Source organism: Budvicia diplopodorum, from assembly GCF_009800925.1.
GTDB lineage: Bacteria > Pseudomonadota > Gammaproteobacteria > Enterobacterales > Enterobacteriaceae > Budvicia > Budvicia diplopodorum.
Genome location: NZ_WOYF01000002.1, coordinates 1 through 115343, shown reverse-complemented (window position 1 = coordinate 115343; position 115343 = coordinate 1). Strand labels below are relative to the sequence as shown.

Below are 115343 nucleotides of genomic sequence, written 5' to 3'. Positions count from 1 at the left end.
GAAAAACCGTACTTACGACGAAGATTATTCCGGCGATAAAAGCGGTGTCAGTCTGTATAAAGCCGCCGCAAAATTCAAATATGGGCCGGTGTGGGCCAGAGCCGGTTATATCCAACCAACTGGGCAAACGTTACTTGCACCACACTGGAGCCTGTTACCCGGCACCTATCAGGGAGCAGAAAGCGGCGCGAACTTTGATTACGGCACTGCCGGTGCACTGAGCTTTTCCTATATGTGGGCCAATGAGTACAAGGCGCCATGGCACACTGAAACGGACCATTTCTATCAAAACGATCGGGAAACAAAAGTTGATTATCTGCACTCACTGGGCGCGAAGTATGACTTCAAAAATAACTTAGTTTTAGAAGCGGCCTTCGGTCAGGCTCAGGGATACGTTGACCAGTATTTTGCCAAAGGTTCTTACAAGTTCGACGTATTGGGCAACCCGCTAAGCACCAGCTATCAGTTCTACGGTACTAAGGACAAGGTTGACGGCGGCGGTATTAATGACATTTATGACGGGCTGGCTTGGCTACAGGCACTGACTTTTGGCTATAAAACCGGTCAGCTTGACTGGCGTTTAGAGGGAACCTACGTCAAGGCTGAAGGTAATCAGGGCTTCTTCTTACAGCGTATGACGCCGACTTATGCATCGTCTAACGGTCGGTTAGATGTTTGGTGGGATAACCGTTCAGACTTCAACGCCAACGGCGAAAAAGCATTATACGCCGGGGTGATGTATGACTTAAGCAACTGGAATTTACCCGGATGGGCCGTTGGTACCTCAGGGGTATATGCCTGGGATGCTAAACCGAGCACCAACTCTGCTTACGATCAGAGCCAACGGGTGAAAGAGAGTGCGTATAGCCTAGATGGGCAGTATACCGTGCAGGAAGGGCGGGCAAAGGGCACGTTGCTTAAACTGCACTTTACCCAATACAACAACCATTCTGACAACGCCAGCTGGAGTAACGGCTACGGCAACATGTTCCAGGATGAAAAAGACGTGAAATTCATCGTTATTGCACCGTTCACTATCTTCTAACCGTGCGGCAAGATTTGGCAAAAATTCGCGCAAATAATCATTGATATTAATGGAGCAAGTTAAGAATGAAAAATTTTAAACTCAGTACCATTGCCGCGTTGGCCGCCACCTGCGGTTTTCTTGGTGGAGCCCATGCCTCGCAGGAAACGGTCGATCAAATAAGCCATCTCAACGTTCACTACCAGATTGTTGATAACCTCGCCGCCGACCATGGCGTAGATTGCAGCGCGCTAGGCGCTGACTGGGCGTCTTGTAATAAGGCCACCATTACTCTGGCTAATCCTGCCGCTGAAATTAAAGGTAAAGATTGGGCAATTTACTTTCACAGCGTCCGTCAAATTCTGCGGGTTGATAACGACCAGTTCAAAATTACTCACGTAACCGGCGACTTACATCGGCTAGAGCCGACTGACAAATTTACCTCATTCCCGGCGAATAAAGCGGTGGAAGTGCCCATTATCGTTGAGTATTGGCAAATCTTTAAAACTGACGTAATGCCACGCTGGTATGCCGCTTCACAAGGAGCTAAAGCAAAGGTTATTGCCAGTACCGATACGGAAGACCTCGCTAAATTCAGCGGCCCTTTGGCGGGTAATAACTTTGGTGATACTTGGAAGCGGACTAAAGACGATCATAATATTCTGATGACAACGGAAAACCGTTTCGCTAAGAATGCTGACGTTAAGCTACTCCCTGCCGCTGAACTGCGCGGGCAAATCGTTCCAACGCCAATGGAAGTCACGGTTCACGCTCAGGATGCCGACCTGAGTAAAGGCATCTCTTTACAGACAAAGGAGCTAGACGGTGCGGCCATCGATGCCGTGTTAACGCATTTTAAAGCATTGGGAATTGCATCCAATGCTTCCGGTTACCCGATTAAAGCGACGGTGTCTGCCGGGGAATTCAAAGACGCAATGGCAGTTCCCGGCGCTTATCAGCTGAAGATTGGTGAGAAAGGCGCGGAGATCGTGGCTTACGATCGAAGCGGTGTGTTTTATGGCCTACAGTCTATTCTTTCTCTGCTTCCCGCCAACGGCGGTAAGCATATTGCCACGCTGGATGCCAAAGATGCTCCGCGCTTTGAGTATCGGGCAATATTTCTAGACGTTGGGCGAAATTTCCATACTAAAGTGGCGGTTTTACGCCTGTTAGACCAAATGTCAGCCTATAAGCTGAATAAATTCCACTTCCACCTTAGCGATGATGAAGGCTGGCGCATTGAAATTCCGGGCTTGCCTGAACTGACCGACATTGGTAGTAAGCGTTGCCACGATTTAGATGAGAAGGCCTGCCTGCTGCCACAGCTGGGTTCTGGCCCGGATACCAACAATAACGGTAGTGGCCATTTCAGCCGCGCCGATTATATTGACATTGTGAAGTACGCCAATGCCCGCCAGATTGAAGTGATCCCTGAGATTGATATGCCAGCCCATGCCAGAGCTGCCGTCGTTTCAATGGAAGCCCGCTACGACCGCCTGCATAAAGCCGGTAAAGAGAAAGAGGCCAATGAGTTCCGTCTGCTTGACCCGACCGATACGTCAAATACCACCTCGGTTCAGTTTTACGATCGTCAAAGCTACCTGAACCCTTGTCTGGAATCTTCTAAGAACTTTGTTGATAAAGTGATTGGTGAAATTGCGCAAATGCATAAAGAAGCCGGTCAGCCGCTAACAACGTGGCATTTTGGCGGTGATGAAGCAAAAAATATTCGCTTAGGCGCTGGCTATCAGGATCTGAAAGCCGAGAAGAAAGAGGCATTTAAAGGTTCTATCGATCAGAGTCATGAAGATAAACCTTGGGCTAAGTCTGAAGTGTGTCAGGCGATGATTAAACAGGGGAAAGTGTCTGATTTTGAACATTTGCCAAGCCATTTTGCCTTAGAGGTCAGCAAGCTGGTGAATGCCCACGGTATTGAAAAAATGCAGGCATGGCAGGACGGTCTGAAAGATGCTAAAGATTCGAAGGCCTTTGCAACCAAGAGCGTTGCGGTCAACTTCTGGGACACGCTGTACTGGGGCGGGTTTGATTCAGCCAACGATTGGGCAAATAAAGGTTATAAAGTGGTTATTTCAAACCCGGACTATGTCTATTTAGATTTCCCGTATGAAGTGAACCCGCAGGAGCGCGGTTACTATTGGGGAACCCGTTTCAACGATGAGCGTAAGGTCTTTAGCTTCGCACCGAATAACCTACCGCAAAACGCAGAAACGTCCGTCGATCGCGATGGTAATGCTTTCACCGCGAAGAGCGACAAAGAGTGGCCGGGGGCGTATGGTTTATCCGGCCAGTCCTGGAGTGAAACGATACGCACCGACGATCAAATGGAATATATGATTTATCCTCGTATGCTGCCGCTGGCGGAGCGTTCGTGGCACCGAGCGGCTTGGGAGCTGGATTACCAGAAAGGGAAAGAGTTCAAAGGCGGCGAAACCTCGTTTGTTGATAAACAGGCTCTGAATAAAGACTGGACTCTATTTGCCAATATCGTCGGTCAGCGCGAACTGGCTAAGCTGGATCGCGCGGGCGTAGCCTATCGCTTACCGGTCCCGGGAGCGAAAGTCGTGAATGGCAAACTGGAAGCTAACGTTGCGCTTCCCGGCCTGACCATCCAGTATTCAACCAATGGCGGTAAGGCTTGGGCTAAATATGACGATAACGCCCGGCCAAGCGTGAAGGGTGATATTTCCGTTCGGACCCAAAGCCACGATGGTAAGCGCTTCAGCCGCGCTGAACCGGTGGGCAAAGCCGAATAATAGCTGACTAATGCGGTTCCTCACCTGAGCCACGGGTGAGGTAAGTGATAATAACTTCTTGATTAAACGCGAAGGTCTCTGATTAAACATCAGGGGCCTTTTTTTACTAGGGAAGCGAACTGTCTATCGCGTTAGTACTTACCATGTCTGGACAATTTGTCTTGCTCTATTGTTATTTAGTTCATCATATAATTTGTTCATGATTCATGAACTGTTTTAAGGTGTGAACATAAAATGAATGAGGCGCTGTTTTTGTCGGAAGTGGTTAAAAACCTTCCAAGAGATTTTCAACTGCGGTATGAATTAAATAACAACAGGGATTTTCGCGATGGGTGTGCAAAATTTTCTACCCCTAACGGTGAGGTTTTCACTTTTTCTCTGGAGATAAAGCACATCCACCGCAAAGAAACGTTGATGGCCGTGCGCAGGCAGATGGATAATCAGCCTATCTTGCTCATATGTAATCCATTAACGCCGGCTTTGGTTGAGTATTGCGTGAGTAATCAGCTCAATTTTATTGATACGTCGGGGAATGCCAGAATTCACACCAAGGGATTTCATGTCTTTATCGACGGTAGGGGGAGTAAGGCGAAACGCATTGTCGACAATAGGATTTCGGAAGGTACGCTAAAACTGCTGTTTGTATTGTTGTCTGCGCCTGAAACATTAAATAATAACTATCGCGCACTGGCGGAGCTATCGGGTATTTCTTTAGGAATGGTGAGTAAGGCTTTTGGATTTCTCGAAAATAAACGTCTCTATCGCAACACCGCGAATGGTCGGCGTTTAATGAATGTAGAGGAATTACAAATTCTCTGGTTACGTGATTATGCAACGGCTATTCGTTCAAAACTGGCGTTTATTCCATTAACGGCGCCCGATAAATGGCAAGATATTTTATTAGAAACGGGAGAATTATGGGGCGGCGAGGCCGCTGCAACCCAGTTAAGCGATGGATATTTGATTCCTGAAAATTGGACGCTGTTTACTCCACACTTTCTACAACACCGTGTTAAGGCATTAGGATTAACTCCTCTACGTGGAGGGAAACTACGGCTAGTCTCTGCGTTTTGGGGACCGAGTTTCCAACTTAATCGTACTGCTGAAGTGATGCTATGTATGGCTGAATTATTAGTCAGCAAGGACGATCGTAATTTAGCAGTAGCAAGGATAATTAATGAAAAATATCTCCATCTTGATGAATCCGCTCTCTTCAATTATTGAAACCTTATTAACCGATATAAATCAGATATGTGACGATGAAAATATTCCCTACTTTGTCGCAGGCGCGACCGCGGTCATGGCAACGCGAAGGATGCTGTAGATCTCTACAAAATCATTAGTCACTATGGCTCAATTGAAAATAGTCGGGTATATGATAATCCACCTATAGATGGTGACCTCTTTCAATGGAACCTCGATCTAATGGGGGAGGTTTTGTTGGGTTACGATGTTGCCTTAATGGCTCAGAGCGGTTCTAAAGATGAATTACTCAAATTAGACAAAGATAAGCTTACGGATGCATTAATAACTCAGTCATCCATAGAACAAATAGCTGAAATAGAGCAGATGATGGGTTGTTTTTGGGAAGGTATTTTATTGGATTAGCAATTGCTACCTTTCATACTTCAAGCTATAGGCGTGTAGGGCACTCTTCTCATTAATTCGCTCCATACTTAGGTTTATCCTGTATTAATCCATCGCGCTGATTGTATATCCAAATATGCCTGTTTATTGACGAGTATTCATTGCTAAATTCTACGTAATTAGATCCAATAAGGTTAGATTCCGTTCGTAAAAGCTACTTCGAGCGTTTTTCATCCCGACAGCTAAAAAAGAACAACAATGAGATAGCAACGCCGACTACCAGCAGCAGGGCTAAAAAGTACTGAACGCCAAACTGAAGGGCTAGCATCATCGGTTCCCATTCGGATTCGGCCGGTTTAGCTATGGTTAGCCGATAGGTAATGCCATTTGTGGTGCCGGGAAAGAGTTTAGCGATGATAAATAAGATAAAAGTGCTGCCGAACGTCACTATGGTAACGCATTGGGCGATTTTAAGATTGGAGAGTTGGGTGGATTGATCTGTATAAGTCTGGCTCATTCTGGCATCCTTGCAGGAATGTGTGAATTTTATGTAAATATACATGATTAATCGTTAAAAAACGATATTATTTTTTATCAAAGTAATTATCAAACATTATACTTACCGATTGTTATTTACATAAGCCGTGTGGCCAGATAATTAGCTGCATAAAGGGCATTAAACGCATATATTCTTTATGTGATTTAACTAACAGAATCTCTGTATACCACTATGCTAAGTCTGCACATTAATGCAATTTACTCTTAAATATAAAACGCTGCAGATCGATAACGATGTAGGGTTAACGCCGTTAGAGTTTTTACTGCTGAATATAACAATTATAGTTGGAGGAGTCGTCGTGCTAGAGGAATATCGTAAACACGTTATGGAACGTAGTGTAGAAGGCGTTGTGCCGAAACCGTTAGATGCAGTACAGGTTGTCGGTTTAGTGACTTTATTGAAGAACCCTCCGGCCGGAGAAGAGGCCGTACTTCTCGATCTTCTTGTTAATCGCGTGCCGCCCGGCGTTGATGAAGCCGCTTATGTAAAAGCTGGCTTTCTTGCCGCGATTGTGAAAGGCGAAGCATCCTCACCGTTGGTTTCGCCAGAAAAAGCCGTTGAGATCTTAGGCACCATGCAGGGCGGATACAATATCAATCCGTTGCTGCAGGCGCTTGATGATCCAAAACTGGCTCCTATTGCAGCGAAACAGCTTTCTCATACCTTACTGATGTTTGATAACTTCTACGATGTAGAGGAAAAAGCCAAAGCCGGTAATCAATACGCTCAACAGATCATGCAATCGTGGGCTAACGCCGAGTGGTATCTGTCACGCCCCGCCATGGCAGATAAAGTTACCGTTACCGTGTTTAAAGTGACCGGCGAAACCAATACCGACGATCTTTCACCGGCTCCGGACGCGTGGTCGCGACCGGATATTCCTCTACACGCTCAGGCGATGCTGAAGAATGCCCGTGAAGGTATCACCCCAGACCAACCGGGCAGCGTTGGTCCGATTAAGCAGCTTAATGTGTTAAAACAAAACGGTTTCCCTCTGGCCTACGTGGGCGACGTTGTGGGTACCGGTTCATCGCGTAAATCAGCGACTAACTCAGTGCTGTGGTTTATGGGCGATGACATTCCATTTGTTCCAAATAAACGCGCTGGTGGTTTGGTTTTGGGCAGCAAAATTGCGCCTATCTTCTTCAACACTATGGAAGATGCCGGTGCTCTGCCGGTTGAAGTTGACGTATCACTACTCAATATGGGCGACGTGATTGATGTTTATCCGCGTAAAGGGGAAATTCGTCGTCACGAGAGTAATGAGCTGTTGGCTACTTTCGAATTAAAAACGGACGTATTACTGGATGAAGTCCGGGCCGGTGGCCGTATTCCACTGATCGTTGGTCGTGGCTTAACCAGTAAAGCCCGTGAGTCTTTAGGCCTGCCGCCGAGTGAAGTTTTCCGTACCGTGAAAGCCGTTGCTACCAGCACCAGTGGCTTTACGCTGGCTCAGAAAATAGTTGGCCGTGCCTGTGGCGTGGCGGGTATTCGCCCCGGTGAGTACTGCGAACCGAAGATGGCGTCAGTGGGGTCTCAAGACACGACTGGCCCAATGACTCGTGATGAGCTTAAGGATCTGGCCTGTTTAGGCTTCTCGGCCGATCTGGTGATGCAGTCTTTCTGCCACACTTCAGCTTACCCTAAACCTGTTGACGTTCAGACTCACCATTCTCTGCCTGATTTCATTATGAATCGCGGCGGCGTCTCTCTTCGCCCGGGCGACGGTATTATCCATTCATGGTTAAACCGCATGCTGTTACCGGATACTGTCGGTACCGGCGGTGACTCCCATACCCGATTCCCGATTGGTCTCTCTTTTCCTGCGGGCTCTGGCCTAGTTGCCTTTGCGGCGGCTACCGGCGTAATGCCGTTGGATATGCCTGAGTCTGTGCTGGTGCGCTTTAAAGGTAAGATGCAGCCGGGAATTACGCTGCGGGATCTGGTTCACGCCATTCCTTACTATGCTATTCAGCAAGGTTTGCTGACGGTTGAGAAACAGGGCAAGAAGAATATCTTTTCCGGCCGTATTCTTGAGATCGAAGGTTTGCCTGAGCTGAAAGCCGAGCAGGCGTTTGAACTGGCTGATGCCTCTGCTGAGCGTTCTGCCGCTGGCTGTACCATCAAGCTGGACAAAGCGCCGGTGATTGAATACCTGAAATCCAATATCGTGATGCTGAAGTGGATGATCTCTGAAGGCTACGGCGATGCGCGTACTCTTGAACGCCGGGTTAAAGGCATGGAGAACTGGTTAACTAACCCTCAACTGCTGGAAGCCGATGCGGATGCAGCATACAGCGCGGTTATCGACATCGATCTGAACCAGATCAAAGAGCCAATTCTGTGCGCTCCAAACGATCCGGACGACGCTCGTTTATTGTCTGAGGTCACCGGAGACAAAATTGATGAAGTGTTTATTGGCTCATGTATGACCAATATTGGCCACTTCCGCGCGGCGGGTAAGCTGCTGGCTAACTTTAAAGGCAAGTTACCGACTCGTTTATGGGTTACTCCGCCGACGAAGATGGATGCAGCACAGCTGAGCGAAGAGGGTTACTACAGCGTATTCGGCACCAGCGGCGCGCGTATTGAAACGCCGGGATGCTCGTTATGTATGGGTAATCAGGCTCGGGTAGAAGAAGGCGCAACGGTAGTTTCTACCTCAACGCGTAACTTCCCTAACCGACTGGGTACCGGCGCGAATGTTTATCTGGCTTCGGCTGAACTGGCTGCGGTTGCCTCTCTGTTGGGGCGTTTACCAACGGTAGAAGAATACTTAGGTTATATGGCCGAAGTGGATAAAACCGCTGATGATACCTACCGTTACCTCAACTTTGACCAGATTAGCGAGTACACCAAAAAAGCAGACCGCGTGATTTTCCAGACCACCGCGTAGTTTCTTTTTAGCCAGTAACAAAAAATCCCCACCGGTATCAACCGAGTGGGGATTTTTACTTTAAGGCTTAGGGCCATTGCTCAGTAAGATTGTCATCTGATATCAGGCTCTTCAGTGCGGTTCTTTAGGCCGGTTTTTTCTACCGATCTAAGAAACAAAAAATAACATAAGGCTTACTGTCGAATATGTGCTTATCATAGCCATAAGTGCTTAATGATAAGCGGCCTCTTTTTATTCGCCGCTAACAACGCATTGATAATAGGAATAACATTATGGACTATGAATTTAGGACAGACGTAACCGGACAAATTTTTGCCCGATTTTCTATGGACCATGAAGCGATCGGACACTGGTTGAATGAAGAAGTTAACGGTAATTTAAGCCTGCTGGATGAGGTTGAACAGGCGATTGCAGGGGTGAAAGGCAGCGAGCGACAGTGGCAGAAGGTGGGCCACGAATATACCCTCTGGCTGGATGGTGAAGAAGTGATTGTCAGGGCCAACCAGCTGGATCTGGAAGGCGATGAAATGGAAGACGGCATGTTCTATTACGATGAAGAAAGCCTCTCTTTTTGCGGCGTAGAAGATTTCTTGGGCGTGCTTGACGCATACCGGCGTTTTTTGGCCGAGCGTTAACCTTATTTTCTGGCTAATAATAGCCGCTACGCTTTTTCCCTGCTGGCAGACCAGCAAAGCAGTGAACCGATAACCACCAGCCCGACGCCGGGCCAGAATGCGCCGCTTGGCGGAGTATTGAGCCAAAGGCTAGCGATCGCAATTGAAAACAGCGGTGTGAAGTAGGAGAGCGCAGCAACCAACGTGACGTTGCCTTTACGCATTGCCATATCCCAGCAAAGATAAGCGACCGCAGTCGTACTTCCCATCAACAGTAGCTCTAGCAGTGCGCCCTGAGAAAGCATCTCCGTCGGCAGGTGGGAAAATATGGGGGTCATAATCCACAAACAGAGCGCGGTGACAAACAGAAATAGTGGCAGCACGCCTTTACCCTGACAGTAAATACGCACTAGGTTTGAATAGAGTGCCCAGGCAATAGCCGCGATAGTTGCCAAGAGATAGGCCAGCGGGTTAGTGCCAACGTTGCTGATAAAGTTTGACAGGCTAAGTGAGCCCCCGCTAACCACCCAAATAACGCCGGAAAAAGCTAAAATGATGCCCGCCCATAGCCACCAGCGGGCCGATATTTTCAGTAACGGCAAGGCAAATAGCAGCGTTAGGCTAGGCCACAAATAGTTAATTAAACCAATCTCCAGCGTTTGCTGGCGGCTGGCAGCCATGCCGATAGCCAAAGCAAAACAGACCATATAGATGACAAACAGTGAACCACACCCCCAAAGATAGGCTGCCCGTTGTTGCCGAATATTAGGTAATCCGGTGGCCAGCACGACTAAGATAGCGCTCACGCTATAAATTGCTGCTCCGGCGCCAAAGGGACCTAATACTTCAGACAGGCTACGGGTTAGGGCAACGCTCATGCTCCAAAGCAAAATAGCCACAATACCGCACAGGGTTGCAAGTTTATTCATGTTATTGGTTGTTTTTATCGAGGCTGAGGGGCGAGAGTGTAGCACTCTTTATTGATTGCCAGGCAAGCGGTTGATGGATTTTCTGTTTTAATTCTATAAAGGCGCTTACTGAATATCATGACCTAGCGCAGAGTAAAGCTTATCGGCTGAGAATAGAGAGTATTAGGTTTTTCTATCGATATTTTTTAAATATCATTTTTTGTTATCGACCAGTACCGCATGGCCAGTTTTATATAGATTTAAATGTCGATTTTGGCCATGTTTATTAATGATTGATACAGTCAGCTAACGTGATTTAATCAGGGTTGTTTTATTTTTCTATTAGTTTTAAACGCATTTATCGAAATGGATTTTTCTATTTTTAAACTTCCAATTTTCACTGCTGCATGAAACGATATATTTGGAAGTATATTTATTGAATCTTAATAAATTAATCAGGCGACTCCCATTTTATGGTTGATAGTATGAAGTAATACATTTTTGTTATTAACATAATTTGAACAATAACCGGTTATTTTTTCCATTTAAATATATATTTTCATATGCGAAATGAGACTTAATATCAATAACCATTTATTTTGTATGGTTATTGATATTAACTTGAAGTTGATCACAGCACACCGAATTAAACGAGAACATCATAATATTAAGATACCCAGTAAGAGGTATCTGGAATTTATATATATTAGAAAAATAATAGTGTCTTGGTTGTTATTTAAGTATGTACGGAAGAGGATGTGAAATTAAATGCCTAATAATGCTGAACGCCCCTTTTTAGATCATGGTTTAACACGGCTTGATTTTCTTCGTATTTCAGGAAAAGGTCTTACCGGGTTAGCAATAGCACCTTCTCTGTTATCTCTTTTTGGCTGTACGCAAGAAGATGTCGACAACGGTAACGTTGGCTTAATAACAACGGCAAAAGGTGTGTTGGTCACCAAGAGAGCGAGATGTACCGGCTGTCACCGGTGTGAAACATCTTGCACAACTTTCAACGATGGTTCTGTCGGAACCTTCTTCTCCCGAATAAAAATCCACCGTAACTATTACTTTGGCGATGGCCGCCTCGGCTCAGGCGGTGGCCTTTATGGTGATTTAAATTTTACACCGGATACCTGCCGGCAGTGTAAAGACCCACAGTGCCTCAAAGTCTGCCCGATTGGGGCAATTTCATACAACGAGAAAGATGGCTGTATTGCTGTCGATCATAAGCGTTGTATTGGATGTAGCGCCTGTACTACAGCCTGCCCATGGATGATGGCAACGGTAAACACGCAAACCAAGAAATCGTCAAAATGCATTCTATGCGGTGAGTGCGCAAAAGCCTGTCCGACTGGTGCATTAACGATTATCGACTGGAAAGACATCACGGTTTGATAGAGCTATAGCAACAACGATGAATATCAGTAAACCGACATAGGTAAATAGCTCTTTCTTATTCAGTGCATTAAGGAAAACATCATGACTAACGGTTGGATGGGTAACATATTAAGAATTAACCTCTCTTCGGGGAAAATTTCCCTTGAAGATACCAGCAAATATAAGAAATTTATTGGCGGTATGGGGATTGGTTATAAGGTCATGTTTGACGAAGTTCCTGCCGGTACCAAACCTTTTGACGAAGCCAATAAGTTGATTTTTGCCGTTGGGCCACTTACCGGTTCCGGCGCACCCTGTAGTTCGCGGGTTAATATCACGTCACTCTCTACCTTCACCAAAGGTAATTTGGTGGTTGATGCGCATATGGGCGGCTTCTTCGCCGCTCAAATGAAGTTCGCCGGATACGATGCCATTATTATCGAAGGTAAAGCCAAATCTCCGGTATGGATCAGCATCAGAGATGAGAAGGTTAGCATCGAGCCCGCCGATTTCCTTTGGGGTAAAGGTACTCGAGCGACGACGGAAGAAATTTGTCGTATGACCAGTGCTGAAACCTGCGTAGCTGCGATTGGCCCCGCGGGGGAAAATCTGGTTCCACTTTCCTGTATGCTAAACAGCCGTAACCACAGTGGTGGTGCCGGTAGTGCCGCTGTTTTAGGTTCTAAAAATCTGAAAGCCATTGCGGTTGAAGGCTCTAAAGGCGTGAATATTGCCGACAGAGCAGAAATGAAACGGCTCAATGACTACATGATGACGGAGCTTATCGGGGCCAATAATAACCACGTTGTACCGAGCACGCCTCAGCCATGGGCTGAATATTCTTCTCCGGGTTCCCGTTGGACCGCGCGCAAAGGTTTGTTTTGGGGAGCAGCTGAAGGTGGCCCAATTGAAACCGGCGAGATCCCGCCGGGCAATCAAAATACCGTTGGTTTCCGAACGCTTAAATCCGTGTTTGATTTAGGGCCCGCGGCGGAAAAATATACCGCCAAAATGGGGGGCTGCCACTCTTGCCCAATCCGCTGTATGTCACAGCTTAACGTACCTCGAGTGAAAGATTTTGGCGTTCCCTCCACCGGCGGAAATACCTGCGTAGCCAACTTTGTTCACACCACCATATTCCCTAACGGGCCCAAAGATTTTGACGATAAAGGCGACGGTACGGTTGTCGGTAATCTGGTCGGGTTGAATATTGCTGACGACATGGGGATCTGGTGTAACTACGGTCAGCTACATCGGGACTTCACCTACTGCTACAGCAAAGGCGTATTTAAACGCGTTCTACCAGCGGCAGAGTATGCAGAAATTCGCTGGGACCAGCTGGAAGCGGGGGATCCTAACTTCATCAAAGATTTCTACCATCGTTTGGCGCATCGTACCGGTGAACTCTGTCACTTGGCCGACGGCTCTTATGCCATTTCAATACGCTGGGATTTAGGCGAAGAGTACTGGGCTTACGCTAAAAACAAGCTCTGGTCTCCGCTTGGCTGGCCGGTTCACCACGCTAACGAAGCGTCGGCTCAGGTTGGTTCTATCACTAACTGTATGTTTAACCGCGACTGTATGGTTCATACCCATATCAACTTTATTGGGGGCGGCTTGCCGCTAAAACTGCAGAAAGAAGTGGCCGGCGAACTGTTTGGTTCACCGGATGCCTATGACGAAACCAAAAATTATACGCCGATTAATCAGGCCAAAATTAACTATGCCAAATGGACGATATTGAAGTGCTGTCTACACAATGCAGTCACTCTATGTAACTGGGTGTGGCCAATGACGCTATCGCCGTTGAAAAGTCGTAATTATCGGGGCGACTTAGCGCTCGAAGCCAAGTTCTTTCAGGCTATTACCGGTGAGGAGACTACGCAAGAAAGTTTAGATTTAGGCGCTGAACGTATTTTTACCCTGCATCGTGCCTATACGGTGAAACTGATGCAAACCATGGATATGCGCAATCAACACGACCTGATTTGCTCTTGGGTATTTGATAAGGATCCGAAAATCCCTGCGTTTACTGAAGGCACCGATAAGATGGATCGTGATGATATGTATAAAGCATTCACGATGTTCTATACCGAAATGGGCTGGGACCCTCTGTTAGGCTGCCCGACTAAAGAGACGTTACACCGTTTAGACATGGAAGACGTGGCGGCTGAGTTAGCATCGCTGAATTTATTACCTTCATAATCATTGAGCTAAATATGATGAATGAATTGAATAAGGCTGAGTTATTAACACCAGAACCCGCGCCTGAACTCTTAGTCGAAGAACGGCTGAGCGCGGGGGAACATGACGCCGATGAGCGCATTGATCGGAATAAGCGTCGGCTGTTTGGTGTAGCTAATCAGGAAGCAGGAGCTATCCAGCGCGAGATTGAGTTAGCAGAGCAGGCGCTGGCTGAACAATCATTATCACCAGCGCAGGTTATTGCCGACTTTATTCGTCAAAGCTCCGCAGGTGGCAGCATTGTCGCCTACAGCCTATTTCTGGCTCCGCCTTATTCGGTTTCAGCAACGGATCTGAATTGTATATTTGCTGAGATAAATTCTGACGAAGCTTATACCGATATTGCAACGCGTCAGGGTGATAAAGATAGTTATTATTTTTCAACCGATACTCTTTCGGAAAATTACGCCGATATGTGCGTATTGGTGATAGAAAAAGATATCTGTAAGACCATAGCGCAAGCCGTAAGGTTTGAATGTAAAACTTACCCTCGGCCTTATAAGGTCAGTATGTTAACCCATTCGCCTTATGACTTTGACCCGCAGCAAATTGATGCCGCAATGGTTGCTTTCAATACCCATCCTGACTACGCCGATATTCGACAGGTCGAGGCTTCTAACAACGAACCTTATTTATTTAGCGAAAGATATATGAGCTATGGCAAGGCTTATGGTTTATGCGAGTGGTTTGAAATAGAGCAGCATCAGAATCCGTAGGTTTATTTAAACCAGAGGGTTAATAGGTTAAATGTAATTATATTGTAGTGGCCATTAACAACAATATTCAGGCCATTATTATTAAGCAGTGACCTCACTATTTTATAACATTAAGAATAGTTAATGGCGGAGGAGCATGATGAAAATAATATTTTTAATGTTATGGATAATGCCGGGCTATTGCAGTCAACAGAATCAGGGGATAAACAGATGACGTACTCTCGGCGTAAATTTGTTATCGGTATGGGTACCGTTGTTTTTTTTACTGGCCCAGGCCAAAGTTTACTGGCAGCACCGGCTAAAAGTAGTCCTGTTCGCTATGTCATGATTCATGATGAGACCCTGTGTAACGGCTGTAATCTGTGTGCCAGAGCCTGTCGCAAGGTGAATCACGTGCCGGATCGGGGAAGCCGTTTAGCCATCGCACATATTCCGGTTTCAGCCAAAGACGGTGAGACTCAATACCACTTTTTCCGCCAGTCATGTCAGCACTGTGACGACGCGCCATGCATTGAAGCCTGCCCGACCGGAGCGTCTTATCGCGACGTTAATGGCATTGTGCGGGTGAATGCACCTCAGTGCATTGGCTGTAGTTACTGTATTTCTGCCTGTCCTTATCAGGTGCGTTACCTTAATCCGAAAACTAAGGTGGCCGATAAGTGTGATTTCTGCGCTGAGTCTCGGCTGGCTAAAGGCTTCGCGCCAATCTGCGTTAACGTCTGCCCTGAGAATGCGCTAATTTTTGGTCGAGAGGACAGTGACGTGGTGCAGAGCTGGCTGAAGAAAAATAAGTTCTATCAGTATCAGTTAAAAGGCGTAGGTAAGCCTCATCTGTATCGCCGCCCCGGTCAACATCAGTTGAAAGAGGATAACGTATGAACCCTGAACGGTTTCAATCCCAGCTGCACCTTTATGTCCCGACCTATTCGGCAGACTTCTGGCCGGTCTGGCTATTGCTGGCAGGATTAGCGATTGTAGCAATGCTGTTGGTGCTAGCCATACACGCCTTACTTCGGGCCCGGCTGGCAACCAACAAACCCGCGCACGGTGAGAAAGTTTATCTTTATTCCAAAGGTATTCGGTTCTGGCACTGGTCTAACGCGCTGCTATTTATTTTATTACTCGGCAGCGGGCTGATTAACCATTTCGCTTTGCTGACGGCACCGGTGACGGCCAGCTTTGTTGCCGTGCATAAAGCATGTGGATTTCTACTGTTGGCCTGTTGGATTTGCTTCGTGTTGATCAATGCCTTCGGCGGTAACGGCCATCACTATGTGATTAAGCCGCAGGGTTGGATCGGGCGAGCGAGTCGTCAGGTACGCTTCTATCTGTTTGGTATTCTGAAAGGAGAAGATCATCCGTTCCCGGCAACGCAGCAGTCAAAGTTTAATCCATTGCAGCAGGTGGCCTATCTTGGCGTTATGTACGGCTTGTTACCGCTACTGCTGATTACCGGGCTGCTTTCTCTTTATCCTGAAACCATCGGCCAGTGGGCCATTGGTATCCGCTACTGGACGCTACAGCTCCACTTTGCGCTAGCGGTGCTAAGCCTGTTCTTTATCTTTGGTCATCTATACCTGTGTACCACGGGCCGTACGCCAACCGAAACCTTTAAGTGCATGCTTGATGGCTATCACCGGCATTAATGATGTTAATCACTAAGCAAGAACTGAGGGCCTGGCGGGTAGGCCCTTATATGTACCGCTGGTTTATCAGGCAATTCCCTGACGGCGGGAAATACGCCGATGTCCATGGTGCACTGATTCACTATGGCTATGTCGATTGGGCCACCAGTCTGGTTGAATATGCCTATTCTCTCTGGCTAGAGAAAGAGAACTTTGCCTATCAGGAGACCAACGCGACCGATGCTTTGGCCGACGTTCTCAGTGATATTTCCCCTGAGGTGAAAGCAACGCGTCAGGCATTGGGTACACAGCCTCTTGCGCTAAACGGATTTATGCCCAACGACGGCAGCCTCTATGCCAGAAAGTTGGCGACAAATTCCGACAATTTTAAGCTGATGGATATTGATAACGGCAGCCAGATAGGCTGTGCCGGTGACGGCGTACGCATTGGCAGTACCGGGCACAGCGCCAGAATCGCGGCCTCCGGCGTTAACGTTCAAATCGGTAGCTCTGGCGAATACGGCTGGCTAAGCAGTTGCGGCTATTCCTCCCAGATTGCCAGTTCCGGTTACGGTCTCAGGGCTGGCTGTGTCGGTCATGATGTCAGGGTCGGCAGCTCTGGCGATCGGGCCAGAATAGCCACTGCGGGAAATTCAGCCAAAGTAAGTAGTTCAGGCCGGGGCGTGCGGATTGCCAGCGCCGGTATGCGCGCGCGCATTGGCAGCGTGGGGAGTTCCTCTAAGGTTGCCAGTTCGGGTGATTTATCCCATATATCTAGCTTTGGTGAAGGGGCCAGGGTGGTCAGCGCCGGAGATAACGCGCGTATTGTCGCGATGGGCGATAGCGCATTGATTGCCAGCACCGGCTCGGTTGATTATTTCGTATTGGGCAAAGGTGGCTGCGCTACGGTTGCTTACTTCGACGGCCAGCGGATGCGCTTTGCCGTGGCGTACGAAGGCGAAGGAAATATCCGCGCTGGCGTTAAGTATAAGTTGAATGCGGAACATCAGTTTGTGGCGTATTAACCGAAGCCCTTCAAGCCTAAAAAACGGCGCCCTTCGGCCGCTAGGGAATGGTGATATTTCGATGTTATATATGCGGACGAAACTTACACTGAAATCAAATTAAACGACTTTGTCAGAGCCTCAAGCCATACCAATCGGTATGGCTTTTACATTAGAAATAAAACCTACGCTAACTTGGCAAAACACCGTTTTGCGGCATCAACCGTGCGCTGGATATCTTGGTCTGAGTGAGCCAGTGACATAAATCCGGCTTCAAACGCTGAAGGCGCCAGATAAACGCCTTCTTCCAGCATTAGATGGAAGAACCGTTTAAAACGTTCAACGTTGCATTTCATCACGTCCTGATAGCAAGTGACCGTTGGTGCATCGGTGAAGAAAATGCCAAACATGCCGCCAACGTAGTTAACCACCAGCGGGATATTTTGTTTTTTAGCCGCATCGAGCAGCCCTTCCGCCAGATTTTGGGTTAGCGAAGAGAGCTGAGAATAAATGCCAACGTCGGTTAACTGGTTGAGGCAGGCGAAGCCCGCGGCCATGGCGATCGGGTTGCCTGACAGCGTTCCGGCCTGATAAACCGGACCGGTTGGTGCCAGCGCGCTCATCACGTCACGGCGACCGCCGAATGCGCCTACCGGCATACCGCCGCCGATGATTTTACCTAAGCAGGTTAAATCTGGCGTTACGTTATAGTAGGCCTGCGCACCGCCGAGGGCGACGCGGAAACCGGTCATCACTTCATCAATAATGAGCAGTGCGCCATATTGGTCGCAAAGCTGGCGTAATCCCGGCAGGAATTCAGCCGATGGTGGAATACAGTTCATATTACCCGCGACCGGCTCGACGATAATCGCGGCGATAGCGCCAGGATTTTGTTCAAAAGCGCGGCGTACTGAATCCAGATCGTTGTAAGTGCAGGTTAGCGTATGCTTAGCGAAGTCCGCCGGTACGCCCGGTGAGTTAGGCTGGCCTAAGGTAAGTGCGCCAGAACCGGCTTTGACTAACAGGCAGTCAGCGTGACCGTGATAGCAGCCTTCGAACTTAATGATTTTGTCCCGGCCGGTAAAGCCGCGGGCCAGACGAATGGCGCTCATCGTGGCTTCGGTGCCGGAGTTGACCATGCGCACCATGTCCATTGAGGGCACGAGTTCGGTCACCAACTGCGCCATTTTGACTTCCATTTCGGTCGGTGCGCCGAAGCTTAAGCCACGCTGTACCGCTTCAATTACCGCGTCACGGATGACTTCATTGTTATGGCCAAGCACCATCGGGCCCCATGAACCAACGTAATCGATATAGGCTTTGCCGTCTGCATCATAGAGATAAGCGCCGTCAGCTCGTTCAACAAACAGCGGTGTACCACCGACGCCGGTAAATGCACGAACCGGCGAGTTGACGCCTCCCGGAATGACCCGTTGGGCCTGTGCATATAAACTTTCTGATTTACTCATGAATCGGCTCCTGCCTTGTTACCTAGAGAATATGGGGAGAGTGAATATCGGGCTATTCTAAAAGAACTCAGGGGAAATAGCAGCTTTAGATTTGTCTCGGCGCTGGCGGTGAAATGATTAGCCATGGGCCGATTATCGGGCGGTATAAAAATAAAACCTTAATTTGGCTAATTTGGGCACCATTGATTATTGTATTATGGATACCTTGAGCGTAGCTTACACGCTAAATATCCTTCCTGTTCTTACCCCTTTCGGGCGGGTTGGTTCTGGATAGCGCTGAGTAATACTTGAACGTTTTAGTCAACTATTAGATAATAATATGATGAATAGGTTTGCCAAAGTAGCAGCCTGATACAAATAAGCTGGAGACCATTGATGAGTGATTCAACTGCCTTGCCCCTGCAATTTACCGACGCGGCTGCCAACAAAGTGAAGGCATTGATTGCTGACGAGAATAATCCCGAACTGAAACTGCGCGTTTATATCACCGGTGGTGGCTGTAGCGGCTTCCAATATGGTTTTACGTTTGATGAAAAAGTTAACGATGGCGATATGATTATCGAGAAACAGGGCGTTTCTCTGGTGGTTGATCCGATGAGCCTGCAGTACTTGGTGGGCGGTGCCGTTGATTATACTGAAGGGTTAGAAGGTTCTCGTTTCATTATTCAGAATCCAAATGCCAAAAGCACCTGTGGGTGTGGTTCGTCGTTTAGCGTTTGAATAAAGCGATTGCTGACAAAGTGGTCTAATTTTATTCCAGCGTAAATTTCGTCCGCGAAAAGAGTGTCGGAATATTATCTTTTTTTAGCGGTCGAGGGGCGGTGTTTTTGAGCTCGTTACGGCTAAATATGGCAGCTTTCCTCGACCGCGCTCGATACTAATTTAAGCGCATTGTTTCTACGGTCGGAATATCCGTTGAAGCGAATTGGTTGGGTTTGTCAGCAATCAGAGCACGGCTTTTGCCGTGCTTTTTTGTGTCTGGTATTCGGCTAAACAAGTATTAGTTTTCCAGACTAAACGTGGGTAGCTTGAGGTTCCAGCGGATGGCCGCAAGGCGAATAGCCAGAGTGAATACCATTCCCATCATCAATGATTTTTCAAGGTCAACGTTAAAGTAGTAGTGTGCAATCGCATGCACGCAGCCGCCGACAATACAGGCGGTGGCATACACTTCGGTGCGCAGGATCATCGGAACTTCACGTGCCAGTACGTCGCGAATGATCCCGCCGCCAACGCCGGTCAATACGCCCATACAGGTTGCTACCAGCGGGCCCGTTTCGGCCAGAAAGGCTTTATTTACGCCAATGCCAACGAATACCGCCAGACCGATGGCATCCAGTACCGGCAATATCCACTTGGGTAACCCTCTTGGATGGCGAACCAGCACAATGGTCGCTACGCAGGTTACCAACGCCACCACTAAGTCCGTTGGGTCAGCGACCCAGAACACCGGTCCGTGATCCAGCGCCATATCCCGGATAGTACCGCCACCAACGGCGGTAACTACGCCTAAAACTAAAACGCCAAACGGATCCATGCGTAGCTTTCCCGCCAGCAATACGCCGGAAATAGCAAAAACCGCCGTCCCTAGGATATCAAGCCAATAGACCAACATAACAGATGCTCCAACTCTATGAAGTAGAGGAAATTTTTGATAATTTTTCACATATGACTTCAGCCGCCAACATGATGCGTGGCCCGCTGCGATTAAACCAGTCTGCAGGTACCGTGATGATCGGAATATCTAACTGCCCGCGCCAGAACGTTTTAACGTTTTTTACCTGTTCATCATCGCCTGAAATGATAATGACCTGCGGTTTTCGTGTGAGTACTTGCTCTCGGCTCACCTGTGGCCAAGGTACCTGACTATCAGCAAAGATATTACTTCCGCCGCACAGCGAGACAACTTCGTTCTGAATGGTTTTATCGGAGCCTGAAAACAGGGGCTGGGTACTAAACTGTAGAAATACTCTCACCGGTGATTTTTCAGGGTGTTGATACTTCAGCTTCAGCGCCTGACTTTTTTCCAGCATGTTAGCCGCCGCGGCGTGGGCTATTTCAGGGTGTGGGCTGTATTGCGCCAGTTGATTCAGACTATCTGCGATTGCCTGAATGCTATCAGGTTCGGAATAGAAAACGTTGATGCCAAAGTTCGCTATCTGGTCCAGCGATTTTTGAGGATTTCCTCCCCGCCACGACAGGACTAAATCAGGCTTTAATGCCAGGATCCGTTCCAGATTGATCCCTTGCCATGACGCCACTCTTTCCAGCTTCTTAGCCTGTTCCGGATAGTCTGAATAATCGCTGGCGGCGATCAGACGGTCGCCCATACCGGCCGCATAGGCCAATTCAGTCAGGTGAGGAGACAGGCTGATGACCCGTTCAGCGCTGGCCTGAGCGCCAAGGCTACCAAAATATAGACCAACGGCCAGCAGCCCAATGCGTATTGAGCGCTGAGCCACCGTTTTTTGCATAACCGCTGCGACCATTATTTTCTTTCTGCCAACGCTTTTAGCATGGTCTCTACCATTAAAGACGAACGTTGGGCGGCCAATATTAAAAATTCATCGAAGCTCTGGTGGGATTCCTTATCGGCAACGTCAGAAATTGCCCGAACCACCACAAAAGGAACGTCAAACAGGTGGCATACGTGAGCGATTGCGGCGGCTTCCATTTCAACGGCGACGGCCTCTGGAAAGGTTTGACGAATGCGTTCTAGCGGTGTGGCACCGTTAATAAAGGCATCGCCACTGCAGATTAAGCCTCTGACGGCGTGAAGTTTGCACTCACTAATGCAGCGCTCGGCCAGCTGGACTAGCAGCGTATCGGCAATGAATGCCGGCGGGCAACCGGCCATTTGGCCCGGCGCATAGCCAAATGCGGTGACGTCAGCATCGTGGTAGCGCACTTGATCGGACACTACGATATCACCCACGTTCAGGGAAGAATCCAATCCACCCGCAGAACCGGTATTGATGATTAAATCCGGGCGGCATAATTCCAGAAGTAGCGTGGTACCTAAAGCGGCGGCAACTTTACCAATGCCGGATTTAACCAATGCAACGTCAATACCGTTCAGCCTGCCGGTATAAATCTCACATCCGGCCCGCTTAAAGGTTTCACAGTTTTCTATTTTGTCGCGAAGAAGAGTAACTTCTTGCTCCATTGCACCGATAATACCTATTTTCATTGCGATAACCCGTTAAGTTAGGATGAGTAAATTGTCGCGTAGTTTATCATGCTAATTGGGCAAATGAGTCGGTTGGAAACAGATAGATTTAAGCTTAGCCGCGATTTATGCGGTTTTTACCATATTCCGGTTGGTTGATGGTTAAGAATATGTGATAACGTTAGCTAAAATTTAGCCGACCGTTATTACTGTGAATATATTAGGAAAATGCTATGTCCGGGATTGATTTTAGCAAGCGAATCAAGGTTCAGCGTCCTTTCAGCTCATCGACTATTCCCGAAGGGGAATATGACATTACCCGTCAGTTTGAAAGCGACCGGGGCCGGATCATTAACTCTGCTGCTATCCGTAGGCTACAGCAAAAGACACAGGTTTTTCCGTTAGAGCGCAATGCTGCGGTGCGCAGCCGATTGACTCATTCAATGGAAGTTCAGCAGGTCGGGCGTCATATTGCCAAGGATATTTTTAACCGGCTAAAGAAAGAGGGGCGGGTCGAGAAGCTGGGTTTGGATAAGCTGCTGGAATCTTTTGAAAGCATTGTTGAAATGGCCTGCCTGATGCACGATATCGGCAATCCCCCGTTTGGTCATTCGGGTGAAGAAGTAATTAATAAATGGTTTGAACGTCAATTAACTGAAGGTAAAACCAGCTATTGTTGCTTTTTAAGTTTGAATGATGGGGAACCGGAATTAAACCAATTACGTCTAAAAATTCATAAAGATTTAACTAATTTTGAGGGTAATGCTCAGGCCATTCGCTTGGTGCATACGATACTCAAGCTTAATCTTACTTATTCACAAATCGCCTGTATTCTTAAATATACCCGCCCTGCGTATTGGTCTGCAGATATTCCGGCTGAGCATAGTTATTTGATGAAGAAGCCTGGTTACTATTTGGCTGAGGAAGCGTTTATTAATCAGTTGCGCGTTAATCTGAATATGGCTGAGTTTAACCGCTACCCACTGACTTACATTATGGAAGCTGCAGATGATATTTCTTACTGTATAGCCGATCTTGAAGATGCGGTAGAAAAATGCATTTTCACCATGGAGCAACTGTGTAGTTATCTTCAATCTGCTTGGGGAGAGATTAACGATGGTGATTTATTTGATAAAACGATTGGCGAGGCATTGAGAAAAATTAAGGTAGGGAGTGAATATCGGCATATTGACGATCAATTTTTCATGTATTTGAGAGTTAATACTGTAAGCCAACTTGTACCTAAGGCCGCAAAGCGTTTTATCGATAACTTACCGGCTATTTTTGAAGGCAGTTTTAATCAGGCGCTTCTGGAAGATAGTGATGAGGCTTTCCGGCTATTGAAGATTTATAAAGATGTCGCTAAAAATTATGTTTTTAATCATGAAGAAGTTGAGCTGCTGGAGCTTCAGGGATATCGAGTTGTTAATGGACTATTAGAGATTTATAGTCCGTTATTAAAGATGAATTTTGATGATTTCTCAGCGTTAGTACAGACGGGCTCTCTTCGCAGTTTTCCGATTGAAACTAGGTTGTTTCACAAGCTATCAACTAAACACCAACTGGCCTACAAAGAAGCAATTAGTAAACGAAAATATTTACCTAAGCAGCAGCAGGAAATCTGGGAGTTTTACTATCGTGCCCGGCTGATTCAGGACTATATCAGCGGAATGACCGATTTATATGCCTACGATGAGTATCGCAAACTGATGGCGGCGGAATAACCGATGCCCGTATTGCTTTTCCAATGATAAAATTATCGCCACCGTTGCGGTGGCGATAATCTATTTCACTTCAGGCCGTGCTTATCAAACCGGCGGTAGATCAAACACCAATACTTCACTTTCTGCACTGGCGTTGATAGTCAGCGATGACTCATCCCAAACGGCGACGCCATCGCTGCCGGTCGCGTCTACACCGTTGATTTCCACTTCACCTTTCACTACCTGAATCCAGATACGGCGGTTTGGCTTAATGGTGAAATCGATCTGCTCTTTTGCATCCAGCGCACAGCGCCAAAGTTCCATATCTTGATAAACCTTTAGCGAGCCGTTGCGGGCATCGGGTGATAGAACCAACTGGCGACCGTGTTTATCGCTAAATGCCTTTTGCTCATAGCGCGGAGCAATGCCTTGCTCGGACGGAATAATCCAGATTTGATAGAATTTCAAGGTGTCGGTGGCGCTCGGGTTATATTCCGAATGGCGCACGCCGGTACCGGCGCTCATAATCTGAAATTCACCTGCCGGAACCCGTTCTTTATTGCCCATGCTGTCTTGATGTTCAATCATGCCTTCCAGAACGTAAGACAAAATCTCCATGTCTTTATGCGGATGGGTCGGGAAACCTTCGCCGGGCTGGACGGTATCGTCATTAATCACCCGCAGCGCTGAGAACCCCATAAAGTTAGGATCATAATAATTGGCAAAAGAGAAAGTGTGCCAGCTGTTTAGCCAGCCGTGGTTAGCGTGACCGCGTTCGTTTGCTTTACGTAAAAAGATCATGACATATCCTCCTGAATTTTTAACCTAGTCTAGTGGACGGGTTAAATTAAAAAAGCGGAAAAAAGTCATCTATAGGTTCAAATAATCTGAATGTGGCTATGGCGGGAATAAAAAAAGAAAAGCCAGGCTCGGCTGGCTTTCGTATCTGATAAACGAATATGCTACTGAGCCATATTGTCCAGCAGGTTAACCCCACACCGGCGGGCCATCGCTTTGCGGTAGGCATCAACTTTTGGTGGATAGGTAATGCCTTTAACGATTGAAATACCGCGTAGCACAGGAAATAAATGAATATCATCTACCGACAGTTCAGCGTTACAGGCGTCAGGAGACTGGATTAATTTCTCTAACTTTGCCAGATCTTGTTCAATACGTTTGATAAGTTCTGGCGTTTGTTGCAATAGCTGTGAGAAGTCACCGGCGATAGCCTGTTTCTTACCGGTGAAGTACTGGCGGGCTGAAGGCGTTTTAAACTCGCAAAAATCGGCCTGAGCGTAGCGCGGTAGCAGGAGCTTATTGATATATTCAGACATGGATTTTAAACAATCGGCGATGGGCGGATTGGTTTTCCCGGTCAGCACCGGTTCGCCAACGCTGTCGTCAACGTAGTGGACGATATCCATACTTTCAGGCATATAGCTGCCGTCCTTCTTTTGCAGAATGGGTACCATCTTCTGACCAATCATTTTGATCGGTGTTTCTTCATCGTCATTCAGTAAGGTAAGGAGTTCATAAGGGAGCTTTTTCAGACCAAAAATCATACGGGCTTTCACGCAGTAAGGGCAATGATCGTAGACATAGAGTTTCATGCAGTTATCCTTAATTTCGGAGTGCAACATAGGTAGTAGCGGATGCGTTTAATTATAGCCCTTTTTGCCGTGGTTCTTAATACATACAGTGACAGATCCGCCAGAACCCTGCGGTTCAGTGAATCTTTGAGCCAATCGGTAATTCATCAACGCTATCGTTGCAGGTAGGTAAACTGACGGTTAACCGTGAAGACGTGTGGTATTGCACAATGCAAAAAGCCATAATCTTATTCAGTATTTTCTTTTACTGACAAGATTATGGCTACACAATGCTCAGTGATTCGTCCCGTTGGCTAGTAATTAAGGTGACTTGGTCTACCTGCATAGCTACTATCATGCGAGCGACGATGTTCGCTGCCGTTTCTAGACGAATATCCACGATTATTATCATTGTATCCGCGGTTACGGCCGTAGCTGCGGCCACGATCGTATCCTCGGCCACGATCGTACCCTCGGTCATATCCACGATTATTATAATGGTTATTGTATCTATTACCGTAATACCGATTGTTATAATACCGGTTATTGTAATTAGCTCGGTAACCATTGCCGTAGTAATACGGCTTTGAGCGATCGACATAAACAACTGAAGGCGCGACGATAGGTGCGGGATTGTTTGAGTAGGTATAAATTTGGTATGCCATCAGCGCAGCGCCAATACCTAACGCATATCTTTCGGTTTTGCTGCTGTGGTACCCGCCGTCATGATAGTTTCCACCTCCATTATGGCCTCCACCATGACCACCTCCACGCCCCGCTGATACGGTGAATGAAGCCGCCAGTAATAATATAAACAGAGTTTTCTTTAGCATATCCATATTCCTAAAAAATGAGCTTGAATCCATCATTGCATTTATTAATTAATCTTCAATAGCTAGTCATCTATTTTACGCTTTCTTTACTATTGTAATACGAGAAACTGTATTAAGAGATTAAGCGGCCTCAATAGGGCATTCAAATTTGATGGTTTTATTGTGGGTTATTTCATCCATAAAATTTAGCCATTATTTAAACCCTATATTTCTTTTAGCCCGGAAATAAAACTGAGCCGCTAAATAACAGCGGCTCAGGGTGAGATTAAATATCCAGTCGCTTAGTCTGCCATCTTTTTGACTTCCAGCGCCATGCGTTGGTAAATCCGCGCAGCCACTCATCGCAGAAGAAGCCAATCCAGATACCCAGCAGCCCCATCTCCATTTTAATACCAAGGAAATAGCCGATGGGAATCGATACGCCCCACATAAAGAAGATAGCGGTATACAGCGGGAACTTGGCATCGCCGGAAGCCCGCAGGGCGTTGACCATGATGATGTTGATGGTCCGGCCCGGCTCCATAAATACCGAAAGCAGGAACAGTGGCAGCAGCATATCGATGATGTCCGCATCCTTAGACAGGAAGTTCATGATATTTCTGTCCATCAGCCAGAACCCGATTACCACCACCGCGGTAACGCCAACGCCCAGCTTCAGGCTGTGAAATGCCTGACGATAGGCATCTTCAAAGCGTTTAGCACCGACCAAATGACCGACAAGAATCTCATTGCCAATGCTAACGGAAATGCCAAACAGCATAATAAACAGCGAAATCTGGAAGTAGAGCGTTTGGGCGGCAAGGGCGGTTTCACCCATTAGGCCGATAAAGGCCATGGCGGTCATATACTGTAAGATCCAAACCAGATTTTCACCGGCGGCCGGTAGACCGATATGCAGGATCTTCTTCAGCAGGTCTGCGGACCAATGGAAAAAGCTCCATAGCTCAAAGCGGATACGCAGCCCGTAGCTCAGCAGGCAGGCGAGCATAATCACGCCAATGACCCGGCCAAACACCGTCGACCACGCCACGCCGATCAGGCCATATTTGAATACGTAGAGCGCAAAGATATTACCGATAATCGTGATGATATTGACGATCAGCGTGACGTACATCGCCGGTTTAGATTTTCCGTAAACCCGCATACAGGCCGCTAAAATCAGCGCTGCCGCTTCCGGAACCAGACAAATACCGACAATGTGCAAGTAGGCAAAGCCGTCTTCCATCAGGTGTTCCGGCATATTCATCAGGATCAGCGCTTTATAGCCGAAGAAGAAGATGAAAGTGGCACAGGCCAGACCGATAACCAGATTAAATGCGATAGAAATATGGATTGCCTTCTTGGCCATATCCATTTGGCGGGCACCCAGATACTGGGCGATAACCACGCTGCAGCCCACGCTGATAAAGCTGAAAATAGTAATACACAGGTCAAAGACCTGATTACCCACGCCCATGGCTGCCAGATAGGATTTCGATACCTGACTGATCATATAGGTATTAATCAACAGGGTTGAAAAGTGTAAAAACAGATCGATAAAGATCGGCCAGCTCAGGGAAAATAATGAGCGTTCTGTAACATCATTGTGATGCATTAAAAAATCCTAATACTTATTTTTGTCAGACCACCTGAAACCGTTGTTAAATCGCGATCGGAAGGGAAGTGAATACGTTTGGCATTGTATCATTATTCGCCAGATAACCGCTAACGGAGTTAAGCGCTTTTGGCCAACCTTATTGGAAATATCGCGTAGTAAAGGGAGTTGCAGCGAAAGAGCGCGTTGGGCATTTTTGCTGCCGCGTAAACGGGTTTGATAGGCGCTATTTTTGTTGTCAATAACTGACTATAAAATTAATACTCCAACTGATTGAATTAAAATTAATAATTATTTCATTAATCCGGATAAGGTTATTATCTCCGCTCGGATGTTACCCTCGGGTGTGGCCGCACGGGTAATGGTTCGCTTTTTTGAGGGAATTATCTGTCCGTAAAGAGGGAATTGACTCACGCCGACTCATGCGTAGGCAGGTTAACGTCAGGTCGAATAAAAAAATAAATAGGGATGCTTGTGAATAAGAAAATCAGGGCTGCGGTTGTCGGTTATGGCAACATTGGCAAATATGCGCTGGACGCACTGAATGCGGCCGAAGACTTTGAAATTGCAGGCGTGGTACGCCGCAGTACCGGTAACCAACCGGCCGAACTGGCGGCGTATACGGTTGTTGACGCTATTGATAAGCTAGACAACGTAGACGTTGCTATTCTGTGCTCTCCGACCCGCGCGATTAAGGATATTGCACAGGAAATTCTCAAAAAGGGCATTAATACGGTTGATAGCTTCGACGTGCACTCACTGATTGTTGACCTGAAAAATACGCTAGATTCGATCGCTAAAACCCATCAAGGGGTGTCGATTGTGGCCGCAGGTTGGGATCCGGGTTCTGATTCGATTATTCGAGCGCTGATGCTGGCGATGGCGCCAAAGGGTATTACTTATACCAACTTTGGCCCGGGCATGAGCATGGGCCATTCCGTTGCTGCTAAGTCTATCGAGGGTGTGAAAGATGCGCTGTCGGTGACCGTTCCTCTAGGAACCGGTATCCATCGTCGCCTGGTTTATATTGAGCTGGAAGCGGGCGCAGATTTCGCCACGGTAGAGCGCATTCTAAAAGCGGACGACTACTTTGCCTCAGACGAAACCCACGTGCAGCAGGTTGACTGTATTGATAGCCTGAAAGACATGGGGCACGGCGTGCATCTGACGCATAAAGGCGTGTCGGGTGCGACTCAGAATCAACTGTTTGAATATTCAATGCGGATTAATAACCCGGCGCTGACCGCTCAGTTTTTAGTTTCAGCCGCGCGGGCTACTATGAAGCTGGCCGCCGGAGCATATACCGTGATCGAAGTGGCTCCGATTCATTTCCTGCAGGGGGAAACGGATCGGCTCATCGCGCAATTAGTGTAGCGGGTAGCCATTGATCGCAACCGACAAGGGGCCAACGGTTGGCCCCTTGATGTGCCTTGTTTATCGAAGGTTTTGGCGGGTCAATAACGGCCTGCGTGATTCACCATAGCGCTTACCTCGGCACTCTTATTCCGCCCTCAACGCCGTTCGGGCTAAGCAATATTTGCCACAGCTGAATGTCTCGGGCCCGAAAGGCACCGGCGCAGGCATTCAGATAATAGCTGAACATCCGCCTGAAACGGTCATCATAGCCTTTAGCTATCTGCTCCCATCCCTGATTGAACCGCTCATACCACGCCATTAGCGTTTGGTCATAGTCAGCGCCGAAGTTATGCAGATCTTCTATGACAAAGCGTTTTTCGCTGGATTGAGAAATATTGGCCACCGTTGGCAGGCAACCGTTGGGAAAGATGTATTTATTAATCCACGGATCGACGCCAGTTTTGGGGACTTTTGAGCCAATGGTATGCAACAGGAATAAGCCGTCGGGCTTAAGATTACGGGCAACCACGTTAAAGTAGGTCTGGTAGTTTTTCGGCCCAACGTGTTCAAACATACCGACGGAAACAATCCTGTCGTATTGGTTGTTCAGATCCCGATAGTCATGCAGCAGTATCTCAACGTCTAGCCCGGCGCAGCGCTTTTGTGCCAGCTTTTGCTGCTCTTTGGAAATAGTCACGCCCTGCACGGAAACGCCGTGGTTTTTAGCGGCATAGGCCGACAAACCACCCCAGCCGCAGCCGATATCTAACAGTTTCATTCCGGGCTTTAGCTGGAGTTTTTCGCAGATGATTTTCAGCTTATCCTGCTGTGCCTGTTCTAGCGTCGTGGCCTCTTTCCAGTAGCCGCAGGAGTATTGCATATACGGATCGAGGATCAGATTAAACAGGTCATTACCCAGATCGTAATGCTTTTTGCCCACGATCCAAGCCCGTCTTTTAGTCTGCATATTCAGCAGTCTGGCACCGGTAATACTCACGATGTCTTTTAAACGGTGAGGAATGCGCTTATCTAGCCCGGCTTTAATCAGGCGGTGAAAGAGAATATCGAGGCGTTCGCAGTCCCACCATCCGTCCATATAGCTTTCACCCAGCCCGAGAGAGCCCTGCTGAAGCACGCGTTTAAAGAATTGCGGATTATGAACTTTAATATCAAACGGGCGCGAGCCGTTAATGGCGATCCCGGCTTTCTGAAGCATTTCATTGAGAATGCGAAACCAGTGATTACCTTGAATAACCGTATCTTCAATACATGATGAACTCATAGTTTCTCCATAACTTTACTGTAACGTGTTGGTTATACGGATAGACCGGCATAGTACACAGCGACAAAAAGTCACCGGTGCAGACAGCCCACCCGAAATCATGCCAATTGTTTAAACAGAGAAAATAAAGAGAAATACCCGGGGAATATAAACCTGTTTCGGGCGAGCTAATCCATCAGCTAAACAGGGGCGAAAAGTCCATCGCCTGCAAATCATTTGTAATCAGAACGTTTAATTATGGTTATATAACGTGGTTGATTTGAGTATAAGACTGTGAAATAGAAGACTCAAGAGCGTGAACCGCTTCTCCGCCATTTTTCTGCGGGCCGTTCATTTTTTTTAATTTATTTCAGTCGGATAGATTAACCCGAAGCAACGATAAATTTTCTTCGGGTTGACATGAGCTTCTGATTTTAAGCCGGTATTCGTTAATAATTTCGGCATGCTTCGCATAATTTGAATCTGGTTCCATTAGGCGGTTGTTTGATGGGCAAAGGAACGGCATAGTGCTCGGGCACCCGCAAAATCGAGTGCCGGGATTTGCAGCCCGCAGGCTTCTTCAATGACATATTGATATTGAAAGTATTTTTATTGTCATAACCTTTGCTCATCTTAAAATCATGGCATAATGCCGATTCTATGGTGGCTCAAACTGGGGTATCTTCGGGTACGCCGGTTTCCAAGAAGCACGGTCTGCAAACCTAGTTTGAGCTACCACCCTACGAGATTTGCAGCTCTGAAGGTGGTCAAATTACTGCTTCTTGGAGTTTTATCTATGACTGATTTTATCGATTCCACACCGCTTACCTCTGATGAACTTGCCTTTCAATGCCTGTCATTAATCCACGCTGCTTTAGTTATTGAACACCCCGCCGCGCGGGAGTCACTGCTGTTTGTATTGCAGGGGAAACTGGGCGAGCTGTATTTGTTGGTGAAGTAGGGACGGTGGGTTGGAGAGTGGAAAAGGATTGACGGGGGGTCAATCCTTTTTTGTTTATTTTCTGATGATAGCTATATGACATATTAAAATTTACATAAAATTAGTATCATTTATATGGATATAGTTAGCCTATAATTACCTTTAGGCTGGGGTCAGTTTCACAAGATGCTACGATTTTATTGTATTCTTCAATAAGGCGTTCCACAGTACATTTTCGCTGTGAAGTTTCAAACTGACTCAATTCATAAACGTTTGCAGCGATAAATTGTTCAGCTTCCCAAATATCAATTCGACCATCAATTCCCTGAATTGATGCTAATGACTCAGCTCCAGGTAAACTTGCATAAGTTGTCACAATAATAGGTCTAGTGCCAGCCTCTAAATTACGTTGGCATTTACGTAGTAATGATTCACTTGGTGCTGTTGTAATATGGATGACAACATCATCAATCACAAAATCCCCACTACGCGCACTGACACTATCAGCCACTGAAAAACCATGGTTTTGAACTTTATCACTATCTAAAACCAACGTTAATTTAGCACCAACCAGGTGTTGCAAAACTGCGCCAGCGTACATTGTTCCTGGGTTTTCTTTCTGGCGTTTAAACGCTTGTGATAATAGATCCCTAACAATATAACGCAACGACTTACTCATATCATATTTTAAAACAAAAGGTTGAGCCGAAAAATAGTCTTTTACTCTGTTGGCCCACCATTGCTCAATTACAGTAGTTTCAGCAATCCCATCCGAATGTAATTGATTTAAGAATACGACATAATTTTGCATATCGCCTAAACTGCCACGACTAGTACGGCCTCCTTCTTCGGCAAGAACACGTAAGATGCCATATTCTTTCAAGATCGACTGAACTTTGGCTTTACCAAGCCCTTGTACTTGACCTTTTCTATCCGTAACCAATATTGATGAATCGAGTGGTAATCCGCTCTTTTTGGCTAAATTAGAAACGAATAACATCGTAGCCAGCTTTCCTTTACTTGTTAATTTATTTACTTGCTGGTAATTCATTAATTTAATTTTAAGTTCAGTCATAATTTCTGCACCGCTAAAACTAAAGGTGATAACAAATATTTAGCTAAATGTCTGGCGACAGGTGCAGCTACAGCATCGCCCATTGCCATATATCCATCGTTGTAAGAACCCGGCAATTCAAATGATTCGGGTGCTCCCATTAAGCGTGCAGTTTCCCTAATCGTAAGTAGTCTCGTTTTTAATTCGCCATTTTTTTTCAATACTAAAAATTGTCTGCTGCTACCACCTTTCGGGGTTCTGAGACAACCAGCTATACCATCAAAGCGCAACTCCAACACCTGCTTTTTATTGCGGATTCGCTTATATCCTGGTGCGACAACGAACCCATCTTGTCTCAACTTAACAAAGTGAGCCTCTGGTACCATGCTCAAATTGCGCGTCGCAATTTCCGGGGGATCACATTCAGCATCCCATTCAATTATATCAGCCAAATTTTCTTTTCTTGATTTAGGTTCTGGCAAATTCCACCAGATCCAGCTTTCAAGTCCTTTAGCTACAGATTGTAGAGCGCTGGAATGTGCCCAATTTGGCTCAGAAGCAATTAAATTTTGAGGAACTTTGACACTTGATTGAACAGCAACTACAAAAATGCGAGGACGTGATTGTGGCAACCAGCGGACAGCATCAAGCCGTAGCGCACCTACACGATACCCACGTTGAACTAACGCTTTATGTAACAAACGGTAGTGGTTACCATTATCGACAGAAACTAATCCAGTGACATTCTCGGCGACTAATACTGGTGGTTTTATCACCATTTCATCCATTACTCTAAGCCATTCCCATACTAAACCACTTCGTTTAGCATGGATGCCAGCCATCGTCCCAGCTAATGACAAATCTTGACAAGGGAAACTTGCCCAAGAAAGCATTGCCTCGGGTAATTCACGTCCTTTGACATCAGAGATAGAACCTAATAAAAATTGCTTTCCTTGATGATTTTCTTTGTAAACTTTAGCTTTCTTTTCACTGATATCATTAGCCCAAACTGCGCGAAAGTGTGTACGCAAAGCATGAGCTACCAACCCGCTACCAGCAAAAAATTCTAGAAAGGCGGGCTTTCGGTTATCGAATGAGGGCCTAGTTACTGGGGACTCTGTAATTAAGCCTGCATAGTCATTCACGGCGTTTGTATGGTCTAAAAGCATATTTCGCGTCTACCAGTGATTATGTGTATAAATTAGGTATTCAAAAGTCTAAGTAGAATTATACTGTATAAAATACCATGTATATTCACAATAACTAAAAACTTTATCATTCGTTGGATTGAACAGCCAGAGTAATTGCGCATCTAGTATCTGTACGATGTTCACTCTGCTCGCAAAATTTATCTTTAGCATTTATTATTGCCATCGAAGGTTACACTTGAAAGTGCATGTTTTTAATGAAGATCAGAATGTTGAATAATAAATTGTGATTGGTAGAAGGTTAGATAACTATATGAAAAAATAATGATGATTTACACGAGTTTACTAACAATTTTTTATTCTGCCAGCTGGCATTGGTGACCTAAACGCCAATTAAATGCTAGATCACCCAACTGTCACTCAGCGTTTCAGTAATGCGCGACTGTAACGTAGAATGCAGATCCTGTGATTCGTTACATGGTTTCTCGTTCAATTATGGGTAACAGCCTACGATTAATTATGTAGAAAGATAATCAGCTTATCGTTCGGTTATTAATTAGCTACGGTGATGGCCCTGATGATGGACTGGTTTATGATTTAGATAATAATTATCACCTGACCGTTAGAAGGTGAATGGCGAATATTGAGTTCGATGAGCCTATAGTCTGGTATGAGTGGCGGGAGTCTGAGCTGGCGCTAACGGTAAGCTATCGGAAGCGAAAAACCAGCCTCAGATAATTGATGAATCAGCCCTGACGGGTTGAAGGAGACGTATGAAGCCTTTACTGTTTATTGCCACATTGCTTATGGTTTCGGCGGGTGCCGGAGCTCAGGAGCAATTTGTCGATCCGATAACTAACGTAGAGAGCCTGTTCTTGGGCAGTGTGCATGACGATCAGGTTAAAGTGCTGGAATACAACAACATCCTGCTGAAGGATAAGTCATCACTGGTGCAGAACGGTGCTTTGAGCGGTAAGCAGTTTATCAACCGTGTTTTCTCCCGCAGGCTTCATTTTGAAATGGAAGGGCATGAGCCGCTTTGGCAGGCGAAGCTGACGAAAAATGGTCTGGTATTTATCGGGCCGGATAAACAACAACGCTATCAGACCACGATTTATATTAACGAGAAAGATACCGGCGGTGCCTATTACTTCACCTTCCGCAGCCATAAAGACAACGTTTTTGGCGTAGTGAACTACTTAGGGCTGAGGTCAGAGAATCAGCGGATGTGCGAGTACAATATCGGCGATAGCGATTCGCTGTACGAGGTTTATCTCGAAATTAATGGCCGCAATTACCGGGGCTGTGCGACGCTTAACAACCAAGAAACGGAGTCACCAGTTAAGCCTTAGCCCCAGCGAGCCAGCATAATCTTGTTGATGGCCACTATCGAGATCGTTGGTGTGGCTGGCTAAAGCGTAAAGCCCAACGCGTTGGTTCAACGTGGTTGAAATTCCCAAACCCACTTCCAAAGATGTGCTCTCGTTCGGCGTTGAAACCGGATCCTGATTAAGCATGACGCGACTGGTGTGCGAAAAGCTATGCCACAGGTTCGTCACTAAGTAGGGCTGTACTAGCCGTGCGCCGCTGCCATAATTTCCCTGAATAATTGCGTTTTGATCGTTTCATTGACTCCCCAGATGAGCGCTTAAGCTTAATCATCGGCTACGACATAGCTGTAGTATAGGTGATTTATATTTTCCGGTAGGTGAAGGAAAGTAACCAGAAACTGGTAGGAATTTCATGAAGATGACTGGTCAGCAGGTGATTAGCCGCTTTGTTAACCGATATGCCTATTGTTTGTGAGAAATTAAGAAAGAATGGTAATTAATAATGGTTGTTAAAGAATAAAATATATTAAAAATAGTAAAAATAAGGGTTTTTATAAGTGTTATTCGGTTTATTCTATTATAAATGTGCTTTAATAACTCATAAACTTACATAATCTACTATGATGACAACTCAAACAATCTGCTGCGCATATTGCAATGCTAAAGATAAAGTTCGTAAACACGGAAAGAGCAAGGTTGGCTATCAGCGCTACCTGTGTCTGGAATGTCGCCGAACTTTTCAGGTTAAATATATTTATACCGGGTGTGTTCAAAAGATAAGTAGTCTTGATCCGGCTTAATTAAAGTCTAAAGCGCTGAGTTTTTTGCCGTTTAGTTATCAAACGTTTGAGTTAATTAGCTAAGCGATTGCTTTATTGACCATTTTCTCGCTGGGGCACAGGCCTGGCTCCAGCGGAAGCCAAAACACCGGTCTTTTTATTCTCTTCATTGTCGTCATTTCGGTAGTAAAAACTTACACTAAAATATCGTATCAATTTATTCTGTCGGTCTTCTAGCACAACCGCAGGCGTGATGGTTTTCTTTCAAGTTATCACCGCAATATTTATCTCAACTCAATGAAAATAATTATCATTATCGGTTGTTTGTTGACCTTTTGTCTGCTTCAATAAACGCGATGCTAAAGATAGGAATGAAGCCATCAGGTTCAGGGTCTATCAAAAGCGCAGTGGTTAGTATAAGCAGGTTTAATCAAGGAAATAAATGATGAGAAACTACAAAATATTAGCAGGTCTTTTTCCCGCAATGTTAGTCGCGGGGGCAGTAAATGCGGCAGAAGTGTACAATAAAGATGGCAATAAATTAAATATTTTGGGCGAGATCCAAGGGAATCATTATTTTTCTGATGGCGAAGGAGAAGACGGCGACAATAGCTTTGTGCGCTTCGGCATTCTTGGGGAAACTCAGGTAAATGACCAAGTTACCGGCTATGGTTACTATCAGGCTGAACTCAATGCTAGCTCTTCTGAGGGCAGCGGTGACAACGATTCAACAACCCGTTATGCCTATGCCGGCATTAAACTTGGCGATGCAGGTTCTTTCGATTACGGCCGTAATAACGGTATTCTGTATGATATTGGCGGCTGGACTGACGTTTTTCCTGAGTTCGGTGGCGATTCTTATCAGCAAACGGACGTCTTTATGACCCAGCGCGCCGGTGGCTTGGCAACCTATCGCAACAAAAACTTCTTTGGTATGGTTGAAGGGCTAGACATTGGCGCTCAATATCAAGGTCGTAACGATAGTGGCGATAAAAATGGTAGCGATCGCAACGGTGACGGCTGGGGTATGTCGACTTCCTATGATTTAGGTATGGGGCTTTCTTTAGGTGCAGCTTATGCGTCTTCTGACCGTACCGACGAACAAACGGCTGATGTTATTCACGGAGCTCAAGGCGATCGTGCTAATGCTGCAAACGGTGGTATTAAATATGATGCAAATAACGTCTATTTAGCCGCTATTTATGGTCAGACTTACAACATGACCCGTTTTGGTCGCGACGATGACGGTGTTGCTAACAAAACGCAAAACGTAGAGCTGGTTGCTCAGTATCAGTTCGACTTCGGTCTGCAGCCTTCTTTAGGGTGGGTTTACTCTAAGGGCAAAGACCTAGGCTATACGGTAGGAACAACAAGCTACGATAGTCAAGAGCTGGTTAACTACATTGATGTGGGTACCTACTACCACTTCAACAAAAACCTCACGACTAAAGTTGACTATAAAATTAACATGTTAGATGCGAACGACTTTACCAAAGAAGTTGGTATCTCAACCGATGACGTCGTTTCTGTAGCGATTGTTTATCAGTTCTAATCGTATGGCGACCCCGTAAAAGCGGGGTCGCCTATCTACATATTCACTACATACTCACGCTGAGCTCTGTTTTGGCGTAGCTTTCACCGTAATCCCATCATCAGAACTATTCACATAAACTATCCACATAAACTACCCATATAGCTTCCTGTACTTTGGCCCAATATTGGCACCTTCACCGGGTCCAATCGCGATAAATAATTTTCAGGTGACTTCACATTCTTGATGTTAATTTGTTCATTTTTTGCTCAATTAGATCACAAATTGAACAACGGCGCGTGGATGAAATGAGTTGCAATGTTGTATACATGTTATTAAATGTTGCTAAATTGTTTTATAACGCTCTGGTGATATTATGAAGAATAGACAAATAAAAATGTTAACCATCGTCTTAACCATGATAGCCGTGGTTGCTCTGGCTATTACCGGAAAGATTAAGAATGAAAACAAGACCTTCCTTTCGGTCGCAACGGCCTCAACCGGAGGAACCTATTATCCGATGGGCGTTGGGCTGGCCAATGTCTGGAGTAATCAACTCAAGCAAGATGGTATTCAGGTAACCGGGCAATCCTCTGCCGGTTCTATCGAAAATATCGACCTGTTGCAAAAGAATGAAGCTCAGCTCGCCATTTTACAGAGCCTGCTGGCCGTAGAAGCCTATCAAGGCGTGCGCAATTTTGAAGGTCGCGCCTATGGGCAGCTGAGATCTATTTCAATGCTGTGGCCCAACGTTGAGCACTTCGTCATGCTGGAAAGCCGGATCAAAGATGGCACGCTGAACGATGTTTCCGGCACGCGTTTTTCCGTTGGCCCGCAGGCCAGCGGGACGGAACAGTCGACGCTGATTATTCTTCAGGGCGTTAACCTCAGCAAGCAAACCATTTCACCGGAATATTTGGGCTATGGCGACACCGTATCCGCCATGCGCGATGGCCGACTTGATGGTGGAGCGCTACCGGCTGGCGTTCCTGCCGCCGCGGTGACCGATATGTACGCCAGCGGCGTTCCCTCTCGTATTCTTGATATCACCGACGAACAGTTGGCCAGCATCAACGCCATTGCTAACTCTTGGTTCCGCTTTGTTATCAAACCCGATACCTACCCTCGCCAGAGTAAGGCGGTTGCTACCATCGCGCAGCCAAACATTCTGGTCACCGTTAGCCAAATCGATGAGAAAATTGTTTACGACCTGACTAAATCGATGTTCGAAAACCTGCCGGAGGTACATCGTGTACACAGCGCGGCCAAACATATTTCGTTAGAAAACGCCCTGAAAGGCGTTTCAGTACCCCTGCACCTCGGGGCATGGAAATACTACCGGGAGGCAGGGGTGGATATACCCGACTTTCTGATCCCACCCGAGGCGACTTCGTCAAAATCTACGGAGGCGTTATGAAACTCAATCCATTATTACCACAGGCTAACGTCGATCTGGATAACGAGGCCGGGGCTGGAAATCGTCCTTTGAGCGGTCTCTATTTGCAGTTTGCTACCCTACTTGCCATCGCCGTTTCGCTGTATGCAATTTACTCCAACGCGCTTGCCAATACGCAGGAGTTTTATCGCAACACCACCTTTCTTAGCGGCATTTTGCTGCTGGGATTCATTCTTTTTCCCTTTAGCAAAAAGCATGCAACGTCCAAGTTTAATATCTGGGATTACCTATTCATTATTCTGACGTTGGCCAGCTACGGTTATTTCTATTTTAACTACCTAGAGCTGCACGTGGTACGCAAGAGTCTACCCAATACCACCGATTACATTATGGCCGTTGTCGGTATCGGCGTGCTGTTTGAAGCCGCTAGGCGTACCACCGGTCTGTTTATTCCCGGTCTGGCTACGTTTGCCATTATCTACGCCATTTTTGGTCAATATTTTATCGGTATTTTTGGTCACAGCGGCTTCTCGGTGGAGCGCCTGTTATATCGGCTGTTTATGACCAGCGAAGGGATCTTCGGCATCACGCTGTCAACGGCTTCAACCGCCATTGTGGTGTTTATCCTGTTCGGGGCATTTCTCAGCGTCAGCGGTGCGACGCAGTTCTTTAACGATGTAGCGCTGGCGATGGCGGGGCGCCGCCGCGGTGGCCCGGCTCAGGTGGCGGTAATCTCTTCGGCCTTGACCGGCTCGCTGAGCGGCAGTGCGGTAGCCAACGTTGCCACCACCGGCGCGTTTACCATTCCACTGATGAAAAGCATTGGCCTGTCTGCCCGCTTTGCCGGCGCGGTTGAAGCTACCGCGTCTACCGGCGGTATGATCATGCCGCCGATCATGGGAGCCGCCGCGTTTATCATGGCGGGCTTCCTCGGCATTTCCTATACCACTATCGTTATCGCCGCAATCGTACCGGCGCTGCTCTACTACGCGGCGTTGATTATGGCGATCGATCTGGAAGCCAAAAAACAGGGGCTTGAAGGGATTAGCAAAGAGAATATTCCCAAGGTTAAAGCGGTCTTTAAAGCCCGTGGGCTACTGTTGTTACCGCTGTTTATCGTGATCGGCACCCTGTTAATGGGTAAAACCCCGATATATGCCGGTTTTCTCGGTATCATTTCGATTATTGTCGCCAGTTGGATTACGCCCGATACCTCGGTGCGCATGACGCCTAAAAAAATCGCGCAAGCCCTGAACGAAGCGGCCAGAGGGGCGGTGCAGGTCACGATTGCCTGTGCGGCGATTGGCGTGATTATCTGCGTGGTGACCATGACGGGTATCGGTTCTACGCTTGCCTTTAATATTGTTTCGATGACCAACAATACCCTGTGGATGATCCTGCTGGTCGTCATGCTGGTGTGCATCGTGTTAAGCATGGGGCTGCCTTCCACCGCGCTGTATATCGTGGTCGCCGTCACGGTGTCGCCAATTCTTATCAAAGCGGGCGTTCTGCCGCTGGCGGCACATTTCTTTGTATTCTGGTTTGGCGTGTTGTCCAATATTACCCCTCCGGTCGCTTTGGCCAGCTATACCGCCGCGAGTATCGCCCGTGCCGACCCGATGGAAACCTCGTTGGATGCCGTTCGCTTGGCGTTACCCGGTTTTATTATCCCCTTTATTCTGGTTTACAACCCGATGCTGCTGATGCAGGGCGACGACCTGAACGCGCTTTCGATTGCCCATATGGTGGTAACGGCGCTGATAGGCATTTATGCACTCTCCATTGCCTGCGCTAATTTCTGGCTGATGAAATCTCACTGGCTGGAACGCATTTTGTTCACCGTCGCCGCCATTTTGCTGATTAAACCGGGCCTACTGACCGATCTTGGTGGAATAGCTTTGATTGTCACTGCGGGCGCTATTCATATTATGCGTTTTAGACAGCACCGCTCTCAGCCCGGCCAGTTGCCCGGGAGGCAAGAATGATCCACAAGGTAACGCGTCAGAAAGCGTCTCATCAGGTGTTGGCTCAGCTCAAGAGCGGAATACATGACGGTACCTTTCCCATCGGCGAGAAGTTGCCCTCGGAAAACCAGTTGGCCAAAGCCTTTGGGGTCAGCCGTATTCCGGTAAGAGAAGCGCTGGGCGTTCTTGAGGTCAGTGGTATTATCTCGTCCCGTCAGGGTGGGGGCCATTGGGTGGAGCAGCACACGCTGCTTAGCAAATATGAGCCGCTGGTGATGGAAGTCGCCAACGCTAGCGAAGTGGAGTCGTTGCTCGAAATGCGCGAAGTGATTGAGCAACAGGCCGCGAGTATGGCCGCAAAACGTCGTACTGAAGCCGATCTGCAACATATTGAACAAGCATTTGAGGCATTTCGCTACGTCACGCTTGATAAAGGGCAGATTGGTCATCAGCAGGATTATCTTTTCCATCGCGCGATTATGCAGGCCGCGCATAACCCGTTCTTTGTCCAGATCCTCGACAATATGCATGAGCTATATCTTGGCGTATTGGTCTATTCCCTGAGTAAAAATCTGGGGCGAGACGCCGAACGCCAACGCGTAATCGATGAACATCAACGGGTTCTGGTTGCAATTAAAACGGGCGACCCCATCGCCGCCGCGGCCGGTATGCAAAGCCATTTGAACAATGTGCGCGAGAAGCTACGCAGGCTAAAGAATGAGGAGAAAGCATAGCTATGTATGACGTTATCATCATCGGCAGCGGCCTGGTTGGGCTTGGTGTCGCCAATGCTCTGCAAGAACACAACCGGCATTTAAAGCTGCTTATTGTGGAGAAAGAGTCAGGCCCGGCGGCGCATCAGAGTGGTCATAATAGTAACGTGGTGCATTCTGGCATTTATTACACGCCCGGTAGCCTGAAAGCGCGTTTGGCGAAGCAGGGCAACCAGAGTATGTTCGCGTTTTGCCGCCAGCATGATTTGTATCACGATCGGTGCGGTAAAGTTATCGTCGCTACGCAGCTTAAGGAGCTGAGCTTACTGGAAAACATTTACCAACGCGGCATGGAAAACGGTCTGGCGGTAGTCCGTTTGTCGCAAAACGAACTAAAAATGCGCGAACCCTACGTTAATGGTTTGGAGGCGCTGTTAGTGCCTGATGCTGGCATCGTTAACTATGTACAAGTGGCTGAAAAACTGGCAGAGCTGATTCAGCAACGCGGCGGGGATATCCATTATCACCAAGAAGTTGTGGGTATTCAGGAAAGTTCCAGCGGCGTAGCGGTGCAAACCCAGAGCGCACAGTATCAGGGTAAATGGCTGGTAAACTGCGGCGGTCTGTTTAGCGATCGCATTGCCAAACTCGCAGGCTACGAAACCGGAATGAAAATTGTGCCATTTCGCGGCGAATATTACGTTCTTAACCCAGACAAAAATTATCTGGTCAACCATCTGATCTACCCGGTACCCAACCCGGATTTTCCGTTTCTCGGCGTGCACTTCACCCGTATGTACAACGGTAATCGCGACGTGGGTCCTAACGCCGTGCTGGCCTTCAAACGCGAAGGGTACCGTAAAAGCGATTTTAACTTGCGCGATCTGAGTGAAGTGCTGAGCTATCGTGGCTTCTGGAAAATCGCCGGTCAATATATGGGAGAAGGCTTAGCGGAAATACGCCGGTCTCTGTCACGCCGCCGCTTTACGGAAAATGCACGCCAATTGATTCCTGAGCTACAGCCAGAAGATCTCCAGCCCGGCCCGACAGGCGTAAGGGCACAGGCTTTGACCTATGAGGGTAAGCTAGTGGATGATTTCCATTTTGTCACTGGAAGCCGCTCATTGCATGTCTGTAATGCGCCTTCCCCGGCGGCTACTGCGTGTTTGGAGATTGGGAGGGAGGTGGTGGGAAGGTATTTTGGGGAGATAGTGGTTAATAAAAACCGGTTATGGCGTTAGGGTTTTCCTCAAATAATTGGTCTGATTCACTGGGCGTCAAACTACCAATATATTGATGGGGTAAGCTTATTTAGCAGGTTGTAAACAATGTATAAAATAATTATTTTCCAGCATCTTTTAATATTTGATATATAACCATTGAGCTGTTATTACCGGTCAAGTTAATTCCAAAATAATGAGAAGTGTGACTTTCAATTACACCTTGCCATAATTAATTTTTAATGTTTTTCCAATATTTTTAACGGTAAAATTTGAAATGTCTTTGGTGTCGGAACTGAATAAATGGAAGAGAACACTGTTTTTATAACTTAGTGTCTGCATCATAAAGCATAAAAGGCGGTCAGTTCTATATATCTTTTCTTATTCTATGAACCAATATTGTATTGCTGGGTGAATTGAGTGTTAATGATTCCAGCTTATTAAAAGTCTCATTGTTTAATAATTTTGAGTTTCCAGATGTAATCATTATCAGTTTGATAACCCATGGTAGTAATCCGATATAACCTGCACCAGAAATTCCTTCATATTCCATAAGAACTCCAGCAACAGCTGGTACAAGGCCAGATAAATCTAAAAGAGATATATTTTCTTCTTTTTTCTCGATACGTCTAATTTCTTTATTAAGAGAGTATATCTTAAAGCTTAATTCTTCAGGTGATAGATTTGAATATTCTTTTAAAATTTCAGGTATTCTACGTCTGCCATGCGTGCTTAAAATGTCGTCTAACTCCAATACGTTCATGTCATTGTTAATGGTGAATATATTTGATAGCAAAGTTTGTATTTCTGTTTCCCGGAGATCATTACTTAATGATTGAACACCGTTATATATACCATTAAGTATTTTACAAGCATTAACTTCGGAATAACCAGTATTTTCGAAAGGGAAATGGTGTGCTCCTAATCCTTGGGCAAACTCCAGACCCATCGCACTTGTAGTTAATTCTAAATAGCAATCAATACCACGTGCCTTATATATTTGCGCAGCAAAATTGGCTGCACCAAATTGACTAACTGCTAATGCACCTCTCTGATTTAGAGCGTACTCTAAGAACGCCATATTGTCAGAAATTGACTCTGCTAATATATACAGAGACTCAATATTGGAGCTATAACAACTTTTAAGTATGTTATATTGGGTTTCACTGTCAAAAGCAAAACCAAACAATCCTGTTTTGTTTCTAATCCCTAATAATGATGATGCAGTTAATCTCCGTGAGAATAAAACGCATTCAGAATCAATAGATAGAACATCGGCCAAGAAATTTAAATCATAACGATTGATATTTTGATAAGCAACAAACTTTACACGGCCACGCTTGACCAATTCTAATAACTCAATTCTATTTATTTTGAACATATCATAAAAGTTATTTTCATGATGGGATTCTGACAATGGTATTGCTATTATTATAGTGTCATATAATGAAAGATACTCTCTTATGTTATTTCTTATAAAAACGGTAGCATCAATAAAACAGCTGTTTTTATTTCTAATAAACGAATCAGTTAAACATTGCTCTATGGTGAAATTTGTATCTGTGAGAATGTTTAGTTTGTTTTCCAACCAAAATTCTTGGTCTTCTTCATATTTTTCTATTATTTCATTAGGATAATTTGTTTTTAAATAACTGCTTGCAGTCAAGGTAAGATTACCTTGGTTATTATAGTTTTCTTTATCAATATAATTGTATTCAGGTAGGCTAGAGTCTGTATTTATTTCATATTTGTAGCCATAGTATCCTAGACTCTCACATATTAGAACTATCTCATCAAATTCTGTTTTGCTAATCTCTTTTTTTAGAATAAATGTAAATGTATTGTCCGCCCAACTTAGGTCTGCATGAAATGGATGGAATTGCGATGGCATAGCAATGCTGAGATTATTATCGAATTCACGGGCGTTAAATGGTTGACCAAATAGGTTTACTTTTTCGTAAATATTTCTTAAATTTATTTTATTGAAATTTTGTTTTATTTCATTTATAAACATAGGGCCAGGAGCTCCCATGGTTTTATATTTATAATCATATAAATCTTGTATCTCTTTTAATGTGAAATTATATCTCTCATGGTTTTGTATGACTGCATAAATATTTTCTTCATCATGGAATAAACCAATATGATCAAATTTGTAATTTTGTATTATGAATGTTTCATAATTGCTTTTAATAGTCTCGATTATGGAAGGGGATGATTTTATGTAAGATAACTTCATAGAACACAATCCGTTGCTAATAACTAAATTTTTTCATTTTAAGCTTAATGCTGATAAAGTAAATAGCATATTATCTTTATTTATTAATAAATCATGTATGTGTTTCAAAATGCTTGAGTAATTTAATTTTCACATAACCCCATGGAGCAGATAAGTACTTTTATATATTGGATATCATGAAGTGACCCTTGTGATGGAGTTGATAATTAATTTCTTTTTCCCTCGTGTACTCTGTCTAGATGCGCTTTTACTCATTAAAAAATAATTCTTTAATAGTATAAAATAGAAAAGAACCAAGCATAAACATTGTTTGTATTAAGAAAACAATAAAAGCAATCATTCCCCAGAAGGTAATTTTGTTATTTTTTAGGATAAAAGTTATTCCAGAAAGGACCATGACTGACACTATGAATCGACAGAATAATGCAGCATTTAAGAACTTGATATTGCCTGACAGAATTAACAGTATTCCGACTTTACCAAAAAATAAGCTGCCTAAAACGCCAAAACACCAAAAAGTTATCCCTAAACTGAATTTTCCTGTTGCTACGTTTTTTAGAATACCCATCAATTTGTTTTCCATATAGTTACAAGTTTACTGAAAGCAGCTTAGCAGATTTAATGTTCAGTAAGTTAATGTTTTTAAAACAAAGTGTTATTCCATACGATGTGAGTTTTTATACAAATATTCCATCTTACACACACAAAAAAGCCCGTAACATAAGTTACAGGCTTTTTTGCTATTATCACCGGGTCTATCTGGTATCACTGGTGACGTATTTGGTGGAGCTGGCGGGAGTTGAACCCGCGTCCGAAATTCCTACATCCTCGGTACTACATGCTTAGTCAGTCTTTACATTCGCCGGGCAGCTGCGGACAGACACGCCACTACCAGACTAGCCTGATTAGTTTTAGCGATTTCACCCCAGGCAGGATGTCCACGCGATCTCTTTTGGGTTTGACCTCTCTTGATCCCCGTCTTAAGAGCGGAAGCTAGGGAGAGAGGGCTCTTAGCAGGGTATTAAGCTGCTAGTGCGTAGTTTTCGTCGTTTGCGACTATTTTTTTGCGGCTTTTAACGAGGCAAACCGCCCCTCGGCATGCACCTTGGGTTTCGCAAATCCCGTCGAATCCAGAATCAGCCCCAAGTTGTTACAACTTTACTAACGTTATAAGTATAACAGAGTTTGCCTGCGGCACGCTAGCGGCTTAGCGATTGGCGTGCTTTATAATACGGTTCTTACTAACCTGCCATTCGCGGTCTTTAATATCGGTACGTTTATCGTGCAGTTGCTTACCTTTGGCTACGCCGATTTTGACTTTAGCCCATGCGTTTTTCCAGTACATGGAAAGGGCAACGATGGTGTAGCCATCGCGGTTAGATAGGCCAAATATGGAATCGAGCTCTTTTTTATTCAGCAACAGCTTACGCGAACGGGTTGGATCGCACACGATATGCGACGATGCAACGTTAAGCGGCGTAATCGTGGCGCCAAACAGGTAGGCTTCGCCGTTTCTGAACACTACGTAGCTGTCCATAATATTGGCTTTGCCTTCGCGCATTGCCTTTACTTCCCAACCTTGCAGGGCTAAGCCTGCCTCGATTTCATCTTCAATGAAATACTCGTGGCGGGCGCGTTTGTTCATCGCAATAGTTGCGGAACCGGGTTTGTGAACTTTTTTCTTTGTCATAGTGGTTTTATTATACTTAATGCTGATTTGAAAGATATCCCCTAACCGTTGAAGCCACGAATTATTCTTCTATTCTGTCACCTGAATTATCTGTTGGTCATAATGGGCTATATACTAAATAATATCGATTTTGGTCAGCTTCAGGTTCGATGGTATGATTTGCGCCGCTTTATCGTTCAGACATATTGATTAGGAAATGTTATGCAGAATATCAGACGTTCGGCATTGGTGAATTATAGCGCCGGGCAAATGTATAAACTGGCTAATGACGTTCTCTCTTACCCACAGTTTTTACCCGGTTGCGTTAGTAGTCGGATCCTTGAATTGACAGAAGACACCATGACGGCGTCTATCGAGGTTTCTAAGGTGGGAATCCGTAAAACCTTTACTACGCGCAATAAAATGGTCGAGAATTCCATTATTGATATGAAGCTGGTGGATGGGCCGTTCCGGGTGCTGCAAGGCGGTTGGCTATTTACGCCGCTAACCGAAGACGCATGCCGCATTGAGTTTAATCTGGAGTTTGAATTTAGTAGCCGATTGATAGAGATCGCGTTTGGACGTATTTTTCAGGATCTGGCGGGGAATATGGTGCAGGCATTTACCAAGCGGGCTAAAGAGGTTTACGGTGTCTGATATTAACGTTGAGGTGGTTTTTGCGCTGCCAGAGCGGCAGTATGTTAAGGTTTTGGCCGTACCTGAAGGCACTACGGTCGGACAAGCGATTCAGGCTTCGGGTATTCTAGAGGCCCGTAAAGAGCTCGACTTAGCGGTTAATAAAGTAGGGGTTTTTAGCCGTGCGGCTAAGCTGACCGACGTATTGCAGGACGGCGATAGGGTTGAAATTTACCGGCCATTGACCGCCGACCCAAAAGAGCTTCGGCGAATACGAGTCGAGAAATCAAAAAAGAAGACGCTCTAGGGCGTCTTCTTTTTTATCTGAAATGAAAATTTCTATCCAGAGCTAGAACCAGTCAAACCAAGAGCTTTTCTCTGTCTCTGGTTTAGGCGCAGGCTCTTTCTGTACGGTCTCTACATTTGGATTAGCCATGTCAGAGGTATCGTTATTGATATTGGTCAGCGTACCACCGCTATCAAACGATAACGTTAACGTTTGTTGGCTAACGCCTTCATGCCCTGGCTGTTGACGGAAGATATAAAACCAAGTGTTGGAACCAAACGGATCCTGAACCATTGGTGTTCCAAGGACATAAGCAACCTGCTGTTTGGACATGCCTTTTTGTATTTTGGCTACGTCAGTAGGCGTTAAGAAATTCCCTTGGTTAATATCAGGCCGATAGACCATTTTTTCCAGCGTTGAACAACCGGTAGCCAGCATCACAAGAGCCACTACTGCGGCAGTCAGCAATTTGCAGCGCATAATATTACTTTCCTTTAGAACATAGGCTGTCGATGATAATAGACCTTGCGACGTTTGGAAACCTTTACTGCTTTGAATCGGGGCCATATCTTAAAATTTCTTCGCTCAGATATGACCACAGGTTCAAGAAAAAGTTAGTTTTTAATATTACATTTATGCCTATTTTTATTTTGGCCTTCAGGCGGCAAGCAGTTCCCGTGCGTTTGCCAGCGTATTTTTAGTGACTTCACTACCGCCTAATAGACGGGCCAGCTCTTGTAAGCGGGCATTTTTATCTAACAGCTGCATTTGGGTTTCTGTTTCTTCGCCATCAGTGTGTTTACTGACATAAAAATGTTGATGACCGCAGCCGGCAACCTGAGGTAGGTGAGTGACGCACATGACCTGAGTTGATTCTCCTAGCTGACGTAGTAGTTTGCCCACAATGGCCGCCGTTGGCCCGCTGATGCCGACATCAACTTCATCAAAGATTAGCGCTGGCGTATCCATCTTCTGAGCGGTAATGACCTGAATAGCCAGAGCGATACGGGACAACTCACCGCCCGATGCTACTTTTGACAGCGCCTGTAGCGGTTGACCTGGGTTGGTGGTCACGCGAAAATCTATTTTGTCTGCGCCTTCGGCATTCAGGTGCTCAGGCTGATGGCTGATTTCGATTGCCAGTTGGCCGTGAGGCATCGACAGTGAGTGCATGCTGTGAGTAATCAGTTCTGACAGCTCTTTGGCATAGTGAAGGCGCTGAGCGTTCAGGCGCTTGGCTACTTCAAGCGCCTGTTTATGATGCAGTACAACCGCTTCATTTAGCTGTGCGTAATCATTTTCTTGCTGAGCCATTTGCGTTTGTTCATCAAGGAGTTGTTGATGGAGCTCAGGCAACTGCTCTGGCGCAATATGATGTTTGCGCGCCAGCGTTAACTGGCGCGATAAGCGCTGTTCGAGTTCATAAAGACGAACCGGATCCATTTCCATACGCTCGGCATAATGGCGGAGTTCTTCACTGGTTTCAGTGACCTGAATTGAGGCTTCTTCCAGCATAGACAGCAAGCTACTCATTTTGTCATCGATGGAAGCCAGTTCTTGTAGCTGATGCTTAGCGTGATTGAGCAGGCTGAGAACGTTTTGATCGTCATTTTCAGCCAGAACTTGTAGCGTTTCTTGGCTGAGCGAAAGCCGTTGCCCGCTGTTGGCTAAGCGTTTGTACTCTTCGTCAATCAGTTCATATTCACCGGCCTGCGGTGAGAATTCGTTTAGCTCTTTTAGCTGATATTGAAGCAGCTGCTGGCGAGATTCATTCTCGATGCTTTGCTGTTGGTGCATTGCCAACAGGCTACAGCTTTGATGCCAGCGTTGATAGGCATGCTGCATGTCTGACAAAAGTTCGCTTTGGTGGGCATAGGCATCTAACAGGTGTTTTTGATGTTCGGGCTTTAATAGCAACTGGTGAGCATGCTGACCGTGTATTTGAATTAATAATTGGCCTAGCTCTCTGAGCTGAGAAACCGGCACTGCGGTGCCGTTGATAAACCCACGGGAACGGCCATCGGAGCTGATAACGCGGCGCAAAAGGCACTCGTGCTGGTCGTCGAGCTGATTATCTTCTAGCCACTGTTTGGCGGCTGGCGTGTCTTTCAAGGAGAAGCGGGCACAGATGTCGGCCCGGTTTGCACCACTGCGAACCATGGCGGCCTCGGACCGGCTGCCCAAGCATAAGCCTAATGCGTCTATAGCAATTGATTTACCGGCTCCGGTTTCGCCGGTAATGGCCGTCATTCCTGAATTGAAGTCAATTTCCAACTCTCGGACAATAGCAAAATTACTGATAGTTAACTGTGCCAGCATGATTATCTTCCCGCGTCCCGTATATTTATAAACAGATGACTGTGTTTTCATACAGTATAAACTGGTTTTATATACAGTAAAGTCAGATTTTCACTTTATTAGAATAATTTTTTAGACCACCCCAACTTGGTGCTTAGCGTATTGTAATAACTGTAGTTTTTAGGATGAATCAAATTTAAGTACGCATCACTGCGCTTAATAATCACTTCTTCATCTTTCTGAATGGGTAGCGCGATTTGGCTATCGCAGCTTATTTCTAAGTCACGGCTATAGTGGGAGAACTTCAGGTTAATTACGCTGTTGCTATTGATGACCAACGGTCGGGAGGTCAAGGTATGTGGAAACATCGGCACTAACACAATCGCATCGAGAGTTGGGGTCAGTATTGGGCCTCCGGCCGAAAGTGAGTAGGCGGTAGAGCCGGTTGGGGTGGAAATAATTAAACCATCAGAGCGCTGCGAGAAGGCGAAGTTATTGTCGATATACACTTCGAACTCAATCATATGGGCGACTTTACCGGGGTGCAAAACAACTTCATTGATTGCGGTACTAATACGGGTTGGCTGATTCGCCCGATAAACCTGCGTTTCCAGTAGAAAGCGTTGCTCGCTGACGTATTCGCCTTCCAGAACTTCAGAAAGCTGCTGCTGTAAGTTATCCGGGCTCAAATCAGTTAGAAACCCGAGATTGCCACGGTTAACGCCAATCACCTGAATATCATAGCGGGAGAGGACCCGGGCAGCGCCCAGCATGTTGCCATCGCCGCCGATCACCACGGCCAGATCGGCATCTTGGCCAATCTCGGCTAACGTGCCAACTGTGGCAGATTCAATATCGAGATCATGGGCAATTTGTTGTTCTATGATGACCGAGTAACCTTTACTTTTTAACCAGTGGTAAAGGGTTTTGTGTGTGGCTAATGCCGCGGGGTGGCGGGGGTGTCCGACTAGCCCGATGCAACTGAATTTTTTGTTATTCATTTATTTTTTCCTGCCAGATGCGACAATAGCGCCCATACAATATGAACGTCTTCCTTGATTCGTCAAATTTCATCCCCATAATATAAGCGAACAAGCGAGCGTAATGCCAAACTGCGGAGATTTACATGAGTAGTAAAGAACAGAATATACCTAATGAGCAAGTCTCAGAAGAAACATTAAACGATCGGCAGCAAATGGAAGGCACTGAGCAAGCCGCAGAGACCGACGTAAATAGTCATTATGTTGAACGTATTACTGAGCTGGAAACACAATTGGCTCAGGTTCAGCAGCAAGAGCGCGAAAACGTATTACGCGCCCGCGCCGACGTTGAAAACGTTCGTCGTCGTGCAGAACAAGACGTTGAGAAAGCGCATAAATTTGCGTTGGAAAAATTTTCAGCCGATCTGTTACCGGTTATTGATAATCTGGAACGCGCCTTAGCATCCGCAGATAAACAAAATCCGGATCTCGCGCTGTTAATTGAAGGCGTTGAGTTAACGTTGAAATCTATGCTTGATACCGTGCGTAAGTTCGGCGTTGACGTTATTGAAGAGACCAATGTTCCCTTCAATGCAGAATTGCATCAGGCGATGACCATGTTAGAGTCACCTGATCACCAGACTAATCATGTGATGATGGTGATGCAGAAGGGTTATACGCTAAACGGCCGCCTGATTCGCCCTGCGATGGTCGCCGTTGCTAAATGATCAAATGATTATTGAGTTGCTATAGCGCCGGTATATAAGTGTGAGGTGAACCCCTGAAAGGCGTTTTATTTCACACTTCTATTTTTTCTTTCTAGCTATGCTGCTATCTGGTGGCTTTTATCTGACCGCTATTTTGTAACGCCTTCATTATTAATACCCATCCATAGACTAAGCCTATTGTAATGATAGGTTCTACTGCAGGTCATACTTGATCCGTATCAATTAGATATCTCCTTTACCAGTGATAATCCCTCTGTGATTTTCTCCATGAGATAAATTTTTTCATGGGATTTTAATAAATGGCATTTTAATAAAACAGAGAATTATGTGAGGGAATTATGATAAAAAAATTGCTGCTGGGAGCATGCGCCGTAGGGATTATCGGCTATTTGGGTACCGCTGCCTACATCTATAATTATGATCAGAATAGAAGCTCTAAACTCATTGCCGCAGTTGCAACGCCTAAGGGCGATGCACAAATAAGGGATATTTTTTATCAGCGTGGGTGCGAATATTGCCACACTGGTAATGCAGAAATGCCATTCTACGCCTCATTTCCGATTGCTAAGCAGCTAATGGAACATGACGTTAAGAAAGGATATGTCCACTTCAATCTGCAGGCTACTATGGATAGCCTCGTCAACGGTACGGCCGCCCCTGAAGCTGATTTGGCGAAAATCGAGCGAGTGGTTCAGGATCAAACCATGCCGCCAACCCGGTATACTGCCCTTCACTGGAGCGGTAACCTAAGTGAAAGCGATCGTGCACAGATTCTGAGCTGGGCTGAAAAACAGCGCGCCCAATACTATGTCACGAAAGGCGTGAGCGATACCTTCAAAAATGAGGCCGTTCAGCCGCTTCCTGAGCCAATGCCAACCGATGCTGAAAAAGTGGCTATGGGGGCGATTTTATACCATGACACCCGTTTGTCCGGCGACGATACGCTCTCCTGTGAAACCTGCCACAGGTTGACTGCCGGAGGCGTAGACCATCTGGTGACGTCAAAAGGAATTAACGGGCAGACCGGGCCAATTAATGCGCCTACCGTATTCAATTCTGTTTATAACGTCGATCAATTCTGGGATGGCCGGGCGCATACTCTACAGGATCAGGCCGGTGGACCGCCGCTGAACCCAATTGAAATGGGCTCCGAATCATGGGATCAAATTATTGGTAAATTGGCAAAAGATCCCGGTTTGACCGCAGCCTTCACCAAAATTTATCCTGAGGGTTATACTGCCGCCACGATTACCGATGCAATAGCCGAGTTTGAGAAAACGCTGGTTACGCCAAATAGCCCGTTTGACCGCTATATGAAAGGTGAACAAGGGGCGCTGACTGCTCAGCAAAAGCACGGTTTTCAGCTGTTTAAAGACAATAAGTGTGATACCTGCCACGTAGGTAAGAATCTGGGTGGTCAGTCGTTTGAAATGATGGGGCTAAAAGAAGACTACTTTGCGGCGCGCGGCAAAGGCATTGCTGACGTCGATTTGGGTCGTTTCAACTTCACGATGTTTGCGCGTGACCGTAATCGTTTCAAAGTGCCAACGTTGAGAAACGTCGAGCTAACGGCTCCTTACCTGCACGACGGCAGCATAGATTCGCTGAAAGGCGCAGTGAATATGATGCTGAAGTTTCAGCTAGAAACCACCTTACCGGAAAAAGACGTGGACGATATTGTTGCGTTCCTGACTTCATTAACCGGTGAATATAAGTTAGACCAGCCAACTAAACTGCAAGCAGAATAATTTGTAGCTTTAGACTATGCGCTGAAAGTAAAAAGGCCCTGCAGAATACGCAGGGCCTTCTCATTGATGACAAATCTTGATGATAAACTGTCTGTTTTTAAACATAGTCAAACTGAGGGAGAGGCTGCCGTTCGGGTCGTAGCTGCGAAAGCAGCCCGAGCGCCCGTAGGCGGGCTAGGCCCGAGGCCTACAAGACTGAGAAACATCGCCCCTCGGCCGCTAGAAAATGTTTATATTCCAGCATTGTTTTTCGCAAACGAAACTTACGCTGAAATAAAATTAGACAGGTTTATCAATAGCCTAAAGGCTTGGCAGAATATGCAGGGCCTTATTTTTATCGGTGAAGAACGGCTGCCAAAAGTGCTAAAACCAAATAGATAAAAATCTTAGTCCAGACTATTACAAATTCGCTAAATGCCAGTTAATTGGCTCGATACCCTGTTGCTCTAAACGCGCATTTGCCTGCGAAAAGTGCTTACATCCAAGAAACCCGCGATGGGCCGACAGCGGTGAAGGGTGCGGAGCAGCCAATACGTGGTGGCGTTTGCGATCGATGATTCGTCCTTTTTTCTGAGCGTGAGAGCCCCAGAGCAAGAACACAACGCCCTCGCGGCTATCGTTGATTGCTGAAATAACCTTATCGGTAAACGTCTCCCAGCCTAAGCTGGCGTGCGAGTGGGCTTTGCCCCCTTCGACGGTTAAGACCGTATTGAGTAGCATCACGCCTTGTTCAGCCCAGCTTTGTAAGTAGCCATGGTTGGGGCGCTGAAAGCCGGGGATATCGGTTATCAGCTCTTTATACATATTGACCAGTGACGGTGGAGCAGGGATGCCGGGCAGTACTGAAAATGAAAGACCATGGGCCTGATTCGGGCCATGATAGGGATCTTGACCTAAGATAACGACCTTAATATTTCCCAGTTCCGTTGAACTAAAGGCATTAAATACGTCTTTTTGCGGCGGGTAGATAACTTTCCCTGCTGCTCTCTCGCAGGCAACAAACTTGAGGGTGTCCTGAAAGTAGGGCTGCTCTTTTTCTTTTCCTATCACATCGTGCCATGTCAGTCCTGCGCCCATCGATGTCCTCCTTTATTCTTGTGGTTATAGCGAATCAATAATCTAGCTGGGCCTAAGGTTATTATGATCTTCGATTAACGTCTATACCCATCATACTTCAAGTTGCAGGAGCGTTAGCTGCGTTGGTTACTTGGCCCATCCTTAGTTGATGTTCGGTGGTGGTTTATAAAAAAAAGTTGAAAATTTACAAAAATAATTAAGCTTCATAAAACGATAAAATTTGATGTAAAACAAAAAGCTGTAAATAATTGATTATTTTGCGCCTAAATTAAATTGATTTAAATCAAAGAAAGTGGCGTCTTTCACTGATATATAAGATAAAAATAACCTTGTTTCTGTATGAATCGCGTCAGGCGTTAACCGAATTCGATAAATAGTTGCCTTGGTAAACCGCCTTGGCTTAATTAATAAAATCAATGGAGGCACCCCATGATTACTGGTATCCAAATTACTAAAGCTGACAATTCTGCGCTGTTAAACTCTTTTTGGCTGTTAGATGACGAAACCGAGCAAGCGCGTTGCGTATGTGCAAAAGCTGATTATTCAGAAGACCAAATCGTTCCGGTTAGTCAGCTAGGGAAAATCGAGTACCGTGAAGTGGCTATGGAACAGAAACCTAGCGTGCGCGTTGAAGGCGGGCAGCACCTGAATGTAAACGTGCTGAGCCGCGATACGCTGGAAGATGCGGTTAACAATCCAGAGAAGTACCCACAGCTGACCATTCGCGTTTCTGGCTATGCGGTGCGTTTCAACTCACTGACTCCAGAACAACAGCGTGACGTTATTACCCGTACTTTCACTGAAAGCCTGTAATTCGTTCGGTTATTCATACTCAATTGGCCAAAGCCGTCCTTCGGGGCGGCTTTTTACTTTTTCGGTTTCATTCATCAACGGGCTTTTTTTTTCACTCAACTGATGGCCGCCCATAGTTGCGAAACGGGCTATTTATCACGCTTAGAGCGCTGCTATACAAAAATGAGATGTTAGACATGGAAATATTGTGATCTATTTAACAAAAGTCTAGCGTTATCCTCTCCTTTTGGTCAGTTGTGCTGATCGCCTGCTTTTATCCACGTTTTTGTTCCAGTACAAAATGGCCCTACGGTTCACCAGCTTTTGACATTTAATTTTCAATAGTTGATATTAAAAATTCGCTCAAATGGCAATTGAAAGAATCAGCCTGTCTGCAAGATAGGTATCGGCTACGCAGCCAACATGTCTGTCTTGTTTCTCTGCTATTTCCTGCTAATCCATCTTGATTAAACGTTTTCTAAAGGAAACCCGCATGACGCAGGCTGTGATACAAACTCTTGGTGAAAGTGCTTTAGTGCTCAATGCGGGTGTAAACCTTGCGCTGAGCTACCAGCTGCGCCTGTGGGTTGTTGCCAGTCAGGCGCGTAATTGGCCGCACGTCATCGATGTGGTACCCGGTATGAACAATGTGACGCTGTTATTCGATCCGCTGCAGGCCGATATTCGCCAACTAACAGGTAAGCTACAAAATGCTTGGGACGAAGCGGCAGCCGTTCAGCAATTGGGCAGAGAAATAGAGATACCGGTTAGCTACGGCGGTGATTATGGTCCGGATCTGGCGGACGTTGCCCGTAGTACCGGCTTTTCCGCTAAAGAGGTGGTGAAGCGGCACGCGGCGGCTGAATATGTTGTTTATTTTATCGGCTTTCAACCGGGTTTTCCTTATCTTGGCGGCTTAGATCCCGCACTGAGCACGCCGCGCCGTAGCGAGCCTCGCTTAGCCGTGCCGGCGGGGTCAGTTGGGATTGGTGGAAGCCAAACTGGAATTTACCCTGCGGCCTCTCCGGGGGGGTGGCAATTAATCGGTCACAGCGATATTAATCTTTTCGATCCGCATAGCCATGCGCCTACGTTATTGCAGCCCGGCGACCGCGTGCGCTTTATTGCCCGAGAGGTTTTGCTGTGATTCATATTGTTCGCGCCGGGCGGCTCAATTCCGTTCAGGATTCAGGCCGCCGTGGTTATCGACATTTTGGCGTTTGCCAGTCGGGCGCACTTGACCGCATGGCTTTAGCCATTGCCAATCTATTAGTGGGTAATCCGCGCGATTCAGCGGCCATTGAGTTTATCCTTGGCCCCTGTGAAATGACCTTTGCGTCGGATTACCGTATCGCCCTGACCGGGGCAAATTTTGAAGCGACGCTGGATAACGTTGCGTTATTGCCCTGGTGGAGCGTGCAGGTGAAGGCCGGGCAAACCCTCAAACTGAATGCGCCACGCCACGGTATGCGCGCTTATCTGGCGGTGTCCGGTGGGATTGACTCTGCCGTTCAGCTGGCATCACGGGCTACCGATATGCAGGCTAAGTTTGGCGGGCATCAGGGAAGGGCGCTGAGCGATGGCGATTCGCTCTGCGTCGGCGAGCTGAAACCATCAATCACCGCCCTTATGCGAGCGGCACCCTTTGGCGTTCGTCCGCCTTATTGGTATGAATGTGGTGACGTTGACGGTATTCGAGTTCGGGTGGTTCCCGGTCCTGAGTACTCACTCTTTACCCCTGAGGCTCAGCAAACTTTTTGGAACAGCTCTTGGGTGTTAACGCCTCAAAGCAATCGGATGGGGTTTCGTCTCAATGGACCGGTGCTGAATCTTAAGCAGGAATGTGAATTGCTATCCCACGGCGTGCTGCCCGGCGTTATTCAAGTGCCGCCTGCGGGGCAGCCGATCGTGCTGATGGCCGATGCTCAAACCACCGGCGGCTATCCAAAAATTGGCGTGGTTATTGATGCCGATCTGGCCCGGCTGGCGCAGTTACGCTTTAACCGTACGGTCAGGTTTGTTCAATGCGATGTCGCACAGGCTCATGAAGAGTTACGCCGCAATGATTCATATTTACAGCAAGTCGAAATGGCCATGCGATGGCTGCCTAAGGTGAAATAGGAGCGCGTTATGGAAAAACAGTATGTAAGCGATAGCGGTTTATGTGTCGATCTGAATGCCGATCTGGGTGAGCAGGATAACGGCGTTGATGAGGCGCTGTTAGCGCTGGTCAGTTCGGTGAATATTGCCTGTGGCTGGCACGCCGGTAGCCCGCTAATGATGCAAAAGTGCGTTAGCTGGGCAATTGATAAAGGCGTAGCCATTGGCGCCCACCCTAGCTTTCCTGACCGGGAGAATTTTGGGCGTCTTGAAATGCAGCTTCCGACCAATGAAATATACAGCGGGGTGCAGTATCAGATCGGTGCCCTGTGCGCCATTGCGCAGGCTCAGGGAGGACGAGTGGTTCACGTTAAGCCGCACGGTGCGTTGTACAATATGGCCGCCAGAGACGCCGGGCTGGCCGATGTTATCGTTTCGGCAATCTTTGACGTAGACCCGCAGTTGGTCCTGTTTGGTTTAGCGGGCAGCGAATTGATTGCCGCGGCTAAGCGGGCGGGGCTTAATTCAGTAGAAGAAGTCTTTGCCGATCGCCGGTACAGCGCTGACGGCAGTTTAGTTAAGCGGAGTACGGCAGGAGCATTGATAGAAGATGAACAACAGGCATTAATCCAAACCATGACCATGGTTCGGGAAGGTAAAGTTTGTGCCATTGACGGCAGTTGGGTCCCGGTTAACGCCGGGAGCATTTGTCTGCACGGAGACGGAGCGCATGCATTAGCGTTTGCTCAGCGTATTCGTAACGAACTTACGCAACAACAGGTTGCCATCAGAGCACCGTACGGCTGCTGAGTTTCGCATCAGATTAAAAGATTATAAAAATAAAACAGTAGCAACATTACATCACCATTCAATATGAAGGAAAACTCATGGACATGGCATCATTGTTACCATTGATCGGCATACCTATTGTGGTTGTCGGTTTCGCACTCAGATTCAACCCACTGTTGGTTGTTACTATTGCCGGTTTATCTACCGGGCTGGCTGTTGGTATGGATTTCGGCACGTTGCTCGAGACCTTTGGCGAAAAATTCGTTAATAGCCGGGCGTTAGCGACATTTTTACTGATATTACCGGTTATTGGCCTGCTTGAACGCTATGGTTTAAAAGAGCGAGCGCAGGACTGGATCTCTGGCCTGGCCAACGCCACGTCGGCACGCATACTGATGCTCTATTTCGTGTTTCGTCAAGTGATGGGGGCGTTAGGCCTTACCTATATTGGCGGTCAGGCCCAAACCGTTAGGCCTTTATTGGCACCGATGGTCGAGGGGGCTGCGGTAGCTAAATACGGTGATTTACCGCAGTCTATCCGTGACAAAATTCGGGCACATTCGGCCGCCTGTGACAACATTGCGGTTTTCTTTGGTGAAGATATTTTTATTGCCTTTGGCGCGGTACTGCTGATGGATGCGTTTCTTAAAGAGAACGGTATTACCAACATTGAGCCGCTGCATCTTGGACTGTGGGCCATTCCTACCGCTATTGCGGCATTAATTATCCATATGGCTCGGTTGGTGCGGCTGGATGCCAGTATCCGTCGCGACGTCGAGGCTTGGAAAAATTCGGCAGTTGACGGGGTGACAGCATGAAAACGTTACTCACAATTAATGAAATTTATTATCTGGTTGGCGTGATCGTTATGCTGTTGGTCGGGATGACGCTCAGCGATAAAGGTAATCCTAAACGGTTTACTACGGCGCTGTTCTGGTTTTTATTTGGCTCGGTATTTTTGTTCGGCGACCTGATGGTGGCAACGCTCGGTAAGTCATTGGCCTATCGGATTATCGGTGGGCTGGTGATCGTTATTTCTCTGATTGCTGGCTGTGGTCTACTGTCGGCCGGAAGCTATAAATTGCGTACCGCGGCTGAACGTCAGGCTTCTGCTAATCGTTTAGGCAATAAAATCTTCTTACCTGCGGTACTGATCCCGGTCATTACGGTGTTGTGTACCGTATTATTTAAAAACGTTGAGATTGGTGGCGTGTATCTGCTAGACCAGAAACAGCTGACGCTAGCCGCTCTGTGCGTTGCCTGTGTGGGTGCGGTTCTGGCCGGTTGGGCATTAACCGGCGGTACACCGCTGCAGGCGGTTCGCGAATCTCGCCGGTTGGTTGATGCTATCGGCTGGGCGGCTATTTTACCTCAGATGCTGGCGATGCTGGGCGGCGTATTTGTTGCCGCTCAGACCGGCAAATCGGTACAAGAAGTGGTTAGCCTCTTTGTTAACCCAGACAACCGCTTTATGCTGGTGGTGATTTACTGCGTGGGCATGGCCGTATTTACCATGATTATGGGTAATGCTTTCGCCGCTTTCCCGGTGATGACTGCCGGTATTGCGCTGCCGTTCTTGGTGGTTGGCCAGCATGCCGATCCTGCTCCGCTGGTGACCATCGGCATGTTAGCCGGCTATTGCGGAACGCTGATGACCCCGATGGCCGCTAACTTTAATATTGTGCCAGCGGCGCTGCTTGAACTGAGTGATAAATATAAAGTTATCAAAATACAAACGCCGACCGCGTTGGTTTTGCTGGCGGCCAATATCGTAATTATGTATTTCATCATTTTTCGCTAAGGAAAAATTATGCAGTTAACTATGAAACAGGTGGAAGCCTTCGTTGGTTTACCGCTGCGTTCATTACGTCATGAATATCCTAACCACATCATGCATACCTTAAACGGGCCGGAAGATGCGAAGTCTCCCCGTGAACTGCATCCGGTGTTTTATGGCTGCTATGACTGGCATTCCGCGGTTCATGGCTATTGGCTATTGGCCCGTTGCAGTCGGCTTTATCCTGAACTATCTACGCAGGACGACATTACCCGACTGTTTGATGAACACTTTACCGATGCCAATATGCAGGTGGAAACCCAGTATTTCCAAGCTCCCAACCGTGGCGCATTTGAGCGGCCTTATGGCTGGGGCTGGCTACTGGCATTAGCTCAGGAGCTGGATTTATGGGGTCACCCAAAAGCTAAAGTTTGGCTGGCAACCATGCAGCCGCTGGTCGATGACATTCGCCAGAAGGCATTACGCTATTTCCCGCTATTAAGCTACGCGATTCGGGTTGGAACCCATTACAACAGCGCATTTGCTTTGAAGCTGATCTTGGATTTTGCCCGTCATCATAATGATAGTGAGCTGGAAAATGCGGTGGTTAGCGCAGCTAATCGCTATTTTGCAGCAGACAGAAACTATCCGGCCCATTATGAGCCGGGCGGTGATGAGTTTATCTCCGGAGCAATGACCGAGGCGCTATTGATGGCTAGTGTGCTTGAGCGCAGCGCCTTTATTGACTGGTTTGGGCGCTATTTACCCGAACTGGCCGGCATTGAACGGCTGATGAATCCGGCTGAAGTCAGCGACAGAAGCGATCCGAAAATAGCGCATTTAGACGGTTTAAACCTAAGCCGGGCGTGGTGCATGAAGCATATTGCACTGCGTTTGAAGGGCGATGTGAAAACGGTAGCAACCTTGACGGCGGCGGCTCAGCGCCATATTGATGCCAGTTTGCCGCACGTTGCCAGCGGAGACTATGCTGGCGATCACTGGTTAGCTACGTTTGCTATGCTGGCGTTAGAAACGCCGGCTGAATCTGATTTGCGATAGTTAGATTTTATAGCCCCCAAATAAGAGTGCCCGACTAGCTCACGCTATCGGGCACGATAAAACTGGTGGGGTACTATTTACTTGGAGTTTCTGCTGGAGCCGCATCCGGAGCCGCTGGCTTACGGCGCTTACCGACATTTTTACTGTCGCGGTGGCGAACTTTCACTTTAACCTTTTCTTTATTCTGCTCTTTTTTCTTTTCTGCCGCTTTTTCTTTCGCTTTTTTGGACTGCTTTCTGCCGTTTGTTGGCCCCGGAGCCTTACTGCTTGGACGCAGTTCTTCAATCACGCGCATTTTTAGCGGTTCTTGCAGGTAGCGTTCAATTTTGCCCAACAGCAGGTGATCATGGGATTCAACCAGCGAAATCGCCGTGCCTTTTTTACCGGCACGACCGGTACGGCCGATGCGGTGTAGATAGGTATCTGCGGTGCGCGGCAGGTCAAAGTTAATCACGTGGCTGATGTCTAAAATATCCAATCCGCGGGCGGCAATGTCAGTGGCGACCAGAATTTTTACCGTTCCGTCCTGCATGCGCTTAATGGCCTCTGAACGCTTGGCCTGAACCATATCGCCTTCCAGATAGAAGCAGCTGACGCCCTGATCTCTGATCCAACTAACCAATTCGTGTAAACGCTCGCGTTTGCGCACAAACACGATTGCTTTATGCACGTCCGGCTGTTTAAGAATGTTGCACAGCAGGGCGGTTTTATGCTTGATATCATCAGCGCGGTAGTACCACTGAAGAATTTTTTTACGCTCACGGCGGGAAGGATCGGCTTCGATCTCCACCGGATTATTCAGCAGGCGCTCGGCAAAGTCATGGATGGCTTCGCCTTCCAGCGTGGCTGAAAAGAGTAACGTTTGTTTACGCCAGCGGGTTTCAGCCGCAATGGTTTCGATATCTTGGGCAAAGCCCATATCTAACATGCGGTCTGCTTCATCAAGGATCAGCGTTTCTACTGCGCGGCAGTCGAAGTTTTCTTCTTTAATGTATTGCAGTAAACGGCCGGTGGTGGCGACGACAATATCTTGGTTCTCGCTGAAAACTTCAGCGTGATTCATATAGGCTACGCCGCCGGTGATGGTGGCAATATCTAAATGGGTATGCGCTGCAAGCTCACGAGCCTGTTCGGCAACCTGCATGGCAAGCTCGCGGGTTGGCGTTAGGATTAATATTCTCGGTGGCCCGGATTTTTTACGCGGGTAATCGAGTAAGTGTTGCAGTGCGGGTAATAAAAATGCGGCAGTTTTGCCGGTCCCCGTAGGCGCCGAACCCAGTACGTCACGCCCGTCCATTGCGGCCGGAATGGCAGCAGCCTGAATGGCGGTGGGGCGTTCATAGCCCTTGTCACTTAATGCATCCAGCAGTTGCTGGTCGAGATCGAGTGCGGAAAAGTCTAATACAGTCATGGTCTACCTCTACTTGGGGCGCCGATTATAGATGGATTGAGCACGATCTTCATCTGTTATTGTCATCCGTGAGGATTTATCTCAATATTTTGTTGGTTGCCAAGCGGTGCTTAACCGAGACGTTTAGAGGCTTTTGATATAGAATCGGCAACGAAAAGCGTGATGACGTATCGCAATGTCTGGACATTACGTGATTAATTTGCCGAATGAAATCATTAATAGGTTATTGATCGCTATGATTGATAGGAATAGAACGTGAAGCGGGAACTGCGCCGGGGTGGCTTCACCTTTAAACAATTTTTTGTCGCACACGATCGCTGTGGTATGAAAGTCACCACCGATGGCGTTATCTTGGGCGGCTGGGCCCCGCTTTTAAACGGTCAACGTATTCTGGATATCGGCAGCGGTACCGGATTACTCGCGCTGATGCTGGCTCAGCGTAGTGAGCCTCAGGTTATGATTGATGCGGTAGAAATCGACCGCTCAGCCTATGAGCAGGCGTTGGAAAACGTTGCCGCCTCGCCGTGGGCCGATCGAATTCAAGTTTTTCATCAAGATATTAAAGATTATGCCGAGCACGATCATGGCGGCTATGACTTGATCGTTAGTAATCCGCCTTATTTTCCGGAAGGTACTGAGTGCCGGGACGAAGCCCGTTCAACGGCGCGCTATAGCCACATTCTTACGCATCATGATTTATTGATTTACGCCGAAAAATTACTCGCGGTCAATGGTCGGTTTTGCGTGATGCTTCCCTGTGCGTTGGGCGAATCTTTACAGCAAAAAGCGTTGAGCATGGGATGGTTTGTCAGCCGCCGGACTTGGGTGAAAGACGTTGTAGATAAAGCGCCCTATATCGTTTTATTAGAACTGACCCGTAAACCGTCGGTTTGTGACGAGCAATGGCTAATCACGCATCAGCCGGGAAGAGTGAGCTATACCGAACAGTTTACGCAGTTGGCTAAAGATTTTTACCTCGCTTTGTGAAGCGTGGCGGCTAACATAGCAAAATCCATGGCTTTTTTTTCTTACCGTGCAGATGAAAAGTAAAATTCATGTTAGCCTACGGTCATTGTGCCAGTGTGCTTTTAGTGAGCCAATATTGGCGTGTGATACCTATGTTAGGTGGAACAATATTCAGCGTTGGTTGAAAAAATGGCTAACGATATAAATTATCGTAAGATGATGGGAACTAATTACTCGTTGTGGTTTCTAACGGAGTGCTTGCTCAAATTAATATAAGAATGAGTTTGGCGCTATGATTATGCATCGAGATAGTTGAGGAGACATTACCTCGAATGAGCGAGCAGTTAACGGATCAAGTGTTGGTTGAACGGATCCAGAAGGGAGATAAGAACGCATTTAACGTACTGGTTGTTCGCTACCAGAACAAAGTTGCGGGCCTTGTTTCTCGTTATGTTCCACAGGCAGATGTACCCGATGTTGTACAAGAGTCTTTTATCAAAGCTTATCGTGCTTTGGCCTCTTTTCGCGGCGATAGTGCTTTTTACACATGGTTATATCGAATTGCAGTCAACACCGCAAAAAATTATTTAGTGGCTCAGGGGCGCCGCCCTCCGTCGAGTGATGTCGATGCGGGTGATGCAGAAAACTTCGAAAGTGCAGGAGCACTAAAAGAAATTTCGAACCCTGAGAACTTAATGTTGTCAGATGAACTGAAAAAGATTGTTTTTGGAACCATCGAGGCATTGCCAGAAGATTTAAAAACGGCAATTACTCTGCGAGAAATCGACGGTTTGAGCTATGAAGAAATTGCTGTAATCATGGATTGCCCCGTCGGTACCGTGAGATCCAGAATCTTCCGGGCGCGTGAAGCAATTGATAATAAAGTGCAACCATTGATACAACGATAGTTGCTATCTGACGTTTAGGATGTTGCAAGAGAAAAGGTACTGGGCATGCAAAAAGAAAAGCTTTCGGCTTTGATGGACGGAGAAACGGTAGATAACGACGTTATCAACGCTTTGTCCCAAGATAGAGCAATTCAGCAAAGTTGGCATCGCTATCACCTGGTTCGCGATACTCTGCGAGGAGATATCGGTGACGTGATTCATATGGATATCGCCGGTAAGGTTGCAGCCGCATTAGAGTTTGAACCTGCGCTCAACGTTACTCGGCCGATCGTTTCTCAACCTCATCCTGATACTTGGCAAAAAATGCCGTTTTGGAATAAGGTTCGTCCGTGGTTTACTCAGGTTGGGCAAATTGCCGTTGCGGCCTGTGTTTCTCTAGCCGTTATTGTTGGCGTTCAACAATACAACCAAACGGATTCAGACTCCTTACCTGAAGCGCCCGTATTTAATACCATTCCGCTAGGCGGACAGGCTTCTCCAGTCAGTTTTGATGTTGCTAACGATGGCGCTCAAAACACCAATCAACAGGCTCAAGAGCAGCGTAAACGTATTAACGCTATGCTGCAGGACTATGAATTGCAGCGTCGTTTACATGCGGAGCAGTTAAAAACGTCTTCGCAGAGCGTTAGCGCTCAAACCGGAAATTCTAAGCAATCAAGGTTAACTCAGTAGTCGATGAAGCAACTTGTTCTTATTTTTTGTACCCTGCTGGGGACGGTTTTATCTCCAGCGATAGCCTCAGCGCAAAGTGCGTCTGGGGCTTTATTGCAGCAAATGACCAGCGCAAGCCAGACGCTGAGCTATGAGTTTTCTTATGTTAACGTAAGTAAGCTTGGCATTGAGTCATTGCGCTATCGTCATTCATTACAAAACGGTAAACCGCTGGTTCAGCTCACGAATATGGATGGTCCTCAGCGAGAGGCCGTTATGCGCGGTGTTGAAGTCAGTTACTTTGAGCCAGGCATCGAGCCTTTTAGTATTCGCGGCGACCATATCGTTGATTCTTTACCTTCTCTTGTTTTTGCCAACGTAGCCCGTTTGGAACAATATTACGATTTTGTTTCAGTAGGGCGTTCACGTATTGCCGATCGCATCTGTGAAGTTGTCCGCATCGTTCCCCGCGACGGGTTACGCTATAGCTACGTTGTCTGGCTTGATTCAGAAACAAAGCTACCGCTACGGGTTGATTTACTCGATCGCGATGGCGATACGCTGGAACAGTTTCGCGTAGTGGCGTTTACTTCTGGCGATGAAGTTACCGCGAAGATGTCCCGTTTTATCATGCCCATTATGCCTCCTTTACTTTCTATTCCATCAGGTGAAAAGCTAAACCTGAACTGGTCGGTTACGTGGTTACCTCAAGGGTTCACTGAGTCATCCAGCGATCGGCATACTTTACCGACTATCGGAGCTGTGGTTGAAACTCGCCTGTTTTCTGATGGGCTATTTAGCTTCTCTTTAAACGTTACGCCAGCGGGTTATAAATCCGGAGAGAATTTGATACGCCAGGGGCGTAGAACGATCCACTCTGAGTTTCGTGGTAAAAATGAAATCACCGTGATTGGCGAACTGCCACCGGCAACGGCCAAGCGTATTGCCGATAGCGTTGTTATTAACGAATGATGCGCACAGTGAAGGTTGATTAATGCTACGTGAATGGGCGACGGTAGTTGACTGGCAAAATGGCGTAGCAACATTGCGTTGTGAACAGCGTGCCGGTTGTAGTAGCTGTCAGTCATCGTCTACCTGTGGAACCCGAGTTTTAAACAAGCTAGGCCCTCAGGTTGTTCATGATTTACATATTTCAGTAGAACAGCCGTTATCCGTTGGTCAGCGGGTTGAATTGGGCATTCCCGAGTCGGGAGTATTGCTCTCCGCTTTGCTGGTTTATATGCTGCCGTTGCTGGGCATTCTTTTATTCTCTTCTCTGCTCTATTACTTTCTCGGTAGCGATCTTGCCGCCGTATTTGGTACGATCGTCGGTGGCCTGTTGGGTTTTTGGGTCGCCCGTTTTTATGCCGAGAGGCTTTCAACCCACGTTTCCGTTCATCCAATCATATTGCAAATCGCTATTCCTTCCGTAGCTCATGCTGGAAATTAGTTTATCGCGTCTTTCATTTGGCCGTTTGCGGCAGGTGAAGGGCTAAATAGAAACCACCCCGCTTAGCGGGGTGATTGAGCATGGAAGATAATCCTCTGAGAATGTAATTAGCTTATTTGTAGATGATTGCGGTACCGTGCATAACATCGTTGTCTGATGCGGATACGATGTAGTAGTGACCGGCACCCTGAGCGTCTGCTTTTGCGGCTAATTTACGTTCTAACGATGACAGGCTATGGGCAGAATCGACGGATACTGTTCCCATCTTATCCAAATTTTCTGCTTGTGATCGGGTGATCTGTTCTGCGGCAAAACTGCCAAACGATAGCGTCGCTAAAACTATTGAGGTGGCAACAATGTGTAAGTTTTTCACGATCGGATACTCCAGTTGTTTTGGGCTTTGAAAGATTATTTTCTTTCGACAAGACTTAGTGTAGCCCCCCCAGACTAGTTGAATAGCGGATGGTATTGATACTCTTGGTCGAATAATTTGAATAATATTATTCGGCTATAAAACGGCCGGATTGATACCTCATCTGAACGATGTTTAAACCAATGAATGGGTCGAACGGTGGCGTCATTAGGATAACCGGTAGATTTCGGCCTAATAGCGGTAGATGCTAACTGGGTATCCGATAGTCTATGCCGCTATGTTTTACTCATACTGACGTGTAGAATGTCCGCCAGTTCAAGATTAAGTTAACTTTGCTGCGTACCCACAGATCGTGTATGTATCAGCCGGATTTAGGTAAATGACTGATAATAAAAATATAGCAAATAAGAATATACGTAACTTTTCCATCATCGCCCATATTGACCACGGTAAATCGACGCTGTCGGATCGCATTATTCAAATGTGCGGTGGATTGAGCGATCGGGAAATGGAAGCACAGGTTCTGGATTCGATGGATCTAGAGCGCGAGCGTGGAATAACGATTAAAGCCCAGAGCGTAACTCTCGATTATAAAGCCAAAGATGGCCAAATTTATCAATTGAACTTCATTGATACGCCGGGGCACGTTGACTTCTCTTATGAAGTTTCCCGCTCATTAGCCGCCTGTGAGGGCGCGCTGTTAGTGGTTGATGCAGGGCAGGGCGTTGAGGCGCAAACGCTGGCAAACTGCTATACCGCGATTGAAATGAATTTAGAAGTTGTGCCGGTATTAAATAAAATAGACCTGCCGGCAGCGGATCCTGAACGTGCCGCTCAGGAAATTGAAGATATTGTTGGTATTGATGCCACCGATGCCGTGCGCTGTTCGGCTAAAACCGGCGTTGGTGTACCTGATGTGCTTGAACGTTTAGTTCGCGATGTGCCTGCACCAAAAGGCACCGCCGATGCTCCGCTTCAGGCGCTGATTATTGACTCGTGGTTTGATAACTATCTGGGCGTTGTATCATTAGTCCGGATTAAAAACGGCGTATTGCGTAAAAACGACAAGATTAAAGTAATGAGCACCGGCCAAACATATGGCGTTGACCGTTTAGGTATTTTTACGCCAAAGCGCGTAGATACCGAAGTGCTAGGCTGCGGTGAAGTAGGCTGGGTTGTTTGTGCGATAAAAGACATTTTGGGTGCCCCCGTTGGCGATACCCTGACGTTAGCGCGCCAGCCGGCTGAAAAAGCATTACCCGGGTTTAAAAAAGTTAAGCCGCAGGTTTATGCCGGTTTATTTCCTATCAGTTCTGATGACTACGAAGCCTTCCGCGATGCGTTAGGTAAGCTGAGTCTGAACGATGCGTCACTGTTTTATGAGCCAGAAACCTCAACGGCTCTGGGCTTTGGTTTTCGCTGCGGCTTCTTAGGCCTGCTGCATATGGAGATCATTCAGGAGCGTCTTGAGCGTGAATACGATCTCGAGCTGATTACCACGGCACCGACCGTAGTGTATGAAATAATTACTACCAGCGGCGAGACCGTATACGTCGACAGCCCGGCTAAACTACCGGCGCTGAACAATATTGAAGAGCTGCGTGAACCAATTGCTGAATGTCATATGCTGTTGCCTCAGGAATATTTGGGTAACGTTATTACCCTGTGTATTGAAAAACGTGGTGTACAGACCAACATGGTCTATCACGGCAATCAGGTCGCGCTAAGTTATGATATTCCCATGGCCGAAGTGGTTCTGGACTTCTTCGATCGCCTGAAGTCTACCTCTCGTGGCTATGCTTCTTTGGACTACGGATTTAAACGTTTCCAGGCATCGGATATGGTGCGCGTTGACGTGATGATTAACGGCGATCGCGTTGATGCTCTGGCGTTAATTACCCACCGTGAAAACTCTCAGGGCCGCGGTCGTGAGCTGGTGGAGAAGATGAAAGAGCTGATCCCTCGCCAGATGTTTGATATTGCAATTCAGGCCGCTATTGGTAGCCATATTATTGCTCGCGCCACGGTAAAACAGTTGCGTAAAAACGTATTGGCCAAATGTTATGGCGGTGATGTGAGCCGTAAGAAGAAGCTATTACAAAAACAAAAAGATGGTAAGAAGCGAATGAAGCAAGTGGGGAACGTAGAAGTTCCACAAGAAGCGTTCTTAGCCATTCTTCACGTTGGTAAATAGAGTATAAGGAGTTCGCATGGCGAATATGTTTGCCTTAATTTTGGCGGTGGCCACGCTTCTGACAGGAATTATCTGGTGTTTGGACCGTTTTAAATGGGCTCCGGCCCGGCGGATCAAAATCGAAGCTATCAGACTTGAAACTGATGGTAAAGCTAACGGCCAAGCGCTGGCAAACGTCGCCAGACAGCCGGGTTGGATTGAAACCAGCGTGTCGATCTTTCCGGTATTAGCCGTTGTATTTATTTTGCGTTCTTTTATTTATGAACCCTTTCAGATCCCGTCAGGCTCAATGATGCCAACGTTGCTAATCGGTGACTTTATTTTGGTCGAAAAATACGCCTATGGTGTAAAAGACCCGATTACGATGACAACGCTGGTGAAAACCGGTACTCCGCAGCGTGGTGATATTGCGGTATTTAAATATCCGTTAGATAAAAACGTTGATTACATTAAGCGCGTTGTTGGCCTGCCGGGTGACACCATTCATTATGATGTCTCGACTAAAATGGTTACCATTACGCCAGCCTGCCCGACAAACAAAGACTGCCAGCCTGCCGCCACTCTAGAATATACCCCGCTGGAAAAAAGCAGCTGGTTTATGGGTTTTGAACCGGCTGAAGGCGGTAATCGCCAAATGGCCACGCGTTTCTTAGATACCAAAACGGAAGCCGAGCGGGCAAAAGGCATGCGCGGCATCTTTATGGGTGAGCGTAATGAGAAATTGGGCGATAAACTCCACCAAACGCTGGTGATTCCCGGCGCTGGCAGCAGCGTTGATGAGTATTATCAACAGGCTGGTTCATCGGCCGCTACGTGGATTGTTCCTCAGGGTCAATACTTTATGATGGGCGATAACCGTGATAACAGCGCCGATAGCCGTTATTGGGGTTTTGTGCCTGAAGAGAACTTTGTCGGAAAGGCAACCGGTATCTGGATGAGCTTCGAGAAACAAGAGGGCGAATGGCCAACCGGAGTCCGTTTTAGCCGGATTGGCGGGATCCACTAAGCCATTTAGTTTATACTGGTTTCCAAAGGTACCAAGCGGATCCGGATTTGAGGCTGACTTAAATCCGGATTTATTATTGTTTTATATCTCATCATTCGAACTGTAGTGGTTTAGGTTAATTAGCGCTAAGCTACGCCGTTATTTTGATAAACATTTGATTGGAACTATTTGTTGGTAATGCATGAACCCCATCATTATTGAAAGGTTACAGCGGAAGCTGGGTTACACGTTTCAACAGCAATCGCTTTTACAACAGGCTCTGACGCACCGTAGTGCCAGTAGCAAACACAATGAACGCTTAGAATTTTTGGGTGATTCAATTCTCAGTTTTGTGATCGCTGATGCCCTATATCAACGCTTTCCTCGAGTTGATGAAGGTGACATGAGCCGTATGCGTGCGACGCTGGTGCGAGGTAATACGCTAGCCGAGATGGGTCGTGAATTCGATTTAGGCGAATGTCTTCGCCTTGGCCCGGGTGAGTTGAAAAGCGGTGGTTTTCGCCGTGAATCAATATTAGCCGACACGGTTGAAGCGCTGATTGGTGCCGTATTCTTAGACAGTGATATTCACGGTGTACAACAACTGATTCTTAACTGGTATAAATCGCGCTTGGACGAAATTAGTCCCGGGGATAAACAAAAAGACCCGAAAACTCGTCTGCAAGAATATTTGCAGGGGCGCCATTTGCCACTGCCGACCTATCTGGTCACCCAAGTGCGGGGCGAAGCACACGATCAAGAGTTTACTATTCACTGTGAGGTGAGTGGTATAACCGACGCTATTATTGGCACCGGCTCTAGCCGCCGTAAAGCAGAGCAAGCGGCTGCCGAACAGGCGCTTAAATATTTAGGACTGGAATGACAACAGAAAATCAAATAGTCGATGGCGAGAAGACCTACTGTGGTTTTATTGCTATCGTTGGTCGCCCTAACGTAGGGAAATCTACCTTACTGAACCAATTTTTGGGGCAGAAGGTTTCCATTACTTCTCGTAAGGCTCAGACCACCCGCCACCGGATTCTGGGCATTCACACTGAAGGCCCGTATCAGGCCATTTATGTGGATACCCCCGGGCTGCATATTGAAGAAAAACGTGCCATCAACCGCTTAATGAACCGCGCCGCCAGTAGCTCTATTGGTGACGTTGAATTGGTTATTTTTGTCGTTGAAGGTACCCACTGGACGCCGGATGACGAAATGGTGGTGAATAAGCTGCGTGACTTAAAGTCACCGGTTATTCTGGCTATCAACAAAGTGGATAACGTGGTTGATAAAGAAACGTTGCTTCCTCACCTTGAGTTTCTGAGTAAGCAAATGAACTTTCTTGATATCGTACCGATATCAGCCGAAAAAGGCATGAACGTTGATACCATTGCCGGCATTGTGCGTAAGCTATTACCCGAAGCCGAGCATCATTTCCCGGAAGATTACATTACCGATCGCTCTCAGCGTTTTATGGCGTCTGAAATCATTCGTGAAAAGCTGATGCGTTTTCTGGGCGAAGAGCTGCCATATTCCGTGACGGTCGAAATTGAGCGCTTCGTTGAAAACGAACGCGGAGGCTATGATATTCACGGTCTGATCTTGGTTGAACGTGACGGCCAGAAGAAGATGGTTATCGGGGCAAAAGGCCAGAAAATTAAAACCATCGGTATTGAAGCCCGCCACGATATGGAAGAGATGTTTCAGGCTAAAGTTCATTTAGAACTTTGGGTTAAAGTGAAGTCTGGCTGGGCTGACGATGAACGTGCCTTACGCAGCCTGGGTTATACAGACGATCTTTGAAGGTAACCGGAATGGACGGCTGGCATCGGGCTTTTGTTCTACACGGGCGTCCTTTCAGTGAGACAAGCTTGCTGTTGGATCTGTTTACGGAAAGCCACGGTAGAATTAAAGTACTGGCGAAAGGAGCCCGTAGTCGCCGTTCTCAGCTAAAGGGCTGTTTACAGCCTTTTACCCCACTGTTAGTGCGCTGGGGCGGTAAAGGTGGGGTAAAAACCCTACGCGGCGCTGAGCCTGTATCGTTATCATTACCGCTATCGGGGCTAACTTTGTATAGCGGTCTCTACGTTAATGAAGTGCTATCTCGCGTGCTAGAGTATGACGCGGCCTATTCTTCGCTGTTTTTCGACTATCTGGAATGTATCCAATCCCTTGCTGGCGTAACCGGATCGCCTGAGCATATTTTGCGTCGCTTTGAGCTGGCCCTATTGAAACACCTTGGTTATGGTATCGATTTTCTTCACTGTGCAGGCAGCGGTGCTCCTGTGGTCGATGAGATGACTTACCGCTATCGTGAAGAGAAAGGGTTTGTCGCCAGTCTGGTTATCGATCACTATTCATTTACCGGCCGGGATTTAATCGCGTTAGACAGCCGTGAATTTCCGGATACCGAGACTTTACGGGCGGCTAAGCGTTTTACCCGAATTGCCTTAAAACCCTATATTGGCGGTAAGCCGTTGAAGAGCCGTGAGCTTTTCAGAACCTTCACGGTGAAAAGAACGCCAGATACGCCGGCTGAAGGAGGCGAGTAACGTTCTCTTTTCAATTCATCTATTCATTTTTCTTCTTCGGTTTACCGCCTCATTTCTTTTTAATCTTCCCGCTCTGATTTTCTTTTAGGATTAAATCCGGTAAAAGGGTAAACAGAGATTTAAATCTGGGTTTCCGTTAGTCCATTGCTATTGGTTATATTCCGGTGGAATAAGGTTTAAAAACGATCGGCTACCGGTATGAGGTGTGGGCAAACGACAGGCTCAGGGAACATTTTAGTTAACTTAATTTTTAAGGTGTCGACATGTCCGATTTATTATTAGGCGTTAATATCGATCATATTGCTACGTTACGTAATGCGCGGGGCACTCAATATCCGGATCCGGTTCAGGCCGCTTTTATTGCCGAGCAGGCCGGTGCTGACGGTATTACTATCCATCTGCGGGAAGATCGCCGCCATATTACCGATCGGGACGTAAAGCTACTTAGCCAAACTATTCAAACCAGAATGAATCTGGAAATGGCCGTCACCGATGAAATGGTTGATATTGCCTGTGAGGTTAAGCCTGCATTTTGCTGTCTGGTACCGGAGAAGCGCCAGGAAGTCACCACCGAAGGCGGATTAGACGTGGCCGGCCAGCTGGATAAAATGGCGCAGTCCGTTAGGCGATTAGTCGAAGCCGGTATTTCCGTTTCTCTGTTCATCGATGCGGATATTCGTCAGATAGACGCTGCGGTTGCGGTTGGTGCCACTTACATCGAAATTCATACCGGTCGTTACGCCGATGCAGAAAATGAAATAGAGCAGCAGGCTGAATTAAAACGCATTGCCCACGCAGCAACCTATGCCACTGCAAAAGGTTTGCATGTGAATGCGGGCCACGGGCTGACCTACCATAACGTTCAGGCCATTGCCGCATTGCCTGAAATTTATGAGCTCAATATTGGTCATGCCATCGTTGGCCGTGCGGTAATGTCGGGCCTGTCGGCGGCGGTTTCTGAAATGAAGACATTAATGCTCGATGCCCGACGAAAGGGTAATTGAACGCCGTTACGCTATTTCCATTTGATTGAATAATGGGAGCGTACGCGGCTTATTAAGGGGGAATCGACGGTAGATTTACCCTTCAGGCTAAAAGGATAATCGTCATGCTGGGTCGGTTTTTCGCTAAAATATTGGGCCGGAATCAAGGTACGGATAATGGCGTTATTACTGTCGCTACCCATAGCAAACTGGGTTTGAAGCGCATCGGTGTTCCGACAACCAAATTTTTGCAGGTTGTAACGGGCACCGTGGCTGAAACCTGCGGGCCTGATTTTCGTTCTGACGCCGTGCGTTATTACGCTGAACGGGTATTTTGCAAATGGATACCAACGCTGATTGAAGACTCTTACAGCGATCGTCAGCTGGCCGCTCTGGCACCGGAAACGCTGCGCTCAGCCTATCTGGCTCTGCTATGGGATATGCTACGGCATAATAAAATCATACTGTGGGATTCACCGGATGACGGTGATTGGGTGACTAATCTGTGCTGTGAAATCGCCCGACGTAGCCATACACAATATCCGGATATTTTTGCTGATAATCACGTGTTTGACATTCATAATATCGATAACGATCAGTGGGCTGAAGATCTAGGCAAGTTCTTAGGCGTGCCTGGGGTTAAGCTATTTTTCTGCCATTCAGCGCTGGTCGCCGGAGTGGTTGAGATGGTTGAGTCGACGAAACCAAAGGTTATTTAAGTAGCGCTTTCTGAATCCCGAAGTGGTATCAGAAAGCACCTCTCTTCACGCTATTAGCTGATATAGTCCGGCGCTTCACTGCGCACATTATCAAATTCATCTAACAGCTCAAGCCACTCTGGTTCAAGGCTTTCTGCCGCCGTTCCTGCCCGTAGCTGGCCTTCAATATAATGGCATAGCTGTTTTAATCTCGGAACTCCGCTATAGCTACAGCTTCCATGCAATTTATGGATGATATCTACAATGGTGTCGTCTTTATTGCCTTCCAGAACCGGCCTGACTCTCTGTTCAATTTCGTCTAGGAAATCAATCAGGGTTTTTAGCAAGTCTTTGGCCAGATCCTCTTTATTTGCCGCCTGACGCAGTGCGAGGTCCCAATCTATTGAGCTGGACGTAACCGGTAGGTTTTTGATGCTGGGAGCCTGATCTTCCTGCGGCAGGGCCATGTTGCTGGCCTGAATGCCACACTGTTTGGTTAATACGCTGAACAGCATTTTTTCGTTGATTGGCTTAGCCAGATAGTTGTCCATTCCGGCGTTGAGCAACCGCTCTCGTTCTCCGCTAGCCGCATGGGCGGTTACCGCAACGATTGGCGTTTTAGCATGATTTGGCAGCTGTCGAATCAGTTCTGCGGCCCTAATACCGTCAATTTCCGGCATCTGAATATCCATCAAAATGATATCCAGATCGGACTCTGAGGCGCGTGCAATAGCCTCTTCACCGCTATTACACAGAATAACCTCAGAGACAATATCGGCCAACAACACGCCAATCAGCTTGAGGTTGGCAGGATTATCATCAACGGCCATAACAACCAACGGCAGATGGTTAACGTGGTTTTGTTCCGGATGCTCGAACTTAATTTGTGGCTTAAGCAGCGCTCTAAATAGCCGATTGCGGGATAACGGTTTAAACAGGCACCCCTGTGCGCCCGCCTGTTTTAGCATTTCTGCATCCATTTGTGGCTGGTTAGGCAATGCCAGAATTAAATGTTCTGAAAGAGACAGAGCCGTTTGTAACTGCCTGTTGATATAGAGTTCAATATCCTGAGTTTCAATCGGTACGCCGTGGATCAGAATGTCGTAGTGCTGATGTTTATTCGGCACCTGATCGAAACTGGCGTAATGAATGACTTCAACCGGTTCATTCTGAAAGATATTCAGCGTTGCAGCCGCTGCCGCAGGATTAGCTTCGATGTAGAGAATTCGTTGGCCTGACAGATTATGTAAGTGCAGTTCCTGACTGCTAGCCACGCGATCGTTGAGCTCTAAATTGATGCGGAACCAGAAGGTCGAACCTTGATTGAGCTGGCTGTGGAAGCTGATATCACCGCCCATCTCGTTGACCAATCGCTGGGTGATAACTAGACCAAGCCCGGTACCACCGTGGCGGCGTGAAATGCTGGCATCAGCCTGACGAAACGCCTGAAACAGCTGTGATTGCTGGCGTTCAGAAATACCAATGCCCGTATCTTGTACCTGAACTTCAATATCGACGCTGTTGTCATTTCGATTGTGGAGTTCAATATTGATATCGATATTGCCCTGTTCGGTAAACTTGATTGCATTACCGAGCAGATTCATGATGACCTGTTGCAGGCGTAGCGGATCGCCGATCACGCTGTCCGGCACATCGTTATTAATATTTAGCGTCATCTCAAGACATTTTTGATGGGCACTGTGGGCCAGCAGTATTGCGGTCTCGTCTACCGTATCCCGCAGGGAAAACGGAATATGCTCAAGCACCAGTTTACCGGCTTCAAGCTTTGAAAAGTCCAGCACGTCATTAATGATGTTTAACAAATTATTGGCAGAGCGTTCGATGGTTTGTAAATAATCAGTTTGCGTTGGCGTGAGCGTTGTTTTTAACGTTTGGCGGGTAAAACCAATAACGCCATTAAGCGGTGTTCGCAGTTCATGAGACATATTGGCAAGGAATTCAGATTTAATTCGGGCCGCTTCCTGAGCCCGCTTTTTGGCCAGATCGAGCTCTATGTTCTGAATTTCCATCTGCTCTAGCGTTTCACGCAGGTCGGAAGTGGCCTGATCGACATTCTGTTGCATCTCTTCATGATAGGCGGTGAGCGACATCGCCATGGAGTTAATACCGTTCTTGAGCATGTCGAGCTCACCGAGCATATGGCCTTCAACCCGGCTGTCTAACTGGCCGCGACGAATGCGGTCTACGGTATTAACCATGTTACGAATTGGCCCGGTTACGTCACGCATTAAGCGGTACGCGAACAGCATCGCGATGCATAAACACAGGCTAAGTAACAGCGTGGCAACGAATATTTCTTTATACTGCTGTAGGCGAACGGTGCGCAGATCAAGCTCGATAGCGATATAACCCAGCGTGTTATGCCCAGGCTCTAGGCTATTATCCATATCCGGAAGCTGATTTTCAGACACAATCGGTGTTCTGATAATTAGCGAGTCCCCGCGGGTAGTCACGGTTAAATCATCTGGAATAGGAGTCCCTTTAGGCAACTGTAATAGGGTATAATTCTGGTGAAAATTGGATGTGACCAATAAATGGTTCTGAGTATCAAAAACAGCAATTGAACGCACGATATTTGAGTGGCGACGGTGTAGCATGCTAACCAACTGCCGTACGCCTTCACGATTACTGAAGGTCATGCCATATTCGCTGGCGATGGCAAGCGGTTCAATGATGCTTGAACCCGAGTCGACAAGCTGATCTTGCAGCTCGTTATACCGGTGCACTACAAAGAATGTACTGATGAGAAGCCCGATTAATAGCGTAGGGGCTAAAATCAATATCATCATGCGAGCACGAAGGCTGTATTTGGTCATAGGGTTCCAATATGGGACAATTAAAGACTCAGTAACTTAACAATAACGGATACGTTTACAGATACATTATGGTGCAATTCTACTCTTCTGGGCCTCGTAAGGCGACACAACAAACAATAATAGTTACGCCGCACGAACTTGATTCTTTAGGTCAGGGCGTAGCCCGGCATCAAGGTAAAACGATCTTTATTTCAGGCGCGCTACCTACAGAGCAGGTTGAAGCCGTTATTAATGAAAATAAGCGTAACTATTGTAAAGCAAAAACCAAGAAAATTTTATCGCCAAGCGCTCAACGGGTTATTCCTGCCTGCGCTCATTTTGGCGTTTGCGGCGGTTGTAATCAACAACATGCTTCGTCAACGCTTCAGCAGGAAAATAAATCCCGCTCGCTCGGCCAGCTATTTTTACGTGAAACCGGTTTTTTACCTCAGCAAGGCAGCGTTATTTATGGTGACAGCTATGGCTACCGGCGTCGCGTGCGGCTTGGGTTGCAGTACCACGTCAAGCAGAAACGGTTGCTGATGGGCTTTCGTCAGCGTGCGTCTAACGATTTGGTCGAAATTACCCAATGTCCAATAATGTTTAACCCATTAGAGCAACTATTGGTACCATTACGTCATTGCCTTGCGTCATTATCGATAGTTAAAAAGTTGGGGCATGCCGAGTTGGTGCAGGCAGACAACGGCCCTATGCTGGTGTTGCGGCATTTGGTTTCGCTCTCCGATAGCGACCGTCAGGCGCTATTAGAATTTGCCCAACGCTATCAGCTATCGGTTTATCTGGCCGGTGAAAGTGACCGATTAGAGGTTTTAGCTTTAGCCGACGATGGTCCTTATTACCGCATAGGCGACCTAGTTCTTGGGTTTAATCCTCGTGATTTTATTCAGATTAACGCTGACGTAAACCAGTTAATGATCGCACAGGCACTGGAATGGCTGGATATTCAGCCAAGCGATCGCGTATTAGATTTGTTCTGTGGCATGGGGAATTTTACCCTACCTATCGCTCAACGCGCGCGCGAGGTTATTGGCGTTGAAGGCGTTGAGAGTTTGGTCGCTACCGGGCAGAAAAATGCACTAGACAACGGGTTATCTAACGTTAAATTTTTGCATCATAATCTAGAACAGGATGTCAGTTGCCAACCGTGGGCCGGTCAGGGATTTAACAAAATTTTGCTCGATCCCGCTCGGGCCGGTGCGGCTGAGGCCATGCCACAAATTATAAAACTACAGCCTGAGCGTATTGTCTATGTTTCTTGTAATCCGCAAACCTTAGTCAACGATGCTAAAGTGTTACTGTCGAAAGGGTATGCGTTAACGCAGTTACGAATGCTGGATATGTTCCCGCAAACGGGCCATATAGAATCAATGGCTCTGTTTATTAAAAAGTAATTATCCAAGCGTAGCAGTCAGTGATGAGGAAGTATTATGGTTGCAGTAAGAAGTGCTCATCTAAACACCGCCGGTGAATTTGAACTGGATAAATGGATCGGTAATTTAGGCATTCACAGCTCTGAATCATCTGAACGACTGGCTGCAACCTGGCGATACTGCGAGCAGAAAATTGAAGGGCACTCTGATGCTCACTTGCTTTTATGGCGCGGGCTTGAAGTCGTCGAAATCCTAGCCACTCTGAGTATGGATAACGACAGTATGCGTGCGGCGCTGTTGTTTCCTTTGGCCGATGCCAAGGTGATTGATGAAGCCACTATCAAAGAGGTTTTTGGTAGTGACATCACCAATTTAGTCCACGGCGTGCTGGATATGGAAGCTATTCGCCAGCTCAACGCCACCCATAATGGCTCCAACACCTCGGTTCAGGTTGATAACGTGCGCCGTATGCTACTTGCCATGGTGGAAGATTTCCGCTGTGTGGTGATTAAACTGGCTGAGCGCATCACTCACCTGCGAGAAGTGAAAGACGACGCGGAAGAAGTTCGCGTTCTGGCGGCTAAAGAGTGTTTCAACATTTATGCGCCGCTGGCAAACCGCTTGGGTATTGGCCAGCTAAAGTGGGAAATGGAAGATTTCTGCTTCCGTTATTTACACCCTGACGAATATAAGCAAATTGCGACCTTACTCCATGAACGCCGTATCGATCGTGAACTGTATATCGATAACTTTGTTGAGACTCTGCGTAGCGCAATGAAAGTCGAGGGTATCAAGGGCGAAATCTACGGTCGGCCAAAGCATATCTACAGTATTTGGCGCAAAATGCAGAAGAAGTCTTTGGCTTTTGAAGAGCTGTATGACGTGCGGGCGGTTCGGATTGTGGTTGAGCGACTGCAGGATTGCTACGCGGCGCTGGGGATTGTTCATACCCATTTCCGCCATTTGCCCAGCGAATTTGATGATTATGTGGCCAACCCCAAGCCCAACGGCTATCAGTCTATTCACACGGTTGTGCTTGGTCCTAAAGGCCATGCGTTAGAGATCCAGATCCGCACCCGCCAAATGCATGAAGATGCTGAGCTAGGCGTGGCAGCCCACTGGAAATACAAAGAGGGCAACGTGGTCGGGCGTTCTGGCTACGAGGAACGCATTGCCTGGCTACGCAAACTGATCGCTTGGCAAGAAGAGATGTCTGACAACGGCGAAATGCTGGATGAAGTCAGAAGTCAGGTATTCGACGATCGGGTATATGTCTTTACCCCGAAAGGCGATGTGATTGATTTACCTACCGGTTCCACGCCGCTTGATTTCGCCTATCATATCCACAGTGACGTCGGCCACCGCTGTATTGGTGCCAAAATTGGCGGCCGCATTGTGCCTTTCACCTATCAGCTACAGATGGGCGATCAGATTGAAATCATTACACAAAAGCAGCCAAACCCAAGCAGGGACTGGTTGAATCCAAACCTAGGCTTCGTTAACAGCAGCCGTGCCAGAGCAAAAATTCAGGCATGGTTTAAAAAACAGGATCGCGATAAAAATATTATCGCCGGCCGCCAGATTCTGGACGATGAGCTGGATAAGCTAAACATCAGCTTTAAAGAAGCAGAGAAGCTATTACTGCCCCGCTATAACGTCAATTCACTGGATGAAGTGTTGGCCAGCCTCGGCGGCGGTGATATTCGACTGAATCAGCTGGTTAACTTCTTACAAAGTAAGTTTAATCAGCCAACGGCCGAAGAGGCTGACCGTGAAGCGCTGCGCCAGCTTACTCAGAAAACCGCTAACGCTCAGCAGCGAAATGCAAAAGCAAACAGTCAGGTCATTGTAGAAGGCGTTGGTAACCTGATGCACCACATCGCCCGCTGCTGTCAGCCGATTCCGGGAGATGAAATTGTCGGATTCATCACTCAAGGCAGGGGTATTTCTATTCACCGGGCCGATTGCGATCAGCTTAATGAGCTCAAAAGCCACGCGCCTGAACGGCTGGTGGATGCGGTATGGGGTGACTGTTACTCCAGCGGCTATTCGCTGGTAGTGCGGATATTTGCCAATGATCGCAGCGGGTTACTGCGTGATATCACTACGATTCTGGCCAACGAAAAGGTAAACGTACTCAGCGTTGCCAGCCGGAGTGACACCAAAAAGCAGCTGGCAACCATTGATATGGAAGTTGAGCTGTATAACCTACAGGTGCTCGATCGGGTGCTTTCCCGCATCAATCAACTGCCGGATATCATTGAAGCCAAGCGCCTGAGCAGCAAATAGCGCACAGCGTTTCTCTTCATGCCCCTGTTACCCCGAGTAGCAGGGGTGCTATTTTTTGATGGCTACCGCTCTGGCGGCCATCACGGACGATTAATCAGAAGAAATCAAATGAATCAAACGACTTCCGTTCAGCGTTTGCTGAACATTATGAATACATTACGCGACCCTGAGCACGGCTGCCCGTGGGACAAAGAGCAGACTTTTGCCACTATTGCCCCTTATACCCTAGAAGAAACCTATGAAGTTCTGGACGCCATTGCGCGTAACGATTTTCATGATTTGCGCGATGAGCTGGGTGACTTACTGTTTCAGGTGGTTTTCTATGCGCGCATGGCTGATGAGCAAAACCTGTTTAATTTTGATGACGTGTGTAACGCCATCAGCGATAAGCTAGAACGCCGCCACCCGCACGTGTTTGATAGCGAAACCGTTTACAATAGTCAGGAAGTGATAGCCGGTTGGGAAAAACGTAAGGGAAAGGAGAGGGCCGAAAAAGAACAGTTCTCGGTGCTGGATGATATTCCCGATGCACTGCCCGCGTTAATGAAAGCTTATAAAATTCAAAAACGCTGTGCTTCCGTCGGTTTTGACTGGGATACGCTGGGCCCGGTATTAGATAAAGTTCATGAAGAAATCGATGAAGTCATGCATGAAGCTCAACAGGCGGTTATCGACCAGTCTAAGCTGGAAGAAGAGTTGGGTGATTTGCTGTTCGCGACGGTTAATCTGACTCGTCATTTGGGCCATAAAGCGGAGAGTGCGCTGCAGGTGGCTAACCGTAAATTCGATCGCCGGTTTCGCTTGGTTGAGCAAATTGTTCAGCAGTCAGGAAAAACCCTGGAGCAAGCAACGCTGGATGAAATGGAAGCCGCGTGGCAACAGGTAAAACTTCAGGAACATCAACAACAACCATAGATAAATTCTGACTATCGTCTTTGAGTGTTTGTTGTCGGGTAAAGGCTCTGGTATACTATTTTCCCGTCCTAGTACCTCCATTTTCGTCTTTAAACCTAACCTTCAGGTTCAGCATGACAACTAATTATATTTTTGTGACAGGCGGGGTTGTATCCTCACTCGGTAAAGGCATTGCAGCAGCGTCTCTGGCCGCTATTCTTGAGGCTCGTGGCTTAAATGTCACCATGATGAAATTGGATCCTTATATCAATCTCGATCCAGGTACTATGAGCCCGATTCAACACGGTGAAGTGTTTGTCACCGAAGATGGTGCAGAAACCGATCTCGATTTAGGCCACTACGAACGCTTTATCAGAACCAAAATGACGCGTCGTAATAACTTCACTACCGGCCGTATTTATTCTGACGTTTTACGCAAAGAGCGCCGCGGTGACTACCTTGGCGCAACCGTTCAGGTTATTCCTCATATTACTAATGCGATTAAAGAGCGCGTCATTGCTGGTGCAGAAGGTCACGACGTTGCGTTAGTAGAAATCGGTGGAACCGTTGGCGACATCGAATCCTTACCATTCTTAGAAGCCATTCGTCAGTTAGCCATTCAGGTTGGTCGCGAGCATACGCTGTTTATGCACCTGACCTTAGTGCCTTATATGGCCGCTTCCGGTGAAGTGAAAACTAAGCCGACTCAGCATTCGGTAAAAGAATTACTGTCAATTGGTATTCAGCCGGATATCCTGATTTGTCGTTCAGACCGTGCCGTGCCGGCCAATGAACGTGCAAAAATCGCCCTGTTCTGTAACGTACCGGAAAAAGCGGTTATTTCGCTGAAAGACGTCGACTCCATTTATAAAATCCCCGGCCTGCTTAAATCGCAGGGTCTGGATGAGTTTATCTGTAACCGATTCCATTTAGACTGCCCTGAGGCGAACTTAGCCGAGTGGGAACAGGTGATTTATGAAGAGTCGAATCCTACCCGTGAAGTGACAATCGGTATGATTGGTAAGTACGTAGAACTACCTGATGCGTATAAATCTGTCATTGAAGCATTAAAGCATGGTGGACTGAAGAATCGATTCAGCGTTAATATAAAGCTAATCGATTCGCAAGACGTCGAGTCTAAAGGTGAAGAAACCTTGGCTGGTCTTGATGCGATTCTGGTTCCCGGTGGTTTTGGCTACCGTGGTGTAGAAGGCAAAGTCACTGCAGCACGCTATGCTCGTGAAAACAACATCCCTTATTTGGGTATTTGTCTAGGTATGCAGGTTGCGATGATGGAGTTCGCTCGCAATGTTGTCGGCATGTCTGACGCCAACTCGACTGAATTTGTGCCAAACTGTAAGTACCCTGTTATTGCGCTGATCACTGAATGGCGCGATGAAGAGGGGAACGTTGAAGTGCGCACAGAAGAGAGCGATTTGGGTGGAACGATGCGCTTAGGTAGCCAGCAGTGTCACTTAACTGAAGGCAGTCTGGTACGTAAGCTGTACGGTGAGCCGACAATATTAGAACGTCACCGCCACCGCTATGAGGTGAACAATATGCTTCTGCCGCAGATCGAAGCCGCAGGATTACGTATTGCAGGGCGTTCAGCTGATAATAAGCTGGTGGAAATTATTGAGTATCCGAACCACCCGTGGTTTGTTGCTTGCCAGTTCCACCCAGAGTTTACGTCAACGCCGCGCGATGGGCATCCGCTGTTTGCTGGCTTTGTTAAAGCCGCAGGCGAATATCAAATCCGTCAGGCTAAGTAAGCATTGAGTAAGTCCGGTTTGTGCTTTCAATGTGAGTATGCCAAAGGGATGACCTAGGGCCAATGAAATCATAATGCCAGAATGAGCGGCGGGCATGAAACGTCATCCCGCTGCAGTCTACAGTTTTTAGTTTAATCAACTTGTACTGAGGAAAACCTAATGTCCAAAATCGTTAAAGTGATCGGTCGTGAAATTATCGACTCTCGTGGCAATCCCACTGTTGAAGCTGAAGTTCATTTAGAAGGCGGTTTTGTAGGTCTGGCAGCGGCTCCATCAGGCGCTTCTACTGGTTCACGTGAAGCGTTAGAGCTACGTGACGGCGACAAGTCTCGCTATTTGGGCAAAGGCGTGACTAAAGCCGTTGCTGCAGTAAATGGCCCAATTGCTGATGCAGTTACCGGCAAAGATGCTAAAGATCAGGCTAACATCGATAAGATCATGATCGATTTAGACGGTACTGAGAACAAGTCTAAATTCGGCGCCAACGCTATTCTGGCCGTGTCTTTAGCCGCAGCTAAAGCAGCAGCCGCAGCTAAAGGTATGCCTTTATTCGAGCACATTGCTGAATTAAACGGTACCCCGGGTAAATTCTCTATGCCACTGCCTATGATGAACATCATCAACGGCGGAGAGCACGCGGATAACAACGTTGATATTCAAGAATTCATGATTCAGCCAATCGGCGCTAAAACGTTTAAAGAAGCCGTACGTATTGGTTCTGAAATTTTCCATACTTTAGCTAACGTTCTGAAATCTAAAGGTATGGGTACCGCAGTTGGTGATGAGGGTGGCTATGCGCCAAACTTAGAATCTAACGCTGCTGCACTGGCTGCTATTAAAGAAGCGGTAGAAAAAGCAGGCTACGTGTTAGGTAAAGACGTTACTTTAGCGATGGACTGTGCTGCTTCTGAGTTCTACAACAAAGAAACCGGTAACTATGAGCTGAAAGGCGAAGGTAAAACCTTCACTTCTCAAGAATTTACTCATTACTTAGAAGAACTGACTAAGCAATACCCAATCGTTTCTATCGAAGATGGTTTAGACGAATCAGACTGGGACGGCTTTGCATACCAGACTAAAGTCATGGGTGACAAAATTCAGTTAGTTGGTGACGATCTGTTCGTAACCAATACCAAGATCCTGAAAGAAGGCATCGATAAAGGTATCGCTAACTCAATCCTGATCAAATTTAACCAAATCGGTTCACTGACCGAAACGTTAGCCGCAATCAAAATGGCTAAAGATGCCGGTTATACCGCGATCATCTCTCACCGTTCAGGCGAAACTGAAGATGCTACCATTGCTGACCTAGCGGTTGGTACTGCGGCTGGTCAAATCAAAACTGGTTCTATGAGCCGTTCTGACCGCGTTGCTAAATACAACCAGTTAATTCGTATTGAAGAAGCTCTGGGCAATCGCGCACCGTTCAATGGCTTAAAAGAAGTTAAAGGTCAGGCTTAATTTTTAGTCCGAGTTTAGCTTAATATCAATCCCGCACCGGTGAATGCTGATGCGGGATTTTTTTATTCCGCCTATGGCGTTGCATCTGGCGCAGTAACCGCTTTTTTCACCATATTGATGACTCTATTTGAGAATTTATCCGAGAATATAATGCTATATCCCGTTAATGAACTGTTCCAAACCTTACAGGGTGAAGGCTACTTCACCGGCGTTCCCGCCATTTTTATTCGCTTACAGGGGTGCCCGGTAGGATGTAGCTGGTGTGATACCAAACACACGTGGGAAAAAGTGGAGCAGCAGCAGCGGCCAATAGGCGATATTCTGATGAAAACGGAAGAAAATGACCGTTGGAGTGGGGTAACAGAGCAGGAACTGGTTGCCGTTCTTCAACAACGGCAATATACGGCCCGTCATGTGGTAATTACCGGCGGAGAACCTTGTTTATACGATCTGATCCCATTGACCCTATTACTCGAGCAAAATGGCTTTGGCTGTCAAATAGAAACCAGCGGAACCCATGACGTTATCTGTTCCGAGAATACTTGGGTAACCGTATCGCCCAAAATAGATATGCGCGGCGGGCTTAACGTGATGGCGCAGGCATTAACGCGAGCCGATGAAATTAAACACCCGGTGGCCCGCGAGCGCGATATTGAGCAGTTAGATGAGCTACTGGCTGGCTTAACGGACAACAAGCCAAGAATTATTGCTCTACAGCCTATTAGCCAAAACCCACGGGCGACCGAACTGTGTATTGAAACCTGTATTGCCCGCAACTGGCGGCTTTCAATGCAGACGCACAAATACCTGAATATTGCCTGATACGACAAAAAAGAAAAGCGGCCAAAACGGCCGCTAACTGATTCATCTTGTCATCAACTTTTTAATTATTCACCGCGGTAAACGCATCCTGCGGTACAGGTTTCTTTGACCCGAATAGCGCTGAGTAATGGCAACTGGGGCTTTAGCCGTTGCCAAATCCAGTGCGCCAGCACTTCGCTGGTTGGGTTTTCTAACCCTTGAATATCGTTCAAATAGTAGTGATCTAAACCGTCTAGAATAGGCTTAAATGCGGCCTTAATTTCAGAGAAATCCATGACCCAGCCGGTGTGGGGATTAACCTCACCGGTAACTTCAATTCGGACCATAAAAGAATGCCCGTGTAGCCTGGCGCATTTATGCCCGACGGGTACGTGCGGCAATCGATGCGCAGCCTCAAAGTTAAAGTCTTTAAATAATGTGGTAACCATAGATGCCTCTGATTCTTGTGTGGCCGTATATTACTAAAAAGCAGAGACTGATACCATGATGGTGGAAGGGAATCATCACACGCCATGCGCGTTTATTTTGAAAAAATTAATAGTATTAGCTTAATTACCAAAATAATTTTGTCTGTATCGGCCGTGGGCAAAAAGTCTTTGCAAGACGCTTTTAATTCATGTTTGATTGAAAATATAACCAATAATAAATGTGGAAATAGCTTGTTAGGCTAGGTGCTATCTCGTTATCTACCAAAACATCTGGTCAAATACATCATCATTAATGCTAAGGAATGAGAATGTTGGATATTGCAAAGTTTAATCAAATTAATCCGCCCTCGCGTATTTTAATGGGCCCAGGCCCGATTAATGCCGATCCTAGAGTGTTGCGGGCGATGGCCAGCCAGCTAATTGGTCAGTACGATCCGGTGATGACCGGCTATATGAATGAAGTCATGGCGCTTTATCGAGCGCTGTTTCGTACTGAAAACCGTTGGACGATGCTGATTGATGGCACATCCCGGGCCGGTATTGAGGCTATTATCCTGTCGGCCGTTCGCCCCGGCGATAAAGTATTAGTGCCGGTGTTTGGTCGATTTGGCCATTTATTGTGCGAAATTGCACGCCGCTGCCGCGCCGAAGTACATACGATTGAAGTCCCTTGGGGGGAAGTATTTACTCCCGATCAAATCGAAGACGCCATTAAGAAGGTAAAGCCGCGCCTATTACTGACGGTTCAGGGTGATACTTCGACCACCATGCTACAGCCGTTGGCGCAGTTGGGAGAGATTTGCCGTCGTCACGGGGTTTTATTCTATACCGACGCGACGGCATCATTTGGCGGTAACGCGCTTGAAACCGATGCCTGGGGCTTAGATGCCGCCTCTGCCGGGCTACAGAAATGCCTTGGTGGACCTTCCGGTAGTTCTCCGATTACTCTGAGCCCAGAATTTGAAGCTCTGGTTCGCCGTCGTAAATGTGTGGAAGAGGGGATTCGTACCGCTGAGCACGTTGACGGTGATGACGAGATGATTTACTCCAACTATTTTGATCTCGGTATGATTATGGATTACTGGGGCCCTGAGCGTTTAAACCATCATACGGAAGCTACCAGCATGCTGTTTGCTGCCCGCGAGTGCGCCCGCCTGATATTAGAAGAAGGTCTGGATACGTGTATTGCCCGCCATGAATTGCACGGTGCCGCATTGCTGGCCGGCATTCAGGGAATGGGGCTGGATACGTTTGGCGATCTGGACAACAAGATGAACAACGTTCTTGGCGTGGCGATCCCGAAAGGGATTCACGGTGAACAGGTTCGTCAGATGATGCTCAACGATTTCTCAATAGAGATCGGCACATCGTTTGGTCCGTTGCAGGGTAAAATATGGCGTATTGGTACCATGGGCTATAACGCCCGTAAAGACTGCGTAATGCAAACCCTGACGGCGCTGGAAGCGGTACTGAACCGACTCGGCTTTAAATCCACTCAGGGAGCGGCTATGCAGGCTGCGTGGAATTACTACGATAAAGCGTAATGTTGCCTGTGACTGACTGATAAAAAGCCGCCCGTTCAGGCGGCTTTTCTATTTTACCGTAATGACTATTTAGTCAAAATCACAATGAGCTAATAATCTTACTCAGCAGCCTGATACGTGGAAGGATGCTATCGAGCTCAACGTATTCCGCCGGGCTGTGGAAATCGGCACCGATTGGGCCAAAACCGTCTAACGATGGCACGCCTAGCGCAGCGGTATGGTTTGCGTCTGAACCGCCGCCAACGGCCTGCCAGTTGATGGCAATGCCTTCTTCTTTACCACAGCGTTCAACCAGAGACATCAGCTTTTCGGTTTCAGCCGTGGGGGACATGGCTGGCGTATGGGCCATTTCGGTGACCGTTGCCGTTACGTCTGCGACATAGGCCGTTTTGGTCATATCCTGAATGCTTTTACCAATTCGATGATATTCATCGTTGTCCCAGAAGCGCACGTCAATGACCGCCTGAGCTTTATCGGGAACGATATTAGCCGCGTCACCGCCTTTGATCACACCAACGTTGAGCGTAGTGCCCAATTCAGGATTGCCCAATTTATTAATTGCCAACACCCAGTTAGCTAATTCAGTAATGGCTGAACGGCCTTTCTCCGGCGCATTACCGGCATGAGCGGCACGACCGTGGAAGTCAACGCAGTAGCGGACCATTCCTTTGCGTGCCTTCACTAAAGAACCATCGGCACGTGCGGCCTCTGCGACGAGAACGCAGCGGCTCTTTTTCGCATATTCACCCAGCCATTGGTGCGAATAAACTGAACCGGTTTCTTCATCAGGGTTCATTGCCACGGCAATTGATAGCCTTTGAGCATCTTTGTCATCGAGCGCGCGAATTGCACAAAGGATATTCAACAGCCCTGACTTCATGTCCGCCGCACCCGGACCATACAGGCGGGTGCTGTCGGTAGACATCGGGCGCTCGGCAACCGTTCCCGGTGGAAATACGGTATCCATATGGCCAATTAACAGTACGTCAAACTGGGTTGCGTTTGGTTTATTGGTGGCAAAAACGCCGGGGCCCACTTCTTTTCCCAAATCGACAACTTCGGTATGCCAGCCTAAATCTTTATATTTCTTTTCCATACGTTCAGCGATAACGGCAACGCCTTCAGTAGTCTGAGTACCGCAATCAACGTCAACAAGAGGCCGTAATTCCTCTAAATATTGCTCTAACTTCATGGTTCTTTCCTTATTTTGGCTTTAACCAGACTTTACAATGACCGCTAGGCCCCAGATTAGAGATTAATAATAATTCGCATCAGGAACATACCAACAAATGCATTGATAACGGCGATAAGCAGCATGAGTGGAATACGGGTGGCTTTCGTTCCAACCACGCCTAAAACGCGCCCAACGTACTGCACCAGAGAGCCCATCAGATAGATGGCCGGAGCCAGAATAGCCAGATGCTCTCCGTTAAGATGGCCGCTTTGGAACAGGCCTACCGCAACGCCGATCGCGCCGCCCATAGACATCAGGCTGCTGATTAACACTGCCGCCGCCTCTCCGGGCAGGCCGACTATTGCCATAACCGGCTCACAAATCTTGCCCAGTAGTTCGAGTAAGCCTGTTATCTGTAGCACTTTGATAATCACGAATGCCATTAATACGTTAGGCAGTGTACTGGTTGTTGCAATTACCCACCCCTTGCGGGCACCTGCAACGAAAATGTCAGTGATCATAGGTTTAGTTGGGTTTGACATTATTTGTTGTCCTTAATGGTTTTTTCGCTAACTTCATCATTGTTATTTTCTTGTTCGTTTTTATCGGAAAAAAATGCCAGATAAAGACGCATCAGATTAGCGCCAAACACTTTCATTATAAAAATAACGCCAATACATGCACCAATGGTGGTTGGAACAGCAAGTTCGCCTGAGGCCAGCACTAACGTGAAGAGTACGGCGCCGGAAGAGAAGAAGTTGGTAATCATTGCGCCACCGGAAAACTGGAACATGGTTAATACTTCTTTTTCTTTGGCAGTGATTTTTTCTTCATCAGACAGCGCACGGGTCAGCGATGCACCAACGTCGGTACTTTGTAAGCTACCGATAATTGCTAAGCCGGTAACGCCGGGAATACCCAATAGCGGTCTTAAAATAACGCTTAATAACTTTCTGGCCGCGTCTAACGCACCGTAGTGCTCCAGCACGTTAATCATTGCCAGCGCAAACATAACGGAAGGAATCAGACCAAAAGCAAACAAAAAGCCTTCCATTGCGCCGCTGCCGCCGGTTCCTCGAAAGGTGCCATTGGTTGTTTTTAACGCGTCGTCAACCTGACTGACGCCTGTGACCACTTTACCAAAAGCGCCATTTAGCGTGGTGAAGTCAATAGAAGACAGTAGTGGTTTGACCCATGACGTTAACCAGCGGGGGAAATCAGGGTGTTGCAGGTTCAACGCACTAATTTGAGCGTCAATCCAAAGGGTAGATGCGGAAGTAGGGCCAAATATTCCAGAGAAGAACACAACGGCAAAAAATAGAGCAAAGTAGGCCCCTATGCCAACCTTGAGCTTTCCTTGCTGGTCAGGGGTTATATTTTCATTAGACATAAAGTGATTTCCTGAAGAGTTATTATTAGTAAGTGATTATCATTTCTTATCTTTTAGCGATTTTTGACCTTGATCATTAAATCCTATTGGGTTAGGTCACGCTTTTCTAATTTATACTATTTTGAAATGGGATGTTGGCTAATTATTTAAAATCAATAAGAATTATGTAGAGAGTAATGTGAATTATACGTTAAAAATAATCGTGATAATCGGGGGAATGACAAAAATAGACCCAAATCTTATTATTTTTCTCAGATTATTTGGGATATGTGTATTTTTATGCGTTATTCGTGCATAATTCGGCTATTCAACATTTTTAATAGATAAGGATATGTATCATGTTTAAACGCCTTTCCATTTTCGGTGCTTGTCTGGCTGCTGTAATTTGTACCCTGCCCGTCGCCCATTCAGCAGAACCTACTTATGTTGTGGGTTCCGGTGGTACTTATCGGCCTTTTGAATTTGAAAATAGTAAAAAAGAGCTTCAGGGTTTTGACATTGATATCATCACTGCGATCGCTAAAGCCGAAAAATTTAATATCAAACTGGTAAACACGCCTTGGGAAGGTATTTTTGCAACCCTAGGCAGTGGCGATCGGGACATTATTATTTCAGGCATTACTATTACCGATAAGCGTAAGCAAATGGTTGATTTCTCCGCACCTTACTTCCCTGCCCAGCAGGCTATTGTGGTTCCTAAAGGTAAAGTGGTTAAATCGCTTGCTGAGTTAAAAACGCTAAAAGTCGGCGTTGTTAACTCAAGTACCGGTGATATTGTTGTTTCTGAGGTTTTGGGTAAAAACAGTACGGCCATTAAACGCTTTGATAATACGCCACTGATGCTACAAGAACTGTATGAAGACGGTATTGATGCCGCCGTTGGTGACGTAGGCGTTGCTAAGTTTTATATTAAAAATCACCCAGAAAAAGAGTTTAACCTTGTGTTTGACGACAAGTTTGAACGTCAGTATTTTGGCATCGCCGTGGCTAAAAATAATGTAGAACTGCGTAATAAAATTAACGCAGGCCTGAAGAAAATTATTGCCGATGGTACTTACGCGAAGATTTATCAAACCTGGTTTGATGGTGATATTCCGGTTTTGCCAGCCGAATAAGATGTTTTAATTGCTATAGGTTCAGGGCGACTGCTTCGCCCTGAACTTTTTTCTTTTTATAGGTTACACGGATTATTTTTATGTCAGGATTTCGCTGGGAAATTATCCAGGAATACGCCCCTTTGTTCGCACAAGGCGCATGGATGACCATTAAGTGTACCGTCATTTGCGTGATTTTAGGTAGCTTATGGGGACTGGCTCTCGGATTAGGTCGTTCTGCTCAGGCTCCCCGTAATCCGGGAGTCGATTTTTGTTTACAGGCGTTTATACAGTGGCCGGTACGGATCTACGTGAGTGCTTTTCGCGGAACTCCGCTGTTTGTACAGATCATGGTGGTGCACTTTGCTTTGATCCCGTTATTGATTAACCCTCGTGACGGCTTGCTGGTTAGCAGTGGCCTGATGTCGGTTGATTTTGCCAGAATGCTGCGTTCTGATTACGGTGCTTTTTTGTCCTGTGTGGTTGCTATTACGCTGAACTCCGGCGCCTATATTTCTGAAATTTTTCGGGCGGGAATTCAGTCTATCGACCGCGGGCAAATGGAAGCGGCCCGTTCGTTAGGCATGAGCTATGGCAAGACCATGCGTAAAATTATTTTGCCTCAGGCTTTTCGCCGTATGCTGCCGCCGTTGGGCAACAATGCGATATCTATCGTTAAAGACTCTTCTCTGGCATCTGCGATCGGTCTAGCCGATTTGGCCTACGCAGCCCGGACGGTATCTGGCGCATATGCCACCTATTGGGAACCCTACCTGACAATTTCGGTTGTCTATTGGGTGATTACTTTCTTACTTTCCCTGATGGTAAAGCACATGGAAACGAGGTTAGGTCGAAGTGATTAAGATTCGTAATTTACAAAAGCAGTTTGGCAGCACTCACGTTTTACGCGGTATCTCTTGCGATATTGCCGCTAACGAAGTGGTATGCATTATTGGTCCATCGGGCTCGGGGAAAAGCACCTTCTTGCGCTGCATGAACTCGTTGGAAGAGGTGTCCGGTGGTGAAGTAACGGTTAACGGATTTAACGTTCATGACCCGAAAACCGACCTTAATAAACTGCGCGAAAGTGTCGGTATGGTTTTCCAGCGATTTAACCTTTTTCCTCATATGACCGTGTTGGAAAATTTAATTCTGGCTCCGATGGATGTGAAAAAGCTCTCTAAAGCGGAAGCGATTAAAAATGCAGAACTATTGCTGCGTAAAGTCGGCCTGCTAGATAAGATTGATGCTTATCCAAGTCAGCTTTCCGGCGGGCAGCAGCAGCGTGTAGCCATTGCCCGCGCGTTAGCGATGGAACCCAAAGTCATGCTGTTTGATGAACCGACTTCAGCGCTCGATCCTGAGCTGGTGGGTGAGGTTCTGGCCGTAATGAAAGCGTTGGCCCATGAAGGTATGACGATGGTGGTTGTGACTCATGAGATGGGCTTTGCCCGTGACGTGGCCGACCGGGTTATCTTTATCGATCAGGGCGTTATTCAGGAAGAAGATGTGCCTGAAAAACTGTATACAGCCCCGGCGAATGAACGTACCCGGGTTTTCCTGAGTAAAATTCTTTCCTCATAAATATGTCGCGATTTTAGCCGGATAACATCGCGTTGACCGGTTAAAATCGACTGACAGATAGTCTGTAACATTCCCTTAGTCTGATAAGTTTGAGTCTGCTGGCGAGTTATGGGATGATTAGCCGGTTTTTTAGGGGGCGGGAATGAGTAAACTGACGTTATTATTGATCGCACTGCTTGGCTGGTTACAGTACTCGCTATGGTTGGGCAAAAATGGCGTGCATGATTATGTACGGGTACAGGATGATTTAGTTGTTCAGCAAGATAATAACGCAAAGTTGAAATCACGCAACGAGCGCCTGTTCGCCGAAATCAGCGATCTGAACGGCGGTAAAGAAGCGCTTGAAGAACGGGCCCGCAATGAGTTGGGAATGGTTAAACCCGGTGAAAGCTTCTACCGTATTATTACTGAACAGTCAAAAACGGCTGCTGCCAGCGGTGGTAATAAATAGATGAGCCTGACTGCGGTTCCTCTTTATGACGTTGTTGCTATTTTACCCGCTGCCGGTATTGGCAGCAGAATGCAGTCTGATTGTCCTAAACAATATTTGACCATTGGTCACAAAACGATAATTGAATATGCCATTCAGGCGTTGTTATCACACGGTACCGTCCAGCATGTGATCGTTGTCGTACATCCTCAGGATACTATTTTCGCTTCTCTTTCTATATCACAAGATAGCCGGGTTTCTGTCACCATCGGCGGTGCTGCACGCTATGACTCTGTGATGGCAGGATTAAAACGGGCAAGCCAAATGAACGCCCGGTGGGTTTTAGTGCACGATGCGGCGCGCCCCTGCCTACACTTATCCGATCTTGACCGCCTGATTCACGATGCGATGAAAAGCCAGCAGGGCGGTATTCTGGCGACGCCGGTGAAAGATACCATGAAGCGAGCCATTAGCGGCGAGTGCTCGATAGCCCATACCGTCGAACGCAACGAGCTCTGGCATGCGTTAACGCCCCAAATGTTCCCTCTTGAATTACTCAACGACTGCATGAGCAGGGCGCTGAATGAAGGCGTTGCATTAACCGATGAAGCCTCTGCGCTGGAACACTGTGGGTTTCATCCGTTACTGGTTGCAGGCCGTTCCGATAATATAAAAGTCACCCGTCCAGAAGATTTGGCGCTGGCGACCTTTTATCTGACCCACCAATACTAAAATAGGAGAATGGTTGATGCGTATTGGTCATGGTTTTGACGTTCATAAATTTGGTGGCGAAGGTCCGTTAATTATTGGTGGTGTACGTATTCCTTATGAGTTTGGGCTGATTGCTCATTCCGACGGCGATGTCGCGCTTCATGCGCTAACCGATGCCTTACTGGGTGCCGCTGCGTTGGGCGATATCGGTAAACTATTCCCCGATACCGATCCCGCATTTAAAGGGGCCGACAGCCGTGAATTGCTGCGCGAAGCCTATCGCCGCATTCTGGCCAAAGGTTATAGCGTCGGCAACGTTGACGTTACCATTATTGCCCAGTCGCCTAAAATGGCTCCGCATATTCCTCAGATGCGCGTCAATATCGCTGAAGATTTAGGCTGCCATATGGATGACGTCAATGTGAAGGCCACCACCACCGAGCAGCTTGGTTTTACCGGTCGTAAAGAAGGTATTGCCTGTGAAGCCGTGGCGTTATTGGTTAAAACCGGCGTATGAAAGAGTAGAAAGCGAGAATATAAGCATGATGTCATTAGTCTGGCTACACGGTGAACCTACGGCGAGCGGGGTATTAAAGGCCTCTCCTGAAGATTTCTGCGTGCGGGAAGATTTGGGCTTTGAGCCCGATGGCGAAGGTGAGCACGTTTTAGTTTATCTGCGTAAAACCGGTTGTAATACTCAGTTTGTCGCCGACCATCTGGCCCGTTTCGCCAAGATTCCGGCCCGTTCAGTGAGCTATGCTGGCCTCAAAGATCGCCACGCCGTTACCGAACAATGGTTCTGCTTGCAGATGCCGGGTAAAGAGACGCCGGACTTCAGCACCTTTGAGCTTGAAGGCTGTGAAATATTAAACACCGATCGGCACCTGCGTAAAATTCGTATCGGAACGCTACGCGGAAACAGTTTTAGCCTGACGCTTCGCCATATCAGCGATAGTGAGCAGGTTGAGTCTCGCCTGCAGAGCATTAAGCTTTTCGGCGTGCCTAACTACTTTGGTGAACAGCGCTTCGGCCATAACGGTAATAATATTACTCAGGCTGAGCGGTGGGCTAAAAACGAAATACGGGTAAACGAGCGTAATAAACGCAGTTTCTATTTATCTGCCGCCCGCAGTGCGATGTTTAATCATATTGCCAGCAGCCGTATTGAGCAGGGTCTACATAAAAAAGTACTGGCTGGCGATGCGATGCAGCTAACCGGCAGAGGCAGTTGGTTTGTTGCGCAGCCTGAAGAGCTCGACGCTTTGCAGCAACGGCTTGATGACGGTGAACTACAGGTTACCGCACCGCTACCCGGCGATCGCGAGCTGGGTACTAAAGACCAAACTTTGGCGTTTGAACAGCAGATATTAAGCGAATATCAAACCCTGATGTCGCTGGTGACGCGCGAAAGGGTTGAGAACGCCAGACGTGCCGTGCTTTTGATGCCTCAGCATATGCAATGGAGCTGGTCTGATAGCCAAACGCTATCACTGAATTTTTGGCTGCCTTCCGGTTGTTTTGCCACCAGCGTAGTCAGGGAACTGATGTTGACCGGTGGTATGGGTAACGTTGCGGAAGAGTGATATTACATCATAAGCAATAAGGGATTATATGCGCATTGTTACTAAGGGAGCGACGTTAGCCGCCGTATGTGGCTGCTTGGTTTTGTTTTCAGCTCTCTACTATTTTTATACGCAAAGTCACCCTTCCGGCATCCGGCTAAATTTTAATGGATACTCCAAATTGGATGATATTCAGCGTGAGGTTACTAAGCAAAATTACCCGTTTATAATTGAAAGGGACCAACTGGTTGAGAGAGGTAACGGCCGTTTTACCGAAGTGAAGGTTGCTGGGTATCCTACAGGCTGTGGAATTCTGGATCTTAAACTTTCCTTTTTTAATCATGAGCTAGAGCGTATTAGTTTACGTAACGTCCCTGAGGCTAAATACAATTTGTCATGCCAAACGGCAGATTTTGAAAAATATAAAAGCGCGAATGGCGATACTAACGTATTGAAATATAATAATGATGATGGTTCTTATCATCTGATCTTTAGCGATCCGATAATTCAACGAAAAGAGAATGAATGGATTGGTAAATGGTCATAGCCTTTAGCCAATAAAGCGCAGGCAAGCTTGTTTTATCTATCATAAGGTACCTAATAATCGGGTACCTTATAACGGCGTCTTCATCCATCATATTGACTAACTATCGGGATTAACTCTGGCGGCAACCGTCGAGAATATCCAGCGCTGGCTGATATTCGCTGGTTTGAATATTCAGCATTCCCAGTATGGTGTGAAACAGATTATCCTGTGAGAATTCCTCCTGCTTCGCCCTGTCGCTAACGCACTCGCCGTTGATGCGATAGTTCTTTTTATAATCATCGGACATCCACATCAGGAACGGAATATGGGTCTGCTCTTTCGGCGCGAACAGATAGGGTGTACCGTGCAGATACAGGCCTTTTTCTCCCAGAGATTCACCGTGGTCAGACAGATAGACCATCGCGGTAGCAAATTTATCGTCGTGGCTTTTCAGCAGCGTTAAGGTTTTATCCAGCACGGCATCGGTATATAAAATAGTATTGTCATAGGTATTGACCAGCGATTGGTGGTCACAATCCTGTATCTGGTTGCTGTCGCAGGTTGGGACAAATTGCCGATACTCTTGCGGATAACGCTCAAAGTAAGATGGACCATGGCTGCCGATCTGATGCAACACGATGATTCCATCGTTATTCAGGCCATTAATATAGTTATCGAGATTGTGTAGCAGGGCCTCATCATGGCAGGTACCTCCCTGACACAAACCCTCGGGATTAAGCTGAACAATGTCCTGATGTGGGACTCGGTCGCAAGCGCCTTTACAGCCACCGTCATTCTCCCGCCAAAGTACGCTGATTCGAGCTTTAGCGACAATATCCAGTAAGCCTTCCTGATGAGACGCCTTGATTGCATCGTAATGCTTGCGCGGCATATCAGAGAACATACAGGGAACGGAGATCGCGGTTTCAGTACCGCACGAGCTAACGTTAGGGAAATAGATAACGTTGTTCTGCTTGAGCTTAGGATTCGTTTCACGCTCATATCCGCCCAACGAAAAGTTAGCCGCTCTGGCGGTTTCGCCAACCACTAAAACGATCAGCGTCTTTTTCTTCTCAGCGTTAATTGTTGGTCCTTTATCTGCATCCTGACCGATATCTACCAGCGGGCGATGGCTCTCAATTTTCTTTGATACTGCACCGATCAGGCCAGAGACATAGTCGGTTGGGACTAACATCTTAACCAGTCCAGAATTATTACGAATTAACGGTGCGTAATCCTTATAAAAGAAGAAGGCGATAAGCAAAATGAGCAGGGCTGAAATAGCAATATTGGCCGTTCGCTGAGCAATCTCTTTCAGCGGTTTCACTGACGGTTTGATTTTGACTATCCACACCACAATGGCCGGAAGGAGCCCCAATACCAGCAGCCAGACTCCCATTTTCACCGTCACCAGATCTAAAGCCTCATGCGTATTGGTCTCTAGTGCGTTCTGGATCATGTTGCGATCGATAACCACGTCAAAGCTGTACATCACGTAGTTCACGTAAGCACCGGCAATTAAGAAAATAGTTACCAAGGGTTTACGGATTATTGGCAGTAACAACAGGCTAAAGATGATATTGAGGACACAAAAGGTGATAACCGGAACGGTGGCTGCGAATAGCCAACTACCACCGTTTGCAGCAATGGCATGCCAAAACGCTTTGATGGCGAGCGCATTTTGAAACAGCGTGAAAAATAGTGCGGTAGTTAAAACAAAGGTTAAACCAGAACAACTCAGTTTACTGACCTTCATTGGCTTTTTGCTCCGGTATTTACAGGGGGAACGATGGGGCTTATCGGTTAGGTTGGAAAGTTTTTTTAGGTTTTAGTGCATCGGTTATATGGCGCTTAACTATTTTACCTAACTTCTAATCGATGGTTTACCTGATTTTTATTCGTTCATCTAATTAATTTGTCCTTAATAATGTATTTTGCAAATACGCGTTACTTGCCGCTTTCATCATATTATTAACGTTTATCGTTAAATTATCATTGATTAAGCCATTAAGCCATTAAGCCATTAAGCCATTAAGCCATTATGCCGAATGTCATCACCACGAAGATTGGTAGGGTATTTTGCCGCACTTCAATTAATTGCTATAATCGGCCATCGCTATTATTTTCGATCCGTAATGCCGTCAAAACTCTGTGGTATAGACGTTTCTATCAACAGCGTAACCGGTTTGAAAATATGACATTTTTATCAACGGGCTAGCACATAATTAATGAGAATACTGTTAAGCAACGATGATGGCATTTCAGCACCCGGCATTCAGATTCTGGCTGAATCTATACGCCAGTTTGCTCAGGTGCAAATTGTTGCTCCCGATCGTAATTGCAGTGGTTCATCCAATGCTTTGACGTTGGAAATGCCGGTAAAAATCCAGCGGTTAGGCAACGGTGATATTTCTGTTCGAGGAACGCCAACCGACTGTGTCTATTTGGGCGTGAATTCATTAATGGTGCCAAGGCCTGATATTGTGGTTTCTGGGATTAATGCCGGGCCTAACTTAGGCGATGATGTTATCTATTCTGGTACCGTTGCTGCCGCAATGGAAGGCCGCCATTTGGGGCTACCGGCTTTAGCGGTATCGCTGAACGGGGAACGTCATTTTGATACTGCCGCTATCATTACCAGCCAATTGCTGAGAGGGCTTCAGCAAGAGCCGCTAAGAACCGGTAGAATATTAAACGTTAACGTACCGGATTTGCCCATTGAAGAGATTAAAGGCTTCAAGGTAACTCGCTGCGGGCGGAGGCATCCGGCCGATCGGGTTATCTGTCAGCAAGATCCGCGGGGAAATGACCTCTACTGGATAGGGCCGCCCGGAGACAAAGATGACTTCGGTGAGGGCACCGATTTTGCCGCAGTAGAGCAAGGTTATGTTTCTATTACGCCGCTTCAGGTTGATTTAACGGCCTATGCAGCACAAGATGTGATTAATCAATGGTTATCTCAAGTGAAGGTGACTTAAATATGTCCAGTAAACGCATGCAGACGTTGCTTAAGCAGCTCGTCGCGCATGGCATTCAGGACCAGAACGTATTAAAGGCGATCGCTGCCGTACCCAGAGAGCACTTCATTGATGAGGCCTTGTCACATCAGGCATATGATAATACGGCATTACCGATAGGCGCGGGGCAAACCATATCACAACCTTATACCGTTGCCAGAATGACTGAGTTACTTCAGCTAACGCCGGAATCCAAAGTATTAGAAATTGGCACCGGCTCCGGTTACCAAACCGCCGTGTTAGCCCACATCGTTAGCCACGTTTATTCAGTTGAACGAATTAAAAGCTTACAATGGCAGGCTAAACGCAGGCTAAAGCAGCTTGACCTGCATAATGTTTCAACCCGCCACGGAGATGGCTGGGAAGGGTGGAAGGTTCGCGGGCCTTTCGACGCTATTATTGTTACTGCGGCTCCCGCTGAAATTCCCAAAGCGTTGGCTTGCCAGTTAGCTGACGGCGGTAGAATGGTTTTGCCCGTTGGGGAACAAAACCGCTCTCAGTCGTTAAAATTGGTTCAGCGTAACGGCAATGATTTTATAGTAAATAGTATAGAAACCGTGCGTTTTGTTCCGTTAATTAAAGGCGATCTTGCCTGACGGATACGTAGAGATAAGTAAATTTGGCTATTCTTGTTTGACGTTCAGTATAGATATAGTGTCCAATTCGCAGATAGGTACTTTTTCAGCCTTTTTAATCTGAATTAAATATAACGGAATAAACAGTATATCGCTCAGATTTGATGTAACCGTAATAAGTAAAATTGTCAGTTAAATTAATTTTTTAATGGATATAAATAATTTTCAGTTGGCCGGGCGTTTGGCCAGTTACTAATGGACTTTAATCAGTTATTGATTCTGCTATGGTGGGGTAAGCATGCGTAAAGGAAGCCCGATGAAGGTATATCGGTATATTACAGTAGGTACGGTAGTCAGCTTATTATTAGCAGGTTGTAGCAGTGATACAACGGCACCCGCACCGATAACGGCTATCACCAATGATAGCGGCGGCTATTCTGCCGCTCCGACGTCAAAGTCAGGTACGGTAGATAGTTCTCCGTCAACGACGACGGCGATTGATACTAGTCGTCCTAATATTGTCTACACGCAGGGGCAAAGCGCGGCCAGTACCGCAAGTCCTGCTGGCCAAACGGTTCCCACCACTCCGGCCAAAACGAATAATAATCAGACGAGTTCAGCAAATACCGGCGATAGCCGTATTGTTTATAACCGTAGCTATTCTGATATTCCTAAAGGGTCATATAACGGCGGGGCAACGTATACCGTTTCTCGCGGCGATACTCTTTTTTATATCGCTTGGATCACCGGTAATGATTTTCGCGAATTAGCACAAAAAAATAGCATTGCAGAACCTTATTCATTATCTGCCGGACAAGTTTTAAACGTTGGCGGAGGTGCAAATACAACCACTCCTAGTAATGGCGGGATGCTGGCCGGAACCAGTGGTAATGGGGCTGCAGTCTCACCTTCAGGTAGTAATCAAAATCAACCGGCAACTGTTGATTCTAGTAAATCAGACGAGTATGCTGTTACAACTGGTAAACAGAATGTTGATAAAACGTTACCAGCAACGGCAGGGACATCGACGGCTTCTACTAGTGCTACAACCGGTGTATCAACAGTACCCGTTGCAACGACAAGTAGTAGTACATCAGGCGTTCGCTGGCGTTGGCCAACTGAAGGAAAAGTGATTGATAACTTCTCGACTTCAGATGGTGGAAACAAAGGTATCGACATTGCGGGCTCACGTGGCCAATCGGTACTTGCCGCTGCTGACGGGCGTATTGTATATGCAGGTAATGCATTACGCGGTTACGGTAACTTAATCATTATTAAACATAATGATGATTACCTCAGCGCTTACGCACACAATGATTCGATGCTAGTTGCTGAGCAACAAGATGTAAAAGCAGGACAAAAAATAGCAACAATGGGTAGTACGGGTGCCAGCTCTGTAAGGTTACATTTTGAAATCCGTTACAAAGGCAAATCCGTCAACCCGCTGCAGCATTTGCCGCAGCGTTAACTGGGCAGGAGTTTTGTTTTCCTGCCTGAGTGTCGCAACTACGGGTAGGAAAACAAACTATGAGTTCCAATACGCTGAAAGTCAACGAATGGCCTGAAAATGCTGATTTCGATGATAGTGAACCTACTGAATTTGATGAAAAAGCTCAGTTAGAAGTTGCTGAGGATGATAGTTCAGTTGAAGATACACTGCTTTCACAGGATGTGACTCAACATGTGCTGGATGCGACACAGCTGTATCTCGGAGAAATCGGTTTCTCACCCCTATTAACCGCTCAGGAAGAAGTCTATTTTGCACGGCGGGCACTACGCGGCGACGCACCGGCCCGCAGTCGCATGATTGAAAGTAACCTGCGCTTGGTTGTTAAAATTGCGCGCCGCTATAACAATCGCGGCTTAGCGCTACTTGATTTGATTGAAGAAGGAAATCTGGGCCTGATTCGAGCCGTTGAAAAGTTCGATCCAGAAAGAGGTTTCCGCTTCTCAACCTACGCCACTTGGTGGATCAGACAAACTATTGAACGCGCGATAATGAATCAGACTCGCACCATCCGTCTGCCCATTCATATCGTTAAAGAGCTTAATGTTTATCTGCGCACCGCCCGTGAGCTTTCCCATAAGTTAGATCACGAACCGCGTGCAGAAGATATTGCTAACAAGCTGGATAAGTCCGTTGGTGACGTTAGCCGTATGCTGCGCCTCAACGAACGAGTGACCTCGGTTGATTCACCGTTAAGCGGCGAATCTGACAGTGCGCTGTTAGACATTCTGCCGGATGAAAATAACAACGATCCTGAATACACCACTCAGGATAACGATATCAAGCAAAGTATTGTGAAATGGTTGTTTGAACTGAATCCAAAACAGCGTGAAGTGTTGGCTCGTCGTTTCGGTCTGTTGGGCTATGAAGCGGCAACGCTGGAAGACGTCGGCAGCGAGATCGGTCTGACTCGTGAACGCGTTCGTCAGATTCAGGTTGAAGGGCTGGCGCAATTGCGCGAAATCCTGATGAAACAAGGTTTGAATATTGAGGCACTGTTTCAGGAATAAATTTTCTTAACCATCAACACTAAAAAAACCGGTGTCAGTTTCCTGACGCCGGTTTTTTTCATGGCTAACGTTTTATGCTAGCGTTTTGTTACCAGCGATAGTTCAGCTTAGCGGTAACGGTACGGCCGTCACCGTAGTAGCACCAGTAGTCACAGGCGCTGACGTATTTCTTATCGGCTAAGTTATTGGCATTCACCTGCACTTGCCACTCTTTGCTGATGTCGTAACGAACCATTGCATCCCATAGGGTATAGGCTGGTACTTTCATATCGCGAGTGTTGGTCGAATCACCGTAGGTGCTGCCAATATAGCGCACGCCAGAACCGATAGTGAATCCGTGCAGAGAGCCAGGAAGGTTATAGTCGGCCCACAGCGATGCCATATTTCTTGGCGTAGCCGGCAGGCGTTTATCGATTTCTGCAGCATTTAACGATTGCGTGGTGATTACCTGATTCAGCGTATAGCTAGCGGTAAACTTCAGGTCATCTGTTGCATTGCCAACGGCTTCTAGCTCTAACCCGCGTGAACGGGCTTCACCGGTTTGAGTCCGAACCGACGGGTTAGCCGGGTCGGTGGTCAGCGTGTTCTTCTGATACAGCTCGTAAACTGCGGCGTTAATATAGCCGTTAAACCAGTTTGGTACGTACTTCACGCCTAGCTCGGTTTGCTCGCCGGTTTGAGGTTCATAAGGATTATTGTTGTTATTTCTGCCGGATAACGGCTGGAACGACTCAGAGTAGCTGACGTATGGATTAAGCCCGATATCAGAGATATACATTAAACCGGCACTCTTAGTGTACTTATGGTCGTCCATATCGATACGATCGTTAGTATCCGGCTGGGTATCGCTAGAGGTGGCTTTATCGTAACGCCCGCCGACCAGTAATAGCCATTTATCATCAAACTTAATTTGGTTCTGAATATACAGGCCGTTCTGGCGACGTTTAGTACTGTGATTAAACAGATCGCTGTCTGATACCGGCTGGTAGTTACCGTAGACCGGGTTAAAGATATCTAACGGTGCACCGAAGCTGTATAGGTTGGCGTCTTTACCGCGAGAGTTAGCGGTAAAGTAGTCAACGCCCAATAGCAGCGTATTTTCGAAGCGGTCAAACGTCCAGTGACCAACCATGCGGTTATCTAATGCCCAGCTTTGCGCGCTACCGTCTCGGTAGGTTAGCCCACGGTTAACGTGACGATCGTCGATCATGCTAAGACCATAAGCGCCCCGTAACAGCAGGTTCATATAGCTATAGGCCATATTTTGGTGGAAAGTCCAAGTATCGTTAAAGCTGTGCTTGAATTCGTATCCAGCCATGAACTCTTCAGAGTTATTGGCAGCATAATCCGGCTCACCATAGCTCATTTTATAATCGACTTTACCAAACGGTGTATCTTGCAGTGTGCCGTAAGGCAGTTTAAAACCGCTGGTCTGGTTAGTATTGTCTTTCATATAGCTGGTTAGCAGAGTCAGGCTGGTATCGTCTGAGAAATCGATACTGATACTCGGCGCGATATAGTAACGTTCGCTCTGAGCGCCCTCGGTCGGACCGTTAGCCTGACGGGCAAAGCCAACTAAACGATACAGAACGTTGCCTTCATCGGTAACCGGGCCGGAGGTATCCAGCGCGAAGTGACGATAGTCGTCAGAACCATAAGAAAGCTCCACTTCGCCCTGCTTTAGGCGAGTAGGGCGCTTACTGAGAACGTTAACTAATCCACCCGGTGGGTTTTGCCCGTACAGCATGGATGCCGGGCCTTTAAGCATTTCGATTCGTTCTACGCCATAGGCTTCCTGCTGCCAGCCGTAGAAACCGCTTTCATTCAAGGTTTGTAGCCCATTCTGATAGCGTGACCAGCCAAAACCACGGATTTTCAGCCAGTCGTTGATATTATCGGGACCATAAGGCGTAGCCTGAACGCCAGCGCTATAGCGCATGGCTTCATCAATTTTTTTGACCCCGCGATCTTTTATATTTTCTAGGGTAACTTCTGACAATGCTCGTGGCGTTTCGGCCGCTGGAGTATCTATTTTTAATGCCGTATTTCCACCGATAACAACGACTTTTTCGTCGCTACTTTCTGATGCCGCTTCTGATTTTGCGGTTTCTTCCGCTATCGTTGGAAAAGAGGCTGTTGCAGCAAGTAAAATGGCATAGGCTAATGGTTTTAAGGTTGGGTAAGTCGAGGCGACTTTGCGGTCCATAATATGAAGCATCCTGAGTAGTTTATAAGTTATGTGGAATGAGACTGATTATCATACGTATTGTCATTTTATTTATTACCCGCTGTCAAACAAAATGAGAAAAATTGAATAATTCATTCTGGATGATGATTCTTTTACTATTCGCCAAATGATATATTGCGAATAATTATCATTATTCAGAGGAAATACGCTAAGGCGTTGCTCTTCATTTTTATCAACGGGCTTTATATTCAATGAACAATAGATTGCTAACGCTGCTTCTGGTGCTGATTTTTAGTATCTCAGCCACCTATGCCAGTGACTGGCCAAAAGACGTCACCGACGTGATGGGAAATAAAGTGGTTCTTTTACACAAACCTCAGCGGGTGGTCTTAGCCTCCGGATACAGCTTTGTTGCCATGTCGTTTGTTGATGAGGATCCGACTAACGTTTTGGTTGGCTGGGGAAGTGAACTCAAAAAGCTGGATGTGGCTACCTATAACCTTTATCTGAAAACCTTTCCTAAACTGGCCGATCTTAAGGTAATTGGCAGCGGTAGCGGAGACGAGCTTTCAACCGAGACGATCCTTTCCCTGTCTCCAGATTTAGTGATTTTTGAAAGCTGGCAGGCCCAGCGTTCTCAAAACCTGATTGCATTGCTCAACAAGAGTCATATTCCGGTCGCCTTTATTGATTTCTATCAGTCTCCGTTAGAGCATACGGTTCCATCGGTGAGGGTGTTAGGCCAGCTGTTAGATCGGGAGAAGAAAGCGGAAGAGCTGATTAGCTTCTATCAGGCTCATATGGATCGTCTGACGTCGCGGCTTAACGACCCGAAAATACAGCATCCTACCGTGTTACTGCACGCATACCCCGGCGTTTGGGATTGCTGCTGGAGTAGCGGAACCGGCGGCATTGGCGAGTATATTTCGTTGTTTAAAGGCGTGAATGTCGGTGCCGATAAGTTTCCTACCGCTAATGGCGGGGTGCTGAGCCTTGAATATTTGATTCAAAAAAATCCTCGGGTGTATATTGCGACCGGACATTCGGCCGTTGATCCGAATAAAGCCTTACCGCTGGGTACCAGCGTTGATACGGCACTCAGCCAGCGTCAGTTGAAATCATTAGTCGAGCAGAAAGGGCTCAATACCTTTGATGCAGTGAAGGGCGGCCGAGTGCACGGATTCTGGAACTACTTTTCCGGTTCACCGTTTAATATCGTTGGCGCAGAGGCAATGGCGAAATGGATTCAACCCAACGTTTATCAGGATATCGATCCGCAGAAAACCATGGATGAGCTGAACCAGCGCTTCCTTCCCGTGAAGTTAACCGGCACCTACTGGCTTACCTTAGAGAGATAAGATTGTATGCATACCAAGCCTGAATATATTGTCACAACCAAAGAGCAACTGCGTGAGCGCTATAGCGCCCCACATCCGATAGTGGTTAACAAGCAGATTGATTTTCTGGCACCCTATGGTCAAACGCTGATTTCTCTCTCTCCTTTCTGCGTGTTGGCTACCGTAGGAACCAAAGGCGTAGACGTATCGCCTAAAGGCGGCGGCCCGGGCTTTGTGAAAACCGTGGGTGAAAAAACGCTGTTAATTCCTGACTACGCGGGCAATAACCGGTTAGACGGATTGCAGAATATAATTGAGAATCCGCAGGTCGGTTTAACATTCTTTATTCCGGGCTATAACGAAGTCTTTCGGGTCAACGGCAAAGCAACTATCTCTACCGATCCGTCGCTGTGTGAGTTTTTTACGGATACCGGCAAACGGGTGAAGTGTACGATTGTGGTCGATATTGAAGAGGCGTTTATTCACTGCGGTCAGGCTATTTCACTGGCTAAGCTGTGGGATAGTGAAAGTCAGGCTAATGCGGATAACACCCCGACGCTGGATGAAATTATCGCTTTTCATCAGGAGCGCTGATTTGTGTTTGATACTGCGGACAACGTTCAGATCGTGAAATTTGGCTCTATACTGCCGTCATCCCATTGAAAAACGGGATCTAGGTTTTAGCTAACCAATTAGTGCTTGGCTTAAAGACTGGACCCCGTTTTTCAACGGGGCGACGACGTTGAGGGACTGACGATAACCAAGCAGATTGCCATCGAGTGAGTATTAAACCAAATCTTTAAGCTTGTAGATCCACTCAAGGGCCTGTTTCGGCGTTAGCGTGTCTGGGTCTAGATTTTCTAAGGCTTCTATCGCTGGAGATGGTTCTTCTACTGCCAGCAAAGCCATTTGTGAACCATCAATATTACTGTTGGCCGCGTTGACCGACAGCGATTCTAGCTCTTTGAGTTTCTGCCGCGCCCGTTTGATGACATCTTTAGGCACGCCGGCCAGTGCCGCAACGGCCAGACCGTAGCTTTTACTGGCGGCTCCCGGCTGAACGCTGTGCATAAACGCGATGGTATCATTGTGCTCAACGGCATCCAGATGCACGTTTTCTACCCCCTCCATGCGTTCCGGCAGGGTTGTCAGCTCAAAATAGTGAGTGGCAAACAGGGTCATCGCTTTAATCTTATGAGCCAGATTCTCAGCGCAGCTCCAGGCCAGCGACAGGCCGTCGTAGGTTGAGGTTCCGCGACCAATTTCATCCATCAGGATCAAACTGTGTTCAGTGGCATTGTGCAAAATATTGGCGGTTTCGGTCATTTCCACCATAAAAGTAGAACGGCCAGAGGCCAGATCGTCTGCGGCGCCTATGCGTGTAAAAATGCGGTCTACTGGGCCAATGGTGGCGCTTTCGGCAGGAACAAAGCTGCCGATATGGGCCATCAGTACGATCAGCGCCGCCTGACGCATATAGGTACTTTTACCCCCCATATTGGGGCCGGTAACAATCAGCATACGGCGCTGAGGAGAAAGCTGTAGCGGGTTGGCAATAAACGGCTCATTGAGCACCTGTTCAACCACCGGATGACGCCCGCCGGTAATCTGAATGCCCGGTTTATCGGTCAAGGTCGGGCAGTGGTAATTCAGCGTATAGGCCCGCTCCGCTAAATTACAAAGTACGTCCAGCTCGGCCAGTGCAGACGCGCTGTTCTGTAGCGCTTCAAGATGCGGCAATATCAGATCGAACAGCTCATCGTATAGGCTCTTCTCCAGCGCCAGCGCTTTGCCCTTGGAGGTCAGAACCTTGTCTTCATACTCTTTCAATTCAGGAATAATGTAGCGCTCAGCGTTCTTCAGGGTTTGGCGGCGCACATAGTGAATTGGCACGTGATGGCTCTGCCCGCGGCTGACCTGAATGAAATAGCCATGAACGCCGTTAAAACCGACTTTCAGCGTATCGAGGCCGAGCTTCTCGCGTTCGCGAATTTCTAAACGATCCAGATAGTCCGTTGCGCCGTCGGCCAGCGCCCGCCACTCATCCAGCTCGGCATTATATTCTGGCGCTATCACTCCACCATCGCGAATTAGCACCGGCGGTGATTCAACCACGGCGCGCTCTAACAGTGCCTGAAGTTCTGAAAACTGGCCAATCTGGCTTTTCAATATTTGGATATATTCAGACGAGAAGGGGGTAAGGATCTGGTGAATATCAGGCAACTGCTGAAAAGCATTGCGCATACGGGCCAGATCCCTCGGGCGAGCGGTCCGCAGAGCCAGTCGGGCAAGAATACGCTCTAAATCGCCTACGTTGCGCAGAAATGGCTGTAATTCAGCATAGTTGTCCTGCAGTTCAGCGATAGCCGACTGACGATGGCGCAGCGTGGCTATGTTTCGGGTTGGTGCATGGATCCAGCGCTTTAACATGCGGCTGCCCATGGCGGTAACCGAATGATCCAGAATAGCCGCCAGCGTATTTTCAGTCGTGCCGGACAGGCTTAGGGTCAGTTCCAAGTTCCGTCGGGTGGCGGCATCCAAAATAATACCGTCCTGCTGACGTTCAATGGTTACACCTCGGATATGGGGCAGAGACGTACGCTGGGTATCTTTTACATACTGTAATAAACAGCCCGCCGCACGCAGAGCACGAACGTTTTTTTCAACGCCGAATCCGCTTAGGTCTTTGGTACCAAACTGCATATTTAGCTGCTGGCGGGCCGTATCGAGCTCAAACTCCCACAGCGGCCGACGGCGCAGGCCGTGACGATTTTCGATTAGGTCCATGGCGGCCAGATCTTCTGGATAAAGCAGCTCGGCAGGATTGGTGCGCTGAAGCTCTGCGGCCATGGTTTCTTTATCTACTGGCTCAGCCACCAAAAAACGTCCTGAGCTGATATCTAACGTTGCGTAGCCAAACTGTTTATCATCCTGCCAGATAGCCGCCAGTAGGTTGTCCTGACGCTCTTGTAATAACGCTTCATCGCTGACGGTGCCCGGGGTAACAATTCGCACCACTTTGCGTTCTACCGGCCCTTTGCTGGTGGCCGGATCGCCAATCTGTTCACAAATGGCAACGGATTCGCCGAGCTGAACTAATTTAGCCAAGTAGTTTTCAATAGCATGGTGCGGCACGCCGGCCATCGGAATAGGTTCACCAGCGGAAGCGCCACGCTTGGTTAACGAAATATCCAGCAGTTGAGAAGCCCGTTTGGCATCGTCATAAAATAGTTCGTAAAAGTCGCCCATACGATAAAACAGCAGAATTTGAGGGTGTTGAGATTTCAGTTTTAGGTATTGCTGCATCATCGGCGTGTGCGAATCTAGGGCTGTTTTATCCTTTACTATCATTTCCTTACCTTTTTATCTTTTGTTTTGGAGCATCTGGGGGGATTTTCTGTCTCTTCGCTCGTCGTCCGGTGAGTCTTATAAGTTGGCGCGTTTCGCGCTGTGCTTGTCCGTTATTCCCTGCCCGTATACTAGCCCACTCGCCAATAAACTTACACAGGTAAAAATTGGAAACTTTCTGCCAACTTCACTTGCAATAGCAAGGACTAAGCGACATGAACTGAAAAAAATGAAGCGTGAAGGGCATTGTCCTGCCACTGAGCTAAAAGCTGAAAAACAGCGGGGATGAGATCAATGTGAAATAGACAGCAACCTGTTTTGACGGTGAAAGACTCCATTGAGCTTTATTTGACTCACGTATTGACGATCGCAAAAGTCATAATGGCAAAATTATCGCTGATGGATGTAAGAAGAAAGGGTAATCAGAAGTTTGCTGTACACTTCAACGCGATTCTGTGGAAAAATCAGGGTAGGATTGTCTTCGGGTACAAGGGTATTCCAGAATAAAAACACTTCTATAATATCAACGATAATAGCTTATAATATATATTCAATACTTATTTGAAATTTGGGGGCCTCAATGAATAACAACAAGAAAATACCGATGTCTTACGCTAAGCCGTCTCGTGAAGATATTGTTCGTTCTGTATCTACGTCAACGGCAGTTGAAACAGGTCAGTCTTCCAGCCAAATTGAAGCTTCACTTGAAGCTAAACGCAAGAAGTTTTCCCACCTTCGTCTGGCTGTTTAGTCATTTCTTAATGCTTTTCTGACCCAATATTTCATAGGTTCGTAGTCCATTAGCATACCTGCATGGATAGCTGAAATGTACTGAGCTTTGTTCTGCTCCCAGCTTTGATAATCCAACGGTTTAAACCCTCCCTGAACAGCCATCACATCGGCTAAAAGTCGTGACAAACGCCCATTTCCTTCTCTAAATGGATGAATGAGTATTATCTCAACGTGGATTATAGCGATAGCCTCAATGAGCTGTTCTTCATCCATTCCGCCACCCGGTGTGTAACGGGCAAGGTACTTAGCTTCAAATTCATTCAGTAGTTTTGGGAGCTGTGCTGAAGGCGCAAACATAAAGCCGCCTTTGCTGATGTTAACGGTTCTTTCTTGTCCAGCCCACTTATATAGGTTACCTAACCAGCGACGGTGCCAGTTTTGAATCATCGATACCGTGATTTGTTCAAGGGGGAACTGTTTTTCAAAGATAAGGTGGTAAAGCTGTTCTAAAAGTACTAGTTCAGCGTCATCAATTTCATCGGAACTAGAAATACCCAGCTTGTTAGCTAAAACTTGTTCGCCAGAGTCTTCCTCATACTGGCCTTCACTGTTAGAAACATGGTATCGGCTCATTGAAATACTCTGCGCTGTTGGGTCGAAGGGACTATGGGAGAGCGTAAAACAGAATTATAGCGTTATACCAATAGCATAACAACATTAGCAAAATCAACTGGTTGTGCAAGTGCAGGCCAAAATATAGTTTTTACCCTTTTTATGAAAAATATATTTAATTATCAGTATTAACACACCAATGCATCTTGAGCTTTATTTGACTCACGTATTGACGATCGCAAAAGTCATAATGGCAAAATTATCGCTGATGGATGTAAGAAGAAAGGGTAATCAGAAGTTTGCTGCATGCTTCAACGCGATTCTGTGGAAAAGCTAAGGCAAGATTGTCTATCGGGGCAAGGGCATTCCAAAAATAAATTACCAAACAGGGATAGATGACAAGAAAATGAGCCTGCAATTCAAATCGTGAAATTACAGGCTCGGATTACTCTTTTAAGAACCAGCTAAATCAGAAACTATACTTCAACCCAACCGTGGCCAGAGTATCACTGTAGCCATTATCACCCATTTGCTGAGCTATGTTAGTCCACAGATTAACGTTTTTATTCAGTTGACCTTCAACTCCCAGCTTAAGCTCGCCAGCGTTGGTATATCCCGACTGGCTGATTGTCACGCCGTCCATAGTGGTTGAAGCCTGCTCGGTATTGTGCAGCCAGTTAGCTTCAAGATAAGTTGTAAACAGGCGGTCTTTAGCGCTATCTATATCGCTTGTGCCGTCACGAGAAAGTTTCATACCTAAGCGAGTCTGAACATTATTATTATTGTCAGATTTAACCTGAGTACCGTTGGCCTCACGATGGTCATCGGCTTGAATATTGCTCCAAATGATTTGTGCCTGAGGCGTTACAAACACGTGGCCGCTTTCGCCCTGATATACCGGTATCCTATAGCCACTTTCAACTGAAGCACTCAGGCCGTTCATATCGTAGCTCTCACCCGAAAGCTGCTCGCCATTCACTTCTGCGTTCAGCATGCTGTACTGCACCCAACTATCAACGTACAGGCCGTTAAGGGTTTTAGCATCCTGATACCAGGTGGCATAAACGCCGCCGCTGTAGCCATCAACCTTGCCTTTAGAATTATAGCCAGTGTGATGATTACCGCTCTCACTGTCCGACTTACCGTAACCGAGCATCAGGCCAACGCCTAAACGGTCCGTATCGCTAAACTGGGTTTGTGCCACTTCTCCACCGCCCTGAACCACATAGGTATTAGTAGCCGTTTTAATCTGACCGCTAGAGTCTCTGAATTTAGTGCGGGAACCCTGCTGGCGTAGCCACATGCTGGAGTTCTCTGCCCGGCCTTCACGATCTTCTAAGCGTAGATTGAATAGCTTACTGGCCGCAGCTATATTAGCCATATAGCTGCCGGCTTCAGGACGAATAACCGGCGTGATTGGGGTAACTGGAGTAACGGGAGTAACTGGTGTATCTGGGTCAACTGGCTCATCTGGGGTAGGCGTTGGCGTTGGTGTCGGTGGTGGAACCGGCATAAGGCTAGATCGTAAATACCAGCCACCGTTATTCGGGCTACTCACGCTGCCTTGGGCTAGTTGATATTCATAGGCACCGGCAACCACGCGGTTGTTTAACGTAAATATTCCGTCTGACCGGCCTGCAACCCTGATGACTTCAATGCCATTGGCGGTTAATCCACCCGTTCCGTTGTGGTTATTGACAATAACCCCGGTGGTGCCGGATGTATCGCCTGCCACGATTAATTTATCGGTTGCCGAACTATCGTCGCCTAACGCGGTATTGATGATCAGAGTGCCGCCACCGTTATAGTTTCCTCTAACTATCAGGTTCTTAAATGCCCCGCTGTTGCTAGGTGGCAGAAAATTGACCGTGCCTTGATCCAACGTCAGATTGGTGACGCTAGAAGTCCCCGTCATATTCCAGATAGCTCGATTGGAAATATCCAGATTAACGGTGCCTCTGTTGGGGGAGTCTGCGGATAATGTATAACTGGCGGCGGTCAGATATGAATTTGCATTATTGAGAGTCATATTTAGTACGCCACTATTGCTAGCGCCAACTTCTCCCACTACCTGCACCGTTCCTGTGCCTGAAGTATTGATATCAATTTGGCTATCAGCACCTCTGGAATATAGCGCCCAGGTAATATTGCTATTATCGTTTAAAATCAGACCCTTTTTCACTTCTGCTTTACCACCGTATGCCACTTCAATTCCGGAGATATAGTCAGCATTGGTACCGGCTAATGAAATTTTCAGGTCATCCTCAAATGTGGCCTTAGTCGTTCCATCAAAATCATCATAGATATACATTGCTCTTGCAGTATCTACGCCATTTTTTACGGTAATATCTGTTTTTCCGTTAAACTGCGCCGAGCTTTTCCAAACGTATAAGCCGGTATTATAATAGCCGCCGTTGCTGGTTAACGAAAATTCATCGTTAGCCACTAAGGTTGACCCATTCACCAAAGAAATAGTTTTAAGCCAGTAGGGGTCGATCCACTCTTCGAATGGATCTCCGGGGTCTTGCATATATCCTGGGCGAGTCCCTTGAGGCGTTAGATTTTCTCCAATAATAGTTGCCCTATTATTAAAAGTGATATCTGTTTGTTCTACTTCAATTGCCCTGCCACCGATGCTGTATCCAAAGAAGTTCTCTCCGTACTCATCTGCGCCACTGCTCAGACCGATAGCTTCGATGAGCGTTTCACCGGTAAACTCAATGGTATTTCGATTTCGATAGGTTCCTCCACCTGCTGCAAAAATACCTTGATTGCCTTTAAGAACAATGGAGTCTGCCTCAAATTTTGCCGTATTTACTGCATCATATATGCCCGGGAATTCGTAGAAATCGCTAAATTCTAATGCAGTCTCATTAGCTTCAATCAAAATCCGATCGGCTTTAATATCTGCAGTGCTTCCACCGCTCAGCACCAACCCACGCCGAGCCATGATAGCCTCCCCCCCGGGATCTCCCGGAACGTTGACGATAAAATTTCCACCGTCAAAGACAAGCTGTGCATTCTGCAGACCAATGCCATACCGATGGCCACTTCGGGTAGGTCCTAACGGTGGCATATATACGGTTAGATTGACTTTATTATCGCCATCGCTTTTGAAATCGAACTTGCCACCCGGACCTGCAAACATCGCATAAAAATTGTCGTCGTAATTTGTTATTTCATTGCTTACAACAATATTACCGCCGGTAAAAGACATCGTTCCGCTTAGCGAGCCTTGTTTAACCGCATACAGCGTAGACGCGTGTTCTGAAGCGTTATATTTTCCATTAGAGCCTCTGAGCGTTAACGTTTTTCCCTCACTGATATTGACGTTAACCGCGCCATTATACGTATTGATTAGCGACCTATCGTTACCATAATAACCTCTGACAAATCCGGAGGCATCTATAGTGACGTCCCCATTGCTAACCGTATAATTACCGTTGGTAATCGTAGTCATCGTGTTCGTATAGGTCTGATTGGTTAATTCTGCTGCTTCAACTAGTGGAATCCCAAAGAAGGAGCCCCCCAATACCATGGGTAATATTTTTTTCCATTGCTTGCTCATTGCTTGCTCCTGATTTCCATTTTTTACTTTTTAGGCTTGGTTTTGTTAAAGTCAAATAAGTAATAAATTAATAAGTTGTTAATATATAAACCGTTTCGCCGCTAGGCAGAGTTATGTTGAAAATGTTGTTAATATACATGCGTGAAGCTGCATTTAGCTCAATCTTAGAGCAGACAAAATAATGATTGTTTTGAAAAACGTCCCTGATAATAAAAGGAATGTATAGTTCATTTTGTACACCATCCTTGATGTGTTTTTTAGATTAACTCATTGTTATTAATGCAATTAATGATGCTAATCATCTGAGTGTTCAGTACTGCTGGTCTGAGGGTTATATCGGAAAAAAGTGTTTTTGTTATACATGGCAATTTTTCACTACGTTTACCCTTACATATTAATTCCACGCATTAGATACTATAATAAAAATCAAAACTACTCTTTTATTGTGTCGGTGCGCACAGAATGAAAATATTAGCGGTATGGCTTATTCACACCGATTCATCATTTCCTTTCACTCAATTTGATCTATGTTATATCACGATCGATAATTCCATACAAATGGTATGATATGAATTATAATTCTTTAAATTAACCATTCGTTGGTTGTTTGTTCTTGTTTTTCGGTATTTATAGGAACTATTGACATTGGATGTACGCTAATCTGGCTGATAATGCTTTTTTATATTATTTGTTATTTGGATAATGCCTTTTTATTGATAACTAATAACATCAAAAAATAAACATAAAATAAATATTGCACCTCTTTTGTAAAGCAGTTGTGACTATTTTAGTTGCCTGAAGGAATAGTAAAGTTAAAGCATATTGCAATGTTTTGGTATTAACGATCGCAACCGAATAATTTAATGGATTTTAATTCTGGATGCGGCAATAAATAGTTGTGCTATTAGTTCAGTATTTAATATGGACAATTATGGTGAAATCTATGGACGAAAATCACATGACAGTGGCAATTAAGTATACGTTTGATACCTAATTAACCAATTGGAGTTCAAATGTACCTTCATGTCATGGATGGGTAACCATTACAGGTATGAGAGTCTGATTTTGGCTAACCTAACTACATGTTTATTGATATTGATGGTTATAGCGGGCGGAAATAGCCAGCCCTCCCGTGAGCGTAAATAATGGTCTGTAGTCATTTTGATTTTCTGCACGGTATGAAAAAATGGAATACGTTTCGCAAGCTTGAACTAACTGGGTTGAGTTAGTACTGATAGTTTCGATAAGCTAAAAATGACAGTTTAATTGAATGATTAGCTACGCAGGGGTTAGGGCAATGGGATAATAGTATTCACGCATGGAGTACAGACTGGTCAGCGGTATTGCCAGCACCCATAGCGGAACGCCTAATAAATCGGTAGGTGTCGTGTAGGTGCCGTGTAGGTATCATATAGTTCGGTTGATCCAATTGTGGCAGAACAGTCATACCGCCAACTACTACTCCATCACTACAACCGCAGGCTGACGCCCGATGAGTCAAAACAATTATTTTCACAACGCGCTAACGTCGAGGCCGCTTGTTGCTGGTGATAACGCTTTAGATCTTTGTGATTGCATTCATTAAGTCAGTTAGACTCTGTGATTATACCGGTTTATTGGTGTCGCAATGCGTGGTCAGTGCCGGAAAATATCGATGAAAAACTTCACGTTAGCGACCTGATTTTTCGGAATAATTAGCCTTATTGTGAAAGATAGTGATAGACAACAAATAGACTGTTGTATATTTTACGCGAAATTATGATAAGCCCCCCTAATGGAATAGCGATGTTTGCGAGAGCAGAACAGGATTTTGCCGTTAAGAAAATCC

The 115343-nt window shown here is 46.7% G+C and carries 100 protein-coding genes, 1 other RNA gene and 1 pseudogene (1 of these 102 running past the window's edge); 68 read left to right on the top strand and 34 right to left on the bottom strand.

What is annotated here, in order from left to right; all coding sequences use genetic code 11:
* The 4 genes from chiP to GVI43_RS02990 all read left to right on the top strand — a co-directional run.
* Positions 1-1045: the 3' portion of a chitoporin ChiP gene (gene chiP, locus GVI43_RS03005; protein ID WP_159565459.1), read on the top strand. The gene continues 344 nt to the left of window position 1, outside the view; 1045 of the gene's 1389 nt are visible here — the last part of the coding sequence; its start codon lies off the left edge, out of view; the stop codon is at positions 1043-1045.
* A 65-nt stretch (positions 1046-1110) separates the two neighbouring features.
* On the top strand, positions 1111-3798 hold the full coding sequence (locus GVI43_RS03000) for a beta-N-acetylhexosaminidase (protein ID WP_159565268.1): 2688 nt from the start codon (positions 1111-1113) through the stop codon (positions 3796-3798).
* A 234-nt stretch (positions 3799-4032) separates the two neighbouring features.
* The gene (locus GVI43_RS02995) at positions 4033-5022 is read left to right on the top strand and encodes a type IV toxin-antitoxin system AbiEi family antitoxin (protein ID WP_159565267.1); all 990 of its coding nucleotides are present in this window, start codon (positions 4033-4035) and stop codon (positions 5020-5022) included.
* Positions 5023-5223: 201 nt separating this feature from the next.
* On the top strand, positions 5224-5406 hold the full coding sequence (locus tag GVI43_RS02990) for a hypothetical protein (RefSeq protein ID WP_159565266.1): 183 nt from the start codon (positions 5224-5226) through the stop codon (positions 5404-5406).
* 193 nt (positions 5407-5599) lie between these two features.
* On the opposite strand, the gene GVI43_RS02985 is transcribed toward GVI43_RS02990, so the two are convergent.
* A complete protein-coding gene (locus GVI43_RS02985) occupies positions 5600-5902 on the bottom strand; it encodes a hypothetical protein (protein ID WP_159565265.1) in 303 nt (100 codons plus the stop codon).
* A 340-nt stretch (positions 5903-6242) separates the two neighbouring features.
* Here GVI43_RS02985 and acnB point away from each other — a divergent pair, with 340 nt between their 5' ends.
* Together acnB and yacL are read left to right on the top strand one after the other, a co-directional pair.
* Positions 6243-8840 carry a bifunctional aconitate hydratase 2/2-methylisocitrate dehydratase gene (gene acnB, locus GVI43_RS02980; protein WP_159565264.1) on the top strand — a complete coding sequence of 866 codons (2598 nt, stop codon included), beginning with the start codon at positions 6243-6245 and terminating at the stop codon, positions 8838-8840.
* 272 nt (positions 8841-9112) lie between these two features.
* Positions 9113-9475: a protein YacL gene (gene yacL / locus GVI43_RS02975; RefSeq protein WP_159565263.1), complete on the top strand. Its 363-nt coding sequence runs from the start codon at positions 9113-9115 to the stop codon at positions 9473-9475.
* A gap of 26 nt (positions 9476-9501) precedes the next feature.
* On the opposite strand, the gene yddG is transcribed toward yacL, so the two are convergent.
* On the bottom strand, positions 9502-10383 hold the full coding sequence (yddG, locus tag GVI43_RS02970; RefSeq protein WP_159565262.1) for an aromatic amino acid DMT transporter YddG: 882 nt from the start codon (positions 10381-10383) through the stop codon (positions 9502-9504).
* A 747-nt stretch (positions 10384-11130) separates the two neighbouring features.
* Here yddG and GVI43_RS02965 point away from each other — a divergent pair.
* The 6 genes from GVI43_RS02965 (at position 11131) to GVI43_RS02940 (ending at position 17352) form a co-directional block, all read left to right on the top strand.
* On the top strand, positions 11131-11760 hold the full coding sequence (locus GVI43_RS02965) for a ferredoxin-like protein (protein WP_159565261.1): 630 nt from the start codon (positions 11131-11133) through the stop codon (positions 11758-11760).
* 84 nt (positions 11761-11844) lie between these two features.
* The gene (locus GVI43_RS02960; RefSeq protein WP_159565260.1) at positions 11845-13947 is read left to right on the top strand and encodes an aldehyde ferredoxin oxidoreductase; all 2103 of its coding nucleotides are present in this window, start codon (positions 11845-11847) and stop codon (positions 13945-13947) included.
* 14 nt (positions 13948-13961) lie between these two features.
* The gene (locus GVI43_RS02955; RefSeq protein WP_246201477.1) at positions 13962-14702 is read left to right on the top strand and encodes a YdhW family putative oxidoreductase system protein; all 741 of its coding nucleotides are present in this window, start codon (positions 13962-13964) and stop codon (positions 14700-14702) included.
* 210 nt (positions 14703-14912) lie between these two features.
* Positions 14913-15581 (top strand): 4Fe-4S dicluster domain-containing protein, encoded by a 669-nt coding sequence (locus GVI43_RS02950; protein ID WP_159565457.1) that lies wholly within the window; start codon positions 14913-14915, stop codon positions 15579-15581.
* On the top strand, positions 15578-16348 hold the full coding sequence (gene phsC / locus GVI43_RS02945; protein WP_159565259.1) for a thiosulfate reductase cytochrome B subunit: 771 nt from the start codon (positions 15578-15580) through the stop codon (positions 16346-16348). The genes GVI43_RS02950 and phsC overlap by 4 nt, the downstream gene beginning before the upstream one ends.
* Positions 16348-17352, top strand: coding sequence for a YdhT family protein (locus GVI43_RS02940; RefSeq protein ID WP_246201475.1), 1005 nt, complete (start codon positions 16348-16350; stop codon positions 17350-17352). The genes phsC and GVI43_RS02940 overlap by 1 nt, the downstream gene beginning before the upstream one ends.
* Before the next feature lie 164 nt (positions 17353-17516).
* Here GVI43_RS02940 and hemL read toward each other — a convergent pair whose 3' ends face one another.
* The gene (hemL, locus tag GVI43_RS02935; protein ID WP_159565258.1) at positions 17517-18800 is read right to left on the bottom strand and encodes a glutamate-1-semialdehyde 2,1-aminomutase; all 1284 of its coding nucleotides are present in this window, start codon (positions 18798-18800) and stop codon (positions 17517-17519) included.
* 375 nt (positions 18801-19175) lie between these two features.
* On the opposite strand from hemL, the gene erpA reads away from it, so the two are divergent.
* On the top strand, positions 19176-19520 hold the full coding sequence (gene erpA / locus GVI43_RS02930; RefSeq protein WP_159565257.1) for an iron-sulfur cluster insertion protein ErpA: 345 nt from the start codon (positions 19176-19178) through the stop codon (positions 19518-19520).
* 280 nt (positions 19521-19800) lie between these two features.
* Here the strand turns inward: erpA and GVI43_RS02925 are convergent, their stop codons facing one another.
* The 3 genes from GVI43_RS02925 to mtnN are packed head-to-tail and all read right to left on the bottom strand — an operon-like array spanning position 19801 to position 21990.
* Positions 19801-20415 carry a TRIC cation channel family protein gene (locus GVI43_RS02925; protein ID WP_159565256.1) on the bottom strand — a complete coding sequence of 205 codons (615 nt, stop codon included), beginning with the start codon at positions 20413-20415 and terminating at the stop codon, positions 19801-19803.
* A 16-nt stretch (positions 20416-20431) separates the two neighbouring features.
* Positions 20432-21289 (bottom strand): vitamin B12 ABC transporter substrate-binding protein BtuF, encoded by an 858-nt coding sequence (gene btuF / locus GVI43_RS02920; protein WP_246201468.1) that lies wholly within the window; start codon positions 21287-21289, stop codon positions 20432-20434.
* Positions 21289-21990, bottom strand: coding sequence for a 5'-methylthioadenosine/S-adenosylhomocysteine nucleosidase (mtnN, locus tag GVI43_RS02915; protein ID WP_159565254.1), 702 nt, complete (start codon positions 21988-21990; stop codon positions 21289-21291). Before mtnN ends, btuF begins: the two co-directional genes overlap by 1 nt.
* Before the next feature lie 212 nt (positions 21991-22202).
* Between mtnN and dgt the strand changes: the two genes are divergently transcribed.
* Positions 22203-23693: a dGTPase gene (gene dgt, locus GVI43_RS02910; RefSeq protein WP_159565252.1), complete on the top strand. Its 1491-nt coding sequence runs from the start codon at positions 22203-22205 to the stop codon at positions 23691-23693.
* 84 nt (positions 23694-23777) lie between these two features.
* Here dgt and GVI43_RS02905 read toward each other — a convergent pair whose 3' ends face one another.
* The 4 genes from GVI43_RS02905 to GVI43_RS02890 form a co-directional block, all read right to left on the bottom strand.
* A complete protein-coding gene (locus tag GVI43_RS02905) occupies positions 23778-24473 on the bottom strand; it encodes a pirin family protein (protein WP_159565250.1) in 696 nt (231 codons plus the stop codon).
* Between the two features lie 161 nt (positions 24474-24634).
* Complete coding sequence (gene grxB, locus GVI43_RS02900; protein ID WP_159565248.1) at positions 24635-25282, bottom strand: glutaredoxin 2; 648 nt, start codon at positions 25280-25282, stop codon at positions 24635-24637.
* 293 nt (positions 25283-25575) lie between these two features.
* Positions 25576-26094, bottom strand: coding sequence for a hypothetical protein (locus GVI43_RS02895; RefSeq protein WP_159565246.1), 519 nt, complete (start codon positions 26092-26094; stop codon positions 25576-25578).
* A 265-nt stretch (positions 26095-26359) separates the two neighbouring features.
* A complete protein-coding gene (locus GVI43_RS02890) occupies positions 26360-27688 on the bottom strand; it encodes an MATE family efflux transporter (RefSeq protein WP_159565244.1) in 1329 nt (442 codons plus the stop codon).
* Between the two features lie 474 nt (positions 27689-28162).
* Between GVI43_RS02890 and GVI43_RS02885 the strand changes: the two genes are divergently transcribed.
* Positions 28163-29062, top strand: a complete 900-nt coding sequence (locus GVI43_RS02885) for a diaminopimelate dehydrogenase (RefSeq protein WP_246201467.1) — start codon at positions 28163-28165, stop codon at positions 29060-29062.
* A gap of 112 nt (positions 29063-29174) precedes the next feature.
* Here the strand turns inward: GVI43_RS02885 and cfa are convergent, their stop codons facing one another.
* On the bottom strand, positions 29175-30326 hold the full coding sequence (gene cfa, locus GVI43_RS02880; RefSeq protein WP_159565240.1) for a cyclopropane fatty acyl phospholipid synthase: 1152 nt from the start codon (positions 30324-30326) through the stop codon (positions 29175-29177).
* Between the two features lie 775 nt (positions 30327-31101).
* Between cfa and GVI43_RS02875 the strand changes: the two genes are divergently transcribed.
* The gene (locus GVI43_RS02875) at positions 31102-31266 is read left to right on the top strand and encodes a hypothetical protein (protein WP_159565238.1); all 165 of its coding nucleotides are present in this window, start codon (positions 31102-31104) and stop codon (positions 31264-31266) included.
* 124 nt (positions 31267-31390) lie between these two features.
* Here GVI43_RS02875 and GVI43_RS02870 read toward each other — a convergent pair whose 3' ends face one another.
* Both GVI43_RS02870 and GVI43_RS02865 read right to left on the bottom strand, forming a co-directional pair.
* Positions 31391-32320 carry a DUF4928 family protein gene (locus tag GVI43_RS02870; protein WP_159565236.1) on the bottom strand — a complete coding sequence of 310 codons (930 nt, stop codon included), beginning with the start codon at positions 32318-32320 and terminating at the stop codon, positions 31391-31393.
* Positions 32317-33468, bottom strand: coding sequence for a DNA cytosine methyltransferase (locus GVI43_RS02865; protein WP_159565234.1), 1152 nt, complete (start codon positions 33466-33468; stop codon positions 32317-32319). The genes GVI43_RS02870 and GVI43_RS02865 overlap by 4 nt, the downstream gene beginning before the upstream one ends.
* Before the next feature lie 752 nt (positions 33469-34220).
* On the opposite strand from GVI43_RS02865, the gene GVI43_RS02860 reads away from it, so the two are divergent.
* Positions 34221-34799 carry a hypothetical protein gene (locus tag GVI43_RS02860; protein ID WP_159565232.1) on the top strand — a complete coding sequence of 193 codons (579 nt, stop codon included), beginning with the start codon at positions 34221-34223 and terminating at the stop codon, positions 34797-34799.
* On the opposite strand, the gene GVI43_RS02855 is transcribed toward GVI43_RS02860, so the two are convergent.
* Complete coding sequence (locus GVI43_RS02855; RefSeq protein WP_281350971.1) at positions 34782-35054, bottom strand: autotransporter outer membrane beta-barrel domain-containing protein; 273 nt, start codon at positions 35052-35054, stop codon at positions 34782-34784. The two genes, GVI43_RS02860 and GVI43_RS02855, sit on opposite strands and share 18 nt — an antisense overlap.
* Before the next feature lie 344 nt (positions 35055-35398).
* On the opposite strand from GVI43_RS02855, the gene GVI43_RS16015 reads away from it, so the two are divergent.
* The 6 genes from GVI43_RS16015 (at position 35399) to lhgO (ending at position 42402) form a co-directional block, all read left to right on the top strand.
* Positions 35399-35578, top strand: coding sequence for an IS1/IS1595 family N-terminal zinc-binding domain-containing protein (locus tag GVI43_RS16015; RefSeq protein ID WP_159565228.1), 180 nt, complete (start codon positions 35399-35401; stop codon positions 35576-35578).
* 424 nt (positions 35579-36002) lie between these two features.
* Positions 36003-37109: a porin gene (locus tag GVI43_RS02845; RefSeq protein WP_425482115.1), complete on the top strand. Its 1107-nt coding sequence runs from the start codon at positions 36003-36005 to the stop codon at positions 37107-37109.
* 355 nt (positions 37110-37464) lie between these two features.
* A complete protein-coding gene (locus GVI43_RS02840; protein WP_159565224.1) occupies positions 37465-38505 on the top strand; it encodes a TAXI family TRAP transporter solute-binding subunit in 1041 nt (346 codons plus the stop codon).
* Positions 38502-40469, top strand: a complete 1968-nt coding sequence (locus GVI43_RS02835; RefSeq protein ID WP_159565222.1) for a TRAP transporter permease — start codon at positions 38502-38504, stop codon at positions 40467-40469. The genes GVI43_RS02840 and GVI43_RS02835 overlap by 4 nt, the downstream gene beginning before the upstream one ends.
* Positions 40466-41182, top strand: coding sequence for a FadR/GntR family transcriptional regulator (locus GVI43_RS02830; RefSeq protein ID WP_159565220.1), 717 nt, complete (start codon positions 40466-40468; stop codon positions 41180-41182). The genes GVI43_RS02835 and GVI43_RS02830 overlap by 4 nt, the downstream gene beginning before the upstream one ends.
* 2 nt (positions 41183-41184) lie before the next feature.
* Positions 41185-42402 (top strand): L-2-hydroxyglutarate oxidase, encoded by a 1218-nt coding sequence (gene lhgO / locus GVI43_RS02825; RefSeq protein WP_159565218.1) that lies wholly within the window; start codon positions 41185-41187, stop codon positions 42400-42402.
* 346 nt (positions 42403-42748) lie between these two features.
* On the opposite strand, the gene GVI43_RS02820 is transcribed toward lhgO, so the two are convergent.
* The 4 genes from GVI43_RS02820 to smpB all read right to left on the bottom strand — a co-directional run bounded on the left by GVI43_RS02820 (position 42749) and on the right by smpB (position 46310).
* The gene (locus GVI43_RS02820) at positions 42749-44620 is read right to left on the bottom strand and encodes a hypothetical protein (protein ID WP_159565216.1); all 1872 of its coding nucleotides are present in this window, start codon (positions 44618-44620) and stop codon (positions 42749-42751) included.
* A 247-nt stretch (positions 44621-44867) separates the two neighbouring features.
* Positions 44868-45188, bottom strand: a complete 321-nt coding sequence (locus GVI43_RS02815) for a hypothetical protein (protein ID WP_159565214.1) — start codon at positions 45186-45188, stop codon at positions 44868-44870.
* A 213-nt stretch (positions 45189-45401) separates the two neighbouring features.
* Positions 45402-45764: a transfer-messenger RNA gene (gene ssrA, locus GVI43_RS02810) on the bottom strand.
* A 63-nt stretch (positions 45765-45827) separates the two neighbouring features.
* Positions 45828-46310 carry an SsrA-binding protein SmpB gene (gene smpB, locus GVI43_RS02805; RefSeq protein ID WP_159565212.1) on the bottom strand — a complete coding sequence of 161 codons (483 nt, stop codon included), beginning with the start codon at positions 46308-46310 and terminating at the stop codon, positions 45828-45830.
* Between the two features lie 201 nt (positions 46311-46511).
* Here smpB and GVI43_RS02800 point away from each other — a divergent pair, with 201 nt between their 5' ends.
* Both GVI43_RS02800 and GVI43_RS02795 read left to right on the top strand, forming a co-directional pair.
* The gene (locus tag GVI43_RS02800; protein WP_159565210.1) at positions 46512-46946 is read left to right on the top strand and encodes an SRPBCC family protein; all 435 of its coding nucleotides are present in this window, start codon (positions 46512-46514) and stop codon (positions 46944-46946) included.
* Positions 46939-47232 carry an RnfH family protein gene (locus GVI43_RS02795; protein ID WP_159565208.1) on the top strand — a complete coding sequence of 98 codons (294 nt, stop codon included), beginning with the start codon at positions 46939-46941 and terminating at the stop codon, positions 47230-47232. The genes GVI43_RS02800 and GVI43_RS02795 overlap by 8 nt, the downstream gene beginning before the upstream one ends.
* 141 nt (positions 47233-47373) lie before the next feature.
* On the opposite strand, the pseudogene bamE reads toward GVI43_RS02795, so the two are convergent.
* From bamE to nadK, 3 genes and pseudogenes are all read right to left on the bottom strand, one after another.
* Positions 47374-47691 (bottom strand): annotated as a pseudogene (bamE, locus tag GVI43_RS02790) (outer membrane protein assembly factor BamE); the annotation flags it as partial.
* 177 nt (positions 47692-47868) lie between these two features.
* Entirely contained in the window at positions 47869-49530 is a 1662-nt protein-coding gene (gene recN, locus GVI43_RS02785; protein ID WP_159565204.1) for a DNA repair protein RecN, read from the bottom strand.
* 98 nt (positions 49531-49628) lie between these two features.
* The gene (nadK, locus tag GVI43_RS02780) at positions 49629-50510 is read right to left on the bottom strand and encodes an NAD(+) kinase (protein ID WP_159565202.1); all 882 of its coding nucleotides are present in this window, start codon (positions 50508-50510) and stop codon (positions 49629-49631) included.
* 125 nt (positions 50511-50635) lie between these two features.
* Here nadK and grpE point away from each other — a divergent pair, with 125 nt between their 5' ends.
* Both grpE and GVI43_RS02770 read left to right on the top strand, forming a co-directional pair.
* Positions 50636-51217 (top strand): nucleotide exchange factor GrpE, encoded by a 582-nt coding sequence (gene grpE / locus GVI43_RS02775; RefSeq protein ID WP_159565200.1) that lies wholly within the window; start codon positions 50636-50638, stop codon positions 51215-51217.
* A 338-nt stretch (positions 51218-51555) separates the two neighbouring features.
* Complete coding sequence (locus GVI43_RS02770) at positions 51556-52965, top strand: cytochrome-c peroxidase (RefSeq protein ID WP_159565198.1); 1410 nt, start codon at positions 51556-51558, stop codon at positions 52963-52965.
* Between the two features lie 399 nt (positions 52966-53364).
* Here GVI43_RS02770 and ung read toward each other — a convergent pair whose 3' ends face one another.
* Positions 53365-54042: a uracil-DNA glycosylase gene (gene ung / locus GVI43_RS02765; protein WP_159565196.1), complete on the bottom strand. Its 678-nt coding sequence runs from the start codon at positions 54040-54042 to the stop codon at positions 53365-53367.
* A gap of 429 nt (positions 54043-54471) precedes the next feature.
* Here ung and grcA point away from each other — a divergent pair, with 429 nt between their 5' ends.
* From grcA to GVI43_RS02730, 7 genes are all read left to right on the top strand, one after another.
* Entirely contained in the window at positions 54472-54855 is a 384-nt protein-coding gene (gene grcA, locus GVI43_RS02760; RefSeq protein ID WP_159565194.1) for an autonomous glycyl radical cofactor GrcA, read from the top strand.
* Between the two features lie 472 nt (positions 54856-55327).
* A complete protein-coding gene (gene pxpB / locus GVI43_RS02755; protein ID WP_159565192.1) occupies positions 55328-55981 on the top strand; it encodes a 5-oxoprolinase subunit PxpB in 654 nt (217 codons plus the stop codon).
* Complete coding sequence (locus tag GVI43_RS02750) at positions 55978-56955, top strand: 5-oxoprolinase subunit C family protein (RefSeq protein WP_159565190.1); 978 nt, start codon at positions 55978-55980, stop codon at positions 56953-56955. The genes pxpB and GVI43_RS02750 overlap by 4 nt, the downstream gene beginning before the upstream one ends.
* A 9-nt stretch (positions 56956-56964) precedes the next feature.
* Positions 56965-57744, top strand: coding sequence for a 5-oxoprolinase subunit PxpA (gene pxpA, locus GVI43_RS02745; protein ID WP_159565188.1), 780 nt, complete (start codon positions 56965-56967; stop codon positions 57742-57744).
* Positions 57745-57821: 77 nt separating this feature from the next.
* Positions 57822-58541 carry a DUF969 domain-containing protein gene (locus GVI43_RS02740; protein WP_159565186.1) on the top strand — a complete coding sequence of 240 codons (720 nt, stop codon included), beginning with the start codon at positions 57822-57824 and terminating at the stop codon, positions 58539-58541.
* Positions 58538-59524, top strand: coding sequence for a DUF979 domain-containing protein (locus tag GVI43_RS02735; RefSeq protein ID WP_159565184.1), 987 nt, complete (start codon positions 58538-58540; stop codon positions 59522-59524). Before GVI43_RS02740 ends, GVI43_RS02735 begins: the two co-directional genes overlap by 4 nt.
* A 9-nt stretch (positions 59525-59533) precedes the next feature.
* Positions 59534-60559 (top strand): DUF2891 domain-containing protein, encoded by a 1026-nt coding sequence (locus GVI43_RS02730; protein WP_159565182.1) that lies wholly within the window; start codon positions 59534-59536, stop codon positions 60557-60559.
* A 73-nt stretch (positions 60560-60632) separates the two neighbouring features.
* Here GVI43_RS02730 and srmB read toward each other — a convergent pair whose 3' ends face one another.
* A complete protein-coding gene (gene srmB / locus GVI43_RS02725; protein ID WP_159565180.1) occupies positions 60633-61970 on the bottom strand; it encodes an ATP-dependent RNA helicase SrmB in 1338 nt (445 codons plus the stop codon).
* Between the two features lie 255 nt (positions 61971-62225).
* On the opposite strand from srmB, the gene GVI43_RS02720 reads away from it, so the two are divergent.
* The 5 genes from GVI43_RS02720 (at position 62226) to rseC (ending at position 65945) form a co-directional block, all read left to right on the top strand.
* Positions 62226-62957 carry a tRNA1(Val) (adenine(37)-N6)-methyltransferase gene (locus GVI43_RS02720; RefSeq protein ID WP_246201464.1) on the top strand — a complete coding sequence of 244 codons (732 nt, stop codon included), beginning with the start codon at positions 62226-62228 and terminating at the stop codon, positions 62955-62957.
* A gap of 311 nt (positions 62958-63268) precedes the next feature.
* Entirely contained in the window at positions 63269-63844 is a 576-nt protein-coding gene (gene rpoE, locus GVI43_RS02715) for an RNA polymerase sigma factor RpoE (protein ID WP_159565178.1), read from the top strand.
* A gap of 45 nt (positions 63845-63889) precedes the next feature.
* Positions 63890-64516, top strand: coding sequence for an anti-sigma-E factor RseA (rseA, locus tag GVI43_RS02710; RefSeq protein WP_159565176.1), 627 nt, complete (start codon positions 63890-63892; stop codon positions 64514-64516).
* A gap of 3 nt (positions 64517-64519) precedes the next feature.
* Positions 64520-65467 carry a sigma-E factor regulatory protein RseB gene (rseB, locus tag GVI43_RS02705; protein WP_159565174.1) on the top strand — a complete coding sequence of 316 codons (948 nt, stop codon included), beginning with the start codon at positions 64520-64522 and terminating at the stop codon, positions 65465-65467.
* Positions 65468-65489: 22 nt separating this feature from the next.
* Entirely contained in the window at positions 65490-65945 is a 456-nt protein-coding gene (gene rseC / locus GVI43_RS02700; RefSeq protein ID WP_159565172.1) for a SoxR-reducing system protein RseC, read from the top strand.
* Between the two features lie 112 nt (positions 65946-66057).
* On the opposite strand, the gene bhsA is transcribed toward rseC, so the two are convergent.
* Positions 66058-66318: a multiple stress resistance protein BhsA gene (bhsA, locus tag GVI43_RS02695; RefSeq protein WP_159565170.1), complete on the bottom strand. Its 261-nt coding sequence runs from the start codon at positions 66316-66318 to the stop codon at positions 66058-66060.
* Positions 66319-66697: 379 nt separating this feature from the next.
* Here bhsA and lepA point away from each other — a divergent pair, with 379 nt between their 5' ends.
* The 7 genes from lepA (at position 66698) to GVI43_RS02660 (ending at position 73754) form a co-directional block, all read left to right on the top strand.
* Complete coding sequence (gene lepA, locus GVI43_RS02690) at positions 66698-68512, top strand: translation elongation factor 4 (protein WP_159565168.1); 1815 nt, start codon at positions 66698-66700, stop codon at positions 68510-68512.
* 16 nt (positions 68513-68528) lie between these two features.
* Entirely contained in the window at positions 68529-69518 is a 990-nt protein-coding gene (lepB, locus tag GVI43_RS02685; RefSeq protein WP_159565166.1) for a signal peptidase I, read from the top strand.
* A gap of 181 nt (positions 69519-69699) precedes the next feature.
* The gene (gene rnc, locus GVI43_RS02680; RefSeq protein ID WP_159565164.1) at positions 69700-70380 is read left to right on the top strand and encodes a ribonuclease III; all 681 of its coding nucleotides are present in this window, start codon (positions 69700-69702) and stop codon (positions 70378-70380) included.
* The gene (gene era / locus GVI43_RS02675; RefSeq protein ID WP_159565162.1) at positions 70377-71303 is read left to right on the top strand and encodes a GTPase Era; all 927 of its coding nucleotides are present in this window, start codon (positions 70377-70379) and stop codon (positions 71301-71303) included. The genes rnc and era overlap by 4 nt, the downstream gene beginning before the upstream one ends.
* Positions 71304-71314: 11 nt before the next feature.
* Positions 71315-72052 (top strand): DNA repair protein RecO, encoded by a 738-nt coding sequence (gene recO / locus GVI43_RS02670; RefSeq protein WP_159565160.1) that lies wholly within the window; start codon positions 71315-71317, stop codon positions 72050-72052.
* A gap of 263 nt (positions 72053-72315) precedes the next feature.
* Positions 72316-73056, top strand: a complete 741-nt coding sequence (pdxJ, locus tag GVI43_RS02665) for a pyridoxine 5'-phosphate synthase (RefSeq protein WP_159565158.1) — start codon at positions 72316-72318, stop codon at positions 73054-73056.
* A gap of 104 nt (positions 73057-73160) precedes the next feature.
* Positions 73161-73754: a hypothetical protein gene (locus GVI43_RS02660; RefSeq protein WP_159565156.1), complete on the top strand. Its 594-nt coding sequence runs from the start codon at positions 73161-73163 to the stop codon at positions 73752-73754.
* Positions 73755-73807: 53 nt separating this feature from the next.
* Here GVI43_RS02660 and barA read toward each other — a convergent pair whose 3' ends face one another.
* Positions 73808-76570 carry a two-component sensor histidine kinase BarA gene (gene barA / locus GVI43_RS02655; RefSeq protein WP_159565154.1) on the bottom strand — a complete coding sequence of 921 codons (2763 nt, stop codon included), beginning with the start codon at positions 76568-76570 and terminating at the stop codon, positions 73808-73810.
* Between the two features lie 68 nt (positions 76571-76638).
* On the opposite strand from barA, the gene rlmD reads away from it, so the two are divergent.
* From rlmD to queE, 6 genes are all read left to right on the top strand, one after another.
* Positions 76639-77961, top strand: a complete 1323-nt coding sequence (rlmD, locus tag GVI43_RS02650; RefSeq protein WP_159565152.1) for a 23S rRNA (uracil(1939)-C(5))-methyltransferase RlmD — start codon at positions 76639-76641, stop codon at positions 77959-77961.
* 36 nt (positions 77962-77997) lie between these two features.
* Positions 77998-80229: a GTP diphosphokinase gene (gene relA, locus GVI43_RS02645; protein WP_159565150.1), complete on the top strand. Its 2232-nt coding sequence runs from the start codon at positions 77998-78000 to the stop codon at positions 80227-80229.
* Positions 80230-80337: 108 nt separating this feature from the next.
* Positions 80338-81144, top strand: coding sequence for a nucleoside triphosphate pyrophosphohydrolase (gene mazG, locus GVI43_RS02640; protein ID WP_159565148.1), 807 nt, complete (start codon positions 80338-80340; stop codon positions 81142-81144).
* 113 nt (positions 81145-81257) lie between these two features.
* A complete protein-coding gene (gene pyrG / locus GVI43_RS02635) occupies positions 81258-82895 on the top strand; it encodes a glutamine hydrolyzing CTP synthase (RefSeq protein WP_159565146.1) in 1638 nt (545 codons plus the stop codon).
* 159 nt (positions 82896-83054) lie between these two features.
* Positions 83055-84356 (top strand): phosphopyruvate hydratase, encoded by a 1302-nt coding sequence (gene eno, locus GVI43_RS02630; protein WP_159565144.1) that lies wholly within the window; start codon positions 83055-83057, stop codon positions 84354-84356.
* 150 nt (positions 84357-84506) lie between these two features.
* Entirely contained in the window at positions 84507-85178 is a 672-nt protein-coding gene (gene queE / locus GVI43_RS02625; RefSeq protein ID WP_159565142.1) for a 7-carboxy-7-deazaguanine synthase QueE, read from the top strand.
* Between the two features lie 65 nt (positions 85179-85243).
* Here the strand turns inward: queE and queD are convergent, their stop codons facing one another.
* Positions 85244-85606: a 6-carboxytetrahydropterin synthase QueD gene (gene queD / locus GVI43_RS02620; RefSeq protein ID WP_159565140.1), complete on the bottom strand. Its 363-nt coding sequence runs from the start codon at positions 85604-85606 to the stop codon at positions 85244-85246.
* 308 nt (positions 85607-85914) lie between these two features.
* Here queD and GVI43_RS02615 point away from each other — a divergent pair, with 308 nt between their 5' ends.
* On the top strand, positions 85915-87150 hold the full coding sequence (locus GVI43_RS02615; protein WP_159565138.1) for a pyridoxal-phosphate-dependent aminotransferase family protein: 1236 nt from the start codon (positions 85915-85917) through the stop codon (positions 87148-87150).
* A gap of 79 nt (positions 87151-87229) precedes the next feature.
* Here GVI43_RS02615 and GVI43_RS02610 read toward each other — a convergent pair whose 3' ends face one another.
* From GVI43_RS02610 to GVI43_RS02600, 3 genes are read right to left on the bottom strand one after another with little or no spacing between them, the layout of a single operon-like run.
* A complete protein-coding gene (locus GVI43_RS02610; RefSeq protein WP_159565136.1) occupies positions 87230-88342 on the bottom strand; it encodes a M20 family metallopeptidase in 1113 nt (370 codons plus the stop codon).
* A gap of 56 nt (positions 88343-88398) precedes the next feature.
* Positions 88399-88866 carry a YjiG family protein gene (locus GVI43_RS02605; RefSeq protein ID WP_159565134.1) on the bottom strand — a complete coding sequence of 156 codons (468 nt, stop codon included), beginning with the start codon at positions 88864-88866 and terminating at the stop codon, positions 88399-88401.
* Positions 88866-89714: a nucleoside recognition domain-containing protein gene (locus GVI43_RS02600; RefSeq protein WP_159565132.1), complete on the bottom strand. Its 849-nt coding sequence runs from the start codon at positions 89712-89714 to the stop codon at positions 88866-88868. Before GVI43_RS02600 ends, GVI43_RS02605 begins: the two co-directional genes overlap by 1 nt.
* A 338-nt stretch (positions 89715-90052) precedes the next feature.
* On the opposite strand from GVI43_RS02600, the gene GVI43_RS02595 reads away from it, so the two are divergent.
* The 8 genes from GVI43_RS02595 (at position 90053) to GVI43_RS02560 (ending at position 95642) form a co-directional block, all read left to right on the top strand.
* Complete coding sequence (locus GVI43_RS02595) at positions 90053-90829, top strand: basic amino acid ABC transporter substrate-binding protein (RefSeq protein WP_159565130.1); 777 nt, start codon at positions 90053-90055, stop codon at positions 90827-90829.
* An 80-nt stretch (positions 90830-90909) separates the two neighbouring features.
* A complete protein-coding gene (locus GVI43_RS02590; protein WP_159565128.1) occupies positions 90910-91671 on the top strand; it encodes an amino acid ABC transporter permease in 762 nt (253 codons plus the stop codon).
* Entirely contained in the window at positions 91664-92392 is a 729-nt protein-coding gene (locus GVI43_RS02585; RefSeq protein ID WP_159565126.1) for an amino acid ABC transporter ATP-binding protein, read from the top strand. Before GVI43_RS02590 ends, GVI43_RS02585 begins: the two co-directional genes overlap by 8 nt.
* Positions 92393-92534: 142 nt before the next feature.
* Positions 92535-92843 (top strand): cell division protein FtsB, encoded by a 309-nt coding sequence (gene ftsB / locus GVI43_RS02580; RefSeq protein ID WP_159565124.1) that lies wholly within the window; start codon positions 92535-92537, stop codon positions 92841-92843.
* Positions 92844-93554 carry a 2-C-methyl-D-erythritol 4-phosphate cytidylyltransferase gene (gene ispD / locus GVI43_RS02575; protein ID WP_159565122.1) on the top strand — a complete coding sequence of 237 codons (711 nt, stop codon included), beginning with the start codon at positions 92844-92846 and terminating at the stop codon, positions 93552-93554. It abuts the gene before it with no gap.
* A 16-nt stretch (positions 93555-93570) separates the two neighbouring features.
* Positions 93571-94050: a 2-C-methyl-D-erythritol 2,4-cyclodiphosphate synthase gene (gene ispF, locus GVI43_RS02570; RefSeq protein WP_159565120.1), complete on the top strand. Its 480-nt coding sequence runs from the start codon at positions 93571-93573 to the stop codon at positions 94048-94050.
* Between the two features lie 25 nt (positions 94051-94075).
* Entirely contained in the window at positions 94076-95116 is a 1041-nt protein-coding gene (truD, locus tag GVI43_RS02565; RefSeq protein ID WP_425482114.1) for a tRNA pseudouridine(13) synthase TruD, read from the top strand.
* 28 nt (positions 95117-95144) lie between these two features.
* Entirely contained in the window at positions 95145-95642 is a 498-nt protein-coding gene (locus GVI43_RS02560; RefSeq protein ID WP_159565118.1) for a YdcD family protein, read from the top strand.
* 109 nt (positions 95643-95751) lie between these two features.
* On the opposite strand, the gene eptA is transcribed toward GVI43_RS02560, so the two are convergent.
* Positions 95752-97377, bottom strand: coding sequence for a phosphoethanolamine transferase EptA (gene eptA, locus GVI43_RS02555; protein WP_159565116.1), 1626 nt, complete (start codon positions 97375-97377; stop codon positions 95752-95754).
* A 472-nt stretch (positions 97378-97849) separates the two neighbouring features.
* Here eptA and surE point away from each other — a divergent pair, with 472 nt between their 5' ends.
* The 4 genes from surE (at position 97850) to rpoS (ending at position 101730) form a co-directional block, all read left to right on the top strand.
* A complete protein-coding gene (gene surE, locus GVI43_RS02550) occupies positions 97850-98599 on the top strand; it encodes a 5'/3'-nucleotidase SurE (RefSeq protein ID WP_159565114.1) in 750 nt (249 codons plus the stop codon).
* 2 nt (positions 98600-98601) lie between these two features.
* A complete protein-coding gene (locus tag GVI43_RS02545; protein ID WP_159565112.1) occupies positions 98602-99234 on the top strand; it encodes a protein-L-isoaspartate(D-aspartate) O-methyltransferase in 633 nt (210 codons plus the stop codon).
* A gap of 277 nt (positions 99235-99511) precedes the next feature.
* Positions 99512-100681, top strand: a complete 1170-nt coding sequence (gene nlpD / locus GVI43_RS02540; protein ID WP_159565110.1) for a murein hydrolase activator NlpD — start codon at positions 99512-99514, stop codon at positions 100679-100681.
* A gap of 59 nt (positions 100682-100740) precedes the next feature.
* Positions 100741-101730 carry an RNA polymerase sigma factor RpoS gene (gene rpoS, locus GVI43_RS02535; protein ID WP_159565108.1) on the top strand — a complete coding sequence of 330 codons (990 nt, stop codon included), beginning with the start codon at positions 100741-100743 and terminating at the stop codon, positions 101728-101730.
* 88 nt (positions 101731-101818) lie between these two features.
* Here rpoS and GVI43_RS02530 read toward each other — a convergent pair whose 3' ends face one another.
* Positions 101819-103936, bottom strand: coding sequence for a TonB-dependent siderophore receptor (locus GVI43_RS02530; RefSeq protein ID WP_246201461.1), 2118 nt, complete (start codon positions 103934-103936; stop codon positions 101819-101821).
* Positions 103937-104169: 233 nt separating this feature from the next.
* Here GVI43_RS02530 and GVI43_RS02525 point away from each other — a divergent pair, with 233 nt between their 5' ends.
* Together GVI43_RS02525 and GVI43_RS02520 are read left to right on the top strand one after the other, a co-directional pair.
* Positions 104170-105276 carry an ABC transporter substrate-binding protein gene (locus GVI43_RS02525; protein WP_159565104.1) on the top strand — a complete coding sequence of 369 codons (1107 nt, stop codon included), beginning with the start codon at positions 104170-104172 and terminating at the stop codon, positions 105274-105276.
* A 6-nt stretch (positions 105277-105282) separates the two neighbouring features.
* Positions 105283-105849, top strand: a complete 567-nt coding sequence (locus GVI43_RS02520; protein WP_159565102.1) for an MSMEG_1061 family FMN-dependent PPOX-type flavoprotein — start codon at positions 105283-105285, stop codon at positions 105847-105849.
* A gap of 192 nt (positions 105850-106041) precedes the next feature.
* Here GVI43_RS02520 and mutS read toward each other — a convergent pair whose 3' ends face one another.
* Positions 106042-108606: a DNA mismatch repair protein MutS gene (mutS, locus tag GVI43_RS02515; protein ID WP_159565100.1), complete on the bottom strand. Its 2565-nt coding sequence runs from the start codon at positions 108604-108606 to the stop codon at positions 106042-106044.
* Between the two features lie 577 nt (positions 108607-109183).
* On the opposite strand from mutS, the gene GVI43_RS15745 reads away from it, so the two are divergent.
* Positions 109184-109354: a hypothetical protein gene (locus GVI43_RS15745; RefSeq protein WP_170324308.1), complete on the top strand. Its 171-nt coding sequence runs from the start codon at positions 109184-109186 to the stop codon at positions 109352-109354.
* On the opposite strand, the gene GVI43_RS02510 is transcribed toward GVI43_RS15745, so the two are convergent.
* Entirely contained in the window at positions 109351-109968 is a 618-nt protein-coding gene (locus GVI43_RS02510) for a Fic/DOC family protein (protein ID WP_159565098.1), read from the bottom strand. The genes GVI43_RS15745 and GVI43_RS02510 overlap by 4 nt on opposite strands.
* Before the next feature lie 448 nt (positions 109969-110416).
* A complete protein-coding gene (locus tag GVI43_RS02505; protein ID WP_159565096.1) occupies positions 110417-113515 on the bottom strand; it encodes an autotransporter family protein in 3099 nt (1032 codons plus the stop codon).
* Positions 113516-115343: the final 1828 nt, after the last annotated feature.

Bases quoted from the DNA above. Each gene is read 5' to 3' on its own strand.
- GVI43_RS03000 (WP_159565268.1), top strand. From the start codon at position 1,111: ATGAAAAATTTTAAACTCAGTACCATTGCCGCGTTGGCCGCCACCTGC.
- GVI43_RS02995 (WP_159565267.1), top strand. From the start codon at position 4,033: ATGAATGAGGCGCTGTTTTTGTCGGAAGTGGTTAAAAACCTTCCAAGA.
- GVI43_RS02990 (WP_159565266.1), top strand. From the start codon at position 5,224: ATGGGGGAGGTTTTGTTGGGTTACGATGTTGCCTTAATGGCTCAGAGC.
- GVI43_RS02985 (WP_159565265.1), bottom strand. From the start codon at position 5,902: ATGAGCCAGACTTATACAGATCAATCCACCCAACTCTCCAATCTTAAA.
- yacL (WP_159565263.1), top strand. From the start codon at position 9,113: ATGGACTATGAATTTAGGACAGACGTAACCGGACAAATTTTTGCCCGA.
- yddG (WP_159565262.1), bottom strand. From the start codon at position 10,383: ATGAATAAACTTGCAACCCTGTGCGGTATTGTGGCTATTTTGCTTTGG.
- GVI43_RS02965 (WP_159565261.1), top strand. From the start codon at position 11,131: ATGCCTAATAATGCTGAACGCCCCTTTTTAGATCATGGTTTAACACGG.
- GVI43_RS02960 (WP_159565260.1), top strand. From the start codon at position 11,845: ATGACTAACGGTTGGATGGGTAACATATTAAGAATTAACCTCTCTTCG.
- GVI43_RS02955 (WP_246201477.1), top strand. From the start codon at position 13,962: ATGATGAATGAATTGAATAAGGCTGAGTTATTAACACCAGAACCCGCG.
- GVI43_RS02950 (WP_159565457.1), top strand. From the start codon at position 14,913: ATGACGTACTCTCGGCGTAAATTTGTTATCGGTATGGGTACCGTTGTT.
- phsC (WP_159565259.1), top strand. From the start codon at position 15,578: ATGAACCCTGAACGGTTTCAATCCCAGCTGCACCTTTATGTCCCGACC.
- GVI43_RS02940 (WP_246201475.1), top strand. From the start codon at position 16,348: ATGATGTTAATCACTAAGCAAGAACTGAGGGCCTGGCGGGTAGGCCCT.
- hemL (WP_159565258.1), bottom strand. From the start codon at position 18,800: ATGAGTAAATCAGAAAGTTTATATGCACAGGCCCAACGGGTCATTCCG.
- erpA (WP_159565257.1), top strand. From the start codon at position 19,176: ATGAGTGATTCAACTGCCTTGCCCCTGCAATTTACCGACGCGGCTGCC.
- GVI43_RS02925 (WP_159565256.1), bottom strand. From the start codon at position 20,415: ATGTTGGTCTATTGGCTTGATATCCTAGGGACGGCGGTTTTTGCTATT.
- btuF (WP_246201468.1), bottom strand. From the start codon at position 21,289: ATGGTCGCAGCGGTTATGCAAAAAACGGTGGCTCAGCGCTCAATACGC.
- mtnN (WP_159565254.1), bottom strand. From the start codon at position 21,990: ATGAAAATAGGTATTATCGGTGCAATGGAGCAAGAAGTTACTCTTCTT.
- dgt (WP_159565252.1), top strand. From the start codon at position 22,203: ATGTCCGGGATTGATTTTAGCAAGCGAATCAAGGTTCAGCGTCCTTTC.
- GVI43_RS02905 (WP_159565250.1), bottom strand. From the start codon at position 24,473: ATGATCTTTTTACGTAAAGCAAACGAACGCGGTCACGCTAACCACGGC.
- grxB (WP_159565248.1), bottom strand. From the start codon at position 25,282: ATGAAACTCTATGTCTACGATCATTGCCCTTACTGCGTGAAAGCCCGT.
- GVI43_RS02895 (WP_159565246.1), bottom strand. From the start codon at position 26,094: ATGCTAAAGAAAACTCTGTTTATATTATTACTGGCGGCTTCATTCACC.
- GVI43_RS02890 (WP_159565244.1), bottom strand. From the start codon at position 27,688: ATGCATCACAATGATGTTACAGAACGCTCATTATTTTCCCTGAGCTGG.
- cfa (WP_159565240.1), bottom strand. From the start codon at position 30,326: ATGAGTTCATCATGTATTGAAGATACGGTTATTCAAGGTAATCACTGG.
- GVI43_RS02875 (WP_159565238.1), top strand. From the start codon at position 31,102: ATGACTGATTTTATCGATTCCACACCGCTTACCTCTGATGAACTTGCC.
- GVI43_RS02870 (WP_159565236.1), bottom strand. From the start codon at position 32,320: ATGACTGAACTTAAAATTAAATTAATGAATTACCAGCAAGTAAATAAA.
- GVI43_RS02865 (WP_159565234.1), bottom strand. From the start codon at position 33,468: ATGCTTTTAGACCATACAAACGCCGTGAATGACTATGCAGGCTTAATT.
- GVI43_RS02860 (WP_159565232.1), top strand. From the start codon at position 34,221: ATGAAGCCTTTACTGTTTATTGCCACATTGCTTATGGTTTCGGCGGGT.
- GVI43_RS16015 (WP_159565228.1), top strand. From the start codon at position 35,399: ATGATGACAACTCAAACAATCTGCTGCGCATATTGCAATGCTAAAGAT.
- GVI43_RS02845 (WP_425482115.1), top strand. From the start codon at position 36,003: ATGAGAAACTACAAAATATTAGCAGGTCTTTTTCCCGCAATGTTAGTC.
- GVI43_RS02840 (WP_159565224.1), top strand. From the start codon at position 37,465: ATGAAGAATAGACAAATAAAAATGTTAACCATCGTCTTAACCATGATA.
- GVI43_RS02835 (WP_159565222.1), top strand. From the start codon at position 38,502: ATGAAACTCAATCCATTATTACCACAGGCTAACGTCGATCTGGATAAC.
- GVI43_RS02830 (WP_159565220.1), top strand. From the start codon at position 40,466: ATGATCCACAAGGTAACGCGTCAGAAAGCGTCTCATCAGGTGTTGGCT.
- lhgO (WP_159565218.1), top strand. From the start codon at position 41,185: ATGTATGACGTTATCATCATCGGCAGCGGCCTGGTTGGGCTTGGTGTC.
- GVI43_RS02820 (WP_159565216.1), bottom strand. From the start codon at position 44,620: ATGAAGTTATCTTACATAAAATCATCCCCTTCCATAATCGAGACTATT.
- GVI43_RS02815 (WP_159565214.1), bottom strand. From the start codon at position 45,188: ATGGGTATTCTAAAAAACGTAGCAACAGGAAAATTCAGTTTAGGGATA.
- smpB (WP_159565212.1), bottom strand. From the start codon at position 46,310: ATGACAAAGAAAAAAGTTCACAAACCCGGTTCCGCAACTATTGCGATG.
- GVI43_RS02800 (WP_159565210.1), top strand. From the start codon at position 46,512: ATGCAGAATATCAGACGTTCGGCATTGGTGAATTATAGCGCCGGGCAA.
- recN (WP_159565204.1), bottom strand. From the start codon at position 49,530: ATGCTGGCACAGTTAACTATCAGTAATTTTGCTATTGTCCGAGAGTTG.
- nadK (WP_159565202.1), bottom strand. From the start codon at position 50,510: ATGAATAACAAAAAATTCAGTTGCATCGGGCTAGTCGGACACCCCCGC.
- grpE (WP_159565200.1), top strand. From the start codon at position 50,636: ATGAGTAGTAAAGAACAGAATATACCTAATGAGCAAGTCTCAGAAGAA.
- GVI43_RS02770 (WP_159565198.1), top strand. From the start codon at position 51,556: ATGATAAAAAAATTGCTGCTGGGAGCATGCGCCGTAGGGATTATCGGC.
- ung (WP_159565196.1), bottom strand. From the start codon at position 54,042: ATGGGCGCAGGACTGACATGGCACGATGTGATAGGAAAAGAAAAAGAG.
- grcA (WP_159565194.1), top strand. From the start codon at position 54,472: ATGATTACTGGTATCCAAATTACTAAAGCTGACAATTCTGCGCTGTTA.
- pxpB (WP_159565192.1), top strand. From the start codon at position 55,328: ATGACGCAGGCTGTGATACAAACTCTTGGTGAAAGTGCTTTAGTGCTC.
- pxpA (WP_159565188.1), top strand. From the start codon at position 56,965: ATGGAAAAACAGTATGTAAGCGATAGCGGTTTATGTGTCGATCTGAAT.
- GVI43_RS02740 (WP_159565186.1), top strand. From the start codon at position 57,822: ATGGACATGGCATCATTGTTACCATTGATCGGCATACCTATTGTGGTT.
- GVI43_RS02735 (WP_159565184.1), top strand. From the start codon at position 58,538: ATGAAAACGTTACTCACAATTAATGAAATTTATTATCTGGTTGGCGTG.
- GVI43_RS02730 (WP_159565182.1), top strand. From the start codon at position 59,534: ATGCAGTTAACTATGAAACAGGTGGAAGCCTTCGTTGGTTTACCGCTG.
- srmB (WP_159565180.1), bottom strand. From the start codon at position 61,970: ATGACTGTATTAGACTTTTCCGCACTCGATCTCGACCAGCAACTGCTG.
- rpoE (WP_159565178.1), top strand. From the start codon at position 63,269: ATGAGCGAGCAGTTAACGGATCAAGTGTTGGTTGAACGGATCCAGAAG.
- rseA (WP_159565176.1), top strand. From the start codon at position 63,890: ATGCAAAAAGAAAAGCTTTCGGCTTTGATGGACGGAGAAACGGTAGAT.
- rseB (WP_159565174.1), top strand. From the start codon at position 64,520: ATGAAGCAACTTGTTCTTATTTTTTGTACCCTGCTGGGGACGGTTTTA.
- rseC (WP_159565172.1), top strand. From the start codon at position 65,490: ATGCTACGTGAATGGGCGACGGTAGTTGACTGGCAAAATGGCGTAGCA.
- lepA (WP_159565168.1), top strand. From the start codon at position 66,698: ATGACTGATAATAAAAATATAGCAAATAAGAATATACGTAACTTTTCC.
- lepB (WP_159565166.1), top strand. From the start codon at position 68,529: ATGGCGAATATGTTTGCCTTAATTTTGGCGGTGGCCACGCTTCTGACA.
- rnc (WP_159565164.1), top strand. From the start codon at position 69,700: ATGAACCCCATCATTATTGAAAGGTTACAGCGGAAGCTGGGTTACACG.
- era (WP_159565162.1), top strand. From the start codon at position 70,377: ATGACAACAGAAAATCAAATAGTCGATGGCGAGAAGACCTACTGTGGT.
- recO (WP_159565160.1), top strand. From the start codon at position 71,315: ATGGACGGCTGGCATCGGGCTTTTGTTCTACACGGGCGTCCTTTCAGT.
- pdxJ (WP_159565158.1), top strand. From the start codon at position 72,316: ATGTCCGATTTATTATTAGGCGTTAATATCGATCATATTGCTACGTTA.
- GVI43_RS02660 (WP_159565156.1), top strand. From the start codon at position 73,161: ATGCTGGGTCGGTTTTTCGCTAAAATATTGGGCCGGAATCAAGGTACG.
- barA (WP_159565154.1), bottom strand. From the start codon at position 76,570: ATGACCAAATACAGCCTTCGTGCTCGCATGATGATATTGATTTTAGCC.
- rlmD (WP_159565152.1), top strand. From the start codon at position 76,639: ATGGTGCAATTCTACTCTTCTGGGCCTCGTAAGGCGACACAACAAACA.
- relA (WP_159565150.1), top strand. From the start codon at position 77,998: ATGGTTGCAGTAAGAAGTGCTCATCTAAACACCGCCGGTGAATTTGAA.
- mazG (WP_159565148.1), top strand. From the start codon at position 80,338: ATGAATCAAACGACTTCCGTTCAGCGTTTGCTGAACATTATGAATACA.
- pyrG (WP_159565146.1), top strand. From the start codon at position 81,258: ATGACAACTAATTATATTTTTGTGACAGGCGGGGTTGTATCCTCACTC.
- eno (WP_159565144.1), top strand. From the start codon at position 83,055: ATGTCCAAAATCGTTAAAGTGATCGGTCGTGAAATTATCGACTCTCGT.
- queE (WP_159565142.1), top strand. From the start codon at position 84,507: ATGCTATATCCCGTTAATGAACTGTTCCAAACCTTACAGGGTGAAGGC.
- queD (WP_159565140.1), bottom strand. From the start codon at position 85,606: ATGGTTACCACATTATTTAAAGACTTTAACTTTGAGGCTGCGCATCGA.
- GVI43_RS02615 (WP_159565138.1), top strand. From the start codon at position 85,915: ATGTTGGATATTGCAAAGTTTAATCAAATTAATCCGCCCTCGCGTATT.
- GVI43_RS02610 (WP_159565136.1), bottom strand. From the start codon at position 88,342: ATGAAGTTAGAGCAATATTTAGAGGAATTACGGCCTCTTGTTGACGTT.
- GVI43_RS02605 (WP_159565134.1), bottom strand. From the start codon at position 88,866: ATGTCAAACCCAACTAAACCTATGATCACTGACATTTTCGTTGCAGGT.
- GVI43_RS02600 (WP_159565132.1), bottom strand. From the start codon at position 89,714: ATGTCTAATGAAAATATAACCCCTGACCAGCAAGGAAAGCTCAAGGTT.
- GVI43_RS02595 (WP_159565130.1), top strand. From the start codon at position 90,053: ATGTTTAAACGCCTTTCCATTTTCGGTGCTTGTCTGGCTGCTGTAATT.
- GVI43_RS02590 (WP_159565128.1), top strand. From the start codon at position 90,910: ATGTCAGGATTTCGCTGGGAAATTATCCAGGAATACGCCCCTTTGTTC.
- ftsB (WP_159565124.1), top strand. From the start codon at position 92,535: ATGAGTAAACTGACGTTATTATTGATCGCACTGCTTGGCTGGTTACAG.
- ispD (WP_159565122.1), top strand. From the start codon at position 92,844: ATGAGCCTGACTGCGGTTCCTCTTTATGACGTTGTTGCTATTTTACCC.
- ispF (WP_159565120.1), top strand. From the start codon at position 93,571: ATGCGTATTGGTCATGGTTTTGACGTTCATAAATTTGGTGGCGAAGGT.
- truD (WP_425482114.1), top strand. From the start codon at position 94,076: ATGATGTCATTAGTCTGGCTACACGGTGAACCTACGGCGAGCGGGGTA.
- GVI43_RS02560 (WP_159565118.1), top strand. From the start codon at position 95,145: ATGCGCATTGTTACTAAGGGAGCGACGTTAGCCGCCGTATGTGGCTGC.
- eptA (WP_159565116.1), bottom strand. From the start codon at position 97,377: ATGAAGGTCAGTAAACTGAGTTGTTCTGGTTTAACCTTTGTTTTAACT.
- surE (WP_159565114.1), top strand. From the start codon at position 97,850: ATGAGAATACTGTTAAGCAACGATGATGGCATTTCAGCACCCGGCATT.
- GVI43_RS02545 (WP_159565112.1), top strand. From the start codon at position 98,602: ATGTCCAGTAAACGCATGCAGACGTTGCTTAAGCAGCTCGTCGCGCAT.
- nlpD (WP_159565110.1), top strand. From the start codon at position 99,512: ATGCGTAAAGGAAGCCCGATGAAGGTATATCGGTATATTACAGTAGGT.
- rpoS (WP_159565108.1), top strand. From the start codon at position 100,741: ATGAGTTCCAATACGCTGAAAGTCAACGAATGGCCTGAAAATGCTGAT.
- GVI43_RS02530 (WP_246201461.1), bottom strand. From the start codon at position 103,936: ATGGACCGCAAAGTCGCCTCGACTTACCCAACCTTAAAACCATTAGCC.
- GVI43_RS02525 (WP_159565104.1), top strand. From the start codon at position 104,170: ATGAACAATAGATTGCTAACGCTGCTTCTGGTGCTGATTTTTAGTATC.
- GVI43_RS02520 (WP_159565102.1), top strand. From the start codon at position 105,283: ATGCATACCAAGCCTGAATATATTGTCACAACCAAAGAGCAACTGCGT.
- mutS (WP_159565100.1), bottom strand. From the start codon at position 108,606: ATGATAGTAAAGGATAAAACAGCCCTAGATTCGCACACGCCGATGATG.
- GVI43_RS15745 (WP_170324308.1), top strand. From the start codon at position 109,184: ATGAATAACAACAAGAAAATACCGATGTCTTACGCTAAGCCGTCTCGT.
- GVI43_RS02510 (WP_159565098.1), bottom strand. From the start codon at position 109,968: ATGAGCCGATACCATGTTTCTAACAGTGAAGGCCAGTATGAGGAAGAC.
- GVI43_RS02505 (WP_159565096.1), bottom strand. From the start codon at position 113,515: ATGAGCAAGCAATGGAAAAAAATATTACCCATGGTATTGGGGGGCTCC.